Genomic DNA, 115,343 nt, shown 5'->3' on the forward strand with positions numbered 1-115,343 from the left:
TGAAGCTGAGGAGGTTGTCGCTGGTGATGAAGTCGCTGCTGCTGGCACCCGTGTCTTCGGTGATGCCGGTGATGGCTACCACCGCTGCGCTGTTGGTGGTGTTGTCAACGGCGGTTTGCACTTTGAGGGTGCGATCAGTGCCAAGTTTGACGGGGTTGCCTGCTGCGTCAACGATGTCGGCTTTGAGGGTGTAAGTGCCTGCGTCCAGGGTGTTGGCCTGGTTGTCCAGGGACCAGTTGCCACTGGCGTCGACTTTGACAAAGGCGGTGCGGTTGCCTGCGGTGCTGCCGCTGGCGGTGTTGATGATTTGCACACGCACCACGTCGCCTGCACCGCCGTTGGTGTCGGTAAAGCCTGCGGTGTTGCCGCTGATGACCAGCGTTTGGTCTGAGGTGACCAGATCAGCACCGCTTACGCCAGTGTCTTCGCTGATCCCGCTGATGGCCACGGTGACGGTGTTGGCACTGTTGGGGTCGGTCGTTTCACCGCCGTTACCGCCGTTGCCGCCGTTACCGCCGTTACCGCCGTTACCGCCGTTGCCAGGGTTGTTGCCGCCCGAGTTGTCGATCACCAGGCTTTGGGTGACAGCTTGACTGATTTGCACACCAGCGCTGCTGGTGTACACGGCGCGGATGGTGTAGCTGCCGTCCGCCAGTGTGGCGGCGCTCACGGTGTTGGCGCTGTCGCCGTTAGTGACAAAGCTCCAGGCTGCGTTGGCGCTGGTGTTGCTGTGTGCGGCATAGCCGCTGCTCACCACTGCACCCGTGCTGACGTTGATGACTTGCACCAAAATCTTGTCGGTGCTGCCCACGGTGAAGCCGTCAGTGGTGCCGGTGATGGTCAGCTGATTGTCTTGGGTGATGAAGTCGCTGGCGCTCACGCCCGTGTCTTCGCTGATGCTGCTGATGGCCAGCTTGGCCGTGGTGGGCGTGTTGCCGCTGTTGATGACCAGGGCTTGGTCAGGCGCCGACTTCACAGGGTTGCCCGCTTTGTCAACGATGGCCGCTTTGATCGTGTAGCTGCCGTCCACCAAGGTGTTGGCTTGGTTGTCAAACGACCAGCTGCCTGATGCAGGGTCGGTGTACTTTTCTGCAACAACTTTGCCTGCGCTGTCCACAATTTGCACGCGCACTTTGTCGCCCGCGCTGCCACCGGTGTTGCTGAATTTGGTGGTGGTGCCGCTGATGGTGAGGGTGCCGTCAGCAGTGATGTAGTCGGTGGCGCTGAAGCCGGTGTCGTCGGTAATGCCGCTGATGGCCACGCTCACGTCGCTGGCGGCGTTGGCGTCGACTTCACTGGCACCGCTGCTGCTGTTGGTGTTGCTGGCGGCGTCGGTGCCGCCTTTGTTGGTGTCAATCACCAACGCTTGCGGGGTGCCTGCTTTGACCACGTTGTCTGCCGCGTCAACGATGTCAGACTGAATGGTGTATTTGCCGTCCTGCAATGCATTGGCTTTGTTGTCAATGCTCCAGTTGCCTGCGCTGTCGGGGCTGACGTATTGCTGGGCGATGACTTTGCCGGTGCTGTCCACTATTTGCACGCGCACTTTGTCCCCTGCTGCCGCACCGGTAGCGCTAAAGCCTGCGGTGGTGCCTTTGATGACCAGGGTGTTGTCGTTGGTGATGAAGTCCGTGGTGCTGCTGCCGCTGTCCACGGAGCCATTGGCGGTGTCGTGGATGGTGGTCACGCTGACGCTGACCGTGCTGGCGCTGTTGGGGTCAGTGCCACCACCGCCGTTGCTGCCGTTGTCAGGATTGGTGCTGCCACTGTTGTCCACGATGAGGTTTTGGGTAGCCGCTGTGCCCGTGATTTCAGCGCCTGCGGTATTGGTGAGCACGGCGCGGATCGTGTAGCGGCCGTCAGCCAGGCTGGCGGCAACCACAGTGTTGCTGCTGGTTTCTGGCAGAAAGGTCCACTTGCCTGCGTTGTCCACACTGGCAAAACCCGAGGCCACCACGGTGTCGCCGCTCAGCACTTGAACGAACACTTTTTGCGTGCTGGCGTTGTAGCCGTTGTTGGTGGCACCGTTGATGGTCAGAGTGTTGTCTTTGGTGATGAAGTCAGTCGCGTCGTAACCGGTGTCAGCGCTGATGCTGGCGATGCTGACCGTGGCGTTGGTGGGCGCAGCGGTGCTGCTGATGACCAAAGGTTTGTCAGTGCCTGCTTTGACGATGTTGTCTGCTTTGTCAACGATGGCCGCTTTGAGGGTGTAGTTGCCGTCGCTCAGGGTGTTGGCTTGGTTGTTGAACGACCAGGTGCCGTTACTGTCCACATACGTTTGGGCCACGACTTTGCCTGCGCTGTCCACAATTTGCACGCGCACTTTGTCGCCCGCGCTGCCACCGGTGTTGCTGAATTTGGTGGTGGTGCCGCTGATGGTGAGGGTGCCGTCAGCGGTGATGTAGTCGGTGGCGCTGAAGCCGGTGTCGTTGGTGATGCCGCTGATGGCCACGCTCACGTCGCTGGCGGCGTTGGCGTCGACTTCACTGGCACCGCTGCTGCTGTTGGTGTTGCTGGCGGCGTCGGTGCCGCCTTTGTTGGTGTCAATGATCAGCACTTGGGTGTCGGCATCGGCTTTGACTTTGTTGCCTGCCAAATCAACGACGTGAACAACAATGGTGTATTTGCCGTCCGCCAGAGTGTTGGCGGTGTTGTTCAGTGCCCAGTTGCCTGCGCTGTCGGGCTTGATGTATTGCTTGGCTACCACTGCGTCTGCGTTGTCTTTGATTTCGACCAAGAGTTGGTCGCCCGCATGGATGCCCGTAGCGCTCAGGCCACTCACCGTGCCTTTGATGGTCAGGGTGGCGTCGTTGGTGACGAAGTCGTTGGCTTCAGGGCCTGTGTCATCGCTGATGCTGACGATGCTGGCGGTGGCTGCGGTGTTGGGGTCGGTTTGGGGTGTGCCGCTGCCGTTGGTGTGGTCGGTGTTGCTGTCGCCTGCGTTGTCGATGGTGACAATTTGCGTGGCTTGGCCGTTGGCACCTGTGTTGACGCGGTTGCCTGCTGGGTCCACCACGGTGGCAACGACGGTGTAGTTGCCATCAGCCCGGCTGGTGTTGGTATCGGTCCACGTCCAGACGTTGTTGACGGGTTTGACGTAGGCCGTATTGACGACTTCGCCAGCTGCGTTTTTGATGTCAACTTTGACAACATCGCCGTTGTTGGTAAAGCCTGTGACTGCGCCGCTGTAGGTGAGGCTGTTGTCTGTGGTGATGAAGTCGCTGGCGCTCACGCCAGTGTCGTCGCTGATGTTGGTGATCGTGACAGTGGCCGCGGTGTTGGGATCGGTTTGACCGCCGGGCTGCGTCTTGCTGCCATCGCTGTCGATGGTCAGAGCTCGCGTGGCCGTGCCGGTGGCACCGGTGTTAACGGGCAGACCCGCAGTGTTGACCAAGCTGGCGCGCACGCTGTAGTTGCCGTCAGCTTGCAGGGTTTGGTAAGGCCAGACCCATGTGCCGTTGGTGCCACTGGTGACGCTGACATCCACATACGCGGTGGCGATGACGTCGGTGCCATTGGCCGCCAGCAGTTCCACTTTGACTTTGTCGCTGTTGGCCGGTGTGGCCGTGTTGGCCGTGTAGCCGCTGACCGTGCCCTTGAAGCTGAGGAGGTTGTCGCTGGTGATGAAGTCGCTGCTGCTGGCACCCGTGTCTTCGGTGATGCCGGTGATGGCTACCACCGCTGCGCTGTTGGTGGTGTTGTCAACGGCGGTTTGCACTTTGAGGGTGCGATCAGTGCCAAGTTTGACGGGGTTGCCTGCTGCGTCAACGATGTCGGCTTTGAGGGTGTAAGTGCCTGCGTCCAGGGTGTTGGCCTGGTTGTCCAGGGACCAGTTGCCACTGGCGTCGACTTTGACAAAGGCGGTGCGGTTGCCTGCGGTGCTGCCGCTGGCGGTGTTGATGATTTGCACACGCACCACGTCGCCTGCACCGCCGTTGGTGTCGGTAAAGCCTGCGGTGTTGCCGCTGATGACCAGCGTTTGGTCTGAGGTGACCAGATCAGCACCGCTTACGCCAGTGTCTTCGCTGATCCCGCTGATGGCCACGGTGACGGTGTTGGCACTGTTGGGGTCGGTCGTTTCACCGCCGTTGCCGCCGTTGCCCCCGTTGCCGCCGTTGCCGCCGTTGCCGCCGTTGCCAGGATTGTTGCCGCCCGAGTTGTCGATCACCAGGCTTTGGGTGACAGCTTGACTGATTTGCACACCAGCGCTGCTGGTGTACACGGCGCGGATGGTGTAGCTGCCGTCCGCCAGCGTGGCGGCGCTCACGGTGTTGGCGCTGTCGCCGTTAGTGACAAAGCTCCAGGCTGCGTTGGCGCTGGTGTTGCTGTGTGCGGCATAGCCGCTGCTCACCACTGCACCCGTGCTGACGTTGATGACTTGCACCAAAATCTTGTCGGTGCTGCCCACGGTGAATCCGTCAGTGGTGCCGGTGATGGTCAGCTGATTGTCTTGGGTGATGAAGTCGCTGGCGCTCACGCCCGTGTCTTCGCTGATGCTGCTGATGGCCAGCTTGGCCGTGGTGGGCGTGTTGCCGCTGTTGATGACCAGGGCTTGGTCAGGCGCCGACTTCACAGGGTTGCCCGCTTTGTCAACGATGGCCGCTTTGACCGTGTAGCTGCCGTCCACCAGGGTGTTGGCTTGGTTGTCAAACGACCAGCTGCCTGATGCAGGGTCGGTGTACTTTTCTGCAACAACTTTGCCTGCGCTGTCCACAATTTGCACGCGCACTTTGTCGCCCGCGCTGCCACCGGTGTTGCTGAATTTGGTGGTGGTGCCGCTGATGGTGAGGGTGCCGTCAGCAGTGATGTAGTCGGTGGCGCTGAAGCCGGTGTCGTCGGTAATGCCGCTGATGGCCACGCTCACGTCGCTGGCGGCGTTGGCGTCGATTTCACTGGCACCGCTGCTGCTGTTGGTGTTGCTGGCGGCGTCGGTGCCGCCTTTGTTGGTGTCAATCACCAACGCTTGCGGGGTGCCTGCTTTGACCACGTTGTCTGCCGCGTCAACGATGTCAGACTGAATGGTGTATTTGCCGTCCTGCAATGCATTGGCTTTGTTGTCAATGCTCCAGTTGCCTGCGCTGTCGGGGCTGACGTATTGCTGGGCGATGACTTTGCCGGTGCTGTCCACTATTTGCACGCGCACTTTGTCCCCTGCTGCCGCACCGGTAGCGCTAAAGCCTGCGGTGGTGCCTTTGATGACCAGGGTGTTGTCGTTGGTGATGAAGTCCGTGGTGCTGCTGCCGCTGTCCACGGAGCCATTGGCGGTGTCGTGGATGGTGGTCACGCTGACGCTGACCGTGCTGGCGCTGTTGGGGTCAGTGCCAGCACCGCCGTTGCTGCCGTTGTCAGGATTGGTGCTGCCACTGTTGTCCACGATGAGGTTTTGGGTAGCCGCTGTGCCCGTGATTTCAGCGCCTGCGGTATTGGTGAGCACGGCGCGGATCGTGTAGCGGCCGTCAGCCAGGCTGGCGGCAACCACAGTGTTGCTGCTGGTTTCTGGCAGAAAGGTCCACTTGCCTGCGTTGTCCACACTGGCAAAACCCGAGGCCACCACGGTGTCGCCGCTCAGCACTTGAACGAACACTTTTTGCGTGCTGGCGTTGTAGCCGTTGTTGGTGGCACCGTTGATGGTCAGAGTGTTGTCTTTGGTGATGAAGTCAGTCGCGTCGTAACCGGTGTCAGCGCTGATGCTGGCGATGCTGACCGTGGCGTTGGTGGGCGCAGCGGTGCTGCTGATGACCAAAGGTTTGTCAGTGCCTGCTTTGACGATGTTGTCTGCTTTGTCAACGATGGCCGCTTTGAGGGTGTAGTTGCCGTCGCTCAGGGTGTTGGCTTGGTTGTTGAACGACCAGGTGCCGTTACTGTCCACATACGTTTGGGCCACGACTTTGCCTGCGCTGTCCACAATTTGCACGCGCACTTTGTCGCCCGCGCTGCCACCGGTGTTGCTGAATTTGGTGGTGGTGCCGCTGATGGTGAGGGTGCCGTCAGCGGTGATGTAGTCGGTGGCGCTGAAGCCGGTGTCGTTGGTGATGCCGCTGATGGCCACGCTCACGTCGCTGGCGGCGTTGGCGTCGACTTCACTGGCACCGCTGCTGCTGTTGGTGTTGCTGGCGGCGTCGGTGCCGCCTTTGTTGGTGTCAATCACCAACGCTTGCGGGGTGCCTGCTTTGACCACGTTGTCTGCCGCGTCAACGATGTCAGACTGAATGGTGTATTTGCCGTCTTGCAATGCATTGGCTTTGTTGTCAATGCTCCAGTTGCCTGCGCTGTCGGGGCTGACGTATTGCTGGGCGATGACTTTGCCGGTGCTGTCCACTATTTGCACGCGCACTTTGTCCCCTGCTGCCGCACCGGTAGCGCTAAAGCCTGCGGTGGTGCCTTTGATGACCAGGGTGTTGTCGTTGGTGATGAAGTCCGTGGTGCTGCTGCCGCTGTCCACGGAGCCATTGGCGGTGTCGTGGATGGTGGTCACGCTGACGCTGACCGTGCTGGCGCTGTTGGGGTCAGTGCCACCACCGCCGTTGCTGCCGTTGTCAGGATTGGTGCTGCCACTGTTGTCCACGATGAGGGTTTTCGTGGCTTGGCCGCCTGTGCCGGTATTCACCTGGTTGCCGGGCACGTCCACAATGGTGGCTCGGATGGTGTATTTGCCGTCTTTGTGCGCTTCAGCGCGTGTCCAGGTCCAAGCGCCTGCACCGGCTGTGGTGCTTGATGCACCGGTCACGTCCACATAGGCTGTCTCCAGCACAGTGGTGCCGTCGGCAGCCAACAACTCCACTTTGACCTTGTCGCCGTTCGCAGTGAAGTTGCTCACGGCACCGCTGTAGCTGAGCGAAGTGTCTTTGGTCACGAAGTCGCTGGCGCTCACGCCAGTGTCGTCGCTGATGTTGGTGATCGTGACAGTGGCCGCGGTATTGGGATCGGTTTGACCGCCGGGCTGCGTCTTGCCGCCATCGCTGTCGATGACGATCGTCAATGGTGTCGGCTGGCTGGTATTGCCAGCCGGGTCTGTGGCGGTCACAACCAGCGCATTGGTGCCTTGGGGCAGATCTGTGGTGGGCTTGATGCTCCAGTTGCCGTTGGCATCGACCACGGCTGAGCCGATGACCTTGCCTTGAGCGTCTTTGATGGTGATGGTGTCACCGGCTGTGCCAGTGCCGCTCATTGTGGGTTGTTTGTTGCTGGTGTAGCCGTCGCCCGGGATGCCGCTGTCGCTGCCCGGATCAAGTTTGGCCACTGGTGCCGATGGCGCAATGGTGTCGACCGTGATCTCAAATGCGGGACTGACGTTGGTGACGCCGTTGGTGGTGGTTTCAGCGGTCAGGCTGTGTTTTCCCTCTGCCAGTTTATCGGGCGTGTAAGTCCAATTGCCGCTGGCATCTGCGGAGGTCGAGCCAATGATCCGGCCTCCATCACGAATAAAAATGACGGCGCCCGCTGTCGCTTGCCCCGTCAATGTGGGTGTATTGTCATTGGTCAGGCTACCATTTTGGAGGGCCTCGGCTGCACCATTGGCGTTGCCCACGTTGTCCGTGACGCTAGCAATGATCGTGCCGACAGGCGTTGGGGTGGTGGCACCTGCGCCCGCTGCTGCGACCGCTGCTCCCGCTCCAACCACACCCAGAGCTGCGATCAGGGGATTAAATACTGGCACCAAAAAGCCCACAGCAGCCCCTGTACTCACGACCTGCGTGCTGCCCAAGGCTTGCTCTACGGCCTCGCCTGCATCACTCAAGCGCCCTATCAACCCCTCTTGAGACGGGTCTTGCGTTATGTATTCGTAGAAGTTGCCGTCTTCTGCCTGGCCAATGATCCCGTTGTAGTCTTCAGGCATGACGTCGTAGTAGTTTTCAATGATCAGGTCGGCTTCACTACTGCCTGCAAAGAAAATGTGCAGGTGCTTGCCCACACGCTTGACCTTGATGGTGTCTGGTGCAAGGTTTTGTCCTTTGCCGTCTTCTTGCAACTGGTATTTGGCCCCCGCAACGGCCTCAATGCGCAGTGCTTTGCCACGGCTGGCTGCACCTTGCTGCACATCCAACACTTGGGTGTTTTCTGCCTTGTTGGTTTTAACCAGAACTTTGAAGTTTTTAGACATTTTTAGCTTCCTTGAAATTGCTTATTAATTTGACAATTGAATGGGTTTCACTGCGCACGTTCATGCGGCTTCACAGAGAGTTCAATGGGGAGTGAAGGTTCAAGCAGCAAAAAACAGGTTCAGCGCCGGATACCACTGATGGCGACCCTGACACGTCTGTTGGGGCTGTTGCACAAGATGTTTTGCGCGTTCGCGTTACGTCCACACGAGGTGATGACCAGGGCACTAGATCCCAAGCCTGCGGATGTCATTGGGATAGACTCAAAACCGTTTTTCTTGAGGTACTCCATCACGGTCTGCGCCCTCTTGCGTGCCAAACGGGTGTTTTGTTGAGGCGTGCCTATGGGGTCCGAAAAACCCTGCACCTGAATGCGCTTGACGATGCTGTAGTTAGCTTTGACATTGGCGATCAGGTAGTCCAATGCAGCGTTGCCTTTTTCACCCAGCGCCTGTTGGTTCGAACCTGCAAACTCAAACAAGGCATTGGCAGCGAACGTTATGATTTGCACCGATTCATTTGCTCGTGTCGTACGCACGTCATCACTTGGCGCGGTAGCAGGAACAATTGGGAATGTTGGCTTGGTTGTCTGGGTTGGCGGTTGTGGCGTTGTGGTGGTTTCGCTGGGTGCTGCGCGCTGATCTGCATTGCTGCTGCAAATGAGCACCGGCGAGACGCGTGAAAGGGTATGGATTTGCTCTCGACTTGTGGCCATTTCGGCCAGGGCAACTGGCTCATCGACAGACTGAAACATCTTGATGTTTCGATCCTCAATGACCCGGATGTATTGGTTTTTTCCATCCTGCAGCTCAACGGAGCTGATGCTGTCTATGCCAGCTTTGACCGGCAGACCAAGCACAACGGGTTTTACGCCTATGTTTGCAATGCCAGAGCTGACACACAAGATGGTAAAGGTGTTGCGGGCCAGAGTTGCGTGGTACATGCCGTTGTAGTAAACACTTGCCACACCTTTGAAGCTGGATGAACTGGGCCTGTAAAAAATCAGACGCGTTTTTTGCTTGTCTACATTTCCAGGGGCCTCAAATGCATTACCCAGCTCAAACACGCTGGGCTTGGCGTCTGGTGCGCTGACACGACTGGCAGCGAGCACGCTTTGTGCCCTGGCTACCTGTGTCAGCACCGAGCCAGAAGCCAGCAACATCGTGCACAAAGCCAAATGTGCTGAATAATGTAATTTTTTTTTATTTAACGAATTTTTTGAAATTGATTTATTCATGAAGTAACCTTTGCACAAAGAGCCTCCTTGGTCTGTCATGACTTTTTCACAAAATGAAAACAAAACTAGAAAAATTTGAGTACTTAGGTTAAATCTAACATACAGATAAAGACATCTATTGCAATTTATGTTTATTTTAGATGTATACAAACATCCAAATCAATAAAAACATCAACCCGCGATCCATAGAATCAATTTTTGACATTCTTAATGTTTTATTCCAGTTAAATATCAGTAGTATCCGGTTCGAGAAAGAACAAATTCAACTACTTTGAGCTGTATTGTGGCTATGTATGCATAGGGCTGGAAGGCGCATGAAGTCATAGTTTTTTCATACAGGCCAGCGAAGTCCAGATAGCACATCTCCATTAGGTAAAAAGCCCCTACCTCCAGCGGCAACATGTCCAATGCCTGCACATCGGCCATCTTGCCGTCGCTGATGTAGATTTCTGAGGGGATCGATCCTCGCAAGTCCAGGAAGGTGTGAATCTTCACGGCGGTTCTTTGCCCGTGACCGCCAGTGGCTGGACGAGCTGGCCGGGCACATCGGCCCGCATTGCAAACAGGTCATCGATTGGCTTCTGGGTGACAAGATTTTGGAGCGACTGCGAGCCAAACAAGACGTCATCGGCTTGGCTAAAACCTATGGTCAGGCCAGCTTGGAGAGTGCCTGTGAGCGTGCCATGGCCCACAACAGCCCTCATTACCGCATCGTCAAGACCACCCTGAGCACCAACGCAGATCGGCTCACGATGCTGCAGACAAGCACCACCCCGGTCTACGCCAAAACCCGGTTTGCGCGCGATGCAGCAAGACTTGCTGCATTAACAGCCCGAAGGAGAGCATCCCACGCCACCTATCCAGGAATTTGTTCCACACCTCAAGCAACTGCGCTTGTACGGCGTTCTGGACTCGCTAAAGGCCCGAATCCGACAAACGATTGAATCCAAACTGGCCTACACCGAGTTCCTGGCCATCATGTTGGCAATGAGGTCGCCCGCCGGGAACAAAACAGCTTTAGCATGCGCGTGCGTAAAGCTCAGTTTCGCTCGTGTTGTTTCATTACGCGACAACGCATCAAGCTGTTGAATGATGCACTGATTCATCGTTGCCTAATTTTTAACCGTCTTGGGGGTCAGCATGGCCCATGCCAAATCAACCAGCACTTCCTCAAGGGCGGGACTGCCCAGCAAAGGTGATTTTTCAAGGCTGGCACTGCGCAAGGTGCCGATGATGGAGCGGGTGAGAACAAACATCTGGGCAGTGTTGGGCACTTTCAGCGCAGGGTGGTGGATGCGCTCAAAGAATATGGCCAATCGATCCGACACCTGACGCACGGCGCTGGCCGTTTCATCGGGTTGCTCCAGTTTCCAGCACAAACGGATCATGCTCGGACTCAGGCCCTGTCCAACAGCAAAGCCGCGCAAGATGATGCGAATGGCCTTTCCCAGCACGGCACGGGCATCCAACACCTGAACATCTGCGCTGTTTTCAAGCTCCGACAGGTACTTCTCCAATGAATTGAGCACCAGATCCTTTCCGCGGCTGGCCATGGCGCGAACCAAGGCCTCCTTACTCGGAAAGTATTGATAGAGCGTTCCAATCGAAAAACCCGCCGCCGCTGCCACCTTGTTGGTGGTCAAGCCCACCTCACCTTCCTTGTCCATAATCTGAGCAGCCGCTAGAAACAAGGTCTGTATGGTCTGCTGAGAACGGCTCTGTGTCGGCTGGCGACGCTCATGCAGCTTGACTTCTGAAGAAATGGCTGTTTTTTTTGATGGCATGAATTCCTCTTGCACGAACATGAGCAAATAGTGAGCGGATAGCGAGTTGAGCGCTGGCTCGTTAATCTGAATAATACTCACATTCTGATTGAATGAAGTAGCTCATGTCCCTGTCTGCCGCACATACCGCTCCGACCGAGTTGACCGTACGCCGCCTGAGCGTCGATCTGAGTCTTGGATTTTCACGTCACTGGAATGGCGGAGATGCTTTTTTGACGGCTTATGCCAATGCGCTGTCCATGAGTTTTCCTGTCGGCGAGCAATTTTTCATCGACTCGGTCAAGGAAGGCGCCAAGCAGCTGCCCGACACGCCTGAAAACGCCGAACTCAAGCAAATCGCCAAGGGCTTTGTGGGCCAGGAAGCGACCCACCGCCACCTGCATGCGCTCTACAACGCGCACCTGGAAAAGCAAGGCTTGGTGAACCACTGGGGGCCTCGGGCCGAGCAACGCCTGAAAAAAGGCAGCGACGAGTTTTTCAGCAAGAGCGACAAGGGTTATCTGCACGAGCTGGCCATCACCGCCGCATTCGAGCACTACACCTCGATCTTTGGCGACCTGACGCTCGAGCGCATCGACCAGCCTGGCGACTGGTTCGCCGGAGCCGAAGAACCCCTCAAAACCCTGTGGCGCTGGCACGCGGCCGAAGAGTCCGAACACAAATGCGTGGCCTTTGACATTTACCAGCGCTTGGGCGGTAACCACACCTGGCGCATGCGCTGGTTTTGGTACGTGACGGTGCAGTTCAGCACCGACGTGTTCCGCCAGACCGTCAACAACCTGTGGCACGACAAGACACTGTTCAAGCCTTCGACCTGGTGGTCGGCGTCCAAGTTCCTGTTCGGCCGCCACGGCATGGTCTGGCGCGTGGCCAAGCCCATCTGGGCCTACACCCGCAAAGACTTTCACCCCATGCAAGTGGGCAGCGCCACGCTGTCGCAAGACTGGCTGCAAAGCCACGCCGATCAGTGGCGTGCGGTGGGCGCACCCGCCCAGTCAGCGGCTTGAAGCTTTCAGTCGCTGACCAAGGCCCGCACCCAGTCGGGCAAGCTCACGGCTTTTTGCTTCGGAAAATCTACCCAGATGGTGGTTGCGCCCCCTGCGGCAAACACCACACCGGGCTGGTCCGTGCGCTCCAGCGTACACCAGCTCTCGAACGTGGTGCGGCCGGGGTCGCTCACATAGAGCTTGACCAAAATGTGGCCCGGGTATTCAAACTGTTTGAAGAAATTGCAAAACGCGTTCGCGATCACCGGCCCTTCGCCTTGCGGGTTCGGAATGAAGCCGATCTTGTCAAACCAGTCAATGCGGGTGCTTTCCATGTACCGGAAATACACCGTGTTGTTGACGTGGCCCATGGCGTCCATGTCGCCCCAACGGATGGGGATGAGCAATTCATTGACCAGTTTCTTGCGCTCAGGCAGCTCCAGCTTCATGACCAGGCCCTCACACCGCAAAACCGTCGTCGGCCGACACCACCGCGCCGTTGATGAAATGGCTCTGGTCGCTGGCCAACAGCATCAACAAGGCGTCCAGGTCTTGCGGCTCGCCCACGCGTTTGCGCGGCAGCATGCTGATGAGTTTTTGGCCCTGCTCGGTTTGCCAATGGTGGTGGTTGATTTCGGTGTCGATGTAGCCCGGGCAAATCGCGTTCACGTTGATGCCGAACTTGCCCCACTCGACCGCAAAAGCCTTGGTCATCTGGATCACGGCCGCTTTGCTCATGCAGTACACACCAATTTGCGGCAACACTTTCAGGCCCGCCATGGAGGCGATGTTGATGATGCGCCCGCCCGTGAAACTGCCGGGCGCTGCCCCCTTGGCCCGGGCCAGCATGCGCCGACCCACCTCTTGCGCCACAAAAAATGCACCGCGCACATTGGTGTTCATGATGAAGTCATAGTCTTCCTCGGTCACATCCTGGATGCGCTGGGTGGTGCTCACGCCCGAGTTGTTCACCAAAATGTCGATGCTGCCCATCTCGGTTTCGGCGTGCGCCACGGCCGCTGCAATGCTGTGGCGGTCGGTCACGTCCATCTCAACCACATGCGCGTCGCCGCCAGCGGCTTCGATCTCGGCGCGCAAGTCCTTGAGCTTTTCGATGCGGCGGCTGGCCAGCACCACGCCCGCACCTGCTGCCGCCAAGGTTTTGGCAAATTGCGCGCCCAGCCCGCCCGAAGCGCCGGTGACCAGGGCCACGCGGCCCGACAAATCGATTTCATAAGCCATGTCAAATCCTTCCAGGGGTTTCGCATCCGTTGCACCGCAACAGCTGACACCATTGTGCTGGGGAAGCCGCCCCAAGATGCATAAAATGAGTCACACGCCCGACACCCCTGGTGCCGGGCTCCCCAATTTCCAACTTGTCCAAAAGAGTCTGTCATGAGCCCCGAAGAAATCCTGAGCACCTACGGCCCCCGCGAATCCATGCCCTACGACGTGGTCGTGGTCGGTGGCGGCCCCGCTGGCCTGTCCACGGCCATTCGCCTCAAACAACTGGCCGCTGAAAAAGGCACCGACGTGTCGGTGGTGGTGCTGGAAAAAGGCGGCGAGCCCGGCGCCCACATCCTGAGCGGCGCCATCATGGACCCCAAGGCCCTGACCGAACTCTTGCCCAACTGGAAAGAGTTGGGTGCACCGCTGAACCAGCCTGTGACCGACGATGCCTGGAGCTTCCTGAGCGAGACCGGTGCCACCCGCACCCCCGGCATCTTCTTGCCCGAGTGCGCGCAAAACCACGGCAACTACATCATCAGCCTGTCCAATTTCACCCGCTGGTTGGCCCAACAGGCCGAGAATTTGGGCGTGGAAATTTTCCCCGGTTTCACCGCCGCCGAAGTGCTTTACAACGACGACGGCTCTGTCAAAGGCGTGGCCACCGGCAATCTGGGCATTGGCAAAGACGGCGAGCCAACCGAGAACTTCCAGCTCGGCATGGAGCTGCACGGCAAATACACCGTGTTCGCCGAAGGCGCACGCGGCCATTTGGGCAAGCAGCTGATCGCCAAATACAAGCTCGACGAAGGCCGCGACCCGCAGACCTACGGCATCGGCATCAAGGAAGTCTGGGAAATCGACCCCTCACGCCACACCCCCGGTTTTGTGATGCACACCGCTGGCTGGCCCATGAACAACGACACCTACGGCGGCGCGTTCATATACCACATGGAAGACAACAAGATCGCTATCGGCTACGTGGTGGGCCTGGACTACGCCAACCCTTGGCTCAGCCCCTTTGAAGAACTTCAGCGCTGGAAAACCCACGCCAACATCAAGTGGTACTTCACCAACGACAAGGGCGAAGTCAATGCCAAGCGCATCGGCTACGGTGCACGCGCCATCACCGCAGGCGGCTTGATGAGTCTGCCCAAGACCGTGTTCCCAGGTGGTGCCTTGGTCGGTTGTGATGCCGGCTACCTCAACGTGAGCCGCATCAAGGGCAGCCACGCCGCCATCAAGACCGGCATGCTGGCCGCTGAAGCCGCGTATGACGCCATCGTGGCCGGTCGCGAGCACGACGAGCTGAGCGCCTACCCCCAGGCTTTCGAGGCCAGCTGGCTCTACACCGAGCTGAACAAGTCGCGCAACTTCAAGGCCTGGTTCAAGAAGGGCCTCACAGTGGCGACGCTGATGAACGCCTTCGAGCAGTTCGCGCTGCGCGGCCACATTCCGTGGACGCTGCGCCGGGACAAGGCCGACCACACGTTCCTCAAGCCTGCGGCCGATTGCCCCAAAATCGATTACCCCAAACCCGATGGCAAGTTGACCTTTGACCGCTTGAGCAGCGTGTTCATCAGCAACACCAACCACGAAGAAAACCAGCCGGCCCACTTGACGCTCAAGGACGCCTCGGTGCCTGTCAGCATCAACTTGGCCAAATACGCTGGCCCAGAGAGTCGCTACTGCCCTGCTGGCGTTTATGAGTTCGTGAAAAACGAAGACAACTCCGACCGCCTGCAAATCAATGCTCAAAATTGCGTGCACTGCAAAACCTGCGACATCAAGGACCCAACGCAAAACATCGTCTGGGTCACACCCGAAGGCGGCGGTGGGCCCAACTACACAGGCATGTGAAGCCGCAAGCAACCGCAAGAGGCCCTACAGGGCCTCTTTTTTTTGGCGTGCCAGGATGGGCCATGGTCTGCAAGGCCTGGATTGCGGCGAGGTTGCCACGCCGCGCGCAGCGTCACCAATGCATCACCACCCCCTCGAAAACCCTAGGCCAAACGGCCAATGATCACACCATAATGAACTTGTATGACAAGTTGATCCCCAACTTGTTGTCGTCCACTGATCCACGAGGAGCTTTCGAATGAAATTGAGCAAACTGATGTTGGGCCTGAGTTTGGCCGTTGGTGTCCTGGCCACGGCCTCTGCGCAAGTCACCATGCGCAACAGCATTTCGGTGGCACAAAACTCTCACCAAGGCGAGGCCATCGACACCTTGTCCAAAGAGGTGGAAAAGCGCACCAACGGCCGTATCAAGATCCAGAACTTCTACTCGGCCGCATTGGGCTCAGAGCGTGAATCCATTGAATCGGTCCAATTGGGCACGCAAGAATTGACCACCACCTCTACCGGCCCCGTACCCAACTTTGTGCCTGAAACACGCATTTTGGATGTGCCTTTCTTGTTCCGCGACAAAGCCCATGCACGCGCTGTGCTGGACGGCCCAATTGGCCAAGAATTGCTGGCCACATTCGAGGCCAAAGGCATGAAAGCCCTGGCTTGGGGTGAAAACGGCGTGCGCCACATGACCAACAGCAAACGCGCTGTGAATGTTCCGGACGACCTCAAGGGTCTGAAGATGCGCACCATGGAGAACTCTGTTCACGTGGCCGCATATAAAAGCTTGGGCATTGTGACCACCCCCATGGCTTTCAGCGAAGTGTTCACTGCTTTGCAACAAGGCACTGTGGACGGTCAGGAAAACCCCTTATCGGTCATCATGGCCTCCAACTTTGACCAAGTTCAAAAGCACCTGACACTGACAGGCCATGTGTACTCACCTGCTGTGATCTTGATGAACAAGGGCACTTTTGACAAGCTCAGTGCTGCCGATAAAAAGATCTTTTTGGACTCAGCCAAAGAGGCCGTTAAGGTCAACCGTGCCCGCGTGGACAAGGACGATGCCAACGGTGTGGCCGAGTTGCGCAAAAAAGGCATGACCATCATCGAGAACGTGGACAAGTCCAAGTTTGTCGCCACCATGGGCCCCGCCATGGCTGAATTTGAAAAGCAGTTCGGCAAAGCCAACCTGGACCGTATCCGCAACTACAAGTGATTTGAAGCTTGTGGAAACGCCCGCTCAATCTTGAATTGGCGGGCGTTTTTTGATTTTGTCGAGAAACGCCCCATGAAACAATTATTTTTACGCTTTGAGGCGCGGACCACCGCCCTCTCGATGAGGGTCGCCTGCGCGATGATGGCTTTGGCCTCGGCTTTTGCCATTCACCAAATTGTGACCCGTTTCATCCTCGAGTCTCCGGCGGAGTGGACCGAGGTCTTGATCCGATTCAGCCTGATCTGGATGGTGTTTCTCGGCATTCCCACCGCTTTTCGCACCGGCTCCATGGTGAGCGTGGACTTGCTGTACCGCATGAGCGGCCACCGCATGCGGCGCTTATTGGATGCCGTGGTGGCCATCACGGCCCTGACCCTGTGCGGCATCATTTTGTGGTGGGGCTGGGACTATGCCAACCGGGGCAGCGTCCAGTCCATGATTGGACTTGAAGGTGTTTCCATGTTCTGGGCCTACTTGGCACTGCCCGTGGGTGCTGTGTTCAGCATCATCGGCATCATTGGTTTTTGGCTGGATCCCCAGCGTATGGAATTGGAGAACGCGCAATGAGTTCAGCCATGCTTTTCACGATGCTGCTGTGCTTTGCACTGACGGTATCGGTGGCCGTTTCGATTGGTTTGTCGGCGATTGTCGGCATCCAGATTGCCAACGCCAACATGCTCATTTCCGTCAAGGAAATGTTCAACTCGATCAACAAGTTCCCGCTGGCCGCCATCCCGTTTTTCATTTTGGCGGGCAACCTGATGGAGACCGGCGGCATTTCTCGCCGCTTGGTCGAATTTGCCAAGAGCATTGTGGGTGGCGTGCAGGGTGGCTTGCCCATGACCTGCGTGCTGACCTGCATGATTTTTGCAGCCGTCTCGGGCTCGTCGGTGGCCACCACCTTCGCTGTGGGCGCCATCTTGATTCCGGCCCTGATCAAACACGGCTACCCCAAGCCCTGGGCCACCGCCTTGCAAGCCACCTCAGCCGAGTTGGGCGTGATCATTCCTCCGTCCATTCCCATGATCTTGTTTGGCGTCTCTGCCGAAGTCTCGATTGGTGAATTGTTTGTTGCGGGTGTTGGCCCCGGCCTGCTGATTGGCGGCGCCCTGATGCTGTTCGTCTGGCTTTACTCCAAGTACATGGGTTGGGGCAAAAATGATGGAGACGGCCGCTTGAGCTTTGGCAAAGCCACATGGCAAGCGGGCTGGGCTTTGCTCATGCCGGTGATTGTGCTCGGCGGCATTTATGGTGGCGTCTTCACGCCCACCGAAGCTGCGGCTGTCGCGGTTCTTTACTCGTTCATTGTGGGTACCGTGATCTACCGCGAAATCGGCCTCAAGGACATGTACAACATCCTGCGCAAATCGGTGATTTCGAGCGCGGTGATCATGTTCATCATCGCCAACGCCGGCTTGTTTGCATTCATGATCACCCGGGCCGGCGTGCCTGCGGCCATTGGCGCTTGGCTGCAAGAGGTGTTGCAGTCCCCCATGTATTTCTTGTTGGGCATCAACTTGGCGCTGTTCATCATCGGCATGTTCATTGAGACCAGCGCTGCCATCATCGTTCTGGCCCCAATCCTGGTGCCGGTGGCGATGCACTTTGGCATCGACCCGATCCACTTTGGCATGGTGATGATCGTCAACCTGGCCCTGGGCATGATCACCCCGCCTTTTGGCGTGAACCTGTTTGCCGCGTGTACGGTGGCCAGGATTTCGCTGGACCGGATCATCAAAGACCTGATCCCCTTCATCGGCGTGATCCTGGCTTGCCTGATGCTGATCAGCTACGTGCCCGAGATATCCTTGACCTTGCGCGACTGGATTTACAACAAATAAAGTTAGAATCCTCCCTGTCAGGAGAGCGCCTGACTTGGCTTCCTTTGTGAATCAAGTCAGGCCGCCGAAGGCGCAGGCGGTTTGAAAAACTGCTGAACGCTCAGGCAAAAGGACTGACAAAACGCTTTATCAAAAGCGTTACCTCACTGGAGAGAGGTGCCGGGCCATCGGGCCACGGCATCCACCGAAGGAGCAACCCGCAGAACGTTTGGCTTTTTGGCTGAATGTTCCCGGCGAATCTCTCAGGTAAAGCGGACAGCGAGGGCAAGCGCCACAGCATGTGCTGTGGTTTTTCATTGCCCTTGGAGTTTTTTGTGACCGCTGCTGCCAACTTGCTCACCACCCCTTTGAACGCACTGCACACCGAGCTGGGCGCCCGCATGGTGCCTTTTGCGGGTTACAGCATGCCGGTGCAATACCCGGCAGGCTTAGTGGCTGAGCACCACCACACCCGCTCTGCCGCTGGCCTGTTCGATGTCTCGCACATGGGCCAGTTGTGCCTGAGTGGGCCGGATGCCGCAGCCGCCTTCGAAAGCCTGATGCCCGTGGACGTGATCGGGCTGGGTGTCCACAAACAACGCTACGGCCTGCTGCTCAATGACGAGGGCGGCATCATCGACGACCTGATGTTTGTGAACAGGGGCGAGGACATTTTTGTGATCGTCAACGGTGCCTGCAAACACGGCGATTTGGCCCACATACAAGAGCGAATTGGCAACCGCTGCACCATCACCCCACAATTTGACCGCGCCTTGCTGGCCCTGCAAGGCCCGCAAGCCGTGACCGCTTTGCAGCGTCTGTTGCCTGGTGTGGAAAAACTCGTGTTCATGACCGGCGCAGCCTTTGAGTTGAACGGTGCAGACCTGTACGTGACGCGCAGCGGCTACACCGGCGAAGACGGTTTTGAAATCTCCCTGCCCGCCCACGCCGCCGAAGCCTTTGCCCGCCGCCTGCTGGCCCAACCCGAAGTCAAGCCGATTGGCCTGGGTGCCCGCAACTCGCTTCGCCTGGAAGCCGGGCTGTGCCTGTATGGCAACGACATCGACAGCACCACCACCCCGGTCGAAGCGGGCCTGAACTGGGCCATGCAAAAGGTGCGCCGCACAGGTGGCGCGCGTGCAGGCGGCTTCCCCGGTGCCGCCAAAATTTTGGCGCAGCTGGACGGCACAGCCCCGGCGCAGCACTTGCGTGTGGGTCTGGTGGGCCTGGAGCGCGTTCCGGTGCGCGAGCATGTCGAGTTGCACAACGACGCGGGCCAGAAGGTGGGCGAAGTCACCAGCGGCCTGCTCGCCCCCACCGCCGATCAGCCCGTGGCGCTGGCCTATGTGCAGGCAGAATATGCGCCAGCAGGCACACGCCTGAACGCCATGGTGCGCGGCAAAGCCGTACCCATGGAAGTCAGCGCCCTGCCCTTCGTGCCCAACCGCTATTTCCGCGGTTGAAATTAATCGGGGTCAGATCCCAATTAAATCCACACACCGATTCAAGCCAAACAATTGGGATCTGACCCCAATTTAATTTCCAAACACACACCAGGAGCCCCCACATGATCAAGTACACCGAAGACCACGAATGGTTGCAAATTGACGGTGACACCGCCGTTGTCGGCATCACCCACCACGCGCAAGACGCGCTTGGCGATGTGGTGTTTGTGGACCTGCCCGAAGTCGGCAAGTCTTTTGCAGCCAAAGAAGTCGCTGGAGTCGTCGAGTCGGTCAAGGCCGCCGCCGACGTTTACATGCCCGTGGACGGCGAAGTCACCGAGGTGAACGAAGAGCTGCGTGGCGACCCGTCGCTGGCCAACACCGACCCGCTGGGCAAAGGCTGGTTCTTCAAGGTCAAGTTGTCCAACCCGGCACAGGCTGAGGCCTTGTTGGACGAGACGGCTTACAAGCAGTTTTCTGCGGGCTGATTTTTTTCAAGCAGGAGCGCGCCATGCTGTCGATTGCCCGGTTGACCGACCGTTGATCGCCAGCAGGCTGGCTCCTACATCAAACGAACTCCACCACGATCAGGTAAACGCATGCTGATGTCCACCCTCAAGCCTTTGGGCGAACTCGAAAACCCATCCGAATTCATCGCCCGCCACATTGGCATCAGCGCTGCCGATGAACAGCATATGCTCAGCGTGATCGGCGAGGCTTCGCGCCGCGCCCTGATCGAGTCCATCGTGCCGCGCAGCATCGCCCGCGCCCAGGCCATGGACTTGCCCGCCCCCGTGACCGAGGCTGCTGCACTGGCCGAACTCAAAAGCATGGCGCAGCAAAACCAGTTGCTCAAGAGTTTCATCGGCCAGGGCTATTACGGCACACACACGCCGGGTGTGATCCTGCGCAACATTCTGGAAAACCCCGCTTGGTACACCGCCTACACGCCCTACCAGGCCGAAATTTCTCAAGGCCGCATGGAAGCGCTGGTGAACTTCCAGACCATGGTCACCGACCTGACGGCCATGGACATCGCCAACGCCTCCATGCTGGACGAGGCCACGGCCGCCGCCGAGGCCATGACCTTGGCGATGCGGACCGTCAAAAGCAAGAGCCGGGTGTTTGTGGTCTCGCGCGCCTGTCACCCACAAACCATCGAAGTGATCCAGACGCGAGCCCACCCCCTGGGCATTGAGGTGCTGGTGCCCCAGAGTGCGGACGCGTTCACCGCTGCGCTGGACGCCGAACACTTTGCCGCGCTGGTGCAGTACCCCTGCAGCACCGGGTTGGTCGAAGACCTCAGTGGCTACGCCGCCCAAAGCCACGCGCAATCCGCTGCCCTCATCGTGGCCGCCGACCTGCTGGCCCTCACACTGCTCAAGCCCCCAGGCGAGATGGGTGCCGACATCGTGGTCGGCACCACGCAACGCTTGGGCATGCCCATGGGCGCAGGCGGACCGCATGCCGCCTTCATGGCCTGCCGCGACGCCTACAAACGCTCACTGCCCGGCCGCTTGGTGGGCGTGAGTGTGGACGTGCACGGCAAACCCGCCTACCGCCTGGCCCTGCAAACCCGCGAGCAGCACATCCGCCGCGAAAAAGCCACGAGCAACATCTGCACTGCGCAGGTGCTTCCAGCCGTGGTGGCCAGCATGTACGCCGTGTACCACGGTCCAGAGGGCTTGAAGCGCATTGCGCGCCGCGTGGCAACTTACACCGCCGTCTTCGCGCAAGGCCTGCAGAGCCTGGGCTTCAAGCTGCGCAAAGAAACCGCCTTTGACACCGTGTGGATCGCCATCGGGGAGTCCTCGGCCTCGCTCATCGAACGGGCCCGGCAAGCGGGCATGAACCTGCGCAAGGCTTGCGACAAGAGCGTATCGATCTCGCTGGACGAGACCACCACGCGAGAGGACATCCACGCCCTGTGGCAAGTATTCGCCGCCGAATCCGCCACCCCGGGCCAATCTCTGCCCAGCTTCGATGCGTTTGAAAAAGGCGTTGAGCCCTTGATTCCGTCCGAGCTGCGCCGCACCAGCACCTTCCTGACCCACCCCGTCTTCAACCGCTACCACTCCGAGACCGGCATGCTGCGCTACATCCGCCAGCTGTCCGACAAAGACCTGGCACTGGACCGCAGCATGATCCCGCTGGGCAGCTGCACCATGAAGCTCAACGCCACCAGCGAGATGATCCCCATCACCTGGCCCGAGTTTGCCCATGTGCACCCCTTTGCCCCGGCTGATCAACTCAAGGGCTATGCCCAGCTGGACCAGCAGTTGCGCGACTGGCTGTGCCAGGCCACCGGCTACAAAGGCATCAGCCTGCAGCCCAATGCCGGATCGCAAGGCGAATACGCCGGTCTCTTGGTCATTCAGGCCTACCACCGCGCCCAAGGTCAGGGCCACCGCAACATCTGCCTGATCCCGTCCAGCGCGCACGGCACCAACCCCGCCAGCGCCCAAATGGTCGGCATGCAAGTCGTCGTCACCAAGTGCGATGAGAACGGCAACGTGGACATGGCCGACCTGCAGGCCAAGTGCGAGCAGCACAGCGCGAATCTGGCAGCGGTCATGATCACCTACCCCAGCACGCATGGTGTGTTCGAGACGCAGGTCAAAGCCCTGTGCGAGCTGGTGCACCAGCACGGCGGGCGCGTGTACGTGGACGGCGCGAACATGAACGCGCTGGTGGGCGTGGCTGCCCCCGGCGAGTTTGGCGGCGACGTGAGCCACCTGAACCTGCACAAAACCTTCTGCATTCCGCACGGCGGTGGCGGCCCCGGTGTCGGCCCGGTGTGCGTGGTGCAAGACCTGGTGCCTTATCTGCCGGGCCACGCCACAGGCGGCGTGCCGGTCAACGGTGTGGGTGCCGTCAGCGCAGCGCCGCTGGGCAATGCGGCCGTGCTGCCCATCAGCTGGATGTACTGCCGCATGATGGGTGCCGAAGGCCTGAAGCACGCGACCGAGTCGGCGATTTTGGCGGCCAACTACATCAGCAAGCGCCTCAGCGCCCACTACCCCACGCTGTACGCCAGTGACAACGGCCATGTGGCCCACGAGTGCATCCTGGACCTGCGCCACTTCAAGGAAAGCTGCGGCGTGATGGCCGAGGACGTGGCCAAGCGATTGATGGACTATGGCTTTCACGCGCCCACGCTGAGCTTCCCTGTGGCCAACACCCTGATGGTCGAGCCCACCGAAAGCGAAACGCTCGAAGAGATCGACCGCTTCATCGACGCCATGATCGCCATCCGCGAAGAAATCCGCCAAGTCGAAGCCGGCGCCTGGCCACAAGACAACAACCCGCTGAAGCACGCGCCGCACACCGCAGACAGCCTGCTGAGCAGCGAATGGGCCCGCCCCTACAGCCGAGAAGTCGCTGCCGCGCAAGCCCAGCGCGTGCCGGGCAGCGTGAAGTACTGGCCCCAGGTGGGCCGGGTTGACAACGTGCACGGCGACCGCAACCTGTTTTGCAGCTGCATCCCGGTGGGCGACTACGCCTGATCCACACACCAAGGAAGAGCAACACACCATATCCATCGCCCGCATCGGGAGAGACTGTCAACCGCAGACAGCGCCGAAGGAGCAACCGCCCCGGAAACTCTCAGGCCAAAGGACCGATGCAGGCTGGCCCCCATCTCCGGATGAGGGTCACACACTCTGAAGAGCGCCCCCGATTCGTCACCGGGGTCCACCGCAGGAGCAAGCCTCATACGAGGTGAATCTCTCAGGTTTCAAACAGAGGGGGTCATGCCGCGCACATTCGGTGCGCTGCGTGTCCATCCGTTTGAGACGTTGAAACGAGAGAAGCTTCATGAAAAAACACATCGTCATCATTGGCGGCGGCATCACCGGCGTCACCAGCGCCTACGCCTTGGCCCAACAAGGTATCCAGGTCACCCTGATCGAGAAAAACCGCTACCCCGGCATGGAAACCTCCTACGCCAACGGCGGACAGTTGTCGGCCTCCAACGCCGAAGTCTGGACCCACCCGTCCACCATCCTCAAGGGCCTCAAATGGATGCTCAAGAGCGATGCGCCGCTCTTGATGAACCCCGCACCCACCTGGCACAAGCTCAGCTGGATGACCGAGTTCGTGGCGGCCATTCCCAAGTACAAAGACAACACCATCGCCACGGCCAAGCTGGCGATCGAGTCGCGCGAGCACCACTTTGCTTGGGCCAAGGCCGAAGGGATTGACTTTGACCACAAGCGCGAAGGCATCCTGCACATCTACCGCGACAAAAAAGGGTTTGACCACGCGGGCGAAGTCTCCAAGCTGCTGGCCCAGGGCGGCCTGCCGCGCCGTGCCGTGACGCCCGACGAAATGAAGGCCATAGAGCCGACCCTGCAAGGCCAGTACTACGGTGGCTACTTCACCGAAAGCGACTCCACCGGCGACATCCACAAGTTCACCTTCGGCCTGGCCAAGGCTTGCGAGCGACTGGGTGTGAAGATCCTCACCGAGCACCAGGTGCTGAATGTCGCATCCAACGGCCAAACTGCGACGGTGCAGGTCCAGCACCAAGGCCAGACCGAGACACTGAGCTTTGACGGTATCGTGATTTGCGCAGGTGTGCATGGCCGGGGCCTGGCCGCGCAGCTGGGCGACCGCCTGAACATCTACCCCGTCAAGGGCTACTCGATCACCGTGGGCCTGAACGACGCCACCAGCCAAGCCTGCGCCCCCCAAGTGAGTCTGCTCGACGACGAGACCAAGCTGGTCACCAGCCGCCTGGGCGCAGACCGCTTCCGTGTGGCCGGCACGGCCGAGTTCAACGGCATCGACCTGGACATCCGCGCGGACCGCATCAAGCCCTTGGTCAACTGGGTCAACCAATGCTTCCCCGGCGTGGACACGCGCCGCGCCGAGCCTTGGGCGGGTCTGCGCCCCATGATGCCCACCATGCTGCCGCGTGTAGGCGCAGGTAAAAAGGCCAATGTGTTCTACAACACCGGCCATGGGCATCTCGGCTGGACGCTCTCGGCCATCACGGCGCACCAATTGGCAGGGCATGTGTTGGCGTGGTCGCACGCCAACTTGTCGCCTGCAGGCCCCAGGCGTCTGGCGCAAGCCTGACCCCCCGTCACCAGGAGCGTCAGCATGGCAGTTTCGGTATTTGATCTCTTCAAAATTGGCATCGGTCCCAGCAGTTCGCACACCGTGGGGCCCATGCGGGCCGCCCGCATGTTTACGCAACACCTGCACAGCCACGGGCTGCTGGAACACACGGCCCGTGTGGGCTGCAGCCTGCACGGCTCGCTGGGGGCCACCGGCAAAGGCCACGGCAGCGACAAGGCAGTAATCCTGGGCCTGTGCGGCCTGGACCCCGAAACCGTGCCCATCGACGACATCGAGCCCACTTTGGCCCGAATTCGCAGGGCATGCCGCTTGCCCCTGCTGGGCACGCACCTTGTGCCTTGGAACGAAAAAACCGACCTGCTGTTCTACCGCAATCAGGCCCTTCCCTTTCATGCCAACGGCATGAAACTGAGTGCCTGGGACGCCAACGGCGCGCTGTTGGTCGAGCGCACTTATTACTCGGTGGGCGGCGGCTTTGTCATCACCGACGATGTGGCGCAAGATGACAAGCGCCAAAAGCGCCTGGCCCCCGACACCACCGTGCTGCCCATCGCGTTTGGCAGTGGCGATGCGTTGCTGCAGCGCTGCCGCGAATACGGCCTGAGCGTGGCGGACGTGATGCGGGCCAACGAGCGTCATTGGCGCAGCGATGCCGACATCGACAAGGGGTTGCTGCACCTGTGGGCCACCATGCAAGACTGCGTTGCGGCGGGTTTGCGCCACGACGGCTTCTTGCCTGGCGGCTTCAAGGTCAAACGACGTGCCCCCCAGCTGTGGCGCGACCTGACGCGCCAGCCCGAGAAAGCCCTGACCGATCCCCTGGCCGTGTTGGACTGGGTGAACCTGTACGCACTGGCGGTGAACGAAGAAAACGCGACGGGCGGTCGGGTGGTCACGGCGCCCACCAACGGCGCGGCGGGCATTGTGCCTGCGGTGCTGCACTACTACCGGCGCTTTGTGCCCGGCGCCACCGATGCCGGCGTGATCGAGTTTTTACTCACAGCTGGCGCCATCGGTATTTTGTACAAAGAAAACGCCAGCATCAGCGGAGCCGAAGTGGGCTGCCAAGGCGAGGTGGGCGTGGCCTGCAGCATGGCTGCGGGCGCCCTGTGCGCAGTGCTGGGCGGCACGCCCGAGCAGGTGGAAAACGCCGCCGAAATCGGCATGGAGCACCACCTGGGCCTGACCTGTGACCCCGTGGGCGGGTTGGTGCAAATTCCCTGCATCGAGCGCAACGCCATCGCCTCGGTCAAAGCCATCAATGCCGCCCGCATGGCTTTGCACGGGGATGGCAGTCATTTCGTCAGCCTGGACAAAGTCATCAAAACCATGCGCGAAACCGGAGCGGACATGAAGACAAAATACAAGGAAACCGCCCGCGGAGGACTGGCCGTCAACATCATTGAATGCTGAGCCAATCCGCCTGCGGAATGCCCAAGCGCACGGGGCACAGCACCCCACATCACACTGAGAAAACCATGAACACCACACCACAGCAATTTGCCAGTGACAACTACGCAGGCAGCTGCCCTGAAGCCCTACAAGCCCTGCTGGAAGCCAACGCCAGCGGGCACGAGCCCGCCTATGGCGACGATCGCTGGACGGAGCGCTCCACCAACATGTTGCGCGAGCTGTTCGAAATCGATTGCGACGTGTACTACGTCTTCAATGGCACAGCTGCCAATTCCCTGGCGCTCGCCGCCATGTGCCAGAGCTACCACTCGGTCATCTGCACGCCTGTGGCGCACATCGAAACAGACGAATGCGGGGGACCGGAGTTTTTCTCCAACGGCTCCAAATTGCTGGTGGCCGAGGGCTTGTCCACTGCGGCGCAACGCGGCAAACTCACACCCGAGGCGATTGAAACCCTGGTCACCAAACGCAGTGATATTCACTATCCCCGCCCCAAAGTGGCCTCCATCACCCAAGCCACAGAGCTGGGCACGGTCTACAGCGTGGACGAAGTTCGCGCCCTGTCCTGGATGGCCCAAAAACACAAGCTCAAACTGCACATGGACGGGGCGCGGTTTGCCAATGCCGTGGCGCACCTGGGCTGCAAACCGGCCGAGATCACCTGGAAAGCCGGGGTGGACGTGCTGTGCTTTGGCGGCACCAAAAATGGTCTGCCCGTGGGCGAGGCGGTGGTCTTTTTTGACCGAGAACTGTCACAAGACTTTGCCTGGCGTGTTAAGCAAGCCGGTCAACTGGCCTCCAAAATGCGCTTCATTTCGGCCCCCTGGGTGGGTTTGCTCGACAACAACACCTGGCTGCGCAACGCGCGCCATGCCAATGCCATGGCGCAGCGCTTGTACACGGGCTTGCTGCAGATCGAGGGTGTTCAGGTGTTGCACCCACCCGAGGCCAATGGCGTGTTCGCGCAATTGCCTGCGCCCTTGGTGGACGCCCTGCATGCCAAGGGCTGGAAGTTCTACCAGTTCATCGCCGGTGGCGGCTGCCGCTTCATGTGCGCCTGGGACACCACCGAAGCCTCGGTGGACACCCTGCTGGCAGACATTCAAAGCCTGAGCGCCTGAGCCAAGATGCACGCCGCGACCCTTCGGTATCGTGGAAAATATAGTGATCCCACACCCATGGTCCCACGGCCTCAGCGCCACCCTTCAGACGTCACCGACATGCCCCTGCACATCCTGCCCGTTGATTACCAGAACCCCACCCACCGCAACGCGCTGGTGATGCTGCTGGACGCCTACGCCCAAGACCCCATGGGCGGCGGCGAAGCGTTGGCGCAGGATGTGAAAGCTCGGCTGTGCGATGACCTGGCCGCACGCACCGATGCGGCCAGCTTCATCGCCTGGCTGGACGATGCGCCAGTGGGACTGCTCAACTGCATCGAGGGCTATTCCACCTTCAAGGCGCAACCCCTGATGAACATCCACGACATCGCCGTGCTGCGGGGCCACCGGGGTGCGGGCGTCGGTCAGGCTTTGCTGGCGGCGGCCGAGCAACACGCCAAGGATCGTGGCTGTTGCAAGCTCACACTGGAAGTGCTCACGGGCAATGCACGCGCCCTGACGAGCTACCTGCGTTTTGGCTTTGCACCCTATGCCCTCGACCCCGCCGCCGGGCAAGCCGGCTTCATGCAAAAGTGGATTTGATCACAGGAGCCAACGGCCCGGGGTCCGCTGCTTGCAGCGCTGGTTTGCCTGATTCTTGAGCTTCGATGGTCACTGCTTGTGGGGAGTCCCGGTACGCAGTGCTGATCGGCACATTCGGCAAAGGTCAAGCAGGCTTGACCTTTGCCCTTTGACTTTTGCCCCTCAACGGCGCAGCAGGTTTTTCAGCGCGTTTTGCAAACGACGTGCCGTATCGGCGTCATGCGGTCCGGACAGCACTTGCGCCACGTCCTGGCTCCAGGTTTCGGCGGGGCCAGGCTGGTTGCGCTGAGTCAGCAGTTGCAGTTGCAGGGCACGACGCTCTGACAAATGGTCTGCAGGCGTAGGCACTTCAGCCGCCATTTCCAGACGCAGCAAAGCCGTGGCCGCAGGCGCCTTGGCGGCTGAGCTGATGGCTTGCGTCCAGGCCTGGCGGGCGGTGGCGTTGACGGCCTTGCCCAGCTCTTGCGCCGTAGGCAGTGCATCGGCTTGTCGGTTTTGCCAGGCGCCCATCAAGCGCGTGAGGGTTTCGCCATGAGCCTGTGCGGCCAATTTGCGCAAAGACATTTCGGCGCGTTCCATGGCATCGCGTTGGGCTCGGAAAGCCGCATCCCCCAGACGCGGTGCGCGTTCACCCCGGTCCTGGAAATCGCCACGGGGGAAACGGTCACCGCGGTCACCACGATCCCCTGTGCGCGGGCCACGTTCACCCATGCGCCCTGGACGCTCGCCTGAACGTTCGCCGGGACGGCCATCGCGGCGGCCATCACGGCCTCCAAAAGCACCGGCGGGGGCTTCGGCTTTCTTTTGACCGGGACGGTCATCGCCACGCACGGCCACCACCGGTTTAGCGGGCTTGGGCGGCGTGACGACCGGTGCGGGCTCGGCCTGTGCGGCGTCGCCTTCGGGCGCCGCATCGGCTGCGGGTTCTGTCGCCGCTGGCGCCTGTGCGTCATCCGTGCTTGGGGCATCCTCAGCGGACGAAGAAGCTGCCGCGGGTGTCTCGGTCGCAGCTGCGGGAGGGGGCACCTCAGCGGCCTTGGCTTGCGCAGCAGCTGCTTCAGCCTGGCCGCGAAGTGCGGCGTCCAGCGCGGCCATGGCGGCGCGGATTTGGACCGCATCGCCACTGGCGTTGGCGGCATCCAGCGCCTTGGACGCGTCGATCACGGCGCGGTCACGGGCACTGAGCTGGGTCACGGCTTGTTGGCGCTCTGCACCCTTGCGCTGGAAGGCCTCGTCCAAGGGGGCGCGGAAAACCTCCCACAGCTTTTGTTCGGTCTTGCGGTCCAGCGGCACGGCTTGCGCCTCGGTCTGCCAGCGCAGCTGCAAGGCCTTGATGGCGTCCACGCGCAAAGCGGCTGCGCCCAATTCACGGGCCTCGTTGATCAGGGCCTGGCGGCGCTCGATGCTGGCTTTTTGGGCGGCTTCCAGACGGGCAGCGGCCGCTTTGATGATGGCCTTCCACTGCGACTGCATTTCACCAAAGGATTTCTCGCTCAGGTGGCCCGCATTGCGCCAGCGGTCGGCAAATTGGTGCAAGGCGCGCAATTGGCTGCGCCAGTCATCGCTTTGGGCGTATTCAATGGTCCAGGCCTTGACCTCTTCCATCAAGGCCACACGCTGGGCACGGTGGGCGGCGGACTCTTGCTTGATCTGGTCCAGCCAGGCTTGCACGGTTTTGTAGGCTTCGTTGCAGGCCGCGTCAAAGCGTTTCCACAGCGCATGGTTGGGCAAGCCGCCCTGGTCGGTTTGTTTCCAGCTTTCGCGCAGCTGGCGCAGGTTTTCCTGCATCTTGCGACCGCCCATGGCGGGCGTTTTTTCAGCACCCAGCAAGGCTTCGGCCTTGATCACCAACTCTTGGCGCAGCTGGTCGGCACGCCAGCGCTGCCAGCCTTCGAGTTCACCGGCAGCCGTCAAGGCGTTGTGCACACGCTCATCCAGTGCGGCGTCCAGGTGTTTGCCGTGTGTTTTGAGCACGGCGCGCAGGGCTGCTGCGGCACCGGCTGTCGCCTTGCCGTGGCCTTCGGCGACTTCTTTCTCAACAGCATCGAGCACTTCGCTCACGGCCACATTGGCGGCATCACGCAGCGCTTGGCGTTGCGCCGGGTCCATTTTGGGCTTGGCTGCTTTGGCAGGCTGCTCGCTGGGTGCGGCAGTTGCCGTAGCCTCACCACGCAAGCGGCGCACTTCATCGGCCCACACGGGCACGGGAGGCAAAGGAGCCGACACATCGGCTTGCGCTTGCTGCGCCGACACCAGCGCCGCACAAAAGCCATCCCAGACGGCCTGCAACTGGTTGCTGGCGGCATCCAGCTGGGGCGGAAACTTCAGGTCCACGCTGGGCCATGTGGCATGCGCGGTCAATTGGCCTGACTGGGCCAACCACTGGGCCACATCGGCTTGCAAACCCGTCTGGCCCACTTGTGCCTCGGCAATGTGTTTGGTGGACAAGACTTCAATGCGTTGGGCCAGCAAGACGGCCGCTTCGCGCTGCACCATCACCTGATGCTGCAAATCTTCCACAGCCTTGACCACTTCGGCCAAGCGGATTTTCAGGCTGGCCAATGGCTCACGGGAGAGCGGCGCACCGGCCTTGGCCGCATCGCGCTGCCAAGCCAGGGCATCGGCAATGTTCAGGCGTGGTGCCTGCAACATGTGCTCGGCCCGTTGCGCCCAGTCGCTGGCCAGAGCTTCCTGGCCTTGGGCCCGTTTGATCTCATCGAGCTTTTCCTTGAGGATTTTGGCCACGCCTTTGTCCCGGGCTGACAACTCACGGTACACCTCATTCATCACATCGCCAGAAGGCTCGGTTTGAAGCCAGTCGCGCACGCGGGCGCTTCGCTCACCAGAGGTGGCGGCCGAAAAAGCGCCACCGGTCAATTGGTCCAGGGCGGCAAGGTCAAGAGGCTTAGAAGATGAAGTCACGGTCAATACGCTTTAAAACACAATCCATGCCGAACACGGCATCAGGCAATGGAACCGGACGCACAAGCCATCGTCATGCACATCCAGCCAAAAGCGGTATTTTCGCTGTTTATTTCGACATGGCTCGCAACTCATGGCCTCTACAAGCCAATCTCTGTCTGTTTTGTGTGAAGTGTGGCGTCTATATATTTAAAAATTACACATATTTACAATTGATATTCTTGACGAGATATGAAATGTTTCTAGAATTCGCCCAGTCCACCCCCAACTGGGGAAAACCCTAGATCACCCGCCTGGTTCAAGCTGCAAGTGCGTTGGCATTGTCAGCAGCTTCCTGCCCCCCCAACCTACAAGCCCTGTGACTGTGTCACTCGGCTTGGCATGAGAGGTCGTGCTATGACAGCGAGTTCGAATTTTTCCCGTCTTTGGCGGAGCCTGGCCACCTGTGCAGGCGATATTCGTGAAGGATTTATTGAAATCACACGCCACAGCCTGGCCTTGCTCGGCTTGCTGGTGGTCGCGGTGACACTGACATTCGTCGCCCGACCGGACTTACAAGCATCGGCCAGTGAAGAGCTGATGGGATGGCTGGAAATGCGCCAATCGGACGCCTTGGACATCCCCGAAGTACTTAACGCAGCCAGCCGTTCGACCGCCACGGCCGTCAAAAATCTTCCCAAAGACCAAATGGCTGTGACCTATTGGCTCAGCCGCAAATACCGCGTATCGCCCGAGCCCATGGGCGCCTTGGTGTCCGAAGCATGGACCGTGGGTGAACGCAGCCAGATTGCACCCACCTTGATTCTGGCCGTGATCGCCATTGAGTCGAAATTCAACCCTTTTGCATCAGGCACTCAGGGCGGCATGGGACTGATGCAAATTGAGCCACAGGCACACAGCGAAACGCTCAAACCCTTTGGCGGGCGTTTGGCCGCCTTTGACCCGCGCACCAATGTACGTGTGGGCACACGCTTGCTGCAGGAGTTGTTGCAAAAATCCAATTCAGTCGAAGCGGCCCTACAAGCCTATGCCATGGCCTCTGGGCAAACGGACAACACCCAGTACATCGAACGCGTCTTGAGCGAGCAAAAGCAACTTGAGCGACTGACCCAAGGCCTGACAACGGCCGCCATCAGCACACGGGCAGGCGCACCCTCCTTGTGAGCGATGAGGCTAGACCAGGCTCGGCTACACTTGCGGGGTGCGCAACTGGCGATAGGAGCGCTGCCTTGAAAAACCTTTGCAGGCAGCCCACTCTGACGTGGACCGCGGTGCCCTCTCAACAAGGAAATCACCCCAAACCACTGGGAAGCGCGCAACCCGGAACCGGCCCCAGTGCCCAGACCAGGGTTTTTCAGCCGTTCGCCTGGGCAGCCCTTGTCAACAACACCCCTGTTTAAGCCAAGGTTCCATTCATTTGAAGGACTGCCATGTACGACCGCAACATTCTGATTGAACAAGCCGACCCCGAAATTTTTGCCGCCATCCAGGCCGAAAACGCGCGTCAGGAACACCACATCGAGCTGATCGCCAGCGAAAACTACGCCTCGCCCGCCGTCATGGCCGCGCAAGGCTCGCAGCTGACCAACAAATACGCCGAAGGCTACCCCGGCAAGCGCTACTACGGCGGCTGCGAATTTGTCGACATCGCCGAGCAATTGGCCATTGACCGCATCAAGCAGATCTTTGGTGCCGACTGCGCCAACGTGCAGCCGCATTGCGGCGCATCGGCCAATGAAGCCGTGTTCCTGGCTTTCCTCAAGCCCGGCGACACCATCATGGGCATGAGCCTGGCTGAAGGCGGTCACCTGACCCACGGCATGCCGCTGAACATGTCGGGCAAGTGGTTCAACGTGGTGAGCTATGGCTTGGACGCCAACGAAGCCATCGACTACGAGGCCATGGAAGCCAAGGCCCGCGAAACCAAGCCCAAGCTGATCATTGCCGGTGCCTCGGCCTATTCGCTGCACATCGACTTTGAGCGCTTTGCCAAAATCGCCAAAGAAGTCGGCGCGATTTTCATGGTCGACATGGCCCACTACGCCGGTTTGATCGCTGCGGGCGTTTACCCGAACCCCGTGCCCCACGCGGACGTGGTCACCTCGACCACCCACAAGAGCCTGCGAGGCCCACGCGGCGGCATCATCTTGATGAAGGCCGAGCACGAAAAAGCCATCAACAGCGCCATCTTCCCCGGCCTTCAAGGCGGCCCGCTGATGCATGTGATCGCGGCCAAGGCCGTGGCTTTCAAAGAGGCGCTCCAGCCTGAATTCAAGGCCTACCAAGCCCAAGTGATCAAGAACGCGCAGATCATTGCCGAGACCTTGACCCAGCGCGGCCTGCGCATCGTGAGCGGCGGCACCCAAAGCCACGTCATGCTGGTGGACCTGCGGGCCAAGGGCATCACCGGCAAAGTGGCCGAAGCGGCTTTGGGCAACGCCCACATGACCATCAACAAAAACGCCATCCCGAACGACCCTGAAAAGCCGTTCGTGACCAGTGGCGTGCGCATCGGCACCCCGGCCATGACGACCCGCGGCTTCAAGGATGAAGAGGCCCGCGCCACCGCCCACCTGATTGCGGACGTGCTGGACAACCCACTGGACGAGGCCAACATCGCTGCTGTGCGTGCCAAAGTCAACGCGCTGACCGCACGTTTCCCGGTTTACAAATAAGGCCTGCGCCATGAAATGCCCCTTCTGCGGTCACCTCGAAACCCAAGTGGTTGAAACACGGTTGGCCGAAGACGGGGGCTTCATCCGGCGCCGCCGCCAGTGCGGCGCCTGCGAAAAGCGCTTCACCACTTACGAAAAGCCCGAAGTCAGCTTTCCGGCCATCGTCAAAAAAGACGGTCGGCGCATCGAATACCAACGCGAAAAACTGCGCGCCAGCCTGAACCTGGCCCTGCGCAAACGCCCCGTGAGCACCGAGCAAGTGGACGGCGCCATCGAACGCATTGAAGAAAACCTGCTGGCGGTGCCCAGCCGCGAAGTGGCCTCCAACCGCATTGGCGAGCTGGTCATGCGCGAGCTCAAAAAGCTCGACAAAGTGGCCTATGTGCGCTTTGCCAGCGTCTACCGCAGCTTTGAAGACATCGACGACTTCAAGACCTTGGTGGACGAAGTCCGCTGAAGCCTCTCTGCAGAGAGATCAGCGCCTGCCTTCAATGGATCCGGCCCGATGAAGTCTGGGCAGTGTGTTGCCATTTGGGGGGATTTTGTGGGAGCTTGCCCTGCAAGCGAAAAGCCTGTGGTCCACAAGCGTCTGATCGCCAGCAGGGCTGGCTCCCACATTGTGCAAGTTCGAAGCCACCCTTCAGACTGCACAGAGCCGAATCAATAAGGGCAAGTCTGCGGGGTGTATTTCTCCAGTCGGGGCTTGCCCAGCGCATTGCTCACCACCTGCCAGCCCACCTCCGCAGAGGGCCTGCAAAACTTCCAGCTGCCGGCCATGAACGCCCCATTGGTGCTCATGCTGCGCCCTTCTGAACCATAGGAAAAATAGGCTTTGACCGTGTTGGTCACCGTCAAGCGCATGGCAGCAGGCACGGCGGCATGCACCTCGATCACCGGCTCACCGGCATCGCGCTGGGCGTTGTCGTTGGCATCTGCAAACACCAGCCAGCCTTGCTGCCAGGCGCCAGCGGGATCGCAGGTGCTGTCGCTGGCGCGTGCGCATAGCGTCACCCGCTGCTGCCGACGCAGGGCTTCAGAGCGGGCCAGGATCAGGCTGTCCAGAAAGCCTTCGGCCTGGGCTTGCAACTGGTGCCGCTCTCGCAAACCCGCAAAAGGCGGTGCTGCCAGGGCCACCAGAATGCCCAAAATCGCCACCACCACCAAGGCCTCCAACAAGGTGAAACCCTTGCTCCGGCCCGCCAGGGTCTGGTTTGCAGAAAGAACATGGCGTAGAAAAACAGGCTGTCTCATGCGGTCTCCTTGCCTGGCGACTTTTGTGCCACTGAGCCGCAAGCATGCGCCACAGCTTGCCAATGACCATCAAAAAAGATACAAAAGAATACATAAATTTCAAAAACCAGGGAGACTTTCCATGACCAGGCCATACAGGGGTACGAACGCCCACCCCCCACAACACTGCGCAGGATGGACCCTGACCGAGTTGCTCATCAGCCTGGCTTTGATGAGCGTGTTGGCGGCGCTGGCCCTGCCCGCCTACCAGCAGCAACAGCGCCAGGCCAGGCGCGGCGATGGACAAGCCGCCCTGCTGCAACTGCAAATGGACCAGGCCCGCTGGCGCAGCGCCCACGACAGCCACACCGACACCCTGGGCGCTTTAGGCTGGAGCAGCGACCGGTCTGCGCAAGGACACTACCAAATCAGCATCACCGAAGCCACGGCCGACAGCTACACCGTCGAAGCTGTGGCGCTGGGGAGCCAGGCCGCAGACCGCGACTGCAACCCTTTGCGCCTGAGCTGGCAAGGCAGTGCCACTGCCGTGTTCAGCGCCGGACCCGAGATCGGCAGCGACCCGGCCCGCTGCTGGCGGCGCTAAAAAAACAGCGTGACCATGACGCCCCAAAGTGAGCGCGGCGAAACCTTGACAGGTCTGCTCGTGGGCCTGTCGGTGGGCCTGGTGGTGCTGGCCGCAGGCAGCGCCCTGCTGGCCAATCACCTGCGCGGCCACCGCATGGCCCTGCAAGACAGCCATCTGCACCACGACCTGCGCTCGGCCATGGACTGGATGGCGCGAGAACTGCGCAAAGCCCAATATTCGGCCAAGGCTTGGGAAACACGCTCGCCCACGGCCTGCACCGACAAGTTTTGCGATGGGTTAGAAGACTTCAGAATCAAAGACGACTGGATCGACTTCAGCCACGACCGCAACCACAACGGCGAAAAGGACAATGATGAATGCATGGGTTTTCGGCTGTCAGACCAACAGTTGATGGTCAAAAGATCATGCGTGGTCAACGGCGGCTGGCGATCCAGCGGCGACTGGCAAGCCATCACCGATCAGACCAGTCTGGAAATCACGGCGCTGAGTTGGCAGCTGCGCTGCGAACTTCACCAGGGCTGGCTACAGCGTGCCGTTCAGATGAGTTTGACAGCGCAGTGGCCGGGCGATGCCACCCGCCAAGTCAGCCTGACCCAGACCGTGCATTTGCGCAACGACCTGCCCGCTGCCATGAAAGCGCGGTTTTGCCCATGACAAAAGCCCGCCCCCACTTGCTGCGACAACACGGCGCCATCACCTTGATGGTGGCCATTGGCCTGGTGATCCTGGCCAGTCTGGCCAGTTTTTACAGCGCCCGCAGTGTGTTGATGGACCAATTGGCCAGCCACAACCACGCCCGCGCCAGCGAGGCCAGACTGGCGGCCGATGCAGCCTTGGCCAGTGCGCAGGCCACGCTGCCCAGCACAGGCCTCGAGGTCAATGGTCTGTTCAACACCTTGTCCACCTGCCCAGCTGGCGTGAATGGGCCGCAGTGGCAGTGCACGCGCCTGAACCCTGCACAACACCCCGCCATGCCCCAGGCCCAACTGAGCGCCACCGCCGTGCGTGACCTGGTGCAGTCGCCGCATGTGCTCACCCTGCATGCCAGCGCCAGCATCAGCGGGCAAAACAGCCAGGCCCAAGTGCGAGAAAGCGTGTTTGTGCCCACCGTGGCTGCGGCACCGGGACTGTCTGCCCAAGCGGCGTTGGTACTCAACGGCTGCGTGAGTGAGGCCTCTGGCGCCAGCCTGCGCGTGTGCCCCTTGGTCAGCAAAGACGAAGTCTGTGCCAGCACCGCCAAAGGCCCGGCGGTGTTGACGCATTTCGTGGTGGACACCAACCGCAATGGCAGCATTTCCACCGCCGAAAAGAACGCCTGCCTGGCCTTGAGCGCGTCCAGCTTGCCCGGCGGAGGCAGCAAAACCGGACCCAACGCAGCCGTGCCGCGCAGCCCCTGCAGCCGCGCCGCCTGGCAAAGTGTGTTGGGTGACATCACCGACGAACAACTGCAAGCCTGGTCCACCGCGCAAGAGCGCAACGGTCTGACGGCGCAAACCACGCCGCCCCGCTCGATTTACTGGATCGACAGCCCCGCTGACTGGCAACAAAACATAGGCTCGGCGGACACCCCGGCCCTGCTGGTGTTTTCTGCCAAGGCCTGCGCCCAGCGCTGCCCGCGCATCGGCACTGGCGTGCGCATTTACGGCAGCGTCTTGATCGAATCGAGTTGCAACGACGAAAAAATGCGCGGCTGGCAAGCCGGGACCATTGAAGGCCAGCTGGTTGTGGAGTCCGGCATACCCGAATGGCGATCTGGCACGCTGCTGGCCCGCCCCGACGGGCGCAATGCCTACATACTGAACTGGCCAGAAGGCATGGATGCGACTCGGGTGCAGCGCGTCAACGGCAGCTGGAGCGAGGGCACGCCATGACACGCAGCGCCCACACCCAGCAAGGCATGGCCTTGATCGAAGCCCTGATCGCCTCAGCGGTGCTGGGCATCGGGCTGGTGGGCGCCACGCAATTGACCCTCAAAACCCTGCACATGGCCAGCGAAAGCCGCCAACACACCGTGGCACAGCACCTGGCCCAGGAGGCCATGGACTGCTTGCATGCCCGCGCCAGCGTCTGCCCCGTTGAAGAAAAAATCCTGGTGCAAGGCGTGCGCTTCACCCGGCAAGCGCGCAGCACGCCGCGCGGCAACGGCCAGATTCAAGACCTGCAAGTGAGCGTGAGCTGGGCCGCCAGCGGCACCAATGCCAATGCCCCTGCAACTTCGGGCGCCTCGTCCGAAAACCGCGTCGAATGGCACAGCAGCGCCTCGGCTCTGCCCGCCTGGGTTACGGGGCCATAATTGATTTTTTTCAGGTGCAGCGCCTGAATTTCCTCATTTTTGGACCGCCGTGCCCGCTTCAACCTCTCCCCTTTCCTCCTTGCAGCCCCCTCTGAAAACCGCACTGGACCTGGCCCGTCAAGCCCTGTGGCTGACCTCGCCCAACCCGCGAGTGGGCTGCGTCATCACCTCTGCTGACGGCGCGGTGCTGGGCCAAGGCCACACCCAGCGTGCAGGCGGCCCGCACGCCGAAATCATGGCCCTGCGCGACGCGGCCGAGCGCGGCCACAGCGTGCAAGGCGCCACCGCCTGGGTCACGCTGGAGCCTTGTGCCCACCAAGGCCGCACCGGGCCGTGTTGCGATGCGCTGGCCGCTGCGGGCATCGGGCGCGTGGTCTCGGCCATGACCGACCCCAACCCCCAAGTAGCAGGCCAAGGCATGGCGCGCTTGGCAGCTGCGGGCGTGCAAACCGAAACGCTGGACCCCACCTCAGACGAGGCCATTGAAGCGCGTGAGCTGAACATCGGATTTTTCAGCCGCATGGAACGCGCCCTGCCCTGGGTGCGCATGAAGCTGGCCGCCTCTCTCGACGGCCAAACCGCCTTGCAAAACGGCCAAAGCCAGTGGATCACCGGACCCGAAGCCCGCGCTGACGGCCATGCCTGGCGTGCGCGTGCCTGCGCCATCCTGACCGGCATCGGCACCGTGCTCGAAGACGATCCGCAACTGAACGTGCGCGGCCTCGATGTGCCTCGCCAACCGCATCTGGTGGTGGTGGACAGCCGCCTGGACATGCCTTTGAACGCCAAACTGCTGGACACCCAAGGCACGGGCGAGCAAGCCCGCCAAATCTGGATTTACACCGCCACCGCCCCCCAGGAAGCACAACACGCGGACAAACGTGCCGCACTGATCGCACGCGGCGTCACCCTGATCGACATGCCCGGCCCTGGCGGCAAAGTCGATCTGGCCGCCATGCTGCGCGACCTGGCCCGGCGCGAAATCAATGAGCTGCATGTGGAAGCCGGCCACAAACTCAACGGCTCCTTCATCCGCGAAGGTCTGGTGGACGAATACCTCGTCTACATCGCCCCGCAGCTACTCGGCCCTGGCCAGGGCATGGCCAATTTGCCTGCGCTAACAGCCCTGAGCGACGCCGTGAAATTGGCCTTTCACGCGGTGGACCGCATCGGCGCGGATGTGCGTTTGGTCTTGCGCCGAGCCTGACCACTGCCCCCTGAAGTGCCTCCCCGCAGGTCGGCAGCTTCAGCGCCATCATGACGGGTTGGCCCCGCTGTGACCAAGACGTCCAAGCGACAAACTGCATGCGGCAGTCGGGGTCAAAATAGCGGCACTTTTGCTGGAGACATTGAATTGAACCTCGCCCACTTGCTGCAACGCCAAGCCCGCATGGCCCCCGAGCGCCCGGCCATCTTCAGCGGCACCCCATGTGTGGCCACCTATGCGCAGTGGGCGCAGCGCTGCCAGCACTTGGCAATGCAGTTTCAAGCGGCGGGCTTGCAACCCGGCGACCGGGTGGCGCTGTTCATGCGCAACCATGTGCGCTATCTGGAAGTGCTGTTTGCCGCTTGGTGGGCAGGATTGGCCGTCGTGCCCATCAACGCCAAACTGCATGTGCGCGAAGCCCAATGGATCATCGACAACGCACAGGCCCGCTGGGCCTTTGTGACGGCAGACATCACGAGCGACACAGGCGACAAGCTCACAGGCCTTGAGCGCGTGATCGACGTGGACAGCGCCGAGGCTAATGCGCTTTGGCAATTGCCCGCATCACCCGTCGACACCCCGATCACCGAGCGCCAGGCCGATGACCTGGCCTGGCTCTTCTACACCAGCGGCACCACCGGCCGGCCCAAGGGCGTGATGATCACGCACCGCAACCTGATGACCATGGGCTTGGGCTATTTCTGCGATGTGGACCCCGTCAGCCCGCAAGACACCATCGCCTACGCAGCGCCCATGTCACACGGCGCGGGCATTTACGCCATTCCACACCTCATGGCGGGGGCACGGCACATGGTGCCGCCTTCCGGTGGATTCGATCCGGCCGAGTTGTTTGCCTTGGGCCAACAAGTCGGGCCGCTGTCGATGTTTGCTGCGCCCACCATCGTCAAACGCCTGGTGGACCATGCCGAATCTGCCGGACTGTCTGCGAGCGCTTGCGGCCAATCGTTCAAAACCGTGGTCTATGGCGGAGCACCCATGTACGCGGCCGACATCCAGCGGGCGCTGCGTGTCATGGGGCCGCGCTTTGTGCAGATTTACGGCCAAGGCGAAAGCCCCATGGTGGGCACGGCCCTGTCGCGCCACCACCTGCAAGACACCCAGCACCCCCGGCACCTGGATCGCCTGGCCTCGATTGGCGTGGCGCAAACCCCGGTGAACATCCGCGTGACCGACGAGCAAGGCCGCGACTTGCCACTGGGCGAGATTGGCGAAGTGCTGATTCAGGGCGACAGCGTGATGGCCGGCTACTGGCGCAACCCCGAAGCCACGGCCAAAGCCATCCAAAACGGCTGGCTTTTCACGGGCGACATGGGCTGTCTGGATGCCGATGGCTTTTTGACCCTGAAAGACCGTAGCAAAGACATGATCATCAGCGGCGGCTCCAACATCTACCCCCGCGAAATCGAAGAGGTGCTGCTGCACGCAACGGGCGTGTCAGAAGTGGCTGTGGTCGGCGCGCCCGATGCCGAATGGGGCGAAGTGGTGGTGGCGTTTGTGGTGCCGCAAGCAGGCCACACCCCCGACACCGCTGCACTGGACGCGCTGTGCCTGCAAGAGATCGCCCGCTTCAAGCGCCCCAAACGCTACGTGGTGGTGGACAGTCTGCCCAAAAACAATTACGGCAAGGTGCTCAAAACCGAGCTGCGCCAGCGGCTGGCCTGAGAGGACCTTTCAAAGCCTATGCCGGCTCTGTTGCCGCCGACCTGCGAATACATCGCGTTATAGATTCGGCCCGATGAAGTTTGAGCCGTGTGCTGCCAATTGGGAGGATTTTGTGGGAGCTTGCCAGCCAAGCGAAAAGCCTGTGGTCCTCAAGCGTCTGATCGCCAGCAGGACTAGCTCCCACAAGGTGCAAGGTTGAAGTCACCCTGCAGACTTCAGAGAGCCGGATCAATAGGTCGGAAGCTTCAGCTCCGACGTTTCAGCCTTCTCCAAAGGCCCTGTGTCGGGGCTAAAGCCACCGACCTGCGAATACGTCCCCGTAGGTCGCTGGCTTCAAGTCCGACACGGGCAAACGAAGCGCAAGGACCGTTCAGAAGTTCAAGGTTTTCACGCCTGCAGAAGTCCCCAGCAAACACACTTGTGCTTTTTGCAGCGCAAACACCCCCACCGTCACCACACCCGGCCACTGGCTGACGGTGTTTTCAAACGCCACCGGGTCGGTGATCTTCAAGCCCTTCACATCGACGATGTGCTGGCCGTTGTCGGTGACCAGCGGCTGGCCGTCTTTTTGGCGAACCACCGCGCTGCCGCCCATGGCCGCGAACTGGCGCATCACGCGGGCGGTGGCCATGGGGATGACTTCGACCGGCAAGGGAAAAGCGCCCAGCGCATCCACCAACTTGCTCTCGTCCGCGATGCAGACAAACTGTTGGCTCTGGGCCGCCACAATTTTTTCGCGGGTGAGCGCCGCGCCGCCACCCTTGACCATGTGGCCTTGGTGGTCGATCTCGTCGGCACCGTCGATGTAGACCGACAGGCTCTCGACCTCGTTGCTGTCAAACACCGGAATGCCCAAGGCCTTCAGGCGCACGGTGGAGGCTTCGGAGCTGGACACCGCGCCCTTGATTTGGTCTTTCATGGTGGCCAGCGCATCGATGAATTTGTTCACCGTAGAGCCCGTGCCCACGCCGACGATCTCGCCAGGGACAACGTATTTCAGGGCGGCTTGGCCCACCAGGGCTTTGAGTTCGTCTTGGGTCATGAAAATGGCTCGGTTGGAAAGTCAAAAAGGCGGGCCGGGGTTTGAGACAATCGGAGCAACCGATCCCTACACAACACCTCCTGCACCAGCCCGGAATTATCCAATGTCCCTGATCCCTTATTGCCTGACCCGCCCTGTTTTGTTCAGGATGGACCCCGAAGAGGCCCACGACTTGACCATCGAAGGCCTGGCCCGCACCCAGAACACCCCACTTGACCGCCTTTACCGCCAACCCTTTGTGGCGCAACCCATCACGCTGGCGGGTCTGCATTTCCCCAATCGGGTCGGCATGGCTGCGGGTCTGGACAAAAACGCCCGCTGCATCGACGGTCTGGGCGCCATGGGTTTTGGCTTTGTCGAAGTCGGCACCGTCACCCCCAAGGCGCAGCCGGGCAACCCCAAGCCGCGCATGTTCCGCCTGCCCGAAGCCAACGCGCTGATCAACCGCCTGGGTTTTAACAACGACGGGCTCGACGCCTTCATCGCCAACGTCAAGCGCTCCAAGTTTCGCCAGCAGGGCCGCCTGCTGGGTCTCAACATCGGCAAAAACGCCGCCACGCCGATTGAAAACGCCACCGACGACTATTTGATCGCGCTGGCCGGCGTTTACCCGCACGCCGACTATGTGACGGTGAACATCTCCAGCCCCAACACCAAAAATCTGCGCGCCCTGCAAAGCGACGAGGCGCTCGACGGCCTGCTGGGCGCCCTGGTGGCGCGGCGCGAAGAACTGGCCGCCGAACACGGCCGCCGCGTGCCCATGTTCCTCAAAATCGCCCCCGATCTGGACGAAACCCAAGTGGGCGTCATTGCCGCCACCCTGCAAAAGCACGGCATGGACGGCGTGATCGCCACCAACACCACGCTGGCGCGAGACGCCGTGAGCGGCTTGGCGCACGCCGAAGAGACCGGCGGCCTGTCCGGCTCGCCCGTGCTGGAAGGCAGCAACCGCGTGATCCGCGGGCTGCGCGCCGCCTTGGGCAAAGACTTCCCCATCATCGGCGTGGGCGGCATCCTGAGCGGGCACGACGCGATCTCCAAAATAGAAGCCGGGGCCGACGTGGTGCAAATCTACACCGGGCTGATCTACAAAGGCCCGGCGCTGGTGACCGAGGTGGCGAGTGCGTTGCAGCAGATGAAGCGCTGAAGCAAAGCGCCGAAGATCAGCCTGCATTGACCCCGTGTGATCATTCCTTGAAGTAAACCAGCTGGTGCGTGCTCGCCAGCAGTTGGCCTTCTGGGCTCCACAGCTCGCCGGTTTGGTCAAAGTAGCCGTGGCGGTAGTTGAGTGCCTTGGCCACGCCCAGCACATGACGCGTGCCCACTTGCGCCAGCAAGGCGCTGTCGGCGTGGAAATAGGTGGTGAGGGACACGGTGCCGATCATCGCCCGGCGACGGCGGCGGATGTAAATACGCGGGAAAAAGCTGTCGCTCAAGGCCGCCAGCGAGGCGAAGTCCAAGGCCCGTTCGGGCTCGTCGCGCACCCACAGGGTGGAGCGCGAGTGGGTCTGTTCTTGTTCGTCAAAAGCCGTTGGGAAAGCCCCTTCGACAAAGCGCATGTCGTAGCGCTGCGGCCAGGCGGGCATGCCTTTGACGGGCATGCGGGCGACAGCATCCGCTGCGGGCACGTTGGCGGGCATGACCGCTTCGACATCCGACCAAGTCTCGCGCCGAACGGCGAACACGGCGGTGGCGGTGCCCACCACGCCTTCTGCTTGATGGGCTTCGATGATCCAGTGTTGGGTCGAGCGGTTGGTGCGCACGGGCCGCGCCACCAAGCGGATGTCACCATCGGCCACCGGGGCGGCAAAATTGACCGTGAGCGCCACCGGCTCGCCCAGGCGCTCGGGGTGCAGCATGGCGGACTGGAGCAACTGCGCAGCGGTGGTTCCACCAAAGGGGCCCACCATGTTGGCGTAAGCCGGGTGGGTCGCGCCTGTGAATTCGTGGGGCGCTTGCGCAAGTGCAGAGGCGCGCAGGTCAATGGCTTCGTCGAGTGGGTGCATGCGCTCGATGATAGGCGCGCCCTGGCACGCCACGCTGTCCCAAAAGCATCAAGCCAGGCGTGCGCAGACCTCTTCAGCGATGGCCAAAGAGCTGGTCAAACCCGGCGACTCGATGCCCAGCAGGTTCACCAGACCCGGCACGCCGTGCTCGGCCGGGCCCTGGACCATGAAGTCGGCCGCTGCTTCGTGCGGGGCATTGATCTTGGGACGCATGCCCGCATAACCCGGCTGCAAGGCACCGTCTTGCAAGGCAGGCCAGTATTTGCGCACCTCGGCATAAAAAACGTCGCCCCGGCGCGGGTCGACTTGCAGGTCAGCAGGATCCTGAACCCACTGGACATCAGGCCCGAACTTGGCCTGACCGCCCAAATCGAGCGTCAGGTGCACCCCCAGCCCGGCCGCTTCAGGCACGGGGTAGATCAAGCGAGAAAACGGGGCCTTGCCCGCCAGCGTGAAATAGTTGCCTTTGGCGAAATAAGCCTGAGGCAGCAAGCGGGCGTCCAGGCCCTCCATGGCGCGTGCCACCGCCACGGCGTTCAAGCCTGCGGCGTTGACCAGCACCTTGCAAGCCAGCTCGGTGCCGTCTTGCGAGGTCACGCGGATCGGGTGGGTGGCGGTGCCATGCTTGAGACCGATGTGCTGCACGGGTGAGACCAGGGCCAGCAGGCCGCCCGCGTTTTCCATGTCGCCTTGCAGGGCGAGCATGAGGCCGTGGCTGTCCACTATACCCGTGCAGGGCGAGAGCAGCGCCGCCTCACAAGAGAGCGCGGGCTCCAGCGCCCGGGCCTCGGCGGCGCTGAGTTTTTGCAGGTCATGCACGCCGTTGGCAGCCGCCTTGGCCCGGATACCGTCCAGCGCCAGCACTTGCTCGGGGCTAGTGGCCACGATCAGCTTGCCCAACTGCTGATGCGCCACACCGCGCTCGGCGCAATAGGCGTACAGCATGGCCTTGCCTTGCACGCACAGCCGTGCCTTGAGCGAGCCCGCCGGGTAATAAATGCCCGCATGGATGACCTCGCTGTTGCGCGAGCTGGTGCCCGTGCCAATGGCGTTTTCCGATTCGAGCACCAACACCTCGCGGCCCGAGAGCGCCAGCGCCCGCCCTACAGCCAGGCCGACCACGCCGGCCCCAATCACGACAGCATCAACTTGTTCCATGGCCAGCATTGTGGCGCAGAGATCAGTGTTCTGTAGGAGCTTGCCTGCAAGCGAAAAGCCCGTGAACCACCACCCCCCCGTTTCGCCAGCAGGGCTGGCTCCTACAAAGGCAGTCAAGCTGACACCCGCAAGACAGACACGGGCACCACGCACAGGCAGACTGCCAAGCATTCAACAAGGAGACCGTTTATGTCGCTGTTCAATCTCACAGGCAAAGTCGCCGTCGTTACTGGCTCCAGCCGGGGCATTGGCCGATCCATCGCACTTCAGCTGGCCAAGCAAGGCGCCAAAGTGGTGGTGTCCAGCCGCAAGCAGGACGCCTGCGAAGGGGTGGTCAAGGAAATTCAGGCCGCAGGGGGTGAAGCCATGGCGATTGCCGCCAGCATCTCCAGCAAGGAGCAACTGCAAAATCTGATCGCGCAGACCCGTGAGACTTGGGGCGTGATCGACATCCTGGTGTGCAACGCGGCCACCAACCCCTATTACGGCCCAGCCACGGGCATGAGCGACGAGGTGTTCGACAAGGTCATGCGCAACAACGTGTTGTCGAATGCCTGGTTGTGCAACCTGGTCTACCCCGACATGAAAGCCCAAAAAGACGGGGCCATCGTCATCGTGTCGTCCATTGGTGGGTTGCACGGTTCGTCGGTGATTGGGGCTTACAACCTGTCCAAGGCAGCCGACATGCAGCTCGCTCGCAACCTGGCGGTGGAATGGGGACCGGACAACATCCGCGTGAACTGCATTGCACCGGGCTTGATCAAGACGGACTTTGCCAAAGCGCTGCACGAAGACCCTGTGCTGAGCGCCAAGTACAACAGCCAGGCCCCTTTGCGCCGTATGGGCGAGCCGGACGACATTGGCGGTATCGCCGTGTTTTTGGCCAGCCCCGCGGGGCAGTATGTGACAGGGCAAACCATCGTGGCCGATGGCGGGATGATGATTCGCTGAACGGCATAAACTGCAGCTTTATCAGCGAAGATGGCTCGTGGGGCCGTATATGATGAACATGCGAGCTTTCACCCTTTTATTGGTTTTGACGCTATCAGCCTGCACCACCGTGGATGACTTCCGAAAAATGTCTGCACCCGAACGCGCTCGCCGAGTGTGTGAACGCAAAAACGACATCCAGCAACTGTCGGCAGAACAGCGTCAATTGGCTGGCGCCATTCAGTCCTCTCAGATGGATTTGGGGCGGGGCTACAAAATTCACAAACAATGCCATCCCGTCAGGGTGTATGGCCCCGTGACCACCACTTGCAAAAAAGTGGGCAATCTCACGGAATGCACCGAGTTCCGCCCCGAAGCTTATGAAACACGCTGCATTGAAACGCCGGTGAGCCTCAGCCCCGATCTCGAAAGACAAAACATTCAGGCTTGGTCGTCCGCGCAGATTCAGGTCTCACAGCGCCTGCAAGAGGCCTGGAAAAATTGCACACATTTTGTCGAGCGCTTATCCCCCGAAGAGGCGTTTCAACAGTACCAGTAAAGCGCAGACGACAAACGCTCACCGTGCTGCAGAGGTTCGCAGGCAAACGGAAGCATCACCCCAACTCGTGCAAAGGCCAGCGAGGTTTCACATCAAAACTGTAGTGCGCTTGCGCCTTTTGGACGCCAGACTGCAAGCGCATGGCGGCTGCCATGGCGATCATGGCGCCGTTGTCCGTGCACAAATGCAGCTCCGGGTAATGCACGCGCAGCTTGGCTTTGGCGCAGGCGGCATTCAGTTGCGCACGCAGCTCGCGGTTGGCCCCCACGCCCCCGGCCACGACCAAACGCTTCATGCCAGTGGTTTTGAGCGCGGTCATCGACTTTTTGACCAACACCTCGACAATCGCCGCCTGCGTGGATGCCGCCAAATCGGCCCGTTCGGGCGCGCCTTCGGTGTGGGCTGCAGGGCCGATTTTCTGACTCTGGGTGAGCACAGCCGTTTTCAGGCCCGCGAACGAAAAGTCCAGATCGCCGCTGTGCAGCAACGGGCGCGGCAGCTTGTAGGCCGCCGGGTTGCCCTGCTCGGCCAGGCGCGACAAGCCCGGGCCACCGGGGTAAGGCAGGCCCATGAGCTTGGCCGATTTGTCAAAGGCTTCGCCTGCGGCGTCGTCAATCGTCTCGCCCAGCAATTCGTAGCGGCCCACGCCGTCCACCCGCATCAGTTGCGTGTGGCCGCCCGACACCAACAAGGCGATGAAGGGAAACTCAGGCGGGTCGGCGCTCAAAAAGGGCGAGAGCAAATGCCCTTCCAAATGGTGCACGCCCAGCACAGGCTTGCCCAAAGACGCGGCCAGCGCACAGGCCACACCCGAGCCCACCAGAAGCGCCCCAGCCAACCCCGGCCCGCGGGTGTAGGCCACCACGTCGATGCCCGCCAAAGTGGCCCCAGCCTCAGCCAGCACCTGGCGGGTGAGCGGCAGCACCCGGCGGATGTGGTCGCGGCTGGCGAGCTCTGGCACCACGCCCCCATAGGCCTGATGCATCTCGATCTGGCTGTAGAGCGCGTGCGACAACAAACGCGGCATGGCGCTGCCCGTGATTTCCACCAAGGCCACACCGGTTTCGTCGCAGGATGATTCGATACCCAAAATTTGCATAGCAGCGAGTTTAAGCGGGCATGGGGAGCAGACACGCCCTTGGCCATAATCCCTGCAGCAGCGACACCCTCGTCGCGAGATTCCGCAATCCATCGCCACGGGAGAGTCGCTCCTGCAGCCAACCGCATTTCACAGAGCTTCACCATGACCACACTCCGACTCATTTCCTCCATGGCCACCAAACCGCTGCTGGCCGATTTGGTGTCGCTGTACAAGGCGCAAGCCCCCAGTGTTCTCATACAGGTCGAGTCGGTCGGCGGCGTGGATGCGGCCAAGCGTGTGCAAGCAGGCGAAGCCTTTGACGCGGTGGTGCTGGCCAGCGACGCCATCGACAAGCTGCTCGCCAGTGGCCATGTGCTGGCGGGCAGCCGGGTTGATCTGGTGCACTCGGGCGTGGCCGTGGCCGTGCCTGCGGGGGCCGAACACCCAGACATCTCGACCGAAGCCGCCCTGAAGGCGGCCATCCTGTCAGCGCGCACGCTGGGCTATTCGACCGGCCCAAGCGGTGTGCAGCTGGCCAAACAGTTCGAGGCCTGGGGCATTGCAGACCAGATCAAAGACCGCATCGTGCAGGCCAAGCCGGGCGTGCCGGTGGGCAGCTTGATCGCGCAGGGCGAGGTGGCGCTGGGCTTTCAGCAGCTGAGCGAAATGCTGGGCGTGCCCGGCATCACCGTGCTGGGCCCCCTGCCCGATGCGGTGCAGATCACCACCACGTTTTCGGGCAGCGTGGCGGCGACCAGCCTACAAGCACAGGCGGTGCGGGCCATGCTGGCGTTTTGGGCGTCTGCCGCTTGCAGCCAGACCAAGCGCCGCAACGGCATGCTGACGGTCTGAAATGAGCCGACCTTGCTGGGCAGAAGCGGTCTTGCGCATGTAGGCCTTGCAGGCTTGACGCCGCTTTCGAGTCGGTCAAGTGCTGCCTCGCAGTTCGATGCGGTAAGGCATGACCACGGTTTCGGGCGCCAGTTTTTGCCCGGATCTGGACAGCGATATGGCTTTGAGCAACAACTGCCCAGCCACTTTGCCAATGCCCGCGCTGTCGACCGCGACGGTCGTGATTTGTGGGTGACACGCCTGTGCAATCTCAAAGCCCCCAAATCCGGCAATCGCCAGCCTGCCGGGCACTGTCCAGCCCCGGCGCTGACATTCGGACAAGGCGCCAAACGCGACGTGGTCTGACACGCAAATGACGGCCTCCAGCTCGGGCCAACGGGCCACCATTTGCGCCACCCCTTGGGCGCCCGCTTCCATGGAAACAGGGGCGCTGCCAATGGCCAGGGTGCGTGTCGCGTCCAGGCCCAACTGCGCCATCGCCTCCAAAAAGCCCCGCCTGCGGTCCGCTCCCCGTGCATCGCTTTGCGGCAAGCCGCCCAAAAATCCCATGCGTCGATACCCCTTGGCATGCAATGCACGCACCAGTTCGCTGACCGCCTGCGCATTGGAAAAGCCCACGTTGTGCGCAATGGGCTGGGTCAGCAAATCCCAGGTTTCCACCACGGGCACACCGGACGATTCAAGCAGTTTTCTGGCCAGGGGCGTGTGGCTGCCCCCTGTCACGACGATGCCCTCGGGCCGCCTCATGAGAAGGGTCCGAATCAATTGCTCTTCGGTCGGCATGTCGTAGTCCGTGTAGCCCATCAACACCTGCATGCCCGCAGATTCGACGGCGGAAGTCAGTCCATGGGCGGTGTCCGAAAAGTTGGAATTGTTCAGCGCCGGGATCAGCGTGGCGATGAAGCCCGAACGCTTGGATGAAAACGTTCGAGCCGTTTGGTCCATCACATAACCCATCTCCTGGCAGGTGTTCAAAATGCGTTGGCGCAAGTCTTCGCTGGCATCGCTGCGCCGACGTGTGGACCGACTCAGCGCCCGTGACACGGTCATCTTGGAAACACCCAGTCGGGCCGCAATGTCGGCCATGGTGACCTGACCCAGGCCATCAGGGGTCAATGGGTCTGCTGGGCTCGAATGCTTGTTGCTCAAAACGTACTCCTGTGCCTGCGGTGAAGCGATGCAACGATACCGGTAACGTCATTATTCCTGCACATCCACATTAAAAATAAACGGGCGGTCTATTTCATCGAATTTATTGTCACTACTTTAGGGTAAATACGAGTTACCGGTAACTCATATTTCAAACAACATAGGCGTTCTTTACTGAATTCACTTTGACCGCATGACCTCGCTGCAAGTTTTCGACGCCCGACTCGCCAAAGTAGCCCAAGGCGCGGGTGCGCTTGAACGTCTTTGCAGCGGTGCCGCCTGGAGCGAAGGACCCGCCTGGCTCCCCCGAAGCGGCGAGCTGATCTGGAGCGACATCCCCAACAACCGCATCTTGTCCTGGCACGCCCAACATGGCCTGCGCGTTTGGCGAGACGGTGCAGAGTTCACCAACGGGCATGTACTGGATCAGGGCGGCGACTTGCTCCATGCCTCGCATGGTCAGCGCGCCATCATCCGCACATGGCTGGGGGCGCAGGGCGAGCCACTTGGGGACGAGGTGGTGGTGGACAAATACCGTGGCCAGCGCTTGAACTCCCCCAACGATCTGGTGGTGAAGTCGGATGGCTCGATCTGGTTCACCGACCCCCCCTACGGCATCCTCTCGGACCGGGAAGGCCACAAAGCCCCGTCCGAGATCGGCGCCAACCACGTTTACCGCTATTGCCCGCACACACAAAACCTGAGCATAGCCACCGACTGGCTGGAGGAACCCAATGGTTTGGCCTTCTCGCCCGATGAGCGCGTGCTGTACGTGAGCGACACCTCGGCCGCCTTGCGTGAAGATGGCACAGGCCACCACCACATCGTGGCCCTGGAGGTGGTGGACGGCACCTGGCTGCGCAATCCCCGCATCTTTGCCGTCATCACGCCCGGTCTGGCCGATGGCTTTCGGGTCGATCGGTACGGTTTTGTCTACACCAGCAGCGAAGACAGTGTGCAAATTTTTCACCCAAACGGCACCCGCATGGGCCGCATCCCGGTGCCCGAAAGGGTGGGCAATCTGTGCTTTGGCGGGCCTGGCGGCGATGAGCTGTTCATCTGCGCGAGCACGTCCCTGTACCGCATCCAGCTCAACACCCGGGGAGCCACGGCATGAGTGAAATCTGGCACTGGTGGACCACGCCGCTCAGCGGGGCATCCGTCCACGCCATTGAGCCGGGGGTGTATTGGCATGCCCGGCTGATGGTGCTGGCTTGGGGCATCTTGCTGCCCGGCGGTGCTTTGCTGGCCCGGTATTTCAAAGTGCTGCCTTCACAAAACTGGCCCACCGTGCTCGACCACAAAGGGTGGTGGCATGGTCACCGCGCACTGCAATGGGCAGGCATGGTGCTGGCGAGTGTGGGGATTTATGTCATTTGGAATCAAGCCTCACCAAGCTCCTTGGCCCATGTGCACGGCACGGCAGGCTGGCTGCTGATGCTGTTGGGTTGGCTGCAAATCATGGGTGGGCTCCTGCGCGGCAGCAAAGGCGGCCCCACGGCCTTGCAGCTCAGGGGGGACCATTACGACATGACACCCCGCAGGGTCTGGTTTGAGCGCCTGCACAAGTGGCTGGGCTGGGCCTGTGTGCTGGGCGCCATGGGTGTGATGGTTGCAGGCCTGCTGCTGGCCGATGCCCCGCGCTGGATGTCGCTGGTGCTGGGGCTGTGGTGGCTGAGCTTGCTGGGCCTGGCCTGGCAGTGGCAAAAGCAGGGCCGCTGCATCGACACCTACCAAGCCATCTGGGGGCCTGACCCCCGTCACCCCGGCAACCACCTCCCCCCCATCGGCTGGGGCATTCGACGACCTTTTGAACCACAACAACATGGCCAATCTTGAACTTCGCAACCTCGTCAAACGTTTTGGCGAGGTCACTGTCGTCAGTGAACTCAACCTGTCTGTCCAGGCGGGCGAATTTGTCGTGCTGCTGGGCGAATCGGGCTGCGGCAAAAGCACCACGCTGCGCATGGTGGCCGGCCTGGAAGAAGTCACCCAAGGACAAATCATCATTGGCGGCAAAGACGTCACCAACGCCCACCCCATGGCCCGCGACATTGCCATGGTGTTCCAGAACTATGCGCTCTACCCCCACATGGATGTGGCGCAAAACCTGTCGTTTGCCCTGCGCCTGGCAGGCCGCACCCAGTCAGACATCGACGCCAAAGTGGCCTCTGCGGCCAAGATCCTCAACATTGAACACCTGCTCAAGCGCAAGCCCAAAGAACTGTCCGGCGGCCAACGCCAACGCGTGGCCATTGGCCGCGCCATCGTGCGTGAACCCCAGGTCTTTTTGTTTGATGAGCCCTTGTCCAACCTGGACGCCAAACTCAGGGGCCACATGCGGGCAGAGTTGGCCCTGCTGCACCAGCGCCTGGCCAAAACCACGCTGTATGTGACCCACGATCAGGTAGAAGCCATGACGCTGGCCAGCCGCATCGTGATCTTCGACAAAGGCCGCATTCAGCAGGTCGGCACACCCAGCGAGGTGTTCAACCACCCGGCCAATCTCTTTGTCGCAGGCTTCATCGGCACCCCCACCATGAACTTTTTTGAAGCCAAGCTGCACACCGCCGAGGGCCAACTCATGCTGCAAATGGAGGGCTTTTCAGTTCGCGCCCCTGAATGGCTGGCTGCACAAGCCTTGGAGGCCAACACGCCGCTCACCGTCGGCATTCGCCCACAAATGCTCAGCCCCACACCGCAAGGCGGCACGCTGCGCATGAACGTCGAGGTCGTGGAATACCTGGGCACGGAAAGCCAGGTCGTGGGCCGCCTGCCTTCGGGGCAGCGCGTGTGCGCGGTGCTGCCAGGCAATGCCAAAGCCGCGCTGCACCAGCCCTTGCACCTGAATGTCGAGCCCGCTTCCTTGCATGTCTTCAACGCCAGCAACGGGCTTTCCTTGAAACCCAGCAGTTCCCCTTCCCTTCACAACACAGGAGACAAATGATGAGTTCATTCCCAAGCCGACGCGACGCACTCAAAACGGGTGCCATCACCGTTTTTGGCGCTGCCCTGCCCTTCAGCGGCGTGCAAGCGCAAAACCGCTACGCCAAATACGCGGGCAAGACCGTGGTGTTCAGCACGCCAGCGCATCCGCACTACGACGCGATGATCAAGATCTTGCCGCAGTTCACCAAAGAAACCGGCATCAAGGTCGAGGTGGACAAATTGGCCATGGGCCGCATGAAAGAAAAGCAGCTGCTGGAGATGGCCAAGCCCTCTGGCGACTTCGACCTGGGCTGCTACGTCGTCATGTGGAAAGGCGAATATGTGGCCAAGAATCTGATCCAGCCGCTGGAGCCCTTCTTTGCCAATCCGGCATTGGCTGACCCCGCCTACGACATGAAGGACATTGTCCCCATCTACCTCGAAAACCTGGGCCTGGTCGGCGGCCCCAAAGGCTATTTGGCAGGGCCTGGCGCCAAACTGTACGGCATCCCCTATGGCGCGGAAACCAGCGTTTTGGCTTACCGCCGCGACATCTTTGCCAAGCACAACCTCACGGTGCCAGAAAACTACGAAGACTTCCGCAAGATTTTGCGCATCCTCAAGGACAAGGAAGGCATTGGCGCTTTGGCCAGCCGCGGGCAAGCCGGGCACCAAGTGGTGCATGCCTGGCTGCTGCACCTGAACCCGCTGGGCGGCAGCGTCTTTGATGACAAATGGAATCCCCGTTTCAACGACAAGTTCGGCGTCGAAGCCCTCAAGTTCTTGCAAGAAGTTGTGGCCACCGGCCCCGCAGGCATTCCCGGCTACGGTCAAGGCGAGAGCAACACCGCCTTTTTGCAAGGACAAGCCGCCATGTACCTGGACAGCACCTCCATTGCAGGCCTGGTCAACGACCCCAGCAAAAGCAAAGTGGTGGGCAACGTCAGCTGGGCCTTGCACCCCAAAGGCATGCGCCGCGCCTCGCAAAGCGGTGGCCTGGGGCTGGCCATTCCCAAAAATGCCAAAAACCCCGAGGCCAGTTTCCTGCTCATGCAATGGCTCACCAGCAAAGCGCAAGACAAAGCCGTGACGATGGCGGGCGGCGCCCCCATGCGCAACAGCACCCTGCGGGACCAGGATGCGGTGCGCAAGTACCCCGAATTCATCACCTTCCAGGAAGCGCTGAAATACAGCGCACCCGACTGGCGTCCCATCATCCCGGTGTGGGACAACATCAATGTGCAGGCGCTTGGCGTCGGCCTGAGTGAAGCCCTCACCGGCAAAAAGACCGCAGAAAAAGCCCTCAACGACATGGTTCCGCAGGTCACCGCGATCATGCGCCAAGCCGGTTACAAAATCTGATCGCCCCAAGCCCTTGACATGAAAACCTCCCGCTGGATTGCAGCCCTCTACATTGGCCCCGCTGTGCTCGTCATGGCAGCGGCCTGCCTCTACCCGGTGCTGAGCGCTTTCCAGCTGGCCGGTTATGACTGGTCCATGGGCACACCCTGGGCATCTGCCCAGTGGGTGGGCTTGGACAACGTGGTCCAGGCCTTCGGTAACCCGAGGGTCTGGAACAGCTTGTTGACCACATTGCTGTTTGCGGCCGTCTGCGTCACAGCAGAAATGCTGCTGGGCATTGCGCTGGCCCTGGCTCTGGAAAAACCCGTCAAGGGCATGTCATTTTTCAGAACCCTGTTCATCTTGCCCATGATGATTGCCCCCATCGCCGTGGGCTTGACCTGGCGCTACATCTTTGACGCCCAATTTGGCCTGGCCAATGCCGTGCTCAAACTGCTGGGCCTGAGCGCTCAAACCTGGCTGGCCGACCCCCAATTGGCCTTCATGGCCATCGTCATCGCAGACATCTGGCAGTGGACGCCCTTTGTCTTCATCATGATGATCGCGGCCTTGGCCGGGGTTGACCACTCCGTCATCGAAGCCGCCCGCATCGACGGCGCCAGCTGGTGGCAGCAAACCCTGTGGGTCAAGCTGCCCATGGTCATGCATGTGATCGCCATCACCTTGATGATGCGCCTCATTGATGCCTTCAGGGTTTTGGAGGTGATCTATGTGTTGACGTTTGGTGGCCCGGGTGACAGCACCGAAATCCTGGCCTTGCACATTTACAAAACAGCCTTTGTGGGCCAACAACTGGGCGTGGCCGCTGCCATCAGCATCTTGCTGCTGCTGGTGGTCACGGTATTGAGTCTGGGTGCCTTGCGACTGTCCAACCCCATGAAAGGAGAGCCCCAATGAAGCGCTCATGGTGGATGACCACCTCCCACTACACCGTTCTGATTTTTCTGGCTTTGTTGTGCTTGGCCCCCATATGGGTCATTTTTGCCACCAGCTTGCGCCAGCAAGTGGACATTTTTGCCGAGCCGCTGAACTTCATCTTCATGCCCACGCTGGAAAACTACCGGGCCGTGATCGAAGAAGACAAGCTCGACCGCTACCTGGGCAACAGCCTTTTTGTCGGCATCGTGTCCACCGTGATCACCCTGGTGCTCGGCTGCATGGCCGCCTATGGTCTGGCCAGGTTCCGATTTCCGGGCCGTCAGGCGGTGGCCTACACCACGCTCTTGCTGCGCACCGTGCCGCTGGCTGTGCTGGCCATTCCCGTATTCCTGATCTGGAATGAATGGCAACTGGTCAACAGCCTTTGGGGGCTGGTGCTCTTGTATGTGGCCGTCAATCTGCCTTTCACCATTTGGCTGCTGTACGGCTTTGTGCTGCAGGTGCCGATTGAGCTGGAAGAGGCCGCTGCCATCGATGGCTGTGGCCCGTTCCAGATCTTCACCAAAGTGCTCTTGCCACTCATGGGGCCGGGTTTGGCTGCGGCCTCCATCTTCACCTTCCGCATTGCCTGGAACGAATTCATCCTGGCGCTGGTGCTGACCGATCGGCATACACGTACGCTGCCCGTCGCAGCCAGCCTGTTCATCACCGACCTGGGCGTGGACTGGGGCAAAGTCATGGCCATGACCAGCCTGATCGCCATACCGCCGCTGATTTTCACGTTCATCGCAGCGCGGCAAATCATCACCGGGCTCACGGCAGGTGCGGTCAAAGGCTAGCCGCAGGGTGTCGACCCCAATGGCTCCAAGCCCCATCAACTCAGATGCTCCCAACATCGAAAGAACGCAGCGGGGCCAGATGTTTCAACGACTCAGGCCTGCTCAGGGCAGTTGATCCCGGATAATCGAGGGATGAATCCCCTCCTCGCCAAGCTGCAACCCTACCCTTTTGAACGGCTCAAACAGCTGTTCGCCAGCGTCACGCCCAACCCAGCCCTGCGCCACATCAGCTTGGGCATTGGCGAGCCCAAGCACGCCACGCCTGCCTTCATTCAGGAAGCCCTCAAGGTATCAGTCGCCAACGGCTTGTCGGCCTATCCGGCCACGGCGGGCGAGCCTGCGCTGCGCAAGGCCTGCGCGGCCTGGCTGCAAACCCGTTACCAGCTGGCGCTAGACCAGGCCACTCAGGTATTGCCCGTGAACGGTTCACGCGAAGCCCTGTTTGCCCTGACGCAAACCGTGATCGACCCGACCCGACCCGGCGCCACCGTGGTCAGCCCCAACCCTTTTTATCAAATTTACGAAGGCGCGGCCTTGCTGTCAGGGGCTGAGCCTTATTACGTGCCCAGCGATCCGGCGCGCAACTTTGCCAACGACTGGGACAGTGTGCCTGCCGAGGTCTGGGCGCGGACACAGCTTTTGTTCGTTTGCTCGCCCGGCAACCCCACGGGGGCGGTCATGCCCCTGTCCGAGTGGGAAAAGCTGTTTGCCCTGTCCGACCAGCACGGTTTCGTGATCGCGTCCGACGAGTGCTACAGCGAGATTTATTTCCGCGAAGAAGCGCCTTTGAGCGGCCTGGAAGCTGCCCACCAGCTGGGCCGTACCGACTTCAAGCGGCTGATCGCCTTCACCAGCCTGTCCAAACGCAGCAACGTGCCCGGTCTGCGCAGCGGCTTTGTGGCCGGAGATGCGGCCATCATCAAGCAGTTTTTGCTGTACCGCACCTACCACGGCAGCGCCATGAGCCCCGTGGTGCAAGCCGCCAGCGTGGCCGCCTGGGGCGACGAGGCCCATGTGGTGGACAACCGCAACCAGTACCGCACCAAGTTTGCCCAGGTCACCCCCGTGCTGGCCGAAGTGCTGGATGTGAAACTGCCTGACGCCAGCTTTTACCTGTGGGCGGGCGTGCCCGCAGGCTGGCAAGGCGACGACGCTGCGTTTGCCCAAGCGCTTTATGAAGCCGAACACGTCACCGTGTTGCCCGGCAGCTATTTGGCGCGCGATTTCAACGGCAGCAACCCCGGCCAGGGCCGCATCCGAATGGCCTTGGTAGCCGAGACCGCCGAGTGTCTGGAAGCGGCCGAGCGCATCGCCCGCTTTGTGCGTGCCCACCCCAGCAAAGTCTGAACCATGAACACCGCCACTACCTGCCACGACACCCTGCGCCTGGCCGAGCAGCTGATCGCTCGCCCCTCCGTCACGCCCCAAGATGAGGGCTGCCTGGACTTGATCTCTGACGCCCTCAAGCCCCTGGGTTTTGTCTGCGAGTTCATGGATTCCGGCCCCGACACCTTCCGCGTGCGCAACCTCTGGGCCAAGCGCGCAGGCACTTCAGATCAGACCTTGGCCTTTGCGGGCCACACCGATGTGGTGCCCACCGGGCCGCTCACGCAATGGAACAGCGACCCCTTCACCCCCACCCACCGAGACGGCAAGTTGTTTGGGCGCGGGGCGAGCGACATGAAAACCTCGCTGGCGGCCATGGTGGTGGCGGTGCAGGAGTTTCTGGCGGCCAACCCCAATCCGGCTTTGGGCATCGCCTTTTTGCTGACCAGCGACGAAGAAGGCCCGGCGCTGGATGGCAGCGTGGTGGTGTGTGAAAAACTCCAAGCCCGAGGTGACGCGCCACAGTTTTGTATCGTGGGTGAGCCCACCTCGGTGCAACAAACCGGCGACATGATCAAAAACGGCCGACGCGGCACCCTGAGCGGCAAACTCACCGTCAAAGGCGTGCAAGGCCACATCGCTTACCCGCACCTGGCCGACAACCCGATCCACAGCCTGGCCCCGGCGCTGGCCGAGCTGGTCAGCATCCGTTGGGATGAAGGCAATGCCTTTTTCCCGCCCACGAGCTGGCAGGTCAGCAACATCCATGCGGGCACGGGCGCAAGCAACGTGATTCCCGGCGACTGCGTGGTGGACTTCAACTTCCGCTTTTGCACCGAGTCCACACCCGAAAGCCTGCAGCAGCGGCTGCAAGCCGTTTTGGACCAGCACGGACTGAAGTACGAGCTGACATGGACCCTGGGTGGTCGGCCATTTCTGACCACGCCCGGTACTCTGGTGGCCGCCATCCAACAAGCCATCACGGATGAGACCGGTCTGAGGACCGAGCTGTCTACCACAGGCGGCACCAGCGACGGCCGCTTTATCGCGCAAATATGCCCACAGGTGATCGAGTTCGGCCCACCCAACGCGACCATCCACAAAGTGAATGAGCATGTGGCGCTGGCCGACATCGCGCCGCTCAAAAACATCTACCGCCGCACTTTGGAACAACTCAACGCGGGTCTGCCCGCATGAGCGCCATGACCCTGCCCGCGCTGATCGAACAAGCTGCGAAGCGCCTGGAAGCTGCAGGTGTGGCCTTTGGCCACGGCACCCAGAGCGCTTTTGATGAAGCCGTCTGGCTGGTGCTCTGGCGCTTGGGCCTGCCACTCGACACGGACTTGGACGAATTGGCCGATCAATACGTGACAGCTGAACAGCAAGCTGCCTGCACCGCGCTGATCGAGGAGCGCATCACCACCCGCAAACCAGCCGCTTACCTCACCTGTGAGGCCTGGCTGCAGGGCGTGTCGTTTTACATCGATGAGCGCGCCATCGTGCCGCGCAGCTTGATCGCCGAGGTGCTGGCCGACGGCACCATCGACGCTTGGCTGAGCGATCAAACCGAACAGGTGCTGGACCTGTGCACCGGCAACGGCAGCCTGGCCGTGCTGGCGGCGCTGGCCTGGCCCGAGGTGCAGGTGACTGGGGCCGATATTTCTGACGACGCGCTGGCCGTGGCCGCCATCAACGTGGAACGCCACGATCTGCAAGAGCGCGTGACGCTGGTGAACAGCGATGGCCTGTCTGCCCTGCCCGGCCCATTTGACTTGATCTTGTGCAACCCGCCTTATGTGTGCCAGGCCAGCATGGACGCGCTGCCCGCCGAGTACCGTGCCGAGCCGGAACTGGCTTTGGCCGGTGGCACAGACGGCATGGACTTTGTGCGGCAATTGTTCAAGGATGCGCCGGCGCGGATGAGTGAACACGCCGTGCTGGTGCTGGAAATCGGCAACGAGGTGGACCACTTCATCGCAGCCTTTCCCGAACTCGAAGTGGCTTGGCTGGACACCAGTGCAGGCGATGACCAAGTGCTGCTGATCACCCGCGAAGCCTTGCTGCACCTCTGAAAAATTCTGGCCGCAGCCATCCGGCTGGCCACCGGTGCAGCCACGGCGCGGCGCTTGCGGCTGACCTGCATCACGCGCAATCGGGTCCACGGTGGCCTCGTGACCATGGGCACAAGCCCACATCGGCGAAAATACCGGGTTATGCCCCTTGCAGCGTCAGCCTCCTGCTGACCACGCCCCTTATCCCGGAACCTGTCCGGTCACTGCTTTTTCATGATCAACCTCAAAAACGTCACCCTCCGCCGAGGCACCAAGGTGCTACTGGACCAAGCTTCGGTCACCCTCAACCCCGGAGAAAAGGTCGGTCTGGTCGGGCGCAACGGCGCGGGCAAATCCACCCTGTTTGCGCTGTTCAACGGCACGCTGCACGAGGACGGCGGCGACTTTGACATGCCCAAAGCCTGGCGCATGGGTCAGGTCGCGCAGAACATGCCTGAGACCGATCAACCAGCGTCTGAGTTTGTTCTGGAAGGCGACACCCGCCTGGCCGAACTGCGCCAGCGCCTCGTGGCTGCCGAAGCCAGTGGCGACGGCATGGAGATGGCCCATGTGTACACCGACCTGGCCGACGCAGGCGACCACGACGCCCTGCCCCGCGCCGAAGCCTTGATCTTGGGATTGGGTTTTCGGGTCGATGAACTCAACAACCCGGTCAACAGTTTTTCGGGCGGCTGGCGCATGCGCTTGCAGCTGGCCCGGGCGCTGATGTGCCCGTCCGACATTCTGCTGCTCGACGAACCCACCAACCACTTGGACTTGGACGCCCTGGTTTGGCTGGAAGCCTGGCTGCAACGCTACGCGGGCACCATGATCGTGATCAGCCACGACCGAGAATTTCTGGACGCGGTGACCAACGTCACCCTGCACATCGACCACGCCAAACTGACCCGTTACGGCAGCAACTACAGCGGCTTTGAAATCCTGCGCGCCCAGCAAATGGAGCTGCAACAGGCCTCGTTTGCCAAGCAGCAAGACAAAATCGCCCACCTGCAAAAGTTCATCAACCGCTTCAAGGCGCAGGCCAGCAAGGCCAAGCAGGCGCAAAGCCGGGTCAAGGCGCTCGAGCGCATGGAAAAAGTGGCCCCTCTGCTGGCCGATGCCGAGTTCACCTTCGGCTTCAAAGAACCCAACAACCTGCCCAACCCGATGCTGGCGATCAGCGAGGCGAGCTTTGGCTACATCGTGGACGAGGAACCCAAAGCCATTTTGCAAGGCGTGAGCAAATCGGTGCTGGCCGGCCAGCGCATCGGCATTTTGGGCGCGAACGGCCAGGGCAAATCGACCTTGGTCAAAACCATCGCCCACACCATGCCACTGCTGGCGGGCACGCTGACTGAGGGCAAAGGCCTGAACATCGGCTACTTTGCCCAGCAAGAACTCGATGTGCTGCACCCGCAAGACAACCCGCTGGAGCACATGATCCGCCTGGCCAAAGAGCTGGGCCCAAACAGCGGCGAGCCCAGCCGCGAGCAGGATTTGCGCAACTACCTGGGCACTTTCAACTTCACGGGCGACATGGTCAAGCAGGCTGTGGGCACCATGAGCGGCGGCGAAAAAGCCCGTCTGGTGCTGGCCATGATCGTGTGGCAGCGCCCTAACCTTTTGCTGCTGGACGAGCCCACCAACCACCTGGACCTGGCCACCCGCGAAGCGCTGTCCATGGCGCTCAACGAGTTCGAAGGCACCGTCATGCTGGTCAGCCACGACCGTGCGTTGTTGCGCGCCGTGTGCGACGAGTTCTGGATGGTGGGCCGTGGCAAGGTCGAGCCCTTTGACGGCGACCTGGACGACTACCAGAAGTATTTGCTGGAAGAATCCAAACGCTTGCGCGAAGCGGCCAAAAACTCGGCGAAAAATGCCGTATCAGTGGTAGCACCCACGCAAGCGCTCGTGGTCGCCGAAGTGCCCGCGCCTGCACCCGTGGCCGCTGCCAGCAGCCCTGCCACACCCGCCCTGAGCAGCGCCGAACAACGCAAGCAAGACGCCCAGCGGCGTCAACAACTGGCCGCGCAAACACGGCCACTGAAAAAAGAGCTGGAGCAAAACGAGCAGCGCATGGCCAACATTGAGGCCGAAAAGAGCGCCTTGGAGCAGCTCTTGAGCACCCCGCTGTCCCCTGCTGACATCGCGGATGCAGGACGCAAACTCAAAGCGCTCAGCGATGAGTTCACCACCCTGGAAGAGCGCTGGCTGGAGTTGACGCAGCTGCTGGAAGAAACGGCTTAAGCCGCCCACAGTCGCGCCCTTCTATTGATCCGGCCCTTTGAAGTCTGCAGGGTGACTTCAATCTTGCACCTTGTGGGAGCTAGCCCTGCTGGCGATCAGCCGCTTGTGGACCACAGGCTTTTCGCTTGGCTGGCAAGCTCCCACAAAATCCTCCCCAACTGGCAACACACGGCTCAGACTTCATCGGGCCGAATCTATAGGCACGGTGCGAAGCATTTACCAGCGCTGATGCGTGATATGGCCAGCTTTAACGCCGCAGGTGTCGTGCCTTGTTTTCCGGACAACAAGGGTAGAAAAACCGGGGCCGTTAGATCAACACCTTCAACCCGACATTTATCGGTCCAGCACAGGCGGCATGTCGGGGCTGAAGCCAACGACCTACACTTGACCCCGAATTCCCCAAGGCGTTCGATCAGCCCCCCACAACTGACCAGCCCGCATGCTGGTCCGCTTTGTTGTTTTCGTATTCCCACGATGTGCCGCAGCGGTCGCAGCGGTAACGGGTGATGGTCACCTGGCCGGTTTCTCGGGACTCTTTGCGGTTGCTGCCTTGAACGAGTTCAGCGTGGCCAGGGGCCTTGCGCCAATTGCGCTGGATGCCGGTGCAAGGTTCGCACAGCACCATTTTTTTCAATTCATTTTGGATGTTCGATTCGGCAGACATGTCGGGGCGCTTTCCGATGGGTTTGCGTGAAATGCGCCCATCCGTGAAGAAACAATGAAAAAAGCACTTTGTACCGAAATACAAAGTGCTTTTAAATTTGGTGGGACCAGCGGGGGTCGAACCCACGACAAACGGATTAAAAGTCCGCTGCTCTACCAACTGAGCTATGGTCCCTTTGCTGCATTGCGGTGCACGGCAGCAAGACTCAAATTATAGCGTCTTTTTCAGGGCTTCCCGAGCGAAGTTGCCAAAAAGTTCAAAATTTCAGAGGCTGCGCACATGCCAAATGTGGCGGTCACACTGACCACTGATCCGTAGCCGTGACAGTTCAAAGAGCCATCACCTTCGATGGCGCAAGACGCATCAGGCGGGGCCACAGATTCACGGCTGAACACGCCACGAATGCCCATGCGTTTGCCATCGCGGGCTGCACCATGGTGTTTGCGCAAACGGTAGCGCACTTGCGCCAGCAAGGGGTCGTGCGTGATGTTGGCCAAATCATCGATATCCACTTTGTGCGCCAAACGCTTGCCACCTGCTGCGCCCACGGTCACAAATCCGATGCGGTTTTCAAGCGCCCATTGCGCCATGCACACCTTGGCCTTGACCTGATCACAGGCGTCAATCACGGCATCGGGCACGCTGGGCAGCAGTGCTGGCCAGTTTTCAGGTGAAACGAAATCATCCACTGCATCCACATGACACTGCGGGTGGATCGCGGCAATGCGCTCACGCATGGCCTGAACTTTGGCCTGCCCGGTGGTGTGGGTCAGGGCATGAATTTGGCGGTTGATGTTGGACTCGGCGATGTGGTCCATGTCGATGAGCGTCAAACGGGCCACGCCACTGCGAGCCAGTGCTTCAGCCGCCCAAGACCCGACCCCGCCGATGCCCACGACGACAACATGGGCCTGACGTATGCGCTGCGCACCCAGCACACCATACAAACGGCTCAGGCCACCAAAACGGCGGGCTTCATCTGACTCGACAAGGGCTGTCATGCCAGGCGCTCCGCACGATACAGCTGCCATTTCAAGGCCAGCCAGGCGCCCAAAACGATGCCGCCCACTGCCACCTGACTGCCCCAACTCAGGGTCGACAGGCCAGACAAGCCTTGACCAATGGTGCAGCCCATGGCCATTACCCCGCCCACGCCCATCAAGGCGCCACCCAGCAGGTGCCGGGCGAGATCGTCGGTCCTAGAAAAGCCCTCCCAACGAAAACTGCCGTCGAGTTTGGCGCTGGCAAAAGCCCCCAGCAACACCCCCAGTGCCAACACCATGCCCGTGCTCACGCGCTTGCTGCCGTCACTGAAATACATGAAGGCGTCCCACCACATGGCCACGGGTGCGGTGAAACTCATGCCCTCCATGCGGCCACTGGCGGTGCCCAAAAAGACCGCTTCGAGGGTGTCCGGGTGTTCAGGCACAAAACCCACCACACCACTGACCCACCACACGCCGACGAGGATGGCGCCCACCCCCAAACCGCCCGAAAATCCACGCGCTTGTCTGAAAGAGTGTTCTTTGAACACCCAGCCCGCCAAAGCAAGGCCGACCAGTCCTGCCGCCACTGCCCAAGACACCGGCAATCCCCAGCCCATCCAAGAAGACAGCGACTGACCGGCGAAGGCCCCGTGAGGCAGTGACCAGGCCACGGGGTCCAGGTATTGCACCCGCCACACCGCAGGCAAGCCGCGCATGGTGGCCAAGGCGCTGATGCCCATGACCATCAAAACCACCAGCGATTTCAGGTTGCCCGCCCCCAAGCGCACCAGCGCTTTGCTGGCGCAACCCGACGCCAACACCATGCCGACACCAAACAGCATGCCACCCAGACCGAAAGACAGCCATGGCAATCGGTCAGCTGCGTAAACCGTGTTCATGGGGCTGATCCAGCCGAGCCCCGACATGGCGCCTACGCCCAAAATAGCCACAGCCACAGCCAACCCCCATTGGCGCAAGCGGTGGGTGGCACCCATGATGACCAGATCACTCAAGGCCCCCATGGTGCAAAAATGACTGCGGTGCAACACCACCCCCGCCATCAAACCCAGCAAGAGTGACAAAACTGTGACCACCAGACTTTGGGTCTGCAATGGTGCCAAGGAGATCAAAAAAATCGCTCCATCAGCGCAGGCGCGACAAACGATCCCGGGCCGTGCCAGCGGTTTCTGAGCTGGGATAAGCCTTGATCAAATCCTCCAGCGTTTTACGGGCAGCCTTGACGTCTTTGAGCTCCAATTGCACGTTCGAGATGGCCAACAGGGCCTCGGGTGCGCGGGGGTGAGCCGGAGCTTCATTGAGCATGCGCTGGAAATGCCCCAAAGACTCTTTGTAGGCCTTGGTGGCGTATTGCGCATTGCCCAGCCAGAAAAGGGCCGAGGGCAGATAACCACTTTGGCTGTACCGCTGGACAAACTGACCCAAAGCACTTTGGGCTGCTGCGAAATCACCTTTTCGGAAGATCTCCATGGCCGCCTCGAATTCACGCTTTTCAGCCGGTTCGGCCATGAACTCCCTGCCGTCGACCGAGACTTTGAGGGGCTCGAAGCGGCGCAAGCGCTCGTCCAGGCCCGATTGGATGTCTTTTTGCCGCAGCTGGACATCCGTAACATCTCGCGCCAAACGCTCTTGGGCACCCCGGCCTTGTGAAACGTCGGCTTTCAGGGCGTCTATTTGCGCCTGAAAATCCAGCAGTGAACGGCGCAATTGGGCGTTTTCTTCCCCCAAGGATTTGCTGGTTTGCTCCAGACGCTGGCGCAACTCCAAAATGGCGCGGCGCGCGTCATCGTCTTCAAACAGACCCGCCTGAGCGGTGCCCAGCACACCGGCCAAAGACAAAGCCACCCCCCAACGAAGGCCTGGGCGGCAAGGTGCGCGGCTGAATGTGCGCGCGGCATTCAAAAGCGTGCTCATGGCCATCAATACCTGATTTCAACGCGACGGTTTTTCGCATAATCCAACTCGGTGGCGCCTTGGGCAGCCAGCTTTTCCTTGCCGTAACTCACTGCCTCCAATTGGCTGTCCGGGACCCCAAGCAAGGTCAGGGCCTGGCGCACGGCCTCGGCTCGTTTTTGTCCCAGCGCCAAGTTGTACTCGCGGCCACCGCGCTCGTCGGTATGACCTTCCAAATTGGCCTTGCGTTGCTTGTTGGCTTGCAGGAATCGCGCGTGGCTTTCAATCACCGGACGAGCGTCTGCACGCACGACAAAGCTGTCGTAATCGAAATAGACCACATGCGCAACACCCGCAGGCCCGATGCCGGAACCGACTTTGTCAGCATTGACATTGGACACACCTGTTTGCGAACTCATGTCCACGCCTTTTGCGGTCACCCCTGAAGGAGCGCGAGCAGATTTGTCTTCGACGGGCACCTCATCCAACTTCACCCCCGATGAACAACCGGCCAACAACGCTGCCAACAACATACCCGCCCAAATTTTCTTCATAGTCCACCTCATTGATAAAAAACAAATGCCTCTAACTCATTTCCACATCGGGCCCCAATGGGGCTCCCGAATGTCACCGCCCTGCCCCGCCAGCCGGGCACGGATGCGCCCGTCCAAGGTGGTGGTCATCAGGGCCTCGCGACCTTGCTGCACCGTGGCATACATCACCAGGCGGCTGTTGGGTGCAAAGCTCGGGCGTTCATCGGCCGATGTGTCAGACAGCGCCGTGACTTGCCCCGAATTCACGTCCATCAGGTGCAGGCGAAATTGCCCACCGATACGCGAGATGTAGGCCAGCCAGCGGCCATCCATGCTGACGGCAGGCGATATGTTGTAGCTGCCCGAAAAAGTCACCCGTTCAGCCGGGCCGCCTTGCGAAGGCATGCGATAAATCTGTGGGCTGCCACCTCGGTCGCTGACGAAATACAGGGCAGTGCCATCTGGCGAGAAAACAGGCTCGGTGTTGATGCTGCCCGCCTGCGTCAAGCGGCGCGGCTCGCCCCCGGCCAGATCGATGCGAAACAGTTGCGATCCGCCATCGCGGCTCAGTGTGGCCACCAAAGACTTGCCATCGGGCGCCCAGGTGGGGGCGCTGTTGGAGCCCTTGAAGTTGGCCACGGCGCGGCGTTGGCCCGTGGCCAGCTCGTGCACATAAACCACGGGTTTGCGCGACTCAAACGACACATAAGCCAACTGTGTGCCGCTGGGTGACCAGACGGGCGAAATGATGGGCTCCGGACTCATCAAGGCAGACTTGGCCCCTTCACCATCGGAGTCGGCAATCCACAGGGTGTATCTGCCTGAGGTCTTGGTGACATAGGTGATGCGGGTGGCAAAAACACCCGGCAAGCCGGTCAACTGCTGATAAGCCCAGTCGGCCACACGGTGTGCCGACAAACGCAAATCGGCGGCCACCACCGTGTCTTTGTAATCGGCTTTTTCCTGACCCTTGACCGCATCCCACAGGCGTGCGCGCACGTCATAGCGGCCATCGGCCAAACGGGTGATGGAGCCAGCCAACAAAGCCTCAGCTGACAACTGCCGCAATGCAGACCAATCGGGACGACTCATTTCATCGAGCTGGACGCTGCCAAACGCCAAGCCTTTGAACTGACCACTGCGCTCCAGATCATTTTGCACAATGCTGGCAAATTTCTGTGGCGCTGTCGCTTCACCTTTGAATGGCGCGATCACCACGGGCAACTGCGTCATGCCTACGCCCGTGACTTCGACGCGAAACTCGGCCTGAGCTGACACACTCATGCCGCCCGCCAGACACAAGGCCATCAACCATTTGAACAAGCCGCCAGACGGGCTCAAGTGCAGCAAAAAAAGCTTCATAGGGGCAGCAGCGTTGTGGACAAAATTCGAAGGCCCGATCGTACACCGTCAAGATGCCCCATTGGCAGGATGCACACGCCTTGTTACGGTCAAAAAAGGCTGCTGTTGCGCCTGCGCAGGCCCAAATCGCTCAGTGGCCAGGAATGCCCTGCTTACAATCAAAGCGCCCATGACGCCAAATACCCCCGAACGCCCCCCCCAGACCATCCGCAGCCGACTGGTCCGCCTGGCCCCCTACTTTGCCAAGCAACGTGGCATCTGGACGGTGGCCACCATGGCCACGCTGGTAGGGGCGCTGACAGAGCCCTTGATACCGGCGCTGTTTCAGCCCTTGCTGGACAAAGGCTTCACTGAAAACAGCCTGCCCTGGTGGTCCATCCCGATCGCCGTGATCGGTTTGTTCACCCTCAGAGGCATCGCACACTTTGTCGGGCAATATGCCCTGGCACGCATCACCAACGATGGCATGGAAAACCTGCGCAAAGACATGTTTGCCCAGTTGTTGCGCGCCGACATCAGCTTGTTTGGCCGCCAATCGGCCAGTGCCTTGTCCAACACCGTGGTCTACGAAGTGCAAAACGGCACCAACCAGCTGATATCTGCCCTCATTGGCCTGGCCCGGGACAGCTTCACTTTGCTGGCCTTTGTCGGCTTTCTCATGTGGATCAACTGGAAACTGACCCTGGTGGTGTTCACCGTGGCTCCGGCCTTGAGTTGGACCATGAAAGTGCTGTCCAAACGGCTTTACAGGCTGACCAAGGCAGGCCAGCAAGCCACCGATGATCTGGCCTATGTGGTGGAAGAAAACGTGCTGGTGCACCGCATGGTTCGGTTACATGGCGCTCAAACCCAGCAAATGAACCGATTCGCAAGCCTTGGCCACCAGCTCAGACGGCTGGCTCTGAAATCGACCGCCTCATCTGCGGCCATCGCACCTTTGACCCAGATCCTCGCCGCCATCGCCCTGTCGGTGGTTCTGGTGATCGCCCTGATGCAAAGCAAAAGCGGGGCTTCTGGTGCCACCGTGGGCGGCTTTGTCGCCTTCATCAGCGCCATGCTCATGATGGTGGCCCCCATCAAACGTCTGGCCGATGTGGCCAACCCGCTCACCCGTGGACTGGCCGCGCTGGAGCGCTGTCTGGCTTTGCTCAGCGATGCACCGGCCGAAACACAGGGCCAACACCAGGTGGACAAAGCCCAAGGCGCCATCGAGTGGAAAGCCGTGCATGTGCAGTTCAACCCCGACAGCGCTCCGGCATTAAGCGGTGTCGATCTGTTGGTGCAACCGGGCGAAACCGTGGCGCTGGTGGGAACCTCTGGGGCAGGCAAAACCACCCTGGTGCAACTGTTGCCCCGTTTTGTTCAAGCCACTGCCGGTCAGGTGTTGCTCGATGGCGTGCCACTTGAAGAGTGGCAACTGGCCAGTTTGCGCCGACAAATGGCGATGGTCAGCCAGGATGTGGTCATGCTCAACGATACCTTGGCGGCCAACGTCTGCCTGGGCCAAGTCCAGGATCGTGCGCGTATCCAGTCATGCCTGGAAGCGGCCAATTTATCGGGCCATGTGGCGCAACTGCCCCAGGGCATGGACACCCTGCTCGGCCACAACGCGGGCGAGTTGTCTGGCGGTCAGCGCCAACGCCTGGCGATTGCCAGAGCCCTGTACAAAGACGCGCCGATTTTGATTTTGGACGAGGCCACGTCGGCCTTGGACAATGCCTCCGAGCGCCTGGTGCAAGAAGCCTTGCAGCAACTCATGAAGGGCCGCACCACACTGATCGTGGCGCACCGACTGTCCACCATCGAGCACGCAAACAGGGTGGTGGTCATGGACAAGGGCCGCATCGTGGAACAAGGCGCACCGGCTGCACTGCTGGCCGCAGGCGGTGCCTACGCCAGGCTGCACAACCGGGGTGAGTGGATCACGGGCGAAGACAACAAGCCTTCATAAATGCAAGCTGCCTCTCAAAGGGCACCGCAAGCAGTCTCATTTCGCCTGGGCACCCACCAACCACCGATTCAACTCACATCAACACGATGTCGTACTGCTCGGGCCCCATGGAGGCCTCGACTTGCAGGGATATCGGTTTGGCAATGAAGTCCGACAAACCGGCCAGGTGCTGGCTTTCTTCGTCGAGCAACAAATCAATCACCGCTGGCGCTGCCACGACCCGGAACTCTCGCGGATTGAACTGCCGAGCCTCACGCAGGATTTCGCGCAGGATGTCATAGGCCACCGAACGCGGGGTTTTGACAATCCCCTTGCCCTGGCAGCTGGGGCACGGCTCGCACAGCATGTGGGCCAGGGATTCGCGGGTGCGCTTGCGCGTCATCTCCAGCAGGCCCAATGAGGAAAAGCCCCCCGCCATCGTCTTGACGCGGTCGCGCGCCAGTTGCTTGCGAAACTCGGCCAGCACCTCATCCTTGTGTTCAGCACGGGACATGTCAATGAAGTCGGCAATGATGATGCCCCCAAGATTGCGCAGCCGCAATTGCCGTGCTATGGCCTGTGACGCTTCCAGATTGGTTTTGAAAATCGTGTCCTCAAAGTTGCGCGCCCCCACATAACCACCCGTATTCACGTCCACCGTGGTCAGCGCTTCGGTCTGGTCGATGATCAGGTAGCCACCAGACTTCAAGTCCACCCGACGCCCCAGCGCCTTGGCGATTTCCTCGTCAATGGCATACAGGTCAAAAATCGGGCGCTCGCCCTTGTAGTGCTGCAAACGCTCGGCGGCTTTGGGCATGAACTCACGGCCAAACTCGACCAACTTGCCAAATTGCTCTTGAGAGTCAATGCGAATGCTTTGTGTGGCCTCCCCCACCAGATCTCGCAAGACGCGCTGCAACAGCGTCAAGTCCTGGTGCAGCAAGGAGGGCGGCGGCAGGCGCATCGAAGCCTCCTTGATGCGTGCCCAGGTCTTGCGCAAATAGGTGATGTCGTCTTGCAGCTCTTCGTCGCTGGAGTCCTCTGCATTGGTGCGCAAAATGAAGCCGCCACCTGCCGGCCCGGCCAAGGCCTGCACGCGTTTGCGCAAAGCATCGCGCTGCTCAGAGGGGATTTTTTGCGACACGCCAATGTGATCGTCTTGCGGCAAAAAGACCAGATGACGGCCCGCGATGCTGATCTGCGTTGAAAGCCTCGCCCCCTTGGTGCCCATCGGGTCCTTGATGACTTGCACCATGATGGCGCGGCCCTCAAACACCTGCTTTTCGATCGGCACCAGTGGCTGGCCCGTGCGGGCGGCTGCGGCCTCGCCTTCGGCGTGCTTTTGCCACACATCGGCCACATGCAAAAAAGCCGCTTTGCCCAGACCAATGTCAATGAAGGCCGATTGCATGCCAGGCAAGACGCGGGCCACCTTGCCCAAGTAGACATTGCCCACCAAACCGCGCTCGAGCGTGCGCTCAACGTGCAGCTCCTGCACCGCGCCAAACTCCACCACCGCCACCCGGGTTTCCTGGGGCGACCAATTGACCAAAATATCTTGTTGCATGGTGGGTAATCAGAAGGGAACAGTTGAAATCAAGGACATCCGCGAAACAGCACACACCCGCGCTTGATCACCTCGCATCCATAACGGCACGAAGACACGACAAACGGTCATGACAGGCTCAACAGCGCACACCCAGCGAGCGCAACAAAGCAGCGGTCTCAAACAGCGGCAAGCCCATGATGCCTGAATAACTGCCTCGGATCTGCTCAATGTGGGCAGCTGCCCTGCCCTGTACGCCATAAGCCCCGGCCTTGCCAAGAGGCTCGCCCGTGGCCACATAGGCCTTGATCTGCGCGGCGGTCATGGGCGCAAAACGTACCCACGACTCGGACACCGCGGCCACCCTCTGCTTGCCTTTTTGTACCGCGACAGCGGTCAACACCCGGTGAGATTGGCCCGCCAACCGCTTGAGGATGCGCACCGCATCGGCTTCGTCAGCCGGTTTGCCCAAAATGTCACGGCCCAAGCACACGGTGGTGTCAGCGCACAACACCGGCGCTGCGGGCAGGCCTTGGCGTTTCAAACGTTGCACAGCCGCATCCAGTTTGAGGCCCGTGACACGCGCCACATAACGCCCAGGCGCTTCTGCATCGCGCACCGCTTCCAAAGACTCGGCGTCTTCATCAGGACCCGCCAAAAGCAGTTGGTGGGCCACGCCGATTTGATCCAGCAATTGGCTGCGCCGTGGGCTTTGGGATGCCAGATAAATGAAGTCGCTCATTCGCGGTGGTAGGGATGGTTGGCGTTGATTGACCAGGCCCTGTAAAGCTGCTCTATCAAGAGCACCCGGGCCATGGCGTGGGGCAATGTCATGTCTGACAAGCGAATGCGCTCGTGTGCCGCTTGGCGGAACTCGGGCTCCAGCCCGTCGGGGCCTCCAATAACCAAGGCCACATCGTCACCACTGAGCTGCCAACTGGTCAGCCGTGTGGCCAGGGCCTGTGTGGTCAGGTGGGTGCCACGCTCGTCGAGCACCACAATGCGGGTGCCACGAGGTATGGCCGCTTCGATGCGCTGGCGCTCTGCGGCGTACAGGTTAGGCAGGGTTTTCGAGCCCCGAGGCTCGGTTTTCACGGCCTTGAGCTCAACCTTGAGCTCAGGCGGAAAACGTTTGGCGTAGTCGTCCCAGGCGGTTTGCGCCCATTCGGGCACGCGCAGGCCGACCGCAACGATCAGCAGCTTCATGCAAGATCAATCGGCTTTGCGACGGGTCGCAGCTTGCACGGCCTTGCGCGCTGGCGCCTTTTTGGCCGCTGTTTTCGTGGCGGGTTTGGCTGCCGATTTGGCTGCTGGCTTGGCCGTTGGTTTGCCTACCGTCTTCACGGTGGGTTTGCTGGTTTTGGTCGCTGGCTTGGCCTCTGACTTGGCAGACGGCTTGGCCGCAGATTTGGCTGCTGGCTTGGCCGATTTGACCGGGGCTTTCAAGGCGGGCTTGGCCTTGCTGACGGGTTTGGCTGCTGGTTTGGCCGCAGCAGTTTTTGCTGAAGTGGTTTTGGCTGCACCGGTCTTGGCGCTGGCTTTGACGCTTGATTTTTTGGCCACCGAATTTTTGATGTGGCCTTTGACCTCGGCAGCCGCCACAGGCTTGGGCGCACCGAACTTCAGGCGCACCGGTGTGCCACCCCAGATTTCTTCGAGGTTGTAATACGTGCGGATGGTGGGTTGCATGATGTGCGCCACGGCTTGACCGCAGTCCACGATGATCCACTCGCCGTTGTCTTCGCCTTCCATTCGGGGCTTGCCAAAACCGGCTTCACGCACCTTGTCGCGCACACTCGCGGCCAAGGCCTTGGTCTGGCGATTGGAAGTGCCCGAGGCAATGATCACGCGCTCAAACAAGGGGGAAAGGTGTTCGGTGTCAAACACCTGAATGTCCTGGGCTTTCACATCTTCCAGCGCGTCCACAATGGCACGCTGGAGTTTTTGGGTGTCTTTTTTGGCAGCAGTTTCGGTCATCAATGGGGCCTGTAGAGGTGGTGTTCGTGAATATAGCGTTCAACAGCGGTGGGCACCAGACCTGAAATTGCTTGGTCTGTGGCCACGAGCACACGGATGTCCGTGGCGCTGTGGGGCATCAGCGGCATGTTCAAAATCTGAATGCGCGCTTCGATGGCGTCAGAAAGGGGCTGTGAAGGGGTGGAGCCGGAATCGCTCCAGGCCTTGACGCCTGTATCACGGCTTGCGGCGCAGATTATAGCGATGCGGCCGATTTCCTCGATCTGGTGCCAAGCCGCTAAAGAGCGCCGCTGGTCATTGCCGAGCAACAAATAAAGCTGTGCCTGCGGAAACTCGGTCTGCAACTCATGCAAGGTGTCCACGGTGTAACTGGGGCCCAAACGCATGATTTCACGATCATCCACCACGACCCGGCTTTGCCCTTCAAAGGCCAATCGGGTCATGGCCAGGCGATGTGCTGCTTCACTCAAAGTGCGGGTTTTGTGCCAGGCCTGCCCTGTGGGCAAAACACGGACCTGGTCGAGTTGCAACTGGGTCAGTGCCGCCTGCACCAGCGCCACATGGGCCTGATGCGGGGGGTCAAACGCCCCGCCAAATACGCCCAGGCGCTGTACACAGGGCGCTTGCGTCAAACCCAATCCTTGGGCACCAGAAAGTGGCTGAGCAAACGCGCTTCGTGCGAATCCGGCGGATCTTGCCGCTGGTAAGACCAACGCACTTCCGGCGGCATGGACAGCAAGATGGATTCGGTGCGCCCGCCCGACTGCAAGCCGAAATGGGTGCCCCGGTCCCAGACCAGGTTGAACTCGACATAGCGGCCCCGGCGATAGAGCTGAAAGTCGCGCTCACGCTCGCCATAAGCCATGTCCTTGCGGCGCTGCACGATCGGCATGTAGGCGCTCAGCAAAGCGTTGCCCACGCTTTGCAACATGGCAAAGCTCTGGTCCATGCCCAATTCGGAAAAATCGTCAAAGAAAATGCCGCCCACACCGCGCTGCTCATGGCGGTGCTTGTTGCAAAAATAGTCGTCACACCAGGTCTTGAAGCGCGGGTGCAGGCCTTCGCCAAATGGGGCCAGCGCATCCTTGCAGGTCTGATGGAAATGCACCGCATCTTCGTCAAACCCGTAGTAGGGGGTCAGATCCATCCCGCCCCCAAACCAGGCCACAGGGGCCTTGCCTTCGGGCTTGGCAGCGATCATGCGCACATTCATGTGCACCGTGGGCACGTAGGGGTTGCGCGGATGAAACACCAAGGACACCCCCATGGCCTCAAAGGCACAACCAGCCAACTCGGGGCGGTGCTGTGTGGCAGAGGGCGGCAATTGCGGTCCGGTCACATGAGAAAAACCGCAGCCAGCGCGCTCAAAAATCGGGCCACCTTCCAAAATCTGCGTGATGCCCTGGCCTTGCAGCTTGTCGCCGGGTTCCTTTTGCCAGTGGTCCACCAAGAAGGGCGTGCCGTCCATGTCTGTCAAAGCCTGGGTGATGCTGGACTGCAAGTTCACCAGGTACTGGCGGGCGGCGTTCAAATCAAAAATGTCGTTCATGAATGACCTTTGTTGGATTCTGTGGGTGCTGGCAAAGCCGTGCCAAGCCAAGGTTGCACGGGCCCCATTTGCTGTTCATGAAAGCCTTGAACCCCCTTAAAAACCTGAGCCATATGAGCGTAGTCCTCTTCTACACGGCCCGTCAGCTGATAGACATCCATGAGGGAAAAGGTACGTCGCCCCCAATCAAACTTGACCAGCACCAGGGGCACATCGGCCTTCAGGGCCACTTGGTAAAAACCGCTGCGCCAGCCGGGGGTCAGGCTGCGCGTGCCTTCCGGGGCCAGGCCCAGCCACAGCAAGCGCCCTGACCTTTTGTACTGCTCGAACAGTTCCACCATGTCGCCCACCACGCCTTTGGGCGAGCTGCGGTCAATCGGCAAGCCCCCGACCCAGCGCAGCCAGGCACCAAACACCGGAAACTTGAACAGCGAATCCTTGGCCCAGAATTTGGCCGGAATGCCCAGGCCCCACTTGGCCAAAATACCAATTGGAAAGTCCCAGTTGCTGGTATGGGGGTAGACGATGGCCACGCCCTGAAGCGTGGGAAAGCCCTCGAACTCCAGCTTCCAGCCCAGCAGCTTCAACAGCCAGCGTGCCAGGCGGGAGCCCTGGAATGAAACGGAGCGAACAGCGTGTTGCGGGTTCATGGGCTAGCCGTCCTGGCTCAATGTTTGATGGCACGGTAGCCGATGTCCTTGCGGTACTGCATGCCGTCAAAACCAATGGCTTCCAGCGTTTCGTAGGCTTTTTGCTGGGCCAGACGCACCGAATCGGCCAGCGCTGTGACGCACAGCACGCGGCCACCCGACGTGAGCGTTTTGCCATCTACCGCCGTGGTGCCCGCATGAAAGACAATGGCATCGTCGGCATCCTTGGGCAGGCCGTTGATGACATCGCCTTTGCGGGGATTCATGGGATAGCCTGCAGCAGCCATCACCACACCCAGCGCCACACGGCGGTCCCACTCCATGTTGATCCTGTCCAGCCCCGACGAGGTAGCGGCCAGCATGACTTCCAGGAAGTCGGTCTTCAAACGCATCAGGATCGGCTGGGTTTCGGGGTCGCCCATGCGGCAGTTGAACTCCAGCGTTTTGGGGCGGCCCTGCTCGTCAATCATCAGCCCGGCATACAAAAAGCCGGTGTAGGGAATGCCGTCTTTTTCCATGCCCCGGATGGTGGGCAGGATCACCTCGCGCATGGCGCGGGCGTGCACTTCGGCTGTGACCACCGGCGCGGGCGAATAAGCCCCCATGCCGCCCGTGTTGGGGCCCCGATCTGCATCCAGCAAGCGTTTGTGGTCCTGGCTGGTGGCCATGGCCGCCACGTTCTGGCCATCGCAGATCACAATAAAGCTGGCCTCTTCGCCTTGCAAAAACTCTTCAATCACCACCCGTGCGCCGCCCTCGTTGTGCGCCACGCCCAAGGTATTGTCCAGCAGCATGAAGTCAATCGCCTCATGCGCCTCGGCCAAGGTCATGGCCACCACCACACCTTTGCCTGCAGCCAGTCCGTCGGCCTTGACCACGATGGGCGCGCCTTTGCGCTCCACATAGGCGTGGGCCAGGGCCGCATCGGTGAAGGTGTCAAACTCAGCCGTGGGAATCTGGTGGCGGGCCATGAAGGCCTTGGAAAAGGCCTTGGAGCTTTCCAGCTGCGCCGCCTTTTGCGTAGGACCAAAAATGCGCAACCCATGCGCACGGAAATCATCCACGATGCCTACGGCCAAGGGAGCCTCGGGACCCACCACGGTCAAACCAATCTGGTTGTCCAGCGCCCATTGCCGCAGCTGTGTAATGTCCGTGATGGGGAGGTTGTGCAGCATGGCATCGCGGGCAGTGCCGCCGTTACCGGGGGCCACATACACCTGCTGCACGCGGGGAGACTGGGCCAATTTCCAGGCCATGGCATGTTCACGGCCACCATTGCCGACCACCAATACTTTCATCCGATGTCCTTATTCTTCAATGTCGGCGTTGTGAAAGACGTTTTGCACGTCATCCAGATCTTCCAAAATATCCAGCAGTTTTTGCATTTTTGCAGCATCTTCCCCCGTCAGGGTGATGGTGTTTTCAGCGCGCATCGTCACCTCGGCCATGTCGGCCACCAAGCCAGCAGTTTCCAGGGCGTTTTTCACGGCCTCAAAGTCGGCAGGCGCCGTCAGGACCTCAATGGCGCCCACCTCATCGGTGATCACATCTTCGGCGCCCGCCTCCAGAGCCACTTCCATCACTTTGTCTTCGTCGGTGCCCGGGGCAAAAATCAACTGACCGCAGTTTTTAAACTGAAACGCTACCGAGCCCTCTGTGCCCAGGTTGCCGCCATGCTTGCTGAAGGCATGGCGCATTTCGGCCACGGTACGCACCCGGTTGTCGGTCATGGTGTCGACAATGACGGCCGCGCCGCCGATGCCGTAGCCTTCGTAACGGATTTCTTCGTAGCTCACACCTTCGAGGTTGCCGGTGGCCTTGTCCACGTTGCGCTTGATGGTGTCTGCCGGCATGTTGGCCGCTTTGGCCTTTTCGATGGCCAGGCGCAAACGTGGATTGGCGCTGACATCACCGCCGCCCGTGCGGGCGGCCACCATGATTTCCCGAACCACGCGGGTCCAAATACGTTGTCTTTTTTCGTCTTGCCTGCCCTTGCGGTGCTGAATATTTGCCCATTTACTGTGGCCAGCCATCGGGAATTCCTTGATTGTTGATTTAACCTATAGGCTCGATTTTACTTTTGAAGCCAGGGAACCTATTTTCATGTCTGAACCCATGCTGATTGCAAAAAACAAGCACGCGCTCTGCGAACTCTTGCCTGGCCTGGCCAACCGCCACGGCCTGATCACGGGGGCCACCGGTACGGGCAAAACCGTCACGCTGCAAACGCTGGCTGAAAGTTTTTCGCGCCTGGGCGTGCCGGTCTTCATGGCCGACGTCAAAGGCGATCTGACCGGGGTCAGCCAAGCGGGCAAGATCGGCGACAAACTGGCCGCCGTGCTGCAAGACCGTGGACTTGCGCTGCCTGAGCCCCTGGCCTGCCCCACCACTTTGTGGGACGTGTTTGGCGAGCAAGGCCACCCGGTGCGCGCCACCATCTCCGACATGGGGCCCTTGTTGCTGACCCGCATGCTGGGCCTGAACGACACCCAGGCCGGGGTGCTGAACCTGGTGTTCAAGATTGCCGACGACAACGGTTTGCTGCTGCTGGACATGAAAGACCTGAGGGCCATGCTGCAGTACGTGGGGGACAACGCCAAACAGTTCACCACCGAATACGGCAACATCAGCGCCGCCAGCATCGGGGCCATCCAGCGCGGCCTGGTTCAAATTGAGACCCAGGGCGGTGACCAGTTCTTTGGCGAGCCCATGCTCAACATTGAAGACTTCATGCAGACCGACGCACAGGGCCAGGGTGTGGTGAACATCCTGGCGGCCGACAAGCTCATGAACTCGCCGCGCCTGTACGCCACTTTTTTGTTGTGGATGCTGTCGGAGTTGTTCGAGGTGCTGCCCGAAATCGGCGACCCGGTCAAACCCAAACTGGTCTTCTTTTTTGACGAGGCGCACCTGCTGTTCAAGGACGCGCCTGCGGTCCTGGTCGAGCGCATCGAGCTGGTGGTGCGCCTGGTGCGCTCCAAGGGCGTGGGGGTGTACTTCGTCACGCAAAACCCGCTGGACATCCCCGACAGCGTGCTGGGCCAGTTGGGCAACCGGGTGCAACACGCCCTGCGTGCCTACACACCGCGCGACCAAAAAGCCGTGAAGTCCACCGCGCAAACCATGCGCCCCAAGGCAGGCCTGGACATCGAAGCGGCCATCACCGAACTGGCCGTGGGCGAGGCCCTGGTGAGTTTTCTGGACGCCAAGGGCCGCCCCTGCGAGACCGAACGCGTGTTTGTGCTGCCCCCGGGCAGCCAGCTGGGCCCCATCACCCCCGCCCAGCGGCAGGCGCTGGTTCAGGGCTCTTTGGTGGCCGGGGTTTACGAACAAGCACAGGACCGGGAGTCGGCTTACGAAAAACTCAAGGGCCAGGCCGCTGCATCCGGCCAAGCCAGCGCCGCCAGCCCCTTGCCAGGTCAGGCACCGGGGGCTGCCGAATCAGCCAGCGGCGGCCTGATGGGGAGCCTGACAGAAATGCTGTTTGGCAGCACCGGCCCCCGGGGTGGACAACGAGACGGTGTGGCGCAAATGGTGGTCAAAAGTGCCGTGCGCACCGCAGGCTCGGCCATTGGCCGGGAAATCGTGCGCGGCGTACTGGGCAGCTTGCTGGGGGGAAGTCGGCGCAGATAAGCGTATCGGCTGCATCCCACCAAAAAAGGCCCTGACGGGCCTTTTTTTGTGCCCCTACCCCAGAAACGGGGAGCGGGGCCATGGATTCACGGAACTTAGCCCGCTGTGGCCTCTTCGGGCTCGGCGGGCTCCGAACGCGAAGAGCGGCTGTCCTTTTTCGGGTTGGGCGTGATGTCCAGCAAGACCTCGTCCTTGTCGTCGATGTCCACCATCAGACGCCCGCCTTCGGTCAGGCGACCAAACAGCAATTCGTCGGCCAAGGCCTTACGGATGGTGTCCTGGATCAGGCGCTGCATGGGGCGTGCGCCCATGAGCGGGTCGAAGCCCTTCTTGGCCAGGTGCTTGCGCAGCTTGTCGGTGAAGGTGACGTCCACCTTCTTTTCACCCAATTGCTGCTCCAATTGCAGCAAGAACTTGTCGACCACACGCAAGATGATCTGCTCATCGAGCGGCTTGAAGCTGACGATGGCGTCCAGGCGGTTGCGGAACTCGGGGGTGAACAGGCGCTTGATGTCGCCCATCTCGTCGCCCGCCTGGCGCGGGTTTGTGAAACCTATGGTGGCCTTGTTCATGGTCTCCGCGCCCGCGTTGGTCGTCATGACGATGATGACGTTGCGGAAGTCGGCCTTGCGCCCGTTGTTGTCGGTCAGCGTGCCGTGGTCCATGACCTGCAACAACACGTTGAAGATCGCGGGGTGCGCCTTTTCGATTTCGTCGAGCAGCAGCACGCAATGCGGCTTTTTGGTCACCGCTTCGGTCAACAGGCCACCTTGGTCAAAACCCACATAGCCCGGAGGCGCGCCGATCAGGCGGCTCACAGCGTGTTGCTCCATGTACTCGGACATGTCAAAGCGGATCAACTCAATGCCCATGATGTAGGCCAGTTGCTTGGCCGCCTCGGTCTTGCCCACGCCCGTGGGGCCCGAGAACAGGAAGGAGCCAATGGGCTTGTCGGTTTTACCCAAGCCCGAACGCGCCATCTTGACAGCAGACGAGAGTACTTCGAGCGCTTTGTCCTGACCGAACACCACCGACTTGAGGTCGCGCTCGATGGTCTGCAGCTTGCTGCGGTCGTCGTTGGACACGTTGGCCGGAGGAATGCGTGCAATCTTGGCAACGATGTCTTCGATCTCTGCCTTGCCAATGGTTTTTTTGCGTTTGGATGCGACCTGAATCCGCTGCGCAGCACCGGCTTCGTCGATGACATCAATCGCCTTGTCGGGCAACTGCCGGTCATTGATGAACTTGGCCGACAGCTCGGCAGCGGCCTGCAAGGCAGCGATCGTGTATTTGACGCTGTGGTGATCTTCAAAACGGCTCTTGAGGCCTTTGAGGATGTCCACGGTCTCGGTCACCGTCGGTTCGACCACGTCCACTTTCTGGAAACGACGCGAGAGGGCCGCGTCCTTTTCGAAGATACCTCGGTACTCGGTGAAAGTCGTTGCACCAATGCACTTGAGCTGACCGCTGGACAGGGCAGGCTTGAGCAAGTTGGAGGCGTCGAGCGTACCGCCCGAGGCCGCACCCGCACCGATCAAGGTGTGGATTTCGTCGATGAACAGGATGGCGTGCGGCTTGTCCTTGAGTGACTTGAGCACGCCCTTGAGGCGCTGCTCAAAGTCGCCACGGTATTTGGTGCCCGCCAGCAAGGCCCCCATATCCAGCGAATACACCGTGGCTTCGGTCAGGATGTCGGGCACAGTGCCTTGGGTGATGCGCCAGGCCAAGCCTTCTGCAATTGCAGTTTTACCCACACCGGCCTCCCCCACCAGCAGCGGGTTGTTCTTGCGACGGCGGCACAGAATCTGAATCGTGCGCTCCACCTCGTACTCGCGCCCGATCAGGGGATCGATCTTGCCTTCTTTGGCCGCTTGGTTCAGGTTGTTGGTGTATTGCTCCAGAGGTGAGGCTTTTTCACTGCGCTCACCACCTTGCCCGCCTTCTTCACTTTCGCTGCTGGCGGGGTTCTCAGCCGATTTGGCCGCTTCTGGCGGGTCGCTCTTGCGGATGCCGTGGGCAATGAAGTTGACCACGTCCAGCCGCGTGATGCCTTGCTGGTGCAGGTAATACACAGCGTGCGAGTCTTTTTCGCCAAAGATGGCCACCAGCACGTTGGCGCCGGTCACCTCTTTTTTACCACTGCCGGTGGACTGCACATGCATGATGGCGCGCTGAATCACGCGCTGAAAGCCCAGCGTGGGTTGCGTGTCCACCTCTTCGGTGCCGGCCACCTGCGGGGTGTTGTCCTTGATGAAGTTGCTCAAGGCCTTGCGCAAATCATCGATGTTGGCGGCGCAAGCGCGCAACACTTCAGCCGCACTGGGGTTGTCCAGCAATGCTAGGAGCAGGTGCTCAACTGTGATGAACTCGTGGCGCTGCTGTCGGGCCTCAACAAAGGCCATGTGCAAACTGACTTCCAATTCCTGGGCAATCATGTGATTTCCTTTTGCCTTGCGTGAGAGATAAAAACGATGTGGGGTAGTTTGCCCACTATTCAATGGGCTCGCTGACACATTGCAACGGGTGCCCGGCTTGTCGGGCCGCATCCAGCACCTGGTCCACCTTGGTGGCCGCCACGTCGCGGGAATAGACCCCACAGACGCCTTTGCCGTCCAAATGGATCTTGAGCATGATCTGGGTGGCCGCCTCGCGGTCTTTGCCAAAAAATTCCTGGATGACCATGACCACGAACTCCATGGGGGTGAAGTCATCGTTGAGCATGGCCACCTGATACATCTGAGGTGGCTGAATTTTTTGAGCACGGCGCTCGAGCACGACAGCATCGCCCCCATCCGGGGTGCGGGGCGTCACTGGCGGCAGCGTTGGGTTTGCAGGTTTTTTCGTTGCCATGAATTCATTCTATAGAGGCTTTGAACCCCTTTTGGACAACGGTCATAAAAGACTTTTCCGGCCTGCGTGAAAACCCCGTGATCTCGGGGAAAACCTCACATTGACAAAAACAACAAGCCCGCCTCAAATGAATGTCAATCAATAACGGAGACATCGCATGCCCAGCGGTACGGTCAAGTGGTTCAACGATGCCAAAGGTTTCGGATTCATCGAGCCTGACGGCGGCGGAGCCGATGCTTTTGCTCATTTTTCAGCCATACAGGCTGACGGCTACAAAAGCCTCAAGGAAGGCGCCCGGGTGACTTTTGAGCTCGCAGAGGGCAACAAAGGCCTCATGGCCGTGAATATCCGGGCTGAAAACGCCGCCGAGCAAACCGAGTCAACCTTGTCCAATGAAGATCCCGGCCCCGCTTCCTGATTATCCCGGCGGGTCTGGGCAAGATCATCATGACCGCTTGCCCTTATGCTTGAGGGCTTATCGCCAGCGCGAGCAATGATTTCACCATGACCCCGAGCAAAATTTTCACGACGCGGACCTTTCGCCAACTGGGCGCCCGACTGATCACATCAGCCTGTTTGATGAGCGCCCTGCACAGCCTGGCGCAGCCCGCACCGCAACTTCAATTGCCCCGCACCAAATTGAGCGCAGGTATGCATGTGCTAGACGTGCAATTGGCACAAACGCCCGAGCAACGCCAAATTGGACTCATGTCACGCAAGGACATGCCCCAGCACGAGGGCATGTTGTTCGTGTTTGAACAGCCCGCCACGCAGTGTTTTTGGATGCGCAACACCCTGATTCCCTTGACAGCCGCCTTCGTGGACGATGACGGCACAATTGTCAATTTGGCCGATATGAAGCCCCAAAGCGACGATTCGCATTGCTCGGCCAAGCCCGTGCGCTTTGTGCTGGAAATGAACGAGGGCTGGTTTGCAAAACGGCAAATCAAGGCGGGCTACAAACTAAGGGGGGATGCGTTCAAGCGCTGAGGCGAAAGCCTGCGCCCTACCGTCAGAGCGCTTCAAACACCCCAGACCATATCCACGTCTTGAGCTCGGCAACGCTCCAGCATATTGATCATGGGGCGTGCTCTTTGCGCCAGACGAACGGGGTCAAGTTGCCCCTCTGGCGTGTCATCTGCCGGGGCAACACCTGCCTGCGCCTTTTCAGAACGTGACTGTCGTGTGGCCTCGTCCTGTGCCACAGCAGCCTCCAGCGTTGCGATCACTCCCGCCAGGTTTTGGGCCAGCACAATGCCCTTGACAGGATCATCACCCAGCATGATCTTGAGCAGCCTGCGGGCATCGTCCTCCAGCATGATGAGGTCGCTGGTGGCTTGTGATTTGAATTTGAACAACATGACGCAACTCCTGTGAATGGATATTCAGGACTTGCCCAACTCCGTCACATCATCCCCGTCAACGGCGTCGCCCTGAATCAAGGCCTTTAGTTTATGACTGGCATGGAAGGTCGCCACACGACGTGCATCAATAGGAATCAATTCTCCCGTCCGGGGGTTGCGTCCCGGACGGGCTGCCTTGGTGCGAATCTGAAAATTGCCAAAACCAGAAATTTTCACATCCTCACCTGAGATCAGGTTCTCGACCACCAAGTCAAAAAAGGCATCCACCATGTCTTTGGACTCGCGCTTGTTCAAGCCAATCTGGTCAAACAGCAAATCGGCCAATTGCGCCTTGGTCAGCGCCGGGGTTTCCAGAGATTCAAAGCTGATTTGCATGAGCGCGTTCCAAGTTGGTATGAAGACGCATCAGCCGCGCAGCCGAGCGGCAACCTCGACGCCAAGCTTCTCTATCACAGCCGCCATGGCCGTCTCAATCTGGGTATCGGTCAAGGTAGCTTCGTCGCTGTGCAAACTCAAGCGAACCGCCAAGCTCTTTTCACCCACAGCCAAGCCGCCGGTCGACTCGGTTTTGGGGCGGTAAATGTCAAACAATACCGCATCGCGCAGCAAACCCTGGGTGGGTGCCGCATGGATGGCCGCCATCAATTGGCCGTGCGTGACGTGCTCGTTCACGATGACCGCGATGTCTCGCTCCACCGACTGGTGTTTGGCCACCGCTTGAGCCACTGGCACTTTTCTGGCCGTGACGGCGTCCAGTGACAACTCAAACACCACGGGCGCACTGCTCAACTCCCAAGCCTGTCGCCAGCGAGGGTGCAGCTCACCCACATGGCCAATCACCACGCCATCAAGCAACACCTGGGCCGAGCGGCCCGGGTGCATGGCGGGGTGTTCAGCGGCCGCAAACTCCGCCTTGCGCGGGGCCAGCAATTTCTCCACATCGGCCTTGACGTCGTAAAAATCGACATTGCGGGACTTGCCCTGCCAACCCAAGGGCTCCACTGGGCCCCAGGCCATGCCGGCCACGCGCATGGGCTGCTCGAACCCCTCCACGGTGGTGTCGGTGCTTTGCACGGCAGCATCACGCAGGAACACGCGGCCCAGCTCGAACACGCGCACGCGGTCAGCCTTGCGGTCAGCGTTGAACTTGACCACCTGCAGCAGTGAGCCGATCAGGCTCGAGCGCATCACGCTCATCTGGCTGGCAATGGGGTTGAGCAAGCGGATCGGGTGGGCGTTGCCCGCCAAGTCTTTTTCCCACGCTTCTTCGACGAAGCTGTAGTTGATGGTTTCCTGATAACCCAAAGCGGCAATGGCACGGCGTACAGCCGATGGGCTGCGCTCGGTCTCTGGGCGCACCTTGGCGGTGATGGGGGCCAGAGGCGGGTTCGTGGGCAGGTTGTTGTAACCCACCATGCGGGCCACTTCCTCGATCAGGTCTTCTTCAATCTGCAAATCGAACCGGAAGCTGGGCGGTGTGACGGTGACGGTGCCCTCGCCTTCAGCCACTTGCAAGCCCAAGCCGCGCAAAGCGTCGGCGCACTGCTGCTGGGTCAAAGGCATGCCAATCACCTTGACCGCACGGGCCACGCGCAGGGTCACTGGCGTGATGGCGGGCAAGTTCAAAGTTTGGTCATCGATGGGGCCGACCTTTGTCTCAGGGGTGCCGCAAATGTCCAGCACCAGCTGGGTGATGCGCTCGATGTGCTCCACCGTCAGCTGCGGGTCCACACCGCGCTCGAAACGGTGGCCTGCATCGGTCGAGAAGTTGTAGCGGCGCGAGCGGCCAGCAATCGAGGTGGGCCACCAGAAGGCCGCTTCGATGTAGATATTTTGGGTGTCGTCGGACACGGCGGTGGCGTCACCGCCCATGATGCCGGCCAGCGATTCGACCTGGCTGTCATCGGCGATCACACCCACCTTGTCGTCCACGGTCACGGTGTTGCCATTGAGCAGCTTGAGCGACTCACCGGGCTGGCCCCAGCGCACCTGCAAGCCGCCGTGGATCTTGTCGAGGTCAAAAATGTGCGAGGGACGACCGAACTCGAACATCACGTAGTTGGAGATGTCCACCAACGGGCTCACGCTGCGCTGACCGCAACGGGCCAGGCGGTCGACCATCCACTGCGGAGTTTGCGCCTTCGTGTTCACGCCCCTCACAACGCGACCGCTGAAGCGACCGCACAGCTCGGGGGCCTTCACATTCACGGCCAGCTTGTCGCTGATCTGCGCGGCCACAGCCGGGAAAGTCGGGGCCTTCAAAGGCGCGCCGGTCAGGGCCGACACTTCTCGGGCAATGCCGTAAACACTCAAGCAATGCGCCAGATTGGGCGTGAGCTTGAGCGTCATCAGGGTGTCGTCCAGATTCAGGTACTGGCGGATGTCCTGGCCCAGAGGAGCGTCAGCGGGCAGCTCCAACAAACCGCCATGGTCGTCGGCGATTCGCAGTTCTTTGGCTGAACACAGCATGCCGTGGCTCTCCACACCACGCAGCTTGCCCACTTTGATCTGGAAAGGCTTGCCGTCTTCGCCAGGCGGCAACTCGGCGCCGACCATGGCGCAAGGCACGCGGATACCCACGCGGGCATTGGGCGCACCACAGACGATGTTCAGCAGACTGCCCTGCCCCACGTCCACCTGGCACACGCGCAGGCGGTCGGCGTTGGGGTGCTGCACGGCTTCCTTGATTTCGCCGACCACGATCTTTGTGAAGGGTGGGGCCACGGGCTCGAGCTCTTCCACTTCAAGGCCGGCCATGGTCAAGGTATCGGCCAGTTGCTGGGTCGTCAGGGGCGGGTTGCAGAACTCGCGCAACCAGGATTCAGGAAATTGCATGTCGCGTGTCTCGGACTTGGAAGGGAATTACTGGAACTGGCTCAGAAAGCGCACATCGCCGTCAAAGAACAGGCGCAGGTCGTTCACGCCGTAGCGCAGCATGGTGAAACGGTCCATGCCCATGCCAAAGGCAAAACCAATGAACTGCTCGGGGTCCAGGCCCATGTTGCGCACCACGTTCGGGTGCACTTGACCGGAGCCGCCCACTTCAAGCCAGCGACCGGCCAGCGGGCCGCTTTGGAACTGGATGTCAATCTCAGCGCTGGGCTCGGTGAACGGGAAGAAACTCGGGCGAAAGCGCAGCACCAAGTCGTCGCTCTCAAAAAAGGTGCGGCAAAAATCGGTGACCACGACCTTGAGGTCCTTGAAGCTCACGTTCTCGCCAATCCACAAGCCTTCGCACTGGTGGAACATGGGCGAATGGGTGGCGTCGGAGTCAACGCGGTAGGTACGCCCGGGAGCAATCACGCGGATCTCGGGCATCCCTTGGCCAGCATCGAGCTGGTTGCGGTAACGCTTGACGTGCTGCACCGCATGGCGAATCTGCATGGGGCTGGTGTGCGTGCGCAGCAAATGACCACCTTCGACATAAAAAGTGTCATGCATGGATCGCGCGGGATGGTCTTCGGGCGTGTTGAGCGCGGTGAAGTTGAACCAATCGGTCTCGATCTCGGGGCCTTGGGCCACCTCAAAACCCATGGAGCCAAAAATATTCTCGACCCGCTCCAGCGTCAGCGAGACAGGGTGCAAACCACCGACATTGGCGCTGCGGCCAGGCAGCGACACATCCAGCGCTTCGGCCTTGAGTTGCGCTTGCAACTCAGCATCAGCCAGGGCTTGGCGGCGGTCATTCAAGGCCGCCTCGATCGCCTGCTTGGCGAGGTTGATGGCGGCGCCTCGGGTTTTCTTATCTTCCACGCTCAGAGCGGCCATGCCCTTCATCAACTCGGTGATGCGACCGGCTTTGCCCAAAAACTGGGCTTTGGCGTTTTCGAGGTCTGCAGGTGTCAGTGCCTGCACAAAACTCTGGCGGGCGGATTCGACCAGGGTGTCCAGCTCGTTCATGGTGTGGGAGATCGGTGATCTGTGTGAGAAAGAACAAAAAAGGGATTGAAGCTTTTGCGAGCCTCAATCCCTTTGATCGAGTGCGTGGCACAGGCCCGAGGGCCCATGTCACTCATGGACTCAAGCTGCGGCCAGTTTGGCTTTGACTTGGTTCACGATGCCAGCAAAAGCGGCCTTGTCGTGCACGGCGATGTCCGCCAGCATCTTACGGTCGATTTCGATGGCAGCCTTTTTCAGGCCGTTGGCGAACTGGCTGTAGGTCAGACCGCATTCACGCGCAGCGGCGTTGATACGGGCAATCCACAACTGACGGAACACACGCTTTTTGGTGCGGCGGTCACGGTAGGCGTATTGGCCGGCCTTCATCACCGCCTGTTTGGCGATGCGGAAGACATTGCCGCGGCGACCGCGGAAACCTTTTGCAAGGGCCAAAACTTTCTTGTGACGGGCGCGTGCCGTTACACCACGTTTAACGCGAGGCATATTTATTCTCCTTGTTCGTCAGTGATTACAGGCCAGCCATGGGCAGCATTTGCGCGATGTGACCCATATTGGTCTCATGCACAGACACGGAACCGCGAAGGTGACGCTTGTTTTTGGTGGTCTTCTTGGTCAGGATGTGACGTTTGAAGGCTTGGCCGCGTTTAACGGTTCCACCTGGACGAACACGGAAGCGCTTTTTAGCGCTGCTTTTGGTCTTCATCTTGGGCATGTGAATGCTCCTTTAATTGTGCTCGTGAGGCGTCTGCAAAAAATTTGCAGCCTTGTTGGCCCCGAGCCACTTTTAACAAAAGCCGCCCAAAGGCAGCTTTTGACTCAACCTGCCCGAAAGCCGGTCAAATTCTTTGTCAAGCCGATTCGGCCGGTGCAGACGCGTCTGCAGCCTTGCCACCCACAGCAGGCTTTTTACGGCCTGGTGCGATCATCATGATCATCTGGCGGCCTTCCAACTTGGGAAACTGCTCCACGATGATCGAGTCAGCCAGCTCATCGCGGATGCGGTTGAGCAAAGCCAGACCCAGTTCCTGGTGCGTGATTTCACGACCACGGAAACGCAAGGTGATCTTGCACTTGTCGCCATCGGCCAAAAACCGGCGGATGTTGCGCATCTTGATGTTGTAATCACCGTCGTCCGTGCCTGGGCGGAATTTGACTTCCTTGATGTCAATGACCGTTTGCTTGGCTTTGGCTTCCGCCGCACGCTTTTGCTCCTGGTATTTGAACTTGCCGTAGTCCATCAAACGGCAAACCGGTGGGTTGGCCGTGGCGGCAATTTCAACCAGGTCCACATCCATCTCGCCGGCCAAGCGCAAGGCTTCAGCCAGTGACAAAATGCCCATGGGCTCATTTTCAGGGCCGGAAACACGGACCTCTGGGGCCATGATTTCACGGTTCAAACGGTGTTTACGTTCTTCGCGTTGGCGACGATCACGAAATTCGGTAGCGATGACTCAATCCTTTACGGAACAAAACTGCAACAAGCAGCCCATCCATCTTTGTGCCCACGGGCCAAAGCTTGTGGCGAAAAACACCTTCAGGCTTTAGAAGCAATGTCGGCAGCAATGAGTTCAATGAACGCATCGATCGACATCACACCGAGGTCTTTGTTACCTCGGGCGCGCACTGCGACGGTACCTGCTGCCTTTTCTTTGTCGCCAGCGACAAGGATGTAAGGCAGCTTTTGCAACGAATGCTCGCGTATTTTATACGTGATTTTCTCGTTGCGCAGGTCCAACTCGACCCTAAGGCCTTGATTTGACACTGATTTTTGGAGTTTTGCAGCAATTTCGCGACAGTAGTCGGACTGCGCATCGGTGATGTTGAGCACCGACACCTGAAGAGGTGCCAGCCAAGTGGGCAAGGCACCGGCATGCTGCTCGACCAAAATACCAATGAAGCGTTCCATGCTGCCCACGATGGCGCGGTGCAGGATGACAGGACGCTGGCGCGAGCCGTCTTCGGCCACGTACTCCGCATCCAGACGCTCGGACAGGTTGAAATCGACCTGAATCGTGCCGCACTGCCACTCTCGGCCAATGGCGTCTTTGAGGGTGTATTCGATCTTGGGGCCGTAAAACGCACCATCGCCTTCAGAAATCACGAATTCGCAGCCTGACGCACGCAAGCTGTCCATCAAGGCTTTTTCGGCCTTGTCCCACAGCTCGTCAGAGCCGATGCGCGCGGCTGGACGGGTGGAGACCTTGTAGAGGATGTCGGTGAAACCGAAGTCGGAATAAACCTTCTTGAGCACCTTGGTGAAGGTACCGCACTCGGGCAAGATCTGGTCTTCGGTGCAGAAGATGTGACCATCATCCTGCGTGAAACCACGCACGCGCATGATGCCGTGCAGGCCACCCGAAGGCTCGTTGCGGTGACACTGGCCAAATTCGCCATAGCGCAAAGGCAAGTCACGGTAGCTCTTGATACCCTGCTTGAAAATCAGGATGTGACCTGGGCAATTCATCGGCTTGAGGGCGTAATCGCGCTTTTCCGACTCGGTCGTGAACATGTTGTCACGGTACTTGTCCCAGTGACCCGTCTTTTCCCAAAGGCTCTTGTCGATGATCTGCGGGCCTTTGACCTCTTGATACCCGTTGTCACGATAAACCTGACGCATGTATTGCTCGATGGTTTGCCAAACGGTCCAGCCTTTGGGGTGCCAAAACACCAGACCCGGTGCATGCTCGTCGATGTGGAACAAGTCCAATTCGCGCCCCAGCTTGCGGTGGTCGCGTTTTTCAGCTTCTTCCAGGCGCACCAAGTACTGTTGCAGATCATCCTTGCTGGCCCAAGCCGTGCCGTAGACACGCTGCAGCATTTCGTTTTTGCTGTCACCGCGCCAGTAAGCGCCAGCCACTTTCATGAGTTTGAAGTGCTTGAGTTTCCCTGTACTGGGCACATGAGGGCCACGGCACAGGTCCTCAAAATTGCCTTCGCGGTACAAGCTGACTTCCTGATCGGCCGGAATGCTGGCAATGATTTCGGCCTTGTAATGCTCACCCAAACCCTTGAAATAGGTCACAGCTTCATCGCGGGGCAGAACTCGGCGCACCACAGGCTCATCCTTGTTGGCCAGCTCGGTCATGCGTTTTTCGATGGTGACCAGGTCGTCTGGCGTGAACGGACGGGAATAAGAAAAATCGTAATAAAAACCGTTGTCGATCACGGGACCAATGGTGACTTGCGCCTCAGGAAACAAATCCTTGACGGCATAGGCCAACAAGTGGGCCGTTGAGTGGCGGATCAGTTCCAGACCCTCAGGATCTTTGGCGGTCACGATGGCCAAGTTGGCGTTGGCCGACATGCTGAAACTGGTGTCCACCAGTTGGCCATTGACTTTGCCGCCTAAAGCAGCTTTGGCCAAGCCAGCGCCAATGGAGGCGGCCACGTCAGCCACGGTCACAGGACCGGGAAATTCACGCAATGAACCGTCGGGAAGAGTGATCTGAACCATGAGTTTGCAAGTAAAAAAGCGCGGCATAGGCCGCGCTTGGGGGAAATGTCTAAACGCTGAGGACAGATTTTACGCCGCCCTCGCCTTCAGCATGCCAAAGTTGATCAGTGGAACTGCTCTTCTTCGGTCGAACCGGTCAAGGCTTTCACGGAGGACGAGCCGCCCTGGATCACGGTGGTCACGTCGTCGAAGTAGCCTGCACCGACTTCTTGCTGGTGCGACACGAAGGTGTAACCCTTGTCGCGTGCTGCGAATTCAGGCTCTTGCACCATGTTGACGTAGTGCTTCATGCCTTCGCCGTTGGCGTATGCATTGGCGAACTGGAATGTGTTGTACCAGTTGATGTGGATACCAGCCAATGTGATGAACTGGTACTTGTAACCCAATGCAGACAGGTCTTCTTGGAACGAAGCGATTTGGCTGTCGTTGAGGTTTTTCTTCCAGTTGAAAGAAGGTGAGCAGTTGTAAGACAAGAGCTTGCCTGGGCAAGCGGCGTGCACGGCTTGTGCGAATTCGCGGGCAAAGCCGATGTCTGGCACGCCGGTTTCGCACCACACCAAGTCAGCATAAGGCGCGTAGGCCACGCCGCGGCTGATGGCTTGCTCCAGACCGTTTTTGACGCGGTAGAAACCTTCTTGTGTGCGCTCGCCTGTCAAGAATGGCTTGTCGTTGGCGTCGTGGTCAGAAGTGATCAAGTTCGCAGCTTCAGCATCGGTACGGGCCAACACGATGGTGGATGTGCCCATGACGTCAGCCGCGAAACGTGCAGAGATCAATTTCTCGCAGGCTTCTTGTGTTGGCACCAAGACTTTGCCACCCATGTGACCGCATTTCTTCACCGCAGCCAATTGGTCTTCGAAGTGAACACCAGCAGCGCCGGAGGCGATCATGTTCTTCATCAGTTCGAAAGCGTTCAACACGCCACCGAAACCGGCTTCAGCGTCTGCCACGATGGGCAGGAAGTAGTCGATGAATTCCTTGTCGCCGGGGTTGATGCCACGGCTCCACTGGATTTCGTCGGCGCGCTTGAAGGTGTTGTTGATGCGGCGAACCATGGTGGGCACCGAGTCGTAGGCGTAGAGCGACTGGTCGGGGTACATGGTTTCCGATGTGTTGCCGTCAGCAGCGACTTGCCAGCCCGACAGGTACACGGCTTCGAGGCCAGCTTTGGCTTGTTGCATGGCTTGACCAGCGCTGATGGCGCCGAAAGCGTTGACGTAGCCTTTTTTGGCACCGCCGTTGACCTTTTCCCAGAGCTTTTCAGCACCGCGCTTGGCCAAGGTGTGCTCGATGGGCATGCTGCCGCGCAGACGCACGACGTCGGCAGCGGAATAACCGCGCTTGACACCCTTCCAACGGGGGTTGGTCGCCCAGTCTTTTTCGAGGGCGGCGATTTGCTGTTCACGGCTGAGTTGTTGAGTGATGTCGGCTGGCATGGAAAACTCCTGTGGTCAAGTTGAAATCAGGCGATGTGGGCAGCGGTTTCTGCTTTGTCGATGTTTGAATCTTAACTCTTCTACAAGACCTTTATCCATTCTTATGTCTTATATAAGACATTTTTTTATTTGTTATAAATCAATAACTTACAAAAAATATTTCTCAATATGAAATATATTCTTTCATATTGAAAAATTTTTCCATTACTCACCACCAATAAATCTCACATCATGAAATTGTAAGATCAAATGATGAAATGTCATGCGAGTCTTCAACCATCTTTCGGGAGGATGGATGTTTTCACCTTTTGACGCAGGCCTCATGTCAGGATCTGTAACCGCCGACAAAAGACAAGCCCTCGTCAGTACTCAAAGCATGTCAGAACCGGCTCAAGCCCTAAAATCAGCCCGTGACTCTTCAACAAACCCCGGCTTCCGCGCGCCGCCCCATCCGCGAACTCCCCGATGAACTGATCAGCCAGATCGCCGCTGGCGAGGTGGTCGAGCGCCCGGCATCTGTCGTGCGCGAGCTGGTGGACAACGCCATGGACGCGGGCGCACGCAGCATCACGCTGCGCCTGATGGGTGGCGGCACCCGGCTGATTTCGGTGGAAGACGACGGCGGTGGCATTGCCCCGGACGAATTGGCCACCGCTTTAAAGCGCCACGCCACCAGCAAGATCGGCAACCTCGATGAACTCGAATCGGTCATGACCATGGGCTTTCGGGGGGAGGCGCTGGCCGCCATCAACTCGGTGTCCGAACTCACCTTGCTCTCGCGCATGGACGGCCAGCCCACGGCCTTTGCCCTGGACGGCCGCACGGGAGAGATCCGCCCCGCCGCTCGCGCTGTGGGCACCACGGTGGAAGTCAAAGAGCTGTTTTTCTCGACCCCCGCCCGCCGCAAGTTTTTGAAAAGCGACAGCACCGAGCTGGCGCACTGCATCGAGGCCGTGCGCCGCCACGCCCTGGCCCGCCCCGACGTGGGCTTTGCCATCTGGCACGAGGGCAAGCTGGTCGAGCAGTGGCGCGTGCACCCCGGCGCTGCGGGGCTGGAGCAGCGCCTGGCTGATGTGCTGGGCGAAGAATTCGTGGCGCAGTCCATCGCCGTGGCATACAACGCAGGACCGCTCAAAGTGATCGGCCGCGCTGGTTTACCCGATGCCGCCCGCTCGCGCCCCGATCACCAGTTTGCCTATGTGAACGGTCGCTTTGTCCGCGACAAGGTGGTCATGCACGGCGCACGCAGCGCCTACGAAGACGTGCTGCACGGTCACAAGCAGCCGGCCTATGCGCTGTTCATGGAGATTGATCCGACCTTGGTGGACGTGAACGTGCACCCCACCAAGATCGAAGTGCGATTCAGGGATAGCCGCGCTGTGCACCAGGCTGTGCGACACGCGCTGGAAAAAGCGCTGGCTGCGCCACGCTCGCAAAACCTGTCTGACGAGCCGCCAACCTCAGCCAGTGACTTCGAACTGAAAAACGGCCCCGCCCCCAAAGCCCTGCCCGAATCGGCCAGTTGGCAGCAAGGCGGCATGGCGTTTGAGCGTCCCGGCCCCTCCACCTTCAGCGCCCCTACCTACAAACCGGCTGATTTTGTGCGACCCCGTGTGGACGGTGAGCAGGCCATGGCTGATCTCAAGGCACTGTGGAACCCGCCCGAGCGCGGCGAAAGCCTGAGCGCTCAGGAGCGCCCCACGCCAGCCTGGCTTCCAGTTGCCCGAGCAGAAACTGCCCCCGTCCCAGCGGACACCGTGAGCAGCGCCACCGCCTCCCTGCCAGAGCCCACACCCCTGCCCGCAGGCGACTGGCCCCTGGGCCGCGCCATCGCGCAACTGCACGGTGTCTACATCCTGGCCGAAAACAAGCAAGGCCTGGTGGTGGTGGACATGCACGCCGCGCACGAACGCATCGTCTACGAGCGCCTGAAAAACCAACTGAACACGCCTGGCAGCGAAGGCCCGCGCATCGCCAGCCAACCCCTGCTGATCCCGGCAACCTTTGCCGCCAACCCCACCGAAGTGGCCACGGCCGAATCCTGCGCCGAGGCGTTGGAACAACTCGGCCTGGAAATCTCGCCCCTGTCGGCCAAGACCCTGGCCGTTCGCGCCGTGCCCACGAGCCTGGCGCAAGGCGATGCGGTGGAGCTGGCCCGCAGCGTGCTGGCAGAGTTGTGTCAGCACGACGCCAGCACGGTGGTGCAACGCGCCCAAAATGAAATTTTGGCGACCATGGCTTGCCACGGCGCAGTGCGCGCCAACCGCCGCCTGACGCTGGACGAGATGAACGGTTTGTTGCGTCAGATGGAGGAGACCGAACGATCTGACCAATGCAACCACGGCCGCCCCACCTGGCGACAGATGACGATGCGGGATCTGGATGCGCTGTTTTTGCGGGGTCGGTGATGCGCCCATCAAACCCGCCCAACATGTCCCCCCACCTCATCGTTCTGATCCTCGCCCTTCTGCTGGGCATGCAGGCTGTGAGCACAGACATGTACCTGCCCGCCCTGCCCGCCATCACGCATGACCTGGCGGCAGGCATGGGCCAAGCGCAACTGACACTGTCAGCCATGCTGCTCGCGTTTGGCCTGTCGCAACTGGTCTGGGGGCCCCTGTCTGACCGCCATGGCCGACGACCAATCCTCCTGTGGGGCATTGGGGCCTATGTCCTGGCCTCTGTGGCCTGCGTGCTGGCCCCCAATATCGACTGGCTGATCGCGGCTCGCGCATTGCAAGGGGCCTCGCTGGGTGCTGGCGTCATGACCGCCCGCGCCGTGGTGCGCGACTTGTTTGAGCCCGCGAAAGGGGCCCATGCCATGTCGCAAGCCCTGACCGGACTGGGCATCATCGCCTGCACCTGCGGACCTGCCGGCGGCTTTTTGACCGATTTGCTGGGCTGGCGTCTGGCGCTTCTGAGCGTTGCCTTTTTCGGCTTGATCACCTGGTGCCTGCTGTATGGGCGCTTTCAGGAAACCCTGGCGCACCCCGACCCCCATGCCTTGGCCTGGCGCTCCACGCTGCGCGCCAACCGGGACATCCTGCGCCACCCCACATTCCTCAGTTGGTGCGCCATGTCCACCACCACCTACCTGGGCCTGTTCACCATGCTGGCCTGTTCATCCTTTGTCTTCATCCAGGACATGGGACTGAGCAAAACCGCCTACGGCTTCCTGATGCTGAGCATGTCGCTGGCCTACATCCTGGGCACCTTCTGGTGCCGCTGGATGCTCAAGCGCACCAGCGTGCAACGTGCCATTGCCGCTGCCGCCGTGCTGACCTTGAGCGGCGGCGTGCTGCTGACCGTGCTGGCCTATGCGGGCCAGGGCCAAGCCTGGTATGGCCCCTGGGCTGTGATGCTGCCGGTGTGCATCTACATGCTCGGTCATGGCGTGAACATGCCGTGCAGCCAAAGCGGCGCCGTGGCGCCCTTTCCTGCGCGGGCGGGCACAGCCTCGGCGCTCAATGGATTCATCATGATGCTGGGGGCCTTTGGCATGGGCGGCTGGCTGGGCGCACACATGGATACACCGCTGTTTTCCATGGTTCACGGCATGCTCCTGTGGAGCGTGTGCGTGAGCCTGATCGCCTGGACCGCCGTTCAGCGCCACGGCCGCCCGGTGGTGGTCAAGCCCACGCTGACGTCCGAAGCCCTGTCATGAGCCGAGCCATCGACGCCATCGCCATCGTGGGCCCCACGGCCAGTGGCAAAACCGCTGCGGCCTTGGCCTTGGCGCACAGCCTGCAGCGCCAAGGCGGCGCAGAAATCGTCAGCATGGACTCGGCACTGGTGTACCGAGGAATGGACATTGGCACCGCCAAACCCAGCCGCAAAGAACTGGCCGCCGTGCCCCACCACCTCATCGACACGCTGGACCCGCTGCACAGCTACAGCGCCGCCGAATTCGCCAAAGACGCCAGTCGGCTCATTCATGACATCCGCTCACGCGGCAAAACACCGCTCCTGGTGGGCGGCACGATGCTGTATTTGAAAGCGCTGCTGGAAGGTCTGAACGACATCCCCGCCGCCGATCCGCAGGTGCGCGCCGACATCCAGGCCCAAGCCGAACAAGTTGGCTGGCCCGCCCTGCATGCCCAGCTCATGCAAATCGACCCCATCACCGCTGCACGCCTGGCCATGGGTGACAGCCAACGAATTGGCCGCGCCCTGGAAGTGTGGACAGCCACCGGCCAGACCTTGTCGTCTTTCCACAAAAGCGCCAAGGCCGCTGCGCCCGCCTGGCACATCCCGGTGTTGAGTCTGGAACCACTGGACCGCGCCTGGCTGCACCAGCGCATCGCCCAGCGTTTTGATCTCATGATGGCGCAAGGCTTTCTGGACGAAGTGCGCCAGTTGCGCGCGCGCGGCGACCTGAACTCTGAGCTACCCTCGATGCGCTGCGTGGGCTACCGGCAGGCTTGGCAAGGCCTGGATGAAGGCTGGAGCGAGGCGGAAATTAGCGAGCGCGGCATCTTTGCCACCCGGCAACTGGCCAAACGCCAGATCACCTGGCTGCGCAGCATGGACCAACGCCATGTGATTGCTGCCGATAAGACGGATGCTTTGGAGCAGACACTGCAAACAGCCTTGGGTACGCTCACACGCGCTTGATGACAAGACGGGTAACGGCGCGACCTGCATGGATTGCCGCGCTGCGCTCGCCATGACAAAAAAGTCAGCGCGTGAAGAGCAGCAATGTGGCGGTGCATGCACAACAAAAATACGTCATCGCGAGGAGCGCAGCAACGTGGCGATCCATGCATGAATAAACGGGTTACGGCACCTTCTTCATTCGTTTGAACGACGCGAAGCTTTCAGTTTGGCATGCATCGCCTTGCCCTCCAGCCGCCGCTGCACCGAACTCCGTGTGGGTTTGGTCGGTTTACGTGGTTTGGGGGGCTTGGCGTACTGGTCAAGCAACTCGTAGAGCCGCATCCAGGCATCGTGCCGATTGGCTTCCTGCGTGCGGTAGCGTTGTGCCTTGAGGATGAACACACCCTCTTGCGTCATGCGGCTGTCGCCGGACTGCAACCAGCGCTGCTTGAGGTCATCGGGCAAGGATGAATTGGCCACATCGAAACGCAACTGGATGGCGCTGGAGACTTTGTTGACGTTTTGCCCGCCTGGACCTTGGGCCCGGATGGCGGTCAGTTCGACTTCTGTGTCTGGGATGTGGAACGTGTGCATGGGCTGTCGTGAGTATGCCGCAGACGATTGGGGCTGGCGGTGATGACAAACACATGACGGCCAACTGAAAAGAAAATTGCAAATCGGTGGCTTCAGCCGCAACATGGGTTGGTGCCGCACACGCATTATCGGCGCTGAAATTCCAAGCTAAGGGGCATCTGTATTGCAGGGCTTTACTCGCCATGAGCACCAGAAATGCGGCAGCTTTATTGCAGCGGACCCTTGAGGTTTTCCGGCACAGGCAAGGCCAGGATGTCAATGCCCTCGTCCAGCAGTGCCTCGGTCTCTTCGCGTGTCGCCTGCCCCCGGATGTTGCGTTCCTGAGCTTCGCCGTAATGGATCTTGCGCGCTTCTTCGGCGAATTGGCTGCCCACATCTTCGGTGTTGGCCATGACGTGGCGCACCATGTTCATCATGGCCGTTTGCATCTGCGCCAGGCTGGGCAACTCGGTGCCAGAGGAGACAGGCGTGAACTCAGCCGGACCTGCAGCAGATGCTGCAGCGGGTGCTTGCGGGGCATCTGCAGCAGGGGCCACGCCATACCCCAGGTTCAAACGGGGCGCTGACAGTTTTTTGGTGATGTCACTGTCGTTGCAGATTGGGCATGTGACCAAACCCCGCGCACGCTGCGCGTCGTAGTCGTCTTGCGAGCCAAACCAGCCTTCGAAGCTGTGGCCCTGACGGCACTGGAGGTCAAGGACTTTCATGGGGTGAGTGGTTTCAGGCGACGCTTTGCCAAGTCAGGGGCCAGTCACCTGAGAGCATATTTTGCAACCAAAGCACCCCAGTCAGGGTTTTGGCGTCAGTGACTTGCCCTTCCCGGCACCAGGTCATCAACTCGGCCGGTGTGGCGGTGAACACATCCAGAAACTCACCGTCGTCGAGTTGACGATCGCCCAAATGCAGGTCACGGGCAAACCAGATTTCAATCACTTCAGTGGAGTAAGCAATGACAGGGTGCAGTACCCCTGCCCTGGCCCATTGCCGGGCGGTGTAGCCGGTTTCTTCGAGCAATTCACGTTGTGCGCAGCGCCAACGGTCTTCACCAGGATCGAGTTTGCCCGCAGGAAACTCGATCATCACCTGTTCCACAGGGTAACGGTATTGCCGCTCCAGGACCAGCTTCAAGCCATCGGACCCTTGCAAGAGCGGGATGATCATGACCGCCCCCGGATGCACCACATACTCACGGGTGGCCGTTTGCTGGTTGGGCAGGCGAACCGTGTCCCGAAAGGCATGCAGAAAATGACCACGCAGCAGCTCTTGCTGCGCAATGCGGTGTTCGATCAGGTGATCGTCAGACATGAGGAAAGCACAAAAGGCACACCATTGAAGACACCGCTTCAGTGCGTCCGGTGCATCAGGTAGCGAAAAACAAAACCCGGAAAGGCAAAGGTCACGAACATGGTGGCGGTGATGGCGTAAAACTCCCAGCCTTGAGACGCAATTTGGCCAGCTTGTTTTTCAAGGGCCAAACCCAGTACACCGATCACAAAATACAAGACCATCAATTCGATCAGACGCACGGCCAAAGATTTGGTGCTGCGTTGTGGCCCAAGCACCAAGATGCGTTGGTTCACAAAGGGTAGATTGGCCGCGAACACGGCCAGCACGACCAAGGACACTGTTTGCCAATGACTGCCCATGATCAGATGGCCAACATGCGGGCCACAGCGTTGGCGCACAAGGCCATCAAAGCCCCCGGCACAATGCCCAGCAGCAGCACCAGTAAGCCGTTCACGGACAAGACCACACGCACGTCAGCGTCAGCCGACACGGTGGTAGCCGTCAAGGGCTGGTCAAAGTACATGACTTTGACCACGCGCAGGTAATAGAAAGCGCCGATCAGGGACATGATCACCGCAAAGATCGCCAAACCGATGTAAAAACCCTGCCCCGACACGATCAAGGACTGCAAAACAGACAACTTGGCATAAAAGCCCACCATGGGTGGAATGCCGGCCATGGAGAACAGGCAGATCGCCATCACGCCTGCGTACAGGGGGCTGCGTTGGTTGAGACCTGCCAAGTCGGTGATTTCTTCGCTCTCAAAGCCCTGACGCGCCAGCAACATGATCACGCCGAAAGCCGCCAAGGTGGTCAACACATACGAGACGATGTAAAACATGGCCGAGCTGTAGGCGTTGGCGGCCAAGGTTGTTTGCCCGTTGATGACACCGGCCACAAAACCCAACAAGACAAAGCCCATTTGCGCGATGGTCGAGTAAGCGAGCATGCGCTTGAGGTTAGTCTGGGCGATGGCCGCCAAATTACCTACGAGCAAAGACCCGATGGCCAAAAGCGACAACATTTGCTGCCAGTCAAATGCCAAGGGCAGCAAGCCTTCCACCAACAAGCGGATCATGATGGCGAAAGCCGCCAACTTGGGGGCACCACCGATCATCAGGGTGGCCGCAGTGGGTGCGCCTTGGTAGACGTCGGGAATCCACATGTGGAAAGGCACTGCACCGATCTTGAAAGCCAGGCCAGCCACAATGAACACCAGACCAAACACCAGCACCCGGTGGTTGACTTGACCAGTTGCAATCGACTTCAAGACTTCAGACAACTCTAGGCTGCCGGTCGCGCCATACATCATGGACATGCCGTAAAGCAAGAAACCCGAGGCCATGGCACCCAGCACAAAGTACTTCATGGCCGCTTCGGTCGCTTGCGTGTGGTCACGGCGCAAGGCCACCAGCGCGTAGCTGGACAAAGTGAGCAATTCCAGGCCCAAATAGATGACGATGAAGTTCTGCCCCGAGATCATGAAGCTCATGCCCAGCAAGGCGAACACATTCAGGCTGAACAGTTCTCCGCCGCGCAGCATGTCGCGGTCTGCAGCATAGGGGCGTGAATAGACCAAGGTGACCATCACTGCGATCGTGGCAAAGCAGCGCAGCCAATGACCCATAGGATCGCTGACCACCAAGTGGCCAAAGCCGTACAAGGTTTGGCCTGCGTCGGCGTACAGGGCATGCAGCACGGCCACACCGCCCAATGACAACAAGGTCAAGGCATATGTGGCGGTGCGCTTGGGGCTTTTCACGAAGAGGTCGGCTAGCGCGATCACGCAAGCCATGACCAGCAACACGATCTCGGGGTAAACCGTCATCCAGCTGGAGTTGTCCATCATCTGTGATCTCTCAATTCTTCTAATCAGGCTAAACGTTCAGAAACGCTGCTCAAGGCAGCTTGGACAGGGCCACATGCGCGAGCAAGTCGGCCACCGAGGTTTCCATCACGTCGGTGAAAGGTTTGGGGTAGACACCCATGTACAGCACAGCGGCGGCCAGCAAGGCCAGCATCAGGAATTCGCGGCCATTGATGTCTGTCAGTTCCTTGACATCGTTGTTGGCTACTGGCCCCAAATACACGCGCTTGAACATCCACAGCGTGTAAGCAGCGCCAAAGATCAGGGCCGACGCAGACAGCAAGCCGATCCAGAAGTTGAACTTCACGGCGCCCAAAATGACCATCCACTCGCCCACAAAACCGGCTGTGCCTGGCAAACCGCAGTTGGCCATGGCAAAGAACAGGGCAAAAGCTGCGAACTTGGGCATGGTATTGACCACGCCGCCGTAGCTGGCGATTTCACGCGAGTGCACGCGGTCGTACAACACACCAATCGACAAGAACATGGCTGCCGACACAAAGCCGTGGGCGATCATTTGCACGATGCCACCGGACACGCCCAGCGGGTTGAAGATGAAAAAGCCCAGGGTCACAAAACCCATGTGCGCCACCGACGAATAAGCCACCAGCTTTTTCATGTCTTGCTGCACCATGGCCACCAGACCCACGTAGACCACAGCCACCAGCGACAGCACGATGATGAACATGCCCCACTCGCGTGCGGCATCGGGTGCGATGGGCATCGAAAAACGCAGGAAACCATAAGCACCGAGCTTGAGCATGATAGCCGCCAGCACGGCCGAGCCGCCTGTCGGTGCTTCCACGTGCACATCGGGCAGCCAGGTGTGCACTGGCCACATGGGCACCTTGACGGCAAAAGCCGCAAAGAAAGCGAAGAACAACAAGGTCTGCACCGAGCCCGACAGGGGCAGCTTGTGCCAGGTCAGGATGTCAAAACTGCCGTTCGATGCGGTGTACAGATAGATCAGTGCGATCAGCATCAACAAAGAGCCGAGCAAGGTGTACAGGAAAAACTTGAAGGCCGCGTAAATCTTGTTCGGGCCACCCCAAATGCCAATGATCAGGTACATTGGGATCAGCGTGGCTTCGAAGAAGACATAGAACAGGATGCCGTCCAGTGCACTGAACACGCCAATCATCAGACCCGACAGGATCATGAAGGCGGCCATGTATTGGTTCACTTTGCGGGTGATGACTTCCCAGCCCGCGATGACCACGATCACGTTGATGAACGCGGTGAGCAGCACGAGCCAAAGCGAAATGCCGTCCACGCCCAGGTGGTAGTGCACATTGAAGCGCTCGATCCACGAGGATTTTTCGACAAACTGCATGGCCGATAAACCGAGCTGAAAGCCCGAATACAGCGGCAGTGTGACCAAGAAACTGGCAATCGATCCGACCAGGGCCAACCAGCGCACGGCGCGGGCTTGGCTGTCACGACCGAGGGCCAGCAAGACGACGCCGAAAGCGATCGGCATCAAGATGGCAAGGCTTAACAATCCCATTTTTATCTTGTCCTCAAAACCGTTAAGCGAGCCAGACGAAATACGTCATCAGCACGAACACACCCAAGATCATGACCAGGGCGTAGTGGTACAGGAAACCTGACTGGAACCAACGCACCACGCCAGACACCAGGCCCACGACTTTCCATGAGCCGTTGACGAAGAAGCCGTCGATGATGGCGCGGTCGCCCACCTTCCACAGGCCCATGCCCAAGCCGCGTGCGCCCTTGGCCAAAATGTTCTCGTTGATCCAGTCCATGAAGTACTTGTTCTCCATGACCACGATCAAGGGACGCAAAGCGCGGGCAAAGAAGGCGGGGACCTTGGGGTTGACGAGGTACATGTACCAAGCCGTGACCACACCGGCCAAAGCCAACCAAAACGGTGCCGTGCTCAGACCGTGCAGCGCCATGGCCACGGGGCCGTGGAACAACTCGCCGAGTTTCTGCATCGCGGGGTGCTTGGCCGCATCGATGAAGATCACGTCTTTGAAGAAGTCACCGTAAAGCATAGGCTGGATGGTCATGAAGCCGATCACCACCGAAGGAATGGCCAGCAAGACCAGCGGCACCGTCACCACCCAAGGCGACTCGTGAGGCTTGTCGTGGCCATGATCATCATGACCGTGGTGGTCATCGTGACCATGGTGCGCGTCCGGGTTCTGGTCGTAACGCTCTTTGCCGTGGAAGACCAGGAAATACATGCGGAACGAGTAGAAGGCGGTGACGAACACACCGGCCAGCACCGCGAAGTTGGCAAAGCCAGCGGCAGGCAGCGTGCTCAGGTGCACCGCTTCGATGATGCTGTCCTTGGAGTAAAAACCCGAGAACAAAGGCGTACCAATCAAAGCGAGTGAGCCCAGCAGCGAAGTGATCCAGGTGACGGGCATGTACTTGCGCACGCCACCCATCCAGCGGATGTCCTGGTTGTGGTGCATGCCCATGATGACCGAGCCTGCCCCCAAGAACAGCAGCGCTTTGAAGAACGCGTGGGTCATCAGGTGGAACACTGCCACCGAGTAGGCCGATGCGCCCAACGCCACGGTCATGTAGCCCAATTGCGACAAGGTGGAATAAGCCACCACGCGCTTGATGTCGTTTTGGATGATGCCCAAAAAGCCCATGAACAAGGCCGTGATCGAGCCGATGACCATCATGAAGTTCAAAGCCGCGTCAGACAATTCGAACAACGGCGACATGCGGGCCACCATGAAGATGCCGGCCGTCACCATGGTGGCGGCGTGGATCAGCGCGGAGATGGGCGTGGGGCCTTCCATGGAGTCAGGCAACCACACATGCAGCGGGAACTGTGCCGACTTGCCCATGGCACCAATGAACAGGCAGATGCAGATCACGGTGATCAGCATGGCGTCCATGCCAAAGATGTACCAAGGAAAATCAATGGCGGCTAACTCATTGGCTTTGGCAAACAGCTCGGTGTAGTTGAGTGTGCCGGTGTATGCGGCGATGAGGCCAATGCCGAGGATGAAACCGAAGTCACCCACACGGTTGACCAAAAAGGCCTTCATGTTGGCGAAGATGGCGGTCGGCTTGTTGTACCAAAAGCCGATCAGCAAATAGGACACCAGGCCCACGGCTTCCCAGCCGAAGAACAGCTGCAGCAAGTTGTTGCTCATGACGAGCATCAACATGGAGAAGGTGAACAGCGAGATGTAGGCGAAGAAGCGGTTGTAGCCTTCGTCTTCTTCCATGTAGCCAATGGTGTAGATGTGCACCATCAGCGACACGAAGGTCACCACACACATCATCATGGCGGTGATGCCATCGACCAAGAAGCCAATTTCCATCTTCAAGCCGCCCACCACCATCCAGGTGTAGAGGGTCTCGTTGAAACGGGCGCCGTCGATGACGCTCTTGAGCGTCATGGCAGACAGGATGAAAGCCAACAGCACACCCAAAATGGTGAAGGTGTGCGACAGGCGGCGACCAATCCAGTTGCCACCGAATTGGGTGCCCCAGATACCGGCCAGCAAAGAGCCCACAAGCGGGGCCAGGGGGATGGCCAGCAGTGTGCTGGCGTTGAGGGTTTGACTCATATTCTTGTTAACCCTTGAGCGAATTGAGTTCGTCCACGTTGATGTTGCGTTGATTACGAAACAACAGCACCAAGATCGCCAGACCAATGGCCGATTCGGCCGCAGCCACTGTGAGGATAAAGAACACAAAAACTTGGCCGTGCATGTCACCCAGGTAGTGAGAGAACGCCACAAAGTTCATGTTCACAGCCAGCAGCATCAGCTCGATGGCCATGAGCAAAACGATCAGGTTCTTGCGGTTCAGGAAGATGCCGATCACGGCCAATGCAAACAGCATCGCGCCGAGCGACAGGTAATGTCCGAGTGTCAGTGTCATCATTTCTTCACCTCTTCGGGCGTAGCTTCGACCGCTACCACAGGGGCAGGCGCCGCTTGGGTCGGAGCCATCTTGACCACTTGCATGCGGTCAGCGGCACGCACCCGAACTTGGATGGACGGGTCAATCGCCTTGCTGTCCTTGCGCTCGCGCAGCGTCAGGGCAATCGCGGCAATCATCGCCACCAACAAAATGGCCGCCGCAATCTGGATCGGCATCAGGTATTCGGTGTAGAGCAAGATGCCCAGGGCCTTGGCGTTGTCCACCGGCACCGCACCCGGGGCCATGGCTGGCGCTTCTGACAAGCGGAAACCGGACAACAACACGGCGGCCATCTCCAGGGCCACGATGGCACCCAGAGTGGCAGCCAACGGGAAGTTTTTCCAGAAGCCCTTGCGCACGGTGTCGATGCCAATGTCCAGCATCATCACCACAAACAAGAAAAGCACCATCACCGCGCCCAGGTACACCAGGACCAGCAAGATGGCCAGGAATTCGGCATTGAGCAAGAACCAAACCGCCGAGGCTTGCGAAAAAGCCAGCATGAGATAAAGCACTGCATGCACGGGATTGCGTGCGGTCACCACACGGAAGGCTGCAAACAGCAGCACCACCGAGAAGAGGTAGAAGAAACCGGTCTTGACGTCCATAGGTCTGTCTTTTTAAGTGTTCAGGACTGGGCGGCGTTCAACGGTAAGGAGCGTCAGCGGCCTTGGCGGCAGCGATCTCTTTTTCGTAACGGTCGCCCACAGCCAGCAACATGTCCTTGGTGAAGTACAGGTCACCGCGTTTTTCGCCGTGGTATTCAAAAATGTGTGTCTCGACGATCGAGTCCACCGGGCAGCTTTCTTCGCAAAAGCCGCAAAAGATGCACTTGGTGAGGTCAATGTCATAACGCGTGGTGCGGCGCGAGCCGTCTTCGCGCTGGCCCGCTTCGATGGTGATGGCCATCGCAGGGCACACGGCTTCGCACAGCTTGCAGGCGATGCAGCGCTCTTCACCGTTGTCATAACGGCGCAGCGCGTGCAGGCCACGAAAACGCGGTGACAGCGGGGTTTTTTCTTCCGGAAACTGCACCGTCACCTTGCGGGCAAATGCATAACGTCCGGTCAGGGCCATGCCCTTGAACAACTCCACGAGCATGAAGCTCTTGAGGAAGTCCTTGATGGAGAAAGAAGATGTCATGGTGGTCATGTTCTGTACACCGCTCATTTCCAGATGTTCCAGGGTGAGAACAGCCAAGCGCCCACCACCAGCAGCCACACCAAGGTGACCGGAATGAAAATCTTCCACCCCAGACGCATGATCTGGTCGTAACGGAAGCGCGGGAAGGTGGCACGGATCCAAATGAACATGGACACGACCAGGAAGGTCTTGAGGCCCAGCCAGATCCAGCCCGGAATGGCATTGAACAAGGCGCTGTCGATGGGCGACAACCAGCCGCCCAGGAACATGATCACCGCAAGAATGGACACCAACCACATGCTGGCGTATTCGGCCAGGAAGAAGATCGCAAAGCCCATGCCCGAGTACTCGACCATGTGACCGGCCACGATTTCGGCTTCGCCTTCCACCACGTCAAACGGGTGACGGTTGGTTTCGGCCACACCCGAGATCAGGTACACCAAGAAAATCGGCAACAGGGGCAGCCAGTTCCATGACAAGAAGTTCAAGCCCATGTGAGCCATGGTGCCCTTGTCTTGTCCCAGCACGATATCGGTCAGGTTCATGCTGCCAGTGACCATCAGGACCACCAGGAAGCAAAAGCCCATCGCAATTTCATAGCTGACCATCTGGGCCGATGCACGCAGCGCACCCAAGAAGGCGTACTTGGAGTTGGAGGCCCAACCCGCAATGATCACACCGTAGACCTCGATGGAGGTGATCGCCATCACCAGCAACAAGCCGGCATTGATGTTGGTCAGTGCCTGCTCGGGGCCAAAAGGAATCGCGACCCATGCAGCCAAGGCCGGCATGATGGCCATGATCGGACCCAAGCGGAACAAGCCCAGACTGGCAGCAGATGGGTTGATCAGTTCCTTCGTCAAAAGCTTGAGCGCATCGGCAATGGGCTGCAACAAACCCATGGGGCCCACGCGGTTGGGGCCATGGCGCACTTGCATGAAGCCCAAGAGCTTGCGCTCCCACAGCGTCAAGTAAGCCACAGCACCCATCAGCGGCGCGAGGATCGCAACGATCTTGATCAAGATCCAGAGCACTGGCCAAACCAAGGTGGCCCACCAGCTGGCTGCGACCAAGTTCAGGCCGCCGTTGTACAGCGCGTCAATCATGGGGTCACCTCCTGGCGGGCGTCTGCGGTCAGCTGCAAGGACGGCGCACGGCGCACGATGCCGTCGAGCTGGTAAATCGAAGCGCTCACGGGTCCGGTCGTCGTGGCGGTCAAGGTGATCGCGGCACGCGTGGCATTGGATGCAGTCATGGGCTTGGCAGTGGCACGGGCCAAGACGTCTTGCGACGTTTCAAAAGCCACGCCAGGAACATCCAGCAGATTGGCCAGCACGCGCAACACTTTCCAGGCGGGACGTGTTTCAGCCAAAGGCTTGACCACGGCATGGAAGCTTTGCAAACGGCCTTCGGCATTGACAAAGCTGCCCGAAGTTTCGGTGAATGGTGCAATCGGCAACAACACGTCGCTGAAAGCCATGTTGGCCTTGAAGGGGCTGAGCGTCACGACCATCTCGGCCTGACCCAAAGTCTGGGCTGCGGCGGCACCTGCGGCGCTGTCGTACTCGGGTTCGGTGTTCAGCAAAATCGCTGCCTTGAGGCCACCGGCCAGCATCTGACCAGCGTGCTTGCCACCGGTTTGTGGCTGGGCACCGACCCACTGTGCGCCGACGGTGTTAGCCGCTTCTGTCAGGTAACCCACGGTCGCACCGGTTTGCTCAGCAATCCAATTGGCCAGAGCCAACAGGCTCGACGCATTCGAAGCGTGCGCAGCAGCGTTGCCCAGCAACACGGCTTTGCGCTCGCCGCCCAGCAAGGACTTGGCGATGGCTTGTGCTTGCGCTGTGGCGTTCCCAGCAGCGGGGGCAGCAACGCCCTTGTCAGCGGCGATGGCTGCAGCCACATCGGCCAAGGCTTGTGCCCAACCCGAAGCGTCGGACAGCACGGCCTGCGCGATGGGCATGGCCCAAGCGTCGGCGTGGCTGAAAGCCGCAGGTGTGGTGATGACGTTCAGCTGAGCGCCATGGCGCACAGCGTGGCGCACGCGCAGGGCAAACAGCGGATGGTCCTTGCGCAGGTTGGAGCCCACGACCAGCACGCGCTGCAGTGTGCTCAGTGAAGCAATCGGTGTACCCAAAGTGCGCACGCCTTCAGCAGCGCCAAATTCGGCGTTGCGCAAGCGGTAGTCGATGTTGTCAGAGCCCAAGCCGCGCATCAATGCGCCGGCCAGGTACAACTCTTCCAGGGTGCTGTGCGGGCTGACCAAAGCGCCGATGCTGTTCGCACCGTGGTCACGCTGGATGTTGCGCAGGCCATTGGCCACGTATTCGAGGGCAGTTTGCCAGTCAACCTCTTTCCACTCGCCACCCTGCTTGAGCATGGGGCGTGTCAGGCGGTCGGAGCCGTTCAGGGCTTCGTAAGAGAAACGCTCACGGTCGGCAATCCAGCACTCATTGACGTCTTCGTTCTCAAGTGGAACAACACGCATGACCTGGTTGCTTTTGACCTGCATGATCAGGTTGGCACCGGACGAGTCGTGTGCAGCCACCGACTTGCGGCGCGACAGCTCCCAAGTGCGGGCGTGGTAGCGGAAAGGCTTGCTGGTCAAGGCACCCACGGGGCAGATATCGATCATGTTGCCCGACAACTCGGAGTCAATCGTCTGGCCCAAGAAGGTTTCGATCTCGGCATGCTCGCCGCGGTGGGACATGCCCAGCTCCATGGCACCGGCCACTTCTTGGCCAAAGCGCACGCAGCGTGTGCAGTGGATGCAGCGGCTCATCTCTTCCATCGAGATCAGCGGGCCAACTTCCTTGTGGAAGACCACGCGCTTTTCTTCTTCATAGCGCGAGGTGCTGCCGCCGTAACCCACGGCCAAGTCTTGCAACTGGCACTCACCGCCTTGGTCGCAGATGGGGCAATCGAGTGGATGATTGATCAGCAAGAACTCCATGACCGACTTCTGGGCCGCAATGGCTTTGTCGCTCTTGGTGCGCACGATCATGCCTTGCGTCACGGGCGTGGCGCAGGCGGGCATGGGCTTGGGGGCCTTTTCGACCTCCACCAGGCACATGCGGCAGTTGGCCGCAATCGAGAGTTTCTTGTGGTAGCAGAAATGGGGAATGTAGGTGCCTGCTTTTTCAGCGGCATGCATGACCATGCTGCCCTCGGCAACTTCCACTTTCTGACCGTCGAGTTCTATTTCAACCATGGGTCTTCACCGCTGTTGCATCGGCGTTGACCATGGAGGTCTTGTGCTCGATAAGGTGTACAAATTCGTGACGGAAATGCTTGAGCATGCCGCGCACCGGCATGGCCGCGGCATCACCCAAGGCGCAAATCGTGCGGCCCATGATGTTGCCGGCCACGCTGTCGAGCATGTCGATGTCGCTGGGTCGGCCCTGGCCGTGTTCAATGCGATCCACCATGCGCCAGAGCCAGCCCGTGCCTTCACGGCAAGGCGTGCATTGGCCGCAAGACTCGTGCGAGTAAAAGTAAGACAAACGTGCCAGAGCCTTGACCATGCAACGCGTCTCGTCCATGACGATCACCGCGCCCGAGCCCAACATCGAGCCGCCTTCTTTGGCGATGCTGTCGTAGTCCATGGTCAGCTTCATCATCAGCTCAGCGGGAACGACTGGCGAAGAAGAGCCGCCAGGGATCACCGCCTTGAGTTGGCGACCACCACGCACACCGCCAGCCAATTCGAGCAGCTTGGCAAACGGCGTGCCCATGGGCACTTCGTAGTTGCCGGGGCGCTCGACGTCACCGCTGACCGAGAAGATCTTGGTGCCGCCGTTGTTGGGCTTGCCGCATTCCAAGTAGGCCTGGCCACCGTTGCGGATGATCCAGGGCACCGCCGCGAAGGTCTCGGTGTTGTTGATGGTGGTGGGCTTGCCGTACAAGCCAAAGCTGGCCGGAAACGGTGGCTTGAATCGGGGCTGGCCTTTTTTGCCTTCGAGCGATTCGAGCAAGGCGGTTTCTTCGCCGCAGATGTAAGCGCCAAAACCATGCGAGGCGTGCAGCTGGAAGCTGAACGACGAACCCAGAATGTTGTCGCCCAAATAGCGTGCGGCACGGGCTTCTTCCAGAGCTGCCTCAAAACGCTCGTATGTATGGAAAATTTCGCCGTGGATGTAGTTGTAACCCACGCTGATGCCCATGGCATAAGCCGCGATGATCATGCCCTCGATCACCGTGTGCGGGTTGTACTCCATGATGTCGCGGTCTTTGCAGGTGCCCGGCTCGCCCTCGTCCGAGTTGCACACCAAATACTTTTGACCGGGGAACTGGCGGGGCATGAAGCTCCACTTCAGGCCCGTGGGGAAGCCCGCACCGCCGCGACCGCGCAGGCCGGACTCTTTGACGGTGGCGATCACCTGGTCTTGCGTGAGACCCTCGCCGCCATCTTTGCCCAAAATTTTGCGCAAAGCCGCATAGCCCCCGCGTGCTTCGTAATCTTGGATGCCCCAATTGCGACCATTCAAACCCGCATAAATTTGCGGGTTGATGTGGCGGTCATGGAAGCAGGTTTCCACGCCCGTGGCCTGGAACTGGCTCAGAATCTGTTCGACTTTCATCAGGCGGCCTCGGCTTTCTTCAGGCTGTCAACAAGTTGGTCGAGTTTTTCGTGGTTCATGAAGCTGCACATGTGGCGGTCATTCACCAAGAGCACGGGTGCATCGGCGCAAGCGCCTTGGCACTCGCTGGGCTGCAAAGTGAACATACCGTCGGCTGTGGTCTCGCCCACGTGCACACCCAATTTGTGCTCCAGATGCGCCAGTGCCTGCGCACCGCCACGCAACTGACAAGGCAGGTTGGTGCAAACGTTCAGCTTGAACTTGCCCACCGGCTTTTGGTTGTACATGTTGTAGAAGGTGGTGACTTCGTGCACCGCCATCACAGGCATGCCCAAGACTTCTGCCACCACCTGCTCACTGTCGGGGCTGACCCAGCCTTGTTCCTGCTGAACGATAGCCAGACAAGCCATGACGGCCGACTGCTTTTGGTCTGCAGGGAACTTGGCGACTTCACGCGCAAAGCGTGCTTTGGTTGACTCAGAGATCATCGGTCAATCTCTCCAAAAACGATGTCCATGGTCCCGATGATCGCGACCGCGTCGGCCAGCATGTGGCCTCTGGCCATTTCATCGAGGGTGGCCAGATGAGCAAAGCCCGGGGCGCGGATTTTGAGGCGGTACGGTTTGTTGGCACCGTCGCTCACCATGTAAATGCCGAACTCACCCTTGGGGTGTTCGACCGCAGCGTAGGCCTCGCCTTCGGGCACATGAAAACCTTCGGTGAAGAGCTTGAAATGGTGGATCAAGTCTTCCATGTTGGACTTCATGCCTTCGCGCGAAGGCGGCGCCACCTTGTGGTTGTCGGTGATGACCGGGCCGGGGTTGGCACGCAACCACTTCACGCATTGCTCGATGATGCGATTGGATTCGCGCATCTCCTGCACGCGCACCAAATAGCGGTCGTAGCTGTCACCGGTTTTGCCCACAGGCACGTCGAACTCGACCTGGTCATACGCGTCGTACGGCTGCTTTTTGCGCAAGTCCCAAGCGAAGCCGGAGCCGCGCAGCATGGGGCCGGTCATGCCCAAATTCAGGGCGCGCTCGGGTGCCACCACGCCAATGCCCACGGTGCGCTGCTTCCAGATGCGGTTGTCGGTCAGCAGGGTTTCATACTCGTCCACGCACTTGGGGAAGCGCTGGGTGAAGTCGTCAATAAAGTCCAGCAAGGAACCGTTGCGGTTGCTGTTGAGCTGCTCGATGGCCTTGGCATTCTTGATCTTGCTGACCTTGTACTGCGGCATGCTGTCCGGCAGGTCGCGGTACACACCGCCAGGCCGGAAGTAGGCCGCGTGCATGCGGGCACCCGACACAGCCTCGTACATGTCAAACAGGTCTTCACGCTCACGGAAGGTGTAAATCAGGATGGTGGAGCTGCCGCAGTCGTTGCCGTGCGAGCCCAGCCACATGAGGTGGTTCAGGATGCGGGTGATTTCCGAGAACATCACGCGGATGTACTGGGCGCGCATCGGCACTTCCAGGCCCAGCATCTTCTCGATGGCCAGGCAGTAGGCGTGCTCGTTGCACATCATCGACACGTAGTCCAGGCGGTCCATGTAGGGCAGCGACTGGATGTAGGTTTTGCTTTCGGCCAGCTTTTCGGTGGCGCGGTGCAGCAAACCGATGTGCGGGTCGGCGCGTTGTACCACCTCGCCGTCGAGCTCCAACACCAGACGCAGCACACCGTGCGCAGCCGGGTGCTGAGGACCAAAGTTCAGGGTGTAATTCTTGATTTCGGCCATATCAGTTCAGGCCTCCGTAGTGTTCTTCACGGATGATGCGTGGCGTGATTTCACGCGGCTCGATGCTCACCGGTTCGTAAATCACGCGCTGACGCTCGGCGTCGTAGCGCATTTCAACGTGACCCGACAAGGGGAAGTCCTTGCGGAAGGGGTGACCGATGAAACCGTAGTCGGTCAGGATGCGGCGCAGGTCGTTGTGACCTTCGAACACGATGCCGTACAGGTCAAACGCTTCGCGCTCGTACCAGTTGGCGGAGTTCCAGATGTCGTTGACCGAATCCACCAAAGGCAGGTCGTCATCGGGGCACAGCACCTTGACGCGCACACGCTGGTTCAGGCTCACCGACAGCAAATGCACGGTCACGCCGAAACGGGGACCGTCGGTGCCCACTTCGCGGTAAGTGGAATAGTCCACACCGGCCAGATCGATCAGTTGTTCAAATTGGCAGCCTGGCGCATCGCGCAGGGTTTGCATCACGCTCAGGTAATGCTGTGCGTTCACATGAACGGTCACCTCAGCCAAACCGATGGAAATTTTCTGGACCCGGTCACCCAAGGCCGCAGCCAGGGTGTCTTGCAGGTCTTCGGGGCGAATGGCGAAATGGGTCATCGTCATTCCCTTCAAGCACGCGCAATGGTGTGCGTGCGGCGAATTTTCTGCTGCAGCTGGATGATGCCGTAGATCAGCGCTTCTGCCGTGGGCGGGCAGCCCGGCACATACACATCCACCGGCACAATGCGGTCGCAACCACGCACCACCGAGTAGCTGTAGTGGTAGTAACCACCGCCATTGGCGCAAGAGCCCATGGAAATCACCCAGCGCGGCTCGGACATCTGGTCGTACACCTTGCGCAAGGCCGGGGCCATCTTGTTGCACAGGGTGCCGGCCACAATCATCAAGTCGGCTTGGCGGGGGCTGGCACGAAAAACTTCGGCGCCAAAGCGGGCCAAGTCATAACGCGCTGTGGCCGAATGCATCATTTCAACCGCGCAGCAAGCCAGACCAAAAGTCATGGGCCAAAGCGAGCCGGTCTTGGCCCAATTCACCACAGAGTCGTAACTCGTGGTGATGAAGCCTTCCTTCATCACACCTTCAATCATTTGGATTCCTCAAACAGGCAGTTTGCTGTTGTGCGTCAAATCGGTTATTCCCAGTCCAAGGCGCCTTTTTTCCATTCGTAGACAAAGCCCACAACCAGAATTGTCAAAAAAATCACCACGGCCACAAAACCGGCCATACCCACTTCCTTGAGCGCAATGGCCCAAGGGAACAGGAACGCGATTTCCAGGTCGAACAAAATGAACAGGATGGCGACCAAGTAATAGCGCACATCGAACTTCATGCGAGCATCTTCGAAGGCTTCGAAGCCGCATTCGTAAGGGGAATTTTTCTCCGCGTCAGGTTTGTTGGGGCCGAGGATGTAGCCTAAAACCTGGGGAATGATGCCGACAGCAATGCCGACCAAAATGAACAAGAGAATGGGAAGGTACTGGTCGAGGTACATTTTGGGACTTGCGGTATCACCGAAGGAACAGCCCAGGCTTTTCAGCTTGGGCTGTTCTGTTTATCTGGTGCCGTCGGCGAGACTCGAACTCGCACAGCTTTCGCCACTACCCCCTCAAGATAGCGTGTCTACCAATTTCACCACGACGGCTGGATACATTTATCCGGTTTGCAAGAGGTACATCGCTTGATGCATTTGGCTCTCCGGACAATCCCGTAGTTTACTCCGAAAAAACCTCAATTACTTATCAGAAAGTCGGAAATTTGTGCACAGCAACAAAGCTGAACAGCAGCTTACTTGGCAGGTGCTGCAGGCACACTGTTATCGGTCTTGGCAGCAGTGCCATTGCCAGGAATTTGAGAGGCCGTACTGGCATCCACAGGCGCTGCGGGCGCTGTGACAGCAGCACCTTCGAGCACGCTGCCCGAAGCCACGGGACGTGCATTGCTGAAGTACGCCAACAACAAAGTGCACACAAAAAACACCGCAGCCAAAACAGCTGTGGTGCGCGACAGGAAGTTGGCACCACCCGTGGCACCAAACAAGCTGCCCGAGCCACCACTGCCAAACGCGGCCCCCATGTCGGCCCCCTTGCCTTGCTGGATCAGGATCAAGCCAATCATGGCCAAAGCCGACAGCATTTGTACCACCAGAATCAAAGTCAACATCACACTCATCTGCATCTCCAAAAATTAAAAAATGAAACCTAAAGCTCAAAAAGAAGCCGCTTTGAGCATGCTCAAAAAGTCAGGCGCCTTGAGCGCTGCACCGCCAATAAGACCGCCATCCACATCTGGCTGGGCCAGCAACTCAGCTGCGTTGGTAGCATTCATGCTGCCGCCATACAAAATCGACACACGGTCTGCATGAGCAGTCGCCGCCTGCAGTTGCGTACGCAACACCGCGTGCACTTGTTGCGCCATCTCTGGCGTCGCAGTTCGACCTGTGCCAATGGCCCAAACCGGCTCATACGCCACCACAATTTCACTGATGCAGTGACCATTGGTATGGATCACTGCCGCCAATTGCCGCTTGACCACAGCCTCGGTTTGACCTGCTTCACGCTCCGCCAAGGTCTCCCCCACGCAAACAATGGGCGTGATGCCTGCAGCCAAGACACGCTGCGCCTTGGTAGCCACATGTGCATCGGTTTCACCATGGTACAGACGACGCTCCGAATGCCCCACGATGGCATAACGCACGCCAAAGTCGCGCAACATGGAAGCCGACACCTCGCCCGTGAACGCCCCGGAGTCGTGCATGGACACATCTTGCGCACCACTGGCCACAGACGATCCGGCCAGCAAGGCCTGAAGCTGTGGCAAATACACAAAAGGCGCGCACACCGCGGCACGGCAAGTGACACCCGCCATGCCCGCCAAAACATCGGACAGCAAAGAAGCATTGGCAGCCAGGCTGCCATTCATCTTCCAGTTACCCACCATCAACTTGCTGCTCATCGTCGTCACCAAGTCACCACCAACTTGCCCACATGCTGGTTGGTCTCCATCAAGGCATGGGCTTGGGCCGCACCCGATGGCAAACCACCACCCGCCTGTGCCGCAGCGAACACGCTGTGGATGACCGGCTTGATGCGGCCCGATTCGATCCAGGGCCAAACGGTTTTGCGCAAAGACTGGGCAATCGCCGCCTTGAACGCCACAGGACGTGGACGCAAGGTGGAACCCGTGATCGTCAAACGGCGGCGCAAGACCAAGCCTGCATTGAACCCGCTTTGGATGCCGCCTTGCACCGCGATGATGACCAGGCGGCCATCTTCGGCCAAGGCCTCGACCTCACGCGCCACGTAGTCACCCGCGACCATGTCCAAAATCACGTTCACACCCACGCCGCCGGTGAGGCGTTTGACCTCGGCGACGAAATCGGTGGTCTTGTAATTGATGGCGTGGTCCGCACCCAAGGCCAGGCATGCCTGGCACTTGTCGTCAGACCCTGCGGTGGTGATCACGGTCGCACCAGCTGCCTTGGCCATCTGGATGGCCGTGACGCCAATGCCGCTGGTGCCACCCTGAATCAACAGGGTCTCACCCGCTTGCAAACGACCACGGTCAAACACATTGCTCCACACGGTGAAGAAGGTCTCGGGCAGCGAAGCGGCTTCGGTGTCGGTCAGGCCCTTGGGCACGGGCAAACACTGGGCCACCGGGGCCACGCACAGCTGCGCATAACCACCACCGGCCACCAAGGCGCACACGCGGTCACCCACGGCCAAGCCAGCCTCGGCCATGGCCGCCGCATCACCCGACACCACCACGCCCGCAACCTCGAGGCCCGGAATGTCCGAGGCACCCGGCGGCACGGGGTAGTTGCCGGTGCGCTGCAGCACATCGGGGCGGTTGATGCCGCTGGCCGAGACGCGAATGAGCAACTCCCCTGCCCCAGCCACAGGATCGGGACGGGAGCCGGGCACCAGCACCGCAGGGGCGCCGTAGCTTTGGATTTCGATGACGTTCATGGGTTGTCCGTTCAGCGTTCAGCGTTTGGCGTTCAGCGTGGATCGTTGGTTGAGCGTTGAGGGGGGGTAAAAGCATCTCGCTTAACGCTCAACGCTCAACGCTCAACGCAAAACCCCTCATCAGCCTTGTGCAGGACGGTCCAGCAACGCCTTCATCGACAACTTGATGCGGCCTTTTTCGTCGGTTTCCATGACCTTGACTTTGACGATCTGGCCTTCGCTCAGGTAGTCGGTCACTTTTTCAACGCGCTCGTGGGCGATCTGGCTGATGTGCAGCAAGCCGTCTTTGCCAGGCAGCAAGTTGATCAGGGCACCGAAGTCCAGGATCTTGGTGACCGGGCCTTCGTAGACCTTGCCGATTTCGACTTCGGCGGTGATCTGCTCGATGCGCTTTTTAGCGATGTCAGCTTTTTCGCCGTCGGTCGCCGCGATGGTGATCGTGCCGTCTTCTTCGATGTTGATCTGGCAGCCGGTTTCTTCGGTCAGGGCGCGGATGGTCGCGCCGCCCTTGCCGATCACGTCACGGATTTTCTCGGGGTTGATCTTCATGGTGAAGAGCTTGGGCGCGAAATCAGACACTTCGGTGTTGGCTTCGCTCATCGCTTCTTGCATCTTGCCCAGAATGTGCATGCGCGCTTCTTTGGCTTGAGCCAAAGCGACTTGCATGATTTCCTTGGTGATGCCCTGGATCTTGATGTCCATCTGCAAAGCGGTGATGCCGTGGGTGGTACCGGCCACTTTGAAGTCCATATCGCCCAGGTGGTCTTCGTCACCCAGGATGTCGGTCAACACCGCAAAGCGGTTGTCTTCCTTGATCAGGCCCATGGCGATACCGGCCACGTGGGCTTTCATCGGCACACCAGCGTCCATCATCGACAAGCAGCCGCCGCAGACCGAAGCCATGGACGAAGAACCGTTCGATTCGGTGATCTCGGATACCACACGCACCGTGTAGGGGAACTCTTCTTTGCTCGGCAGCACAGCGGCCAAAGCACG

General features: G+C 60.0%; 103 protein-coding genes, 2 tRNA genes and 5 riboswitches (1 of these 110 running past the window's edge). Of the genes, 42 read left to right on the plus strand and 63 right to left on the minus strand.

Features of this window, described 5'->3' with window-relative positions:
- The 4 genes from AMM33_RS03240 to AMM33_RS03260 all read right to left on the minus strand — a co-directional run.
- Window positions 1-8,101: beta strand repeat-containing protein (locus AMM33_RS03240; protein WP_228767933.1), on the minus strand; the 8,101-nt coding region annotated here is incomplete at its 3' end.
- Between the two features lie 119 nt (window positions 8,102-8,220).
- Window positions 8,221-9,336 carry an OmpA family protein gene (locus AMM33_RS03245; protein WP_194945207.1) on the minus strand — a complete coding sequence of 372 codons (1,116 nt, stop codon included), beginning with the start codon at window positions 9,334-9,336 and terminating at the stop codon, window positions 8,221-8,223.
- 231 nt (window positions 9,337-9,567) lie between these two features.
- Window positions 9,568-9,831, minus strand: coding sequence for a hypothetical protein (locus AMM33_RS22710; RefSeq protein WP_090138803.1), 264 nt, complete (start codon window positions 9,829-9,831; stop codon window positions 9,568-9,570).
- Window positions 9,832-10,448: 617 nt separating this feature from the next.
- On the minus strand, window positions 10,449-11,120 hold the full coding sequence (locus tag AMM33_RS03260; RefSeq protein WP_228767935.1) for a TetR/AcrR family transcriptional regulator: 672 nt from the start codon (window positions 11,118-11,120) through the stop codon (window positions 10,449-10,451).
- 104 nt (window positions 11,121-11,224) lie between these two features.
- On the opposite strand from AMM33_RS03260, the gene AMM33_RS03265 reads away from it, so the two are divergent.
- Window positions 11,225-12,127: a metal-dependent hydrolase gene (locus tag AMM33_RS03265; protein WP_090138809.1), complete on the plus strand. Its 903-nt coding sequence runs from the start codon at window positions 11,225-11,227 to the stop codon at window positions 12,125-12,127.
- Between the two features lie 5 nt (window positions 12,128-12,132).
- Here the strand turns inward: AMM33_RS03265 and AMM33_RS03270 are convergent, their stop codons facing one another.
- On the minus strand, window positions 12,133-12,555 hold the full coding sequence (locus tag AMM33_RS03270) for an acyl-CoA thioesterase (protein ID WP_090138811.1): 423 nt from the start codon (window positions 12,553-12,555) through the stop codon (window positions 12,133-12,135).
- Between the two features lie 10 nt (window positions 12,556-12,565).
- Entirely contained in the window at window positions 12,566-13,348 is a 783-nt protein-coding gene (locus tag AMM33_RS03275; RefSeq protein WP_090138813.1) for an SDR family oxidoreductase, read from the minus strand.
- Between the two features lie 153 nt (window positions 13,349-13,501).
- On the opposite strand from AMM33_RS03275, the gene AMM33_RS03280 reads away from it, so the two are divergent.
- The 11 genes from AMM33_RS03280 to AMM33_RS03330 all read left to right on the plus strand — a co-directional run bounded on the left by AMM33_RS03280 (window position 13,502) and on the right by AMM33_RS03330 (window position 27,869).
- The gene (locus AMM33_RS03280; RefSeq protein WP_090138815.1) at window positions 13,502-15,193 is read left to right on the plus strand and encodes an electron transfer flavoprotein-ubiquinone oxidoreductase; all 1,692 of its coding nucleotides are present in this window, start codon (window positions 13,502-13,504) and stop codon (window positions 15,191-15,193) included.
- Between the two features lie 238 nt (window positions 15,194-15,431).
- On the plus strand, window positions 15,432-16,403 hold the full coding sequence (locus AMM33_RS03285; RefSeq protein ID WP_090138817.1) for a TRAP transporter substrate-binding protein: 972 nt from the start codon (window positions 15,432-15,434) through the stop codon (window positions 16,401-16,403).
- Window positions 16,404-16,475: 72 nt separating this feature from the next.
- A complete protein-coding gene (locus AMM33_RS03290; protein WP_090139186.1) occupies window positions 16,476-16,970 on the plus strand; it encodes a TRAP transporter small permease in 495 nt (164 codons plus the stop codon).
- Window positions 16,967-18,244, plus strand: coding sequence for a TRAP transporter large permease (locus tag AMM33_RS03295; protein WP_090138819.1), 1,278 nt, complete (start codon window positions 16,967-16,969; stop codon window positions 18,242-18,244). The genes AMM33_RS03290 and AMM33_RS03295 overlap by 4 nt, the downstream gene beginning before the upstream one ends.
- Window positions 18,245-18,252: 8 nt before the next feature.
- A riboswitch (glycine riboswitch) is annotated at window positions 18,253-18,370 on the plus strand.
- Between the two features lie 10 nt (window positions 18,371-18,380).
- Window positions 18,381-18,513, plus strand: a riboswitch (glycine riboswitch).
- A 9-nt stretch (window positions 18,514-18,522) separates the two neighbouring features.
- Window positions 18,523-19,686, plus strand: a complete 1,164-nt coding sequence (gcvT, locus tag AMM33_RS03300; RefSeq protein ID WP_194945238.1) for a glycine cleavage system aminomethyltransferase GcvT — start codon at window positions 18,523-18,525, stop codon at window positions 19,684-19,686.
- A 104-nt stretch (window positions 19,687-19,790) separates the two neighbouring features.
- Window positions 19,791-20,156, plus strand: coding sequence for a glycine cleavage system protein GcvH (gcvH, locus tag AMM33_RS03305; RefSeq protein WP_090138820.1), 366 nt, complete (start codon window positions 19,791-19,793; stop codon window positions 20,154-20,156).
- A 111-nt stretch (window positions 20,157-20,267) separates the two neighbouring features.
- Entirely contained in the window at window positions 20,268-23,174 is a 2,907-nt protein-coding gene (gcvP, locus tag AMM33_RS03310) for an aminomethyl-transferring glycine dehydrogenase (RefSeq protein ID WP_090138822.1), read from the plus strand.
- A 35-nt stretch (window positions 23,175-23,209) separates the two neighbouring features.
- A riboswitch (glycine riboswitch) is annotated at window positions 23,210-23,300 on the plus strand.
- A 20-nt stretch (window positions 23,301-23,320) separates the two neighbouring features.
- A riboswitch (glycine riboswitch) is annotated at window positions 23,321-23,422 on the plus strand.
- Window positions 23,423-23,484: 62 nt separating this feature from the next.
- Window positions 23,485-24,750 carry a D-amino acid dehydrogenase gene (locus tag AMM33_RS03315; RefSeq protein ID WP_090138824.1) on the plus strand — a complete coding sequence of 422 codons (1,266 nt, stop codon included), beginning with the start codon at window positions 23,485-23,487 and terminating at the stop codon, window positions 24,748-24,750.
- 24 nt (window positions 24,751-24,774) lie between these two features.
- Complete coding sequence (locus tag AMM33_RS03320; RefSeq protein WP_090138826.1) at window positions 24,775-26,166, plus strand: L-serine ammonia-lyase; 1,392 nt, start codon at window positions 24,775-24,777, stop codon at window positions 26,164-26,166.
- 65 nt (window positions 26,167-26,231) lie between these two features.
- Window positions 26,232-27,287, plus strand: coding sequence for a threonine aldolase family protein (locus AMM33_RS03325; protein WP_090139188.1), 1,056 nt, complete (start codon window positions 26,232-26,234; stop codon window positions 27,285-27,287).
- Window positions 27,288-27,386: 99 nt separating this feature from the next.
- Complete coding sequence (locus tag AMM33_RS03330; RefSeq protein WP_090138828.1) at window positions 27,387-27,869, plus strand: GNAT family N-acetyltransferase; 483 nt, start codon at window positions 27,387-27,389, stop codon at window positions 27,867-27,869.
- A gap of 162 nt (window positions 27,870-28,031) precedes the next feature.
- On the opposite strand, the gene AMM33_RS03335 is transcribed toward AMM33_RS03330, so the two are convergent.
- Window positions 28,032-30,791: a DUF349 domain-containing protein gene (locus tag AMM33_RS03335; RefSeq protein WP_228767936.1), complete on the minus strand. Its 2,760-nt coding sequence runs from the start codon at window positions 30,789-30,791 to the stop codon at window positions 28,032-28,034.
- A gap of 396 nt (window positions 30,792-31,187) precedes the next feature.
- Here AMM33_RS03335 and AMM33_RS03340 point away from each other — a divergent pair, with 396 nt between their 5' ends.
- The 3 genes from AMM33_RS03340 to nrdR all read left to right on the plus strand — a co-directional run bounded on the left by AMM33_RS03340 (window position 31,188) and on the right by nrdR (window position 33,923).
- A complete protein-coding gene (locus AMM33_RS03340; RefSeq protein WP_194945208.1) occupies window positions 31,188-31,955 on the plus strand; it encodes a lytic transglycosylase domain-containing protein in 768 nt (255 codons plus the stop codon).
- Window positions 31,956-31,986: 31 nt separating this feature from the next.
- Window positions 31,987-32,170: riboswitch (ZMP/ZTP riboswitch) on the plus strand.
- Between the two features lie 51 nt (window positions 32,171-32,221).
- Window positions 32,222-33,466 (plus strand): serine hydroxymethyltransferase, encoded by a 1,245-nt coding sequence (gene glyA, locus AMM33_RS03345; protein ID WP_090138834.1) that lies wholly within the window; start codon window positions 32,222-32,224, stop codon window positions 33,464-33,466.
- Window positions 33,467-33,476: 10 nt separating this feature from the next.
- The gene (nrdR, locus tag AMM33_RS03350) at window positions 33,477-33,923 is read left to right on the plus strand and encodes a transcriptional regulator NrdR (protein ID WP_090138837.1); all 447 of its coding nucleotides are present in this window, start codon (window positions 33,477-33,479) and stop codon (window positions 33,921-33,923) included.
- A gap of 203 nt (window positions 33,924-34,126) precedes the next feature.
- Here nrdR and AMM33_RS03355 read toward each other — a convergent pair whose 3' ends face one another.
- Window positions 34,127-34,717, minus strand: coding sequence for a GspH/FimT family pseudopilin (locus tag AMM33_RS03355; protein ID WP_090139189.1), 591 nt, complete (start codon window positions 34,715-34,717; stop codon window positions 34,127-34,129).
- Window positions 34,718-34,838: 121 nt separating this feature from the next.
- On the opposite strand from AMM33_RS03355, the gene AMM33_RS03360 reads away from it, so the two are divergent.
- The 6 genes from AMM33_RS03360 (at window position 34,839) to AMM33_RS03385 (ending at window position 40,486) form a co-directional block, all read left to right on the plus strand.
- A complete protein-coding gene (locus tag AMM33_RS03360; protein WP_090138838.1) occupies window positions 34,839-35,300 on the plus strand; it encodes a type IV pilin protein in 462 nt (153 codons plus the stop codon).
- Window positions 35,301-35,315: 15 nt separating this feature from the next.
- The gene (locus tag AMM33_RS03365) at window positions 35,316-35,957 is read left to right on the plus strand and encodes a PilW family protein (RefSeq protein WP_090138840.1); all 642 of its coding nucleotides are present in this window, start codon (window positions 35,316-35,318) and stop codon (window positions 35,955-35,957) included.
- Entirely contained in the window at window positions 35,954-37,174 is a 1,221-nt protein-coding gene (locus tag AMM33_RS03370; RefSeq protein ID WP_090138842.1) for a hypothetical protein, read from the plus strand. The genes AMM33_RS03365 and AMM33_RS03370 overlap by 4 nt, the downstream gene beginning before the upstream one ends.
- Window positions 37,171-37,596 (plus strand): type IV pilus modification PilV family protein, encoded by a 426-nt coding sequence (locus AMM33_RS03375; RefSeq protein ID WP_090138844.1) that lies wholly within the window; start codon window positions 37,171-37,173, stop codon window positions 37,594-37,596. The genes AMM33_RS03370 and AMM33_RS03375 overlap by 4 nt, the downstream gene beginning before the upstream one ends.
- A gap of 79 nt (window positions 37,597-37,675) precedes the next feature.
- Window positions 37,676-38,803, plus strand: a complete 1,128-nt coding sequence (ribD, locus tag AMM33_RS03380; RefSeq protein ID WP_090138846.1) for a bifunctional diaminohydroxyphosphoribosylaminopyrimidine deaminase/5-amino-6-(5-phosphoribosylamino)uracil reductase RibD — start codon at window positions 37,676-37,678, stop codon at window positions 38,801-38,803.
- A gap of 147 nt (window positions 38,804-38,950) precedes the next feature.
- A complete protein-coding gene (locus AMM33_RS03385; RefSeq protein ID WP_090138847.1) occupies window positions 38,951-40,486 on the plus strand; it encodes a class I adenylate-forming enzyme family protein in 1,536 nt (511 codons plus the stop codon).
- Window positions 40,487-40,856: 370 nt separating this feature from the next.
- Here AMM33_RS03385 and rpiA read toward each other — a convergent pair whose 3' ends face one another.
- A complete protein-coding gene (gene rpiA, locus AMM33_RS03390) occupies window positions 40,857-41,528 on the minus strand; it encodes a ribose-5-phosphate isomerase RpiA (protein ID WP_090138849.1) in 672 nt (223 codons plus the stop codon).
- 103 nt (window positions 41,529-41,631) lie between these two features.
- On the opposite strand from rpiA, the gene AMM33_RS03395 reads away from it, so the two are divergent.
- Window positions 41,632-42,675, plus strand: a complete 1,044-nt coding sequence (locus tag AMM33_RS03395) for a quinone-dependent dihydroorotate dehydrogenase (RefSeq protein WP_090138851.1) — start codon at window positions 41,632-41,634, stop codon at window positions 42,673-42,675.
- Window positions 42,676-42,715: 40 nt separating this feature from the next.
- Here AMM33_RS03395 and AMM33_RS03400 read toward each other — a convergent pair whose 3' ends face one another.
- Complete coding sequence (locus AMM33_RS03400) at window positions 42,716-43,534, minus strand: acyl-CoA thioesterase (RefSeq protein ID WP_090139190.1); 819 nt, start codon at window positions 43,532-43,534, stop codon at window positions 42,716-42,718.
- 48 nt (window positions 43,535-43,582) lie between these two features.
- Window positions 43,583-44,692, minus strand: a complete 1,110-nt coding sequence (locus AMM33_RS03405) for an NAD(P)/FAD-dependent oxidoreductase (RefSeq protein WP_090139191.1) — start codon at window positions 44,690-44,692, stop codon at window positions 43,583-43,585.
- 189 nt (window positions 44,693-44,881) lie between these two features.
- On the opposite strand from AMM33_RS03405, the gene AMM33_RS03410 reads away from it, so the two are divergent.
- Both AMM33_RS03410 and AMM33_RS03415 read left to right on the plus strand, forming a co-directional pair.
- Entirely contained in the window at window positions 44,882-45,643 is a 762-nt protein-coding gene (locus tag AMM33_RS03410) for an SDR family NAD(P)-dependent oxidoreductase (protein ID WP_090138853.1), read from the plus strand.
- Between the two features lie 127 nt (window positions 45,644-45,770).
- Window positions 45,771-46,181, plus strand: a complete 411-nt coding sequence (locus tag AMM33_RS03415; protein ID WP_194945210.1) for a hypothetical protein — start codon at window positions 45,771-45,773, stop codon at window positions 46,179-46,181.
- A gap of 55 nt (window positions 46,182-46,236) precedes the next feature.
- On the opposite strand, the gene tsaD is transcribed toward AMM33_RS03415, so the two are convergent.
- Entirely contained in the window at window positions 46,237-47,280 is a 1,044-nt protein-coding gene (gene tsaD / locus AMM33_RS03420; protein WP_090138856.1) for a tRNA (adenosine(37)-N6)-threonylcarbamoyltransferase complex transferase subunit TsaD, read from the minus strand.
- Window positions 47,281-47,424: 144 nt separating this feature from the next.
- Here tsaD and AMM33_RS03425 point away from each other — a divergent pair, with 144 nt between their 5' ends.
- Window positions 47,425-48,114 (plus strand): substrate-binding domain-containing protein, encoded by a 690-nt coding sequence (locus AMM33_RS03425; protein ID WP_090138859.1) that lies wholly within the window; start codon window positions 47,425-47,427, stop codon window positions 48,112-48,114.
- A gap of 75 nt (window positions 48,115-48,189) precedes the next feature.
- Here AMM33_RS03425 and AMM33_RS03430 read toward each other — a convergent pair whose 3' ends face one another.
- Window positions 48,190-49,263, minus strand: coding sequence for a LacI family DNA-binding transcriptional regulator (locus tag AMM33_RS03430; RefSeq protein ID WP_228767937.1), 1,074 nt, complete (start codon window positions 49,261-49,263; stop codon window positions 48,190-48,192).
- Between the two features lie 193 nt (window positions 49,264-49,456).
- Between AMM33_RS03430 and AMM33_RS03435 the strand changes: the two genes are divergently transcribed.
- From AMM33_RS03435 to AMM33_RS03480, 10 genes are all read left to right on the plus strand, one after another.
- Entirely contained in the window at window positions 49,457-50,380 is a 924-nt protein-coding gene (locus AMM33_RS03435) for an SMP-30/gluconolactonase/LRE family protein (RefSeq protein WP_090138860.1), read from the plus strand.
- Entirely contained in the window at window positions 50,377-51,102 is a 726-nt protein-coding gene (locus AMM33_RS03440; protein WP_228767938.1) for a cytochrome b561 domain-containing protein, read from the plus strand. Before AMM33_RS03435 ends, AMM33_RS03440 begins: the two co-directional genes overlap by 4 nt.
- Window positions 51,089-52,210 carry an ABC transporter ATP-binding protein gene (locus AMM33_RS03445; protein WP_090138864.1) on the plus strand — a complete coding sequence of 374 codons (1,122 nt, stop codon included), beginning with the start codon at window positions 51,089-51,091 and terminating at the stop codon, window positions 52,208-52,210. The genes AMM33_RS03440 and AMM33_RS03445 overlap by 14 nt, the downstream gene beginning before the upstream one ends.
- A complete protein-coding gene (locus AMM33_RS03450) occupies window positions 52,210-53,553 on the plus strand; it encodes an ABC transporter substrate-binding protein (RefSeq protein ID WP_090138866.1) in 1,344 nt (447 codons plus the stop codon). The genes AMM33_RS03445 and AMM33_RS03450 overlap by 1 nt, the downstream gene beginning before the upstream one ends.
- 18 nt (window positions 53,554-53,571) lie before the next feature.
- A complete protein-coding gene (locus AMM33_RS03455; RefSeq protein ID WP_090138868.1) occupies window positions 53,572-54,450 on the plus strand; it encodes a carbohydrate ABC transporter permease in 879 nt (292 codons plus the stop codon).
- The gene (locus AMM33_RS03460; protein ID WP_090138870.1) at window positions 54,447-55,271 is read left to right on the plus strand and encodes a carbohydrate ABC transporter permease; all 825 of its coding nucleotides are present in this window, start codon (window positions 54,447-54,449) and stop codon (window positions 55,269-55,271) included. Before AMM33_RS03455 ends, AMM33_RS03460 begins: the two co-directional genes overlap by 4 nt.
- Window positions 55,272-55,403: 132 nt before the next feature.
- Window positions 55,404-56,618 carry a succinyldiaminopimelate transaminase gene (gene dapC, locus AMM33_RS03465; RefSeq protein WP_090138872.1) on the plus strand — a complete coding sequence of 405 codons (1,215 nt, stop codon included), beginning with the start codon at window positions 55,404-55,406 and terminating at the stop codon, window positions 56,616-56,618.
- A gap of 3 nt (window positions 56,619-56,621) precedes the next feature.
- Complete coding sequence (dapE, locus tag AMM33_RS03470) at window positions 56,622-57,794, plus strand: succinyl-diaminopimelate desuccinylase (protein ID WP_090138874.1); 1,173 nt, start codon at window positions 56,622-56,624, stop codon at window positions 57,792-57,794.
- The gene (prmB, locus tag AMM33_RS03475; protein ID WP_090138876.1) at window positions 57,791-58,669 is read left to right on the plus strand and encodes a 50S ribosomal protein L3 N(5)-glutamine methyltransferase; all 879 of its coding nucleotides are present in this window, start codon (window positions 57,791-57,793) and stop codon (window positions 58,667-58,669) included. Before dapE ends, prmB begins: the two co-directional genes overlap by 4 nt.
- A gap of 213 nt (window positions 58,670-58,882) precedes the next feature.
- Window positions 58,883-60,895, plus strand: coding sequence for an ABC-F family ATP-binding cassette domain-containing protein (locus AMM33_RS03480; protein ID WP_090138877.1), 2,013 nt, complete (start codon window positions 58,883-58,885; stop codon window positions 60,893-60,895).
- A 412-nt stretch (window positions 60,896-61,307) separates the two neighbouring features.
- Here AMM33_RS03480 and AMM33_RS03485 read toward each other — a convergent pair whose 3' ends face one another.
- The 7 genes from AMM33_RS03485 to tolB all read right to left on the minus strand — a co-directional run bounded on the left by AMM33_RS03485 (window position 61,308) and on the right by tolB (window position 66,297).
- A complete protein-coding gene (locus AMM33_RS03485; protein WP_090138879.1) occupies window positions 61,308-61,559 on the minus strand; it encodes a hypothetical protein in 252 nt (83 codons plus the stop codon).
- A 98-nt stretch (window positions 61,560-61,657) separates the two neighbouring features.
- A tRNA-Lys gene (locus tag AMM33_RS03490) sits at window positions 61,658-61,733 on the minus strand.
- A gap of 50 nt (window positions 61,734-61,783) precedes the next feature.
- Window positions 61,784-62,560 carry a tRNA threonylcarbamoyladenosine dehydratase gene (locus AMM33_RS03495; protein WP_194945211.1) on the minus strand — a complete coding sequence of 259 codons (777 nt, stop codon included), beginning with the start codon at window positions 62,558-62,560 and terminating at the stop codon, window positions 61,784-61,786.
- A complete protein-coding gene (locus AMM33_RS03500; protein WP_369802403.1) occupies window positions 62,557-63,666 on the minus strand; it encodes a YeeE/YedE family protein in 1,110 nt (369 codons plus the stop codon). Before AMM33_RS03500 ends, AMM33_RS03495 begins: the two co-directional genes overlap by 4 nt.
- Before the next feature lie 22 nt (window positions 63,667-63,688).
- Window positions 63,689-64,477, minus strand: a complete 789-nt coding sequence (ybgF, locus tag AMM33_RS03505) for a tol-pal system protein YbgF (RefSeq protein ID WP_090139194.1) — start codon at window positions 64,475-64,477, stop codon at window positions 63,689-63,691.
- Window positions 64,478-64,482: 5 nt separating this feature from the next.
- Complete coding sequence (gene pal / locus AMM33_RS03510; protein ID WP_090138883.1) at window positions 64,483-65,022, minus strand: peptidoglycan-associated lipoprotein Pal; 540 nt, start codon at window positions 65,020-65,022, stop codon at window positions 64,483-64,485.
- Between the two features lie 24 nt (window positions 65,023-65,046).
- A complete protein-coding gene (gene tolB / locus AMM33_RS03515) occupies window positions 65,047-66,297 on the minus strand; it encodes a Tol-Pal system beta propeller repeat protein TolB (RefSeq protein ID WP_228767960.1) in 1,251 nt (416 codons plus the stop codon).
- A gap of 223 nt (window positions 66,298-66,520) precedes the next feature.
- Between tolB and msbA the strand changes: the two genes are divergently transcribed.
- Complete coding sequence (gene msbA / locus AMM33_RS03520) at window positions 66,521-68,302, plus strand: lipid A export permease/ATP-binding protein MsbA (protein ID WP_090138887.1); 1,782 nt, start codon at window positions 66,521-66,523, stop codon at window positions 68,300-68,302.
- 73 nt (window positions 68,303-68,375) lie between these two features.
- Here the strand turns inward: msbA and rng are convergent, their stop codons facing one another.
- The 9 genes from rng to AMM33_RS03565 form a co-directional block, all read right to left on the minus strand.
- On the minus strand, window positions 68,376-69,848 hold the full coding sequence (rng, locus tag AMM33_RS03525) for a ribonuclease G (protein WP_090138889.1): 1,473 nt from the start codon (window positions 69,846-69,848) through the stop codon (window positions 68,376-68,378).
- A 118-nt stretch (window positions 69,849-69,966) separates the two neighbouring features.
- A complete protein-coding gene (locus tag AMM33_RS03530; RefSeq protein WP_090138891.1) occupies window positions 69,967-70,569 on the minus strand; it encodes a Maf family protein in 603 nt (200 codons plus the stop codon).
- Window positions 70,566-71,033, minus strand: a complete 468-nt coding sequence (rlmH, locus tag AMM33_RS03535; RefSeq protein WP_090138893.1) for a 23S rRNA (pseudouridine(1915)-N(3))-methyltransferase RlmH — start codon at window positions 71,031-71,033, stop codon at window positions 70,566-70,568. Before rlmH ends, AMM33_RS03530 begins: the two co-directional genes overlap by 4 nt.
- Window positions 71,034-71,039: 6 nt before the next feature.
- On the minus strand, window positions 71,040-71,804 hold the full coding sequence (gene rsfS / locus AMM33_RS03540) for a ribosome silencing factor (RefSeq protein ID WP_090138895.1): 765 nt from the start codon (window positions 71,802-71,804) through the stop codon (window positions 71,040-71,042).
- Entirely contained in the window at window positions 71,804-72,436 is a 633-nt protein-coding gene (gene nadD, locus AMM33_RS03545; protein ID WP_369802398.1) for a nicotinate-nucleotide adenylyltransferase, read from the minus strand. Before nadD ends, rsfS begins: the two co-directional genes overlap by 1 nt.
- Window positions 72,433-73,353 (minus strand): oxygen-dependent coproporphyrinogen oxidase, encoded by a 921-nt coding sequence (gene hemF, locus AMM33_RS03550; protein ID WP_090138899.1) that lies wholly within the window; start codon window positions 73,351-73,353, stop codon window positions 72,433-72,435. The genes nadD and hemF overlap by 4 nt, the downstream gene beginning before the upstream one ends.
- Entirely contained in the window at window positions 73,350-74,003 is a 654-nt protein-coding gene (locus AMM33_RS03555) for a 1-acyl-sn-glycerol-3-phosphate acyltransferase (RefSeq protein WP_228767940.1), read from the minus strand. Before AMM33_RS03555 ends, hemF begins: the two co-directional genes overlap by 4 nt.
- 17 nt (window positions 74,004-74,020) lie before the next feature.
- The gene (gene purD / locus AMM33_RS03560; RefSeq protein WP_090138901.1) at window positions 74,021-75,301 is read right to left on the minus strand and encodes a phosphoribosylamine--glycine ligase; all 1,281 of its coding nucleotides are present in this window, start codon (window positions 75,299-75,301) and stop codon (window positions 74,021-74,023) included.
- Between the two features lie 9 nt (window positions 75,302-75,310).
- Window positions 75,311-76,036, minus strand: coding sequence for a YebC/PmpR family DNA-binding transcriptional regulator (locus AMM33_RS03565; protein ID WP_090138903.1), 726 nt, complete (start codon window positions 76,034-76,036; stop codon window positions 75,311-75,313).
- 70 nt (window positions 76,037-76,106) lie between these two features.
- Between AMM33_RS03565 and AMM33_RS03570 the strand changes: the two genes are divergently transcribed.
- A complete protein-coding gene (locus AMM33_RS03570) occupies window positions 76,107-77,636 on the plus strand; it encodes a helicase HerA-like C-terminal domain-containing protein (RefSeq protein ID WP_090138904.1) in 1,530 nt (509 codons plus the stop codon).
- A 95-nt stretch (window positions 77,637-77,731) separates the two neighbouring features.
- On the opposite strand, the gene clpA is transcribed toward AMM33_RS03570, so the two are convergent.
- Together clpA and clpS are read right to left on the minus strand one after the other, a co-directional pair.
- Window positions 77,732-80,071: an ATP-dependent Clp protease ATP-binding subunit ClpA gene (gene clpA / locus AMM33_RS03575; protein WP_090138908.1), complete on the minus strand. Its 2,340-nt coding sequence runs from the start codon at window positions 80,069-80,071 to the stop codon at window positions 77,732-77,734.
- A 55-nt stretch (window positions 80,072-80,126) separates the two neighbouring features.
- Window positions 80,127-80,486, minus strand: a complete 360-nt coding sequence (gene clpS, locus AMM33_RS03580; RefSeq protein WP_090138911.1) for an ATP-dependent Clp protease adapter ClpS — start codon at window positions 80,484-80,486, stop codon at window positions 80,127-80,129.
- Between the two features lie 157 nt (window positions 80,487-80,643).
- Here clpS and AMM33_RS03585 point away from each other — a divergent pair, with 157 nt between their 5' ends.
- Window positions 80,644-80,904: a cold-shock protein gene (locus tag AMM33_RS03585; RefSeq protein WP_090138913.1), complete on the plus strand. Its 261-nt coding sequence runs from the start codon at window positions 80,644-80,646 to the stop codon at window positions 80,902-80,904.
- A gap of 161 nt (window positions 80,905-81,065) precedes the next feature.
- Window positions 81,066-81,476, plus strand: coding sequence for a DUF192 domain-containing protein (locus tag AMM33_RS03590; protein WP_228767942.1), 411 nt, complete (start codon window positions 81,066-81,068; stop codon window positions 81,474-81,476).
- A gap of 32 nt (window positions 81,477-81,508) precedes the next feature.
- Here the strand turns inward: AMM33_RS03590 and AMM33_RS03595 are convergent, their stop codons facing one another.
- The 9 genes from AMM33_RS03595 to aceA form a co-directional block, all read right to left on the minus strand.
- Entirely contained in the window at window positions 81,509-81,847 is a 339-nt protein-coding gene (locus AMM33_RS03595; protein WP_090138916.1) for a DUF1840 domain-containing protein, read from the minus strand.
- 24 nt (window positions 81,848-81,871) lie between these two features.
- Window positions 81,872-82,225: an integration host factor subunit alpha gene (locus AMM33_RS03600; protein WP_090138918.1), complete on the minus strand. Its 354-nt coding sequence runs from the start codon at window positions 82,223-82,225 to the stop codon at window positions 81,872-81,874.
- A 30-nt stretch (window positions 82,226-82,255) separates the two neighbouring features.
- Complete coding sequence (gene pheT, locus AMM33_RS03605) at window positions 82,256-84,685, minus strand: phenylalanine--tRNA ligase subunit beta (protein WP_090138919.1); 2,430 nt, start codon at window positions 84,683-84,685, stop codon at window positions 82,256-82,258.
- Between the two features lie 27 nt (window positions 84,686-84,712).
- Window positions 84,713-85,750 carry a phenylalanine--tRNA ligase subunit alpha gene (gene pheS, locus AMM33_RS03610; RefSeq protein ID WP_090138921.1) on the minus strand — a complete coding sequence of 346 codons (1,038 nt, stop codon included), beginning with the start codon at window positions 85,748-85,750 and terminating at the stop codon, window positions 84,713-84,715.
- A 120-nt stretch (window positions 85,751-85,870) separates the two neighbouring features.
- Complete coding sequence (gene rplT / locus AMM33_RS03615) at window positions 85,871-86,233, minus strand: 50S ribosomal protein L20 (protein WP_026036460.1); 363 nt, start codon at window positions 86,231-86,233, stop codon at window positions 85,871-85,873.
- Between the two features lie 25 nt (window positions 86,234-86,258).
- Window positions 86,259-86,462: a 50S ribosomal protein L35 gene (rpmI, locus tag AMM33_RS03620; RefSeq protein WP_026039701.1), complete on the minus strand. Its 204-nt coding sequence runs from the start codon at window positions 86,460-86,462 to the stop codon at window positions 86,259-86,261.
- 136 nt (window positions 86,463-86,598) lie between these two features.
- Entirely contained in the window at window positions 86,599-87,198 is a 600-nt protein-coding gene (gene infC / locus AMM33_RS03625; RefSeq protein WP_090138924.1) for a translation initiation factor IF-3, read from the minus strand.
- A gap of 86 nt (window positions 87,199-87,284) precedes the next feature.
- A complete protein-coding gene (gene thrS, locus AMM33_RS03630) occupies window positions 87,285-89,204 on the minus strand; it encodes a threonine--tRNA ligase (protein WP_090139196.1) in 1,920 nt (639 codons plus the stop codon).
- Window positions 89,205-89,308: 104 nt separating this feature from the next.
- Complete coding sequence (aceA, locus tag AMM33_RS03635) at window positions 89,309-90,640, minus strand: isocitrate lyase (protein WP_090138925.1); 1,332 nt, start codon at window positions 90,638-90,640, stop codon at window positions 89,309-89,311.
- A 410-nt stretch (window positions 90,641-91,050) separates the two neighbouring features.
- Here aceA and mutL point away from each other — a divergent pair, with 410 nt between their 5' ends.
- From mutL to miaA, 3 genes are read left to right on the plus strand one after another with little or no spacing between them, the layout of a single operon-like run.
- A complete protein-coding gene (gene mutL, locus AMM33_RS03640) occupies window positions 91,051-93,048 on the plus strand; it encodes a DNA mismatch repair endonuclease MutL (protein WP_090138927.1) in 1,998 nt (665 codons plus the stop codon).
- A gap of 23 nt (window positions 93,049-93,071) precedes the next feature.
- Window positions 93,072-94,304 carry a multidrug effflux MFS transporter gene (locus AMM33_RS03645; protein WP_090139197.1) on the plus strand — a complete coding sequence of 411 codons (1,233 nt, stop codon included), beginning with the start codon at window positions 93,072-93,074 and terminating at the stop codon, window positions 94,302-94,304.
- Complete coding sequence (gene miaA / locus AMM33_RS03650) at window positions 94,301-95,254, plus strand: tRNA (adenosine(37)-N6)-dimethylallyltransferase MiaA (RefSeq protein ID WP_090138928.1); 954 nt, start codon at window positions 94,301-94,303, stop codon at window positions 95,252-95,254. The genes AMM33_RS03645 and miaA overlap by 4 nt, the downstream gene beginning before the upstream one ends.
- 177 nt (window positions 95,255-95,431) lie before the next feature.
- Here miaA and arfB read toward each other — a convergent pair whose 3' ends face one another.
- The 23 genes from arfB to pnp all read right to left on the minus strand — a co-directional run.
- Complete coding sequence (gene arfB / locus AMM33_RS03655; RefSeq protein ID WP_090138930.1) at window positions 95,432-95,830, minus strand: alternative ribosome rescue aminoacyl-tRNA hydrolase ArfB; 399 nt, start codon at window positions 95,828-95,830, stop codon at window positions 95,432-95,434.
- A 206-nt stretch (window positions 95,831-96,036) separates the two neighbouring features.
- Complete coding sequence (locus AMM33_RS03660) at window positions 96,037-96,537, minus strand: DUF1178 family protein (RefSeq protein ID WP_090138931.1); 501 nt, start codon at window positions 96,535-96,537, stop codon at window positions 96,037-96,039.
- Between the two features lie 13 nt (window positions 96,538-96,550).
- Window positions 96,551-97,135, minus strand: coding sequence for an NUDIX domain-containing protein (locus tag AMM33_RS03665; RefSeq protein WP_090138933.1), 585 nt, complete (start codon window positions 97,133-97,135; stop codon window positions 96,551-96,553).
- Between the two features lie 38 nt (window positions 97,136-97,173).
- Window positions 97,174-97,476: a DUF2818 family protein gene (locus AMM33_RS03670; RefSeq protein ID WP_090138934.1), complete on the minus strand. Its 303-nt coding sequence runs from the start codon at window positions 97,474-97,476 to the stop codon at window positions 97,174-97,176.
- A 2-nt stretch (window positions 97,477-97,478) separates the two neighbouring features.
- The gene (nuoN, locus tag AMM33_RS03675) at window positions 97,479-98,966 is read right to left on the minus strand and encodes an NADH-quinone oxidoreductase subunit NuoN (RefSeq protein WP_090138936.1); all 1,488 of its coding nucleotides are present in this window, start codon (window positions 98,964-98,966) and stop codon (window positions 97,479-97,481) included.
- Window positions 98,967-99,015: 49 nt separating this feature from the next.
- Entirely contained in the window at window positions 99,016-100,491 is a 1,476-nt protein-coding gene (locus AMM33_RS03680) for an NADH-quinone oxidoreductase subunit M (protein WP_090138938.1), read from the minus strand.
- 22 nt (window positions 100,492-100,513) lie between these two features.
- Window positions 100,514-102,547: an NADH-quinone oxidoreductase subunit L gene (gene nuoL, locus AMM33_RS03685; protein ID WP_090138940.1), complete on the minus strand. Its 2,034-nt coding sequence runs from the start codon at window positions 102,545-102,547 to the stop codon at window positions 100,514-100,516.
- Between the two features lie 7 nt (window positions 102,548-102,554).
- Entirely contained in the window at window positions 102,555-102,863 is a 309-nt protein-coding gene (gene nuoK / locus AMM33_RS03690; RefSeq protein WP_090139198.1) for an NADH-quinone oxidoreductase subunit NuoK, read from the minus strand.
- Window positions 102,863-103,513, minus strand: a complete 651-nt coding sequence (locus tag AMM33_RS03695; RefSeq protein ID WP_090138942.1) for an NADH-quinone oxidoreductase subunit J — start codon at window positions 103,511-103,513, stop codon at window positions 102,863-102,865. The genes nuoK and AMM33_RS03695 overlap by 1 nt, the downstream gene beginning before the upstream one ends.
- A 37-nt stretch (window positions 103,514-103,550) precedes the next feature.
- Window positions 103,551-104,057 (minus strand): NADH-quinone oxidoreductase subunit NuoI, encoded by a 507-nt coding sequence (nuoI, locus tag AMM33_RS03700; RefSeq protein ID WP_090139199.1) that lies wholly within the window; start codon window positions 104,055-104,057, stop codon window positions 103,551-103,553.
- Between the two features lie 14 nt (window positions 104,058-104,071).
- Entirely contained in the window at window positions 104,072-105,154 is a 1,083-nt protein-coding gene (gene nuoH, locus AMM33_RS03705) for an NADH-quinone oxidoreductase subunit NuoH (RefSeq protein WP_090138944.1), read from the minus strand.
- Window positions 105,151-107,259: an NADH-quinone oxidoreductase subunit NuoG gene (gene nuoG, locus AMM33_RS03710; RefSeq protein WP_090138946.1), complete on the minus strand. Its 2,109-nt coding sequence runs from the start codon at window positions 107,257-107,259 to the stop codon at window positions 105,151-105,153. The genes nuoH and nuoG overlap by 4 nt, the downstream gene beginning before the upstream one ends.
- Entirely contained in the window at window positions 107,252-108,628 is a 1,377-nt protein-coding gene (gene nuoF / locus AMM33_RS03715) for an NADH-quinone oxidoreductase subunit NuoF (protein WP_090138947.1), read from the minus strand. Before nuoF ends, nuoG begins: the two co-directional genes overlap by 8 nt.
- Window positions 108,628-109,116, minus strand: a complete 489-nt coding sequence (gene nuoE, locus AMM33_RS03720) for an NADH-quinone oxidoreductase subunit NuoE (RefSeq protein WP_090138948.1) — start codon at window positions 109,114-109,116, stop codon at window positions 108,628-108,630. Before nuoE ends, nuoF begins: the two co-directional genes overlap by 1 nt.
- Window positions 109,113-110,366 carry an NADH-quinone oxidoreductase subunit D gene (locus AMM33_RS03725; protein WP_090138950.1) on the minus strand — a complete coding sequence of 418 codons (1,254 nt, stop codon included), beginning with the start codon at window positions 110,364-110,366 and terminating at the stop codon, window positions 109,113-109,115. The genes nuoE and AMM33_RS03725 overlap by 4 nt, the downstream gene beginning before the upstream one ends.
- Window position 110,367: 1 nt before the next feature.
- Window positions 110,368-110,976 (minus strand): NADH-quinone oxidoreductase subunit C, encoded by a 609-nt coding sequence (locus AMM33_RS03730; RefSeq protein WP_090138951.1) that lies wholly within the window; start codon window positions 110,974-110,976, stop codon window positions 110,368-110,370.
- A gap of 11 nt (window positions 110,977-110,987) precedes the next feature.
- Window positions 110,988-111,467, minus strand: coding sequence for a NuoB/complex I 20 kDa subunit family protein (locus AMM33_RS03735; protein ID WP_019428571.1), 480 nt, complete (start codon window positions 111,465-111,467; stop codon window positions 110,988-110,990).
- Window positions 111,468-111,511: 44 nt separating this feature from the next.
- Window positions 111,512-111,871, minus strand: coding sequence for an NADH-quinone oxidoreductase subunit A (locus tag AMM33_RS03740; RefSeq protein WP_090138953.1), 360 nt, complete (start codon window positions 111,869-111,871; stop codon window positions 111,512-111,514).
- Window positions 111,872-111,936: 65 nt separating this feature from the next.
- A tRNA-Leu gene (locus AMM33_RS03745) sits at window positions 111,937-112,021 on the minus strand.
- A gap of 143 nt (window positions 112,022-112,164) precedes the next feature.
- Complete coding sequence (gene secG, locus AMM33_RS03750) at window positions 112,165-112,548, minus strand: preprotein translocase subunit SecG (RefSeq protein ID WP_090139200.1); 384 nt, start codon at window positions 112,546-112,548, stop codon at window positions 112,165-112,167.
- Window positions 112,549-112,584: 36 nt separating this feature from the next.
- On the minus strand, window positions 112,585-113,331 hold the full coding sequence (gene tpiA / locus AMM33_RS03755; protein WP_090138955.1) for a triose-phosphate isomerase: 747 nt from the start codon (window positions 113,329-113,331) through the stop codon (window positions 112,585-112,587).
- A gap of 5 nt (window positions 113,332-113,336) precedes the next feature.
- Window positions 113,337-114,347, minus strand: a complete 1,011-nt coding sequence (locus tag AMM33_RS03760) for an NAD(P)H-quinone oxidoreductase (protein WP_090138957.1) — start codon at window positions 114,345-114,347, stop codon at window positions 113,337-113,339.
- Between the two features lie 120 nt (window positions 114,348-114,467).
- Window positions 114,468-115,343, minus strand: partial view of a polyribonucleotide nucleotidyltransferase gene (pnp, locus tag AMM33_RS03765; RefSeq protein WP_090138958.1) — the end only. 1,230 nt of this gene lie beyond the right edge of the window; 876 of the gene's 2,106 nt are visible here — the last part of the coding sequence; its start codon lies beyond the right edge, outside the window — the gene reads right to left on this strand; its stop codon occupies window positions 114,468-114,470.

This window comes from Limnohabitans sp. DM1 (assembly GCF_001269385.1).
Taxonomy (GTDB): Bacteria; Pseudomonadota; Gammaproteobacteria; order Burkholderiales; family Burkholderiaceae_C; genus Limnohabitans_A.

Excerpts from the sequence above, each read along its gene's own strand:
- nuoG (WP_090138946.1), bottom strand. The coding sequence starts at position 107,259 with ATGGTTGAAATAGAACTCGACGGTCAGAAAGTGGAAGTTGCCGAGGGC.
- AMM33_RS03270 (WP_090138811.1), bottom strand. The coding sequence starts at position 12,555 with ATGAAGCTGGAGCTGCCTGAGCGCAAGAAACTGGTCAATGAATTGCTC.
- AMM33_RS03440 (WP_228767938.1), top strand. The coding sequence starts at position 50,377 with ATGAGTGAAATCTGGCACTGGTGGACCACGCCGCTCAGCGGGGCATCC.
- thrS (WP_090139196.1), bottom strand. The coding sequence starts at position 89,204 with ATGGTTCAGATCACTCTTCCCGACGGTTCATTGCGTGAATTTCCCGGT.
- ybgF (WP_090139194.1), bottom strand. The coding sequence starts at position 64,477 with ATGAGCACGCTTTTGAATGCCGCGCGCACATTCAGCCGCGCACCTTGC.
- tpiA (WP_090138955.1), bottom strand. The coding sequence starts at position 113,331 with ATGAGCAGCAAGTTGATGGTGGGTAACTGGAAGATGAATGGCAGCCTG.
- AMM33_RS03660 (WP_090138931.1), bottom strand. The coding sequence starts at position 96,537 with ATGAAAGTCCTTGACCTCCAGTGCCGTCAGGGCCACAGCTTCGAAGGC.
- pheS (WP_090138921.1), bottom strand. The coding sequence starts at position 85,750 with ATGAACGAGCTGGACACCCTGGTCGAATCCGCCCGCCAGAGTTTTGTG.
- AMM33_RS03285 (WP_090138817.1), top strand. The coding sequence starts at position 15,432 with ATGAAATTGAGCAAACTGATGTTGGGCCTGAGTTTGGCCGTTGGTGTC.
- dapE (WP_090138874.1), top strand. The coding sequence starts at position 56,622 with ATGAACACCGCCACTACCTGCCACGACACCCTGCGCCTGGCCGAGCAG.
- nuoL (WP_090138940.1), bottom strand. The coding sequence starts at position 102,547 with ATGAGTCAAACCCTCAACGCCAGCACACTGCTGGCCATCCCCCTGGCC.
- hemF (WP_090138899.1), bottom strand. The coding sequence starts at position 73,353 with ATGAACGACATTTTTGATTTGAACGCCGCCCGCCAGTACCTGGTGAAC.
- rng (WP_090138889.1), bottom strand. The coding sequence starts at position 69,848 with ATGCAACAAGATATTTTGGTCAATTGGTCGCCCCAGGAAACCCGGGTG.
- rpmI (WP_026039701.1), bottom strand. The coding sequence starts at position 86,462 with ATGCCCAAGATGAAGACCAAAAGCAGCGCTAAAAAGCGCTTCCGTGTT.
- AMM33_RS03590 (WP_228767942.1), top strand. The coding sequence starts at position 81,066 with ATGAGCGCCCTGCACAGCCTGGCGCAGCCCGCACCGCAACTTCAATTG.
- AMM33_RS03410 (WP_090138853.1), top strand. The coding sequence starts at position 44,882 with ATGTCGCTGTTCAATCTCACAGGCAAAGTCGCCGTCGTTACTGGCTCC.
- nuoF (WP_090138947.1), bottom strand. The coding sequence starts at position 108,628 with ATGAAAGTCGAACAGATTCTGAGCCAGTTCCAGGCCACGGGCGTGGAA.
- AMM33_RS03740 (WP_090138953.1), bottom strand. The coding sequence starts at position 111,871 with ATGTACCTCGACCAGTACCTTCCCATTCTCTTGTTCATTTTGGTCGGC.
- AMM33_RS03265 (WP_090138809.1), top strand. The coding sequence starts at position 11,225 with ATGTCCCTGTCTGCCGCACATACCGCTCCGACCGAGTTGACCGTACGC.
- pal (WP_090138883.1), bottom strand. The coding sequence starts at position 65,022 with ATGAGGTGGACTATGAAGAAAATTTGGGCGGGTATGTTGTTGGCAGCG.
- gcvT (WP_194945238.1), top strand. The coding sequence starts at position 18,523 with ATGTGCTGTGGTTTTTCATTGCCCTTGGAGTTTTTTGTGACCGCTGCT.
- AMM33_RS03365 (WP_090138840.1), top strand. The coding sequence starts at position 35,316 with ATGACGCCCCAAAGTGAGCGCGGCGAAACCTTGACAGGTCTGCTCGTG.
- glyA (WP_090138834.1), top strand. The coding sequence starts at position 32,222 with ATGTACGACCGCAACATTCTGATTGAACAAGCCGACCCCGAAATTTTT.
- AMM33_RS03260 (WP_228767935.1), bottom strand. The coding sequence starts at position 11,120 with ATGCCATCAAAAAAAACAGCCATTTCTTCAGAAGTCAAGCTGCATGAG.
- AMM33_RS03725 (WP_090138950.1), bottom strand. The coding sequence starts at position 110,366 with ATGGCCGAAATCAAGAATTACACCCTGAACTTTGGTCCTCAGCACCCG.
- AMM33_RS03400 (WP_090139190.1), bottom strand. The coding sequence starts at position 43,534 with ATGCACCCACTCGACGAAGCCATTGACCTGCGCGCCTCTGCACTTGCG.
- rsfS (WP_090138895.1), bottom strand. The coding sequence starts at position 71,804 with ATGACCGAAACTGCTGCCAAAAAAGACACCCAAAAACTCCAGCGTGCC.
- AMM33_RS03290 (WP_090139186.1), top strand. The coding sequence starts at position 16,476 with ATGAAACAATTATTTTTACGCTTTGAGGCGCGGACCACCGCCCTCTCG.
- AMM33_RS03375 (WP_090138844.1), top strand. The coding sequence starts at position 37,171 with ATGACACGCAGCGCCCACACCCAGCAAGGCATGGCCTTGATCGAAGCC.
- AMM33_RS03495 (WP_194945211.1), bottom strand. The coding sequence starts at position 62,560 with ATGACAGCCCTTGTCGAGTCAGATGAAGCCCGCCGTTTTGGTGGCCTG.
- msbA (WP_090138887.1), top strand. The coding sequence starts at position 66,521 with ATGACGCCAAATACCCCCGAACGCCCCCCCCAGACCATCCGCAGCCGA.
- AMM33_RS03555 (WP_228767940.1), bottom strand. The coding sequence starts at position 74,003 with ATGAACCCGCAACACGCTGTTCGCTCCGTTTCATTCCAGGGCTCCCGC.
- gcvH (WP_090138820.1), top strand. The coding sequence starts at position 19,791 with ATGATCAAGTACACCGAAGACCACGAATGGTTGCAAATTGACGGTGAC.
- AMM33_RS03245 (WP_194945207.1), bottom strand. The coding sequence starts at position 9,336 with ATGAATAAATCAATTTCAAAAAATTCGTTAAATAAAAAAAAATTACAT.
- AMM33_RS03730 (WP_090138951.1), bottom strand. The coding sequence starts at position 110,976 with ATGACCCATTTCGCCATTCGCCCCGAAGACCTGCAAGACACCCTGGCT.
- nuoN (WP_090138936.1), bottom strand. The coding sequence starts at position 98,966 with ATGATGGACAACTCCAGCTGGATGACGGTTTACCCCGAGATCGTGTTG.
- AMM33_RS03295 (WP_090138819.1), top strand. The coding sequence starts at position 16,967 with ATGAGTTCAGCCATGCTTTTCACGATGCTGCTGTGCTTTGCACTGACG.
- rpiA (WP_090138849.1), bottom strand. The coding sequence starts at position 41,528 with ATGACCCAAGACGAACTCAAAGCCCTGGTGGGCCAAGCCGCCCTGAAA.
- AMM33_RS03325 (WP_090139188.1), top strand. The coding sequence starts at position 26,232 with ATGAACACCACACCACAGCAATTTGCCAGTGACAACTACGCAGGCAGC.
- AMM33_RS03695 (WP_090138942.1), bottom strand. The coding sequence starts at position 103,513 with ATGGACGTCAAGACCGGTTTCTTCTACCTCTTCTCGGTGGTGCTGCTG.
- rlmH (WP_090138893.1), bottom strand. The coding sequence starts at position 71,033 with ATGAAGCTGCTGATCGTTGCGGTCGGCCTGCGCGTGCCCGAATGGGCG.
- clpS (WP_090138911.1), bottom strand. The coding sequence starts at position 80,486 with ATGGCAACGAAAAAACCTGCAAACCCAACGCTGCCGCCAGTGACGCCC.
- AMM33_RS03600 (WP_090138918.1), bottom strand. The coding sequence starts at position 82,225 with ATGCAAATCAGCTTTGAATCTCTGGAAACCCCGGCGCTGACCAAGGCG.
- rplT (WP_026036460.1), bottom strand. The coding sequence starts at position 86,233 with ATGCCTCGCGTTAAACGTGGTGTAACGGCACGCGCCCGTCACAAGAAA.
- nuoI (WP_090139199.1), bottom strand. The coding sequence starts at position 104,057 with ATGACCACCATGACATCTTCTTTCTCCATCAAGGACTTCCTCAAGAGC.
- AMM33_RS03405 (WP_090139191.1), bottom strand. The coding sequence starts at position 44,692 with ATGGAACAAGTTGATGCTGTCGTGATTGGGGCCGGCGTGGTCGGCCTG.
- AMM33_RS03665 (WP_090138933.1), bottom strand. The coding sequence starts at position 97,135 with ATGTCTGACGATCACCTGATCGAACACCGCATTGCGCAGCAAGAGCTG.
- AMM33_RS03425 (WP_090138859.1), top strand. The coding sequence starts at position 47,425 with ATGACCACACTCCGACTCATTTCCTCCATGGCCACCAAACCGCTGCTG.
- AMM33_RS03320 (WP_090138826.1), top strand. The coding sequence starts at position 24,775 with ATGGCAGTTTCGGTATTTGATCTCTTCAAAATTGGCATCGGTCCCAGC.
- AMM33_RS03735 (WP_019428571.1), bottom strand. The coding sequence starts at position 111,467 with ATGATTGAAGGTGTGATGAAGGAAGGCTTCATCACCACGAGTTACGAC.
- AMM33_RS03435 (WP_090138860.1), top strand. The coding sequence starts at position 49,457 with ATGACCTCGCTGCAAGTTTTCGACGCCCGACTCGCCAAAGTAGCCCAA.
- nuoH (WP_090138944.1), bottom strand. The coding sequence starts at position 105,154 with ATGATTGACGCGCTGTACAACGGCGGCCTGAACTTGGTCGCAGCCAGC.
- nuoK (WP_090139198.1), bottom strand. The coding sequence starts at position 102,863 with ATGACACTGACACTCGGACATTACCTGTCGCTCGGCGCGATGCTGTTT.
- AMM33_RS03565 (WP_090138903.1), bottom strand. The coding sequence starts at position 76,036 with ATGGCTGGCCACAGTAAATGGGCAAATATTCAGCACCGCAAGGGCAGG.
- miaA (WP_090138928.1), top strand. The coding sequence starts at position 94,301 with ATGAGCCGAGCCATCGACGCCATCGCCATCGTGGGCCCCACGGCCAGT.
- secG (WP_090139200.1), bottom strand. The coding sequence starts at position 112,548 with ATGAGTGTGATGTTGACTTTGATTCTGGTGGTACAAATGCTGTCGGCT.
- aceA (WP_090138925.1), bottom strand. The coding sequence starts at position 90,640 with ATGCCAGCCGACATCACTCAACAACTCAGCCGTGAACAGCAAATCGCC.
- AMM33_RS03485 (WP_090138879.1), bottom strand. The coding sequence starts at position 61,559 with ATGTCTGCCGAATCGAACATCCAAAATGAATTGAAAAAAATGGTGCTG.
- AMM33_RS03450 (WP_090138866.1), top strand. The coding sequence starts at position 52,210 with ATGAGTTCATTCCCAAGCCGACGCGACGCACTCAAAACGGGTGCCATC.
- nuoE (WP_090138948.1), bottom strand. The coding sequence starts at position 109,116 with ATGATCTCTGAGTCAACCAAAGCACGCTTTGCGCGTGAAGTCGCCAAG.
- AMM33_RS03570 (WP_090138904.1), top strand. The coding sequence starts at position 76,107 with ATGTCTGAACCCATGCTGATTGCAAAAAACAAGCACGCGCTCTGCGAA.
- tolB (WP_228767960.1), bottom strand. The coding sequence starts at position 66,297 with ATGGCCTTGTGTCTGGCGGGCGGCATGAGTGTGTCAGCTCAGGCCGAG.
- AMM33_RS03370 (WP_090138842.1), top strand. The coding sequence starts at position 35,954 with ATGACAAAAGCCCGCCCCCACTTGCTGCGACAACACGGCGCCATCACC.
- AMM33_RS03530 (WP_090138891.1), bottom strand. The coding sequence starts at position 70,569 with ATGAGCGACTTCATTTATCTGGCATCCCAAAGCCCACGGCGCAGCCAA.
- AMM33_RS03760 (WP_090138957.1), bottom strand. The coding sequence starts at position 114,347 with ATGAACGTCATCGAAATCCAAAGCTACGGCGCCCCTGCGGTGCTGGTG.
- AMM33_RS03415 (WP_194945210.1), top strand. The coding sequence starts at position 45,771 with ATGTCTGCACCCGAACGCGCTCGCCGAGTGTGTGAACGCAAAAACGAC.
- AMM33_RS03275 (WP_090138813.1), bottom strand. The coding sequence starts at position 13,348 with ATGGCTTATGAAATCGATTTGTCGGGCCGCGTGGCCCTGGTCACCGGC.
- AMM33_RS03280 (WP_090138815.1), top strand. The coding sequence starts at position 13,502 with ATGAGCCCCGAAGAAATCCTGAGCACCTACGGCCCCCGCGAATCCATG.
- AMM33_RS03645 (WP_090139197.1), top strand. The coding sequence starts at position 93,072 with ATGTCCCCCCACCTCATCGTTCTGATCCTCGCCCTTCTGCTGGGCATG.
- AMM33_RS03670 (WP_090138934.1), bottom strand. The coding sequence starts at position 97,476 with ATGGGCAGTCATTGGCAAACAGTGTCCTTGGTCGTGCTGGCCGTGTTC.
- AMM33_RS03455 (WP_090138868.1), top strand. The coding sequence starts at position 53,572 with ATGAAAACCTCCCGCTGGATTGCAGCCCTCTACATTGGCCCCGCTGTG.
- arfB (WP_090138930.1), bottom strand. The coding sequence starts at position 95,830 with ATGCACACGTTCCACATCCCAGACACAGAAGTCGAACTGACCGCCATC.
- AMM33_RS03445 (WP_090138864.1), top strand. The coding sequence starts at position 51,089 with ATGGCCAATCTTGAACTTCGCAACCTCGTCAAACGTTTTGGCGAGGTC.
- AMM33_RS03595 (WP_090138916.1), bottom strand. The coding sequence starts at position 81,847 with ATGTTGTTCAAATTCAAATCACAAGCCACCAGCGACCTCATCATGCTG.
- prmB (WP_090138876.1), top strand. The coding sequence starts at position 57,791 with ATGAGCGCCATGACCCTGCCCGCGCTGATCGAACAAGCTGCGAAGCGC.
- tsaD (WP_090138856.1), bottom strand. The coding sequence starts at position 47,280 with ATGCAAATTTTGGGTATCGAATCATCCTGCGACGAAACCGGTGTGGCC.
- AMM33_RS03480 (WP_090138877.1), top strand. The coding sequence starts at position 58,883 with ATGATCAACCTCAAAAACGTCACCCTCCGCCGAGGCACCAAGGTGCTA.
- AMM33_RS03680 (WP_090138938.1), bottom strand. The coding sequence starts at position 100,491 with ATGGGATTGTTAAGCCTTGCCATCTTGATGCCGATCGCTTTCGGCGTC.
- AMM33_RS03355 (WP_090139189.1), bottom strand. The coding sequence starts at position 34,717 with ATGAGACAGCCTGTTTTTCTACGCCATGTTCTTTCTGCAAACCAGACC.
- AMM33_RS03585 (WP_090138913.1), top strand. The coding sequence starts at position 80,644 with ATGCCCAGCGGTACGGTCAAGTGGTTCAACGATGCCAAAGGTTTCGGA.
- AMM33_RS03330 (WP_090138828.1), top strand. The coding sequence starts at position 27,387 with ATGCCCCTGCACATCCTGCCCGTTGATTACCAGAACCCCACCCACCGC.
- clpA (WP_090138908.1), bottom strand. The coding sequence starts at position 80,071 with ATGATTGCCCAGGAATTGGAAGTCAGTTTGCACATGGCCTTTGTTGAG.
- nrdR (WP_090138837.1), top strand. The coding sequence starts at position 33,477 with ATGAAATGCCCCTTCTGCGGTCACCTCGAAACCCAAGTGGTTGAAACA.
- pheT (WP_090138919.1), bottom strand. The coding sequence starts at position 84,685 with ATGCAATTTCCTGAATCCTGGTTGCGCGAGTTCTGCAACCCGCCCCTG.
- AMM33_RS03460 (WP_090138870.1), top strand. The coding sequence starts at position 54,447 with ATGAAGCGCTCATGGTGGATGACCACCTCCCACTACACCGTTCTGATT.
- AMM33_RS03395 (WP_090138851.1), top strand. The coding sequence starts at position 41,632 with ATGTCCCTGATCCCTTATTGCCTGACCCGCCCTGTTTTGTTCAGGATG.
- purD (WP_090138901.1), bottom strand. The coding sequence starts at position 75,301 with ATGAAAGTATTGGTGGTCGGCAATGGTGGCCGTGAACATGCCATGGCC.
- AMM33_RS03340 (WP_194945208.1), top strand. The coding sequence starts at position 31,188 with ATGACAGCGAGTTCGAATTTTTCCCGTCTTTGGCGGAGCCTGGCCACC.
- dapC (WP_090138872.1), top strand. The coding sequence starts at position 55,404 with ATGAATCCCCTCCTCGCCAAGCTGCAACCCTACCCTTTTGAACGGCTC.
- AMM33_RS03360 (WP_090138838.1), top strand. The coding sequence starts at position 34,839 with ATGACCAGGCCATACAGGGGTACGAACGCCCACCCCCCACAACACTGC.
- AMM33_RS03315 (WP_090138824.1), top strand. The coding sequence starts at position 23,485 with ATGAAAAAACACATCGTCATCATTGGCGGCGGCATCACCGGCGTCACC.
- gcvP (WP_090138822.1), top strand. The coding sequence starts at position 20,268 with ATGCTGATGTCCACCCTCAAGCCTTTGGGCGAACTCGAAAACCCATCC.